Source organism: Aeoliella sp. (assembly GCF_965227375.1).
Lineage (GTDB): Bacteria > Planctomycetota > Planctomycetia > Pirellulales > Lacipirellulaceae > Aeoliella.
The window spans coordinates 2129259-2244601 of the sequence record NZ_CBDDFX010000002.1; the positions used below are offsets into that span (position 1 = coordinate 2129259).

General features: G+C 56.7%; 87 protein-coding genes and 1 tRNA gene (2 of these 88 cut by a window edge). 37 read left to right on the top strand and 51 right to left on the bottom strand.

What is annotated here, in order from left to right:
- The 6 genes from mobF to ACQK2L_RS21365 all read left to right on the top strand — a co-directional run.
- On the top strand, nucleotides 1-2233 hold the 3' portion of the coding sequence (gene mobF / locus ACQK2L_RS21340; RefSeq protein ID WP_425399072.1) for a MobF family relaxase. It extends 242 nt beyond the left edge of the window; only the last 2233 of its 2475 coding nucleotides appear in the window; its start codon lies beyond the left edge, outside the window; its stop codon occupies nucleotides 2231-2233.
- A 182-nt stretch (nucleotides 2234-2415) separates the two neighbouring features.
- The gene (locus ACQK2L_RS21345; RefSeq protein WP_425399073.1) at nucleotides 2416-3900 is read left to right on the top strand and encodes a type IV secretory system conjugative DNA transfer family protein; all 1485 of its coding nucleotides are present in this window, start codon (nucleotides 2416-2418) and stop codon (nucleotides 3898-3900) included.
- 689 nt (nucleotides 3901-4589) lie between these two features.
- Nucleotides 4590-5543 (top strand): hypothetical protein, encoded by a 954-nt coding sequence (locus tag ACQK2L_RS21350; RefSeq protein WP_425399074.1) that lies wholly within the window; start codon nucleotides 4590-4592, stop codon nucleotides 5541-5543.
- Between the two features lie 13 nt (nucleotides 5544-5556).
- Nucleotides 5557-6456, top strand: coding sequence for a hypothetical protein (locus ACQK2L_RS21355; protein ID WP_425399075.1), 900 nt, complete (start codon nucleotides 5557-5559; stop codon nucleotides 6454-6456).
- Nucleotides 6457-7042: 586 nt separating this feature from the next.
- A complete protein-coding gene (locus tag ACQK2L_RS21360; protein ID WP_425399076.1) occupies nucleotides 7043-7795 on the top strand; it encodes a hypothetical protein in 753 nt (250 codons plus the stop codon).
- Nucleotides 7792-9366 (top strand): hypothetical protein, encoded by a 1575-nt coding sequence (locus tag ACQK2L_RS21365; RefSeq protein WP_425399077.1) that lies wholly within the window; start codon nucleotides 7792-7794, stop codon nucleotides 9364-9366. The genes ACQK2L_RS21360 and ACQK2L_RS21365 overlap by 4 nt, the downstream gene beginning before the upstream one ends.
- A gap of 143 nt (nucleotides 9367-9509) precedes the next feature.
- Here the strand turns inward: ACQK2L_RS21365 and ACQK2L_RS21370 are convergent, their stop codons facing one another.
- The 5 genes from ACQK2L_RS21370 to ACQK2L_RS21390 form a co-directional block, all read right to left on the bottom strand.
- A complete protein-coding gene (locus ACQK2L_RS21370; protein ID WP_425399078.1) occupies nucleotides 9510-12611 on the bottom strand; it encodes a methyltransferase in 3102 nt (1033 codons plus the stop codon).
- Between the two features lie 136 nt (nucleotides 12612-12747).
- Nucleotides 12748-12915 (bottom strand): hypothetical protein, encoded by a 168-nt coding sequence (locus ACQK2L_RS21375; protein WP_425399079.1) that lies wholly within the window; start codon nucleotides 12913-12915, stop codon nucleotides 12748-12750.
- 394 nt (nucleotides 12916-13309) lie between these two features.
- On the bottom strand, nucleotides 13310-14533 hold the full coding sequence (locus tag ACQK2L_RS21380; RefSeq protein WP_425399080.1) for an AlbA family DNA-binding domain-containing protein: 1224 nt from the start codon (nucleotides 14531-14533) through the stop codon (nucleotides 13310-13312).
- Nucleotides 14534-14540: 7 nt separating this feature from the next.
- Complete coding sequence (locus ACQK2L_RS21385) at nucleotides 14541-15092, bottom strand: hypothetical protein (protein ID WP_425399081.1); 552 nt, start codon at nucleotides 15090-15092, stop codon at nucleotides 14541-14543.
- Between the two features lie 262 nt (nucleotides 15093-15354).
- Complete coding sequence (locus ACQK2L_RS21390) at nucleotides 15355-16323, bottom strand: hypothetical protein (protein ID WP_425399082.1); 969 nt, start codon at nucleotides 16321-16323, stop codon at nucleotides 15355-15357.
- A 1529-nt stretch (nucleotides 16324-17852) separates the two neighbouring features.
- Between ACQK2L_RS21390 and ACQK2L_RS21395 the strand changes: the two genes are divergently transcribed.
- Together ACQK2L_RS21395 and ACQK2L_RS21400 are read left to right on the top strand one after the other, a co-directional pair.
- The gene (locus tag ACQK2L_RS21395) at nucleotides 17853-19031 is read left to right on the top strand and encodes a LamG-like jellyroll fold domain-containing protein (RefSeq protein ID WP_425399083.1); all 1179 of its coding nucleotides are present in this window, start codon (nucleotides 17853-17855) and stop codon (nucleotides 19029-19031) included.
- A 105-nt stretch (nucleotides 19032-19136) separates the two neighbouring features.
- Nucleotides 19137-20225, top strand: coding sequence for a tyrosine-type recombinase/integrase (locus ACQK2L_RS21400; RefSeq protein ID WP_425399084.1), 1089 nt, complete (start codon nucleotides 19137-19139; stop codon nucleotides 20223-20225).
- A gap of 938 nt (nucleotides 20226-21163) precedes the next feature.
- Here the strand turns inward: ACQK2L_RS21400 and ACQK2L_RS21405 are convergent.
- Nucleotides 21164-21607, bottom strand: a complete 444-nt coding sequence (locus ACQK2L_RS21405) for a hypothetical protein (RefSeq protein WP_425399085.1) — start codon at nucleotides 21605-21607, stop codon at nucleotides 21164-21166.
- Between the two features lie 824 nt (nucleotides 21608-22431).
- Between ACQK2L_RS21405 and ACQK2L_RS21410 the strand changes: the two genes are divergently transcribed.
- On the top strand, nucleotides 22432-22635 hold the full coding sequence (locus ACQK2L_RS21410; RefSeq protein WP_425401114.1) for a hypothetical protein: 204 nt from the start codon (nucleotides 22432-22434) through the stop codon (nucleotides 22633-22635).
- A gap of 20 nt (nucleotides 22636-22655) precedes the next feature.
- Here ACQK2L_RS21410 and ACQK2L_RS21415 read toward each other — a convergent pair whose 3' ends face one another.
- Nucleotides 22656-23225: a cysteine hydrolase family protein gene (locus ACQK2L_RS21415; RefSeq protein WP_425399086.1), complete on the bottom strand. Its 570-nt coding sequence runs from the start codon at nucleotides 23223-23225 to the stop codon at nucleotides 22656-22658.
- A gap of 31 nt (nucleotides 23226-23256) precedes the next feature.
- Entirely contained in the window at nucleotides 23257-24213 is a 957-nt protein-coding gene (locus ACQK2L_RS21420; RefSeq protein WP_425399087.1) for a helix-turn-helix domain-containing protein, read from the bottom strand.
- Between the two features lie 758 nt (nucleotides 24214-24971).
- Between ACQK2L_RS21420 and ACQK2L_RS21425 the strand changes: the two genes are divergently transcribed.
- Both ACQK2L_RS21425 and ACQK2L_RS21430 read left to right on the top strand, forming a co-directional pair.
- Nucleotides 24972-25355, top strand: coding sequence for a type II toxin-antitoxin system RelE/ParE family toxin (locus ACQK2L_RS21425; protein WP_425399088.1), 384 nt, complete (start codon nucleotides 24972-24974; stop codon nucleotides 25353-25355).
- Entirely contained in the window at nucleotides 25333-25665 is a 333-nt protein-coding gene (locus ACQK2L_RS21430) for a helix-turn-helix domain-containing protein (protein WP_425399089.1), read from the top strand. The genes ACQK2L_RS21425 and ACQK2L_RS21430 overlap by 23 nt, the downstream gene beginning before the upstream one ends.
- 180 nt (nucleotides 25666-25845) lie before the next feature.
- On the opposite strand, the gene ACQK2L_RS21435 is transcribed toward ACQK2L_RS21430, so the two are convergent.
- The 3 genes from ACQK2L_RS21435 to ACQK2L_RS21445 all read right to left on the bottom strand — a co-directional run bounded on the left by ACQK2L_RS21435 (nucleotide 25846) and on the right by ACQK2L_RS21445 (nucleotide 30197).
- Nucleotides 25846-26724, bottom strand: coding sequence for a GP88 family protein (locus tag ACQK2L_RS21435; RefSeq protein WP_425399090.1), 879 nt, complete (start codon nucleotides 26722-26724; stop codon nucleotides 25846-25848).
- A 1003-nt stretch (nucleotides 26725-27727) separates the two neighbouring features.
- Nucleotides 27728-29536: a serine/threonine-protein kinase gene (locus tag ACQK2L_RS21440; protein ID WP_425399091.1), complete on the bottom strand. Its 1809-nt coding sequence runs from the start codon at nucleotides 29534-29536 to the stop codon at nucleotides 27728-27730.
- Between the two features lie 22 nt (nucleotides 29537-29558).
- Nucleotides 29559-30197, bottom strand: a complete 639-nt coding sequence (locus ACQK2L_RS21445) for an ECF-type sigma factor (protein ID WP_425399092.1) — start codon at nucleotides 30195-30197, stop codon at nucleotides 29559-29561.
- Between the two features lie 178 nt (nucleotides 30198-30375).
- Here ACQK2L_RS21445 and ACQK2L_RS21450 point away from each other — a divergent pair, with 178 nt between their 5' ends.
- The 10 genes from ACQK2L_RS21450 (at nucleotide 30376) to ACQK2L_RS21495 (ending at nucleotide 38494) form a co-directional block, all read left to right on the top strand.
- Nucleotides 30376-30675 (top strand): hypothetical protein, encoded by a 300-nt coding sequence (locus ACQK2L_RS21450; RefSeq protein ID WP_425399093.1) that lies wholly within the window; start codon nucleotides 30376-30378, stop codon nucleotides 30673-30675.
- A gap of 101 nt (nucleotides 30676-30776) precedes the next feature.
- Nucleotides 30777-31127 carry a single-stranded DNA-binding protein gene (ssb, locus tag ACQK2L_RS21455; protein WP_425399094.1) on the top strand — a complete coding sequence of 117 codons (351 nt, stop codon included), beginning with the start codon at nucleotides 30777-30779 and terminating at the stop codon, nucleotides 31125-31127.
- Nucleotides 31128-31162: 35 nt separating this feature from the next.
- Nucleotides 31163-32263, top strand: a complete 1101-nt coding sequence (locus ACQK2L_RS21460; protein ID WP_425399095.1) for a hypothetical protein — start codon at nucleotides 31163-31165, stop codon at nucleotides 32261-32263.
- Between the two features lies 1 nt (nucleotide 32264).
- Complete coding sequence (locus tag ACQK2L_RS21465) at nucleotides 32265-32471, top strand: hypothetical protein (protein WP_425399096.1); 207 nt, start codon at nucleotides 32265-32267, stop codon at nucleotides 32469-32471.
- Nucleotides 32472-32640: 169 nt separating this feature from the next.
- Complete coding sequence (locus ACQK2L_RS21470) at nucleotides 32641-33132, top strand: hypothetical protein (RefSeq protein ID WP_425399097.1); 492 nt, start codon at nucleotides 32641-32643, stop codon at nucleotides 33130-33132.
- A 67-nt stretch (nucleotides 33133-33199) separates the two neighbouring features.
- Complete coding sequence (locus tag ACQK2L_RS21475; RefSeq protein ID WP_425399098.1) at nucleotides 33200-34459, top strand: hypothetical protein; 1260 nt, start codon at nucleotides 33200-33202, stop codon at nucleotides 34457-34459.
- Nucleotides 34460-34952: 493 nt separating this feature from the next.
- Nucleotides 34953-36722 (top strand): hypothetical protein, encoded by a 1770-nt coding sequence (locus ACQK2L_RS21480; RefSeq protein ID WP_425399099.1) that lies wholly within the window; start codon nucleotides 34953-34955, stop codon nucleotides 36720-36722.
- A gap of 87 nt (nucleotides 36723-36809) precedes the next feature.
- Complete coding sequence (locus ACQK2L_RS21485; protein ID WP_425399100.1) at nucleotides 36810-37019, top strand: hypothetical protein; 210 nt, start codon at nucleotides 36810-36812, stop codon at nucleotides 37017-37019.
- A gap of 327 nt (nucleotides 37020-37346) precedes the next feature.
- On the top strand, nucleotides 37347-37973 hold the full coding sequence (locus tag ACQK2L_RS21490) for a hypothetical protein (protein WP_425399101.1): 627 nt from the start codon (nucleotides 37347-37349) through the stop codon (nucleotides 37971-37973).
- A 119-nt stretch (nucleotides 37974-38092) separates the two neighbouring features.
- The gene (locus ACQK2L_RS21495) at nucleotides 38093-38494 is read left to right on the top strand and encodes a helix-turn-helix domain-containing protein (protein WP_425399102.1); all 402 of its coding nucleotides are present in this window, start codon (nucleotides 38093-38095) and stop codon (nucleotides 38492-38494) included.
- A 210-nt stretch (nucleotides 38495-38704) separates the two neighbouring features.
- Here ACQK2L_RS21495 and thyX read toward each other — a convergent pair whose 3' ends face one another.
- The 5 genes from thyX to ACQK2L_RS21520 are packed head-to-tail and all read right to left on the bottom strand — an operon-like array spanning nucleotide 38705 to nucleotide 44549.
- Entirely contained in the window at nucleotides 38705-39592 is an 888-nt protein-coding gene (thyX, locus tag ACQK2L_RS21500) for an FAD-dependent thymidylate synthase (protein WP_425399103.1), read from the bottom strand.
- A gap of 26 nt (nucleotides 39593-39618) precedes the next feature.
- A complete protein-coding gene (locus ACQK2L_RS21505; protein ID WP_425399104.1) occupies nucleotides 39619-40584 on the bottom strand; it encodes a hypothetical protein in 966 nt (321 codons plus the stop codon).
- A gap of 8 nt (nucleotides 40585-40592) precedes the next feature.
- Nucleotides 40593-42422 (bottom strand): hypothetical protein, encoded by a 1830-nt coding sequence (locus ACQK2L_RS21510; protein WP_425399105.1) that lies wholly within the window; start codon nucleotides 42420-42422, stop codon nucleotides 40593-40595.
- Nucleotides 42412-43482, bottom strand: a complete 1071-nt coding sequence (locus ACQK2L_RS21515) for an HD domain-containing protein (protein WP_425399106.1) — start codon at nucleotides 43480-43482, stop codon at nucleotides 42412-42414. The genes ACQK2L_RS21510 and ACQK2L_RS21515 overlap by 11 nt, the downstream gene beginning before the upstream one ends.
- Nucleotides 43479-44549, bottom strand: a complete 1071-nt coding sequence (locus ACQK2L_RS21520) for a DNA cytosine methyltransferase (RefSeq protein ID WP_425399107.1) — start codon at nucleotides 44547-44549, stop codon at nucleotides 43479-43481. The genes ACQK2L_RS21515 and ACQK2L_RS21520 overlap by 4 nt, the downstream gene beginning before the upstream one ends.
- 214 nt (nucleotides 44550-44763) lie before the next feature.
- On the opposite strand from ACQK2L_RS21520, the gene ACQK2L_RS21525 reads away from it, so the two are divergent.
- Nucleotides 44764-45009, top strand: a complete 246-nt coding sequence (locus ACQK2L_RS21525; protein ID WP_425399108.1) for a hypothetical protein — start codon at nucleotides 44764-44766, stop codon at nucleotides 45007-45009.
- Between the two features lie 45 nt (nucleotides 45010-45054).
- Here ACQK2L_RS21525 and ACQK2L_RS21530 read toward each other — a convergent pair whose 3' ends face one another.
- The 24 genes from ACQK2L_RS21530 to ACQK2L_RS21645 form a co-directional block, all read right to left on the bottom strand.
- Entirely contained in the window at nucleotides 45055-46005 is a 951-nt protein-coding gene (locus ACQK2L_RS21530) for a thymidylate synthase (protein WP_425399109.1), read from the bottom strand.
- A 20-nt stretch (nucleotides 46006-46025) separates the two neighbouring features.
- On the bottom strand, nucleotides 46026-48242 hold the full coding sequence (locus ACQK2L_RS21535; RefSeq protein ID WP_425399110.1) for an NAD(P)-binding protein: 2217 nt from the start codon (nucleotides 48240-48242) through the stop codon (nucleotides 46026-46028).
- A 315-nt stretch (nucleotides 48243-48557) separates the two neighbouring features.
- Nucleotides 48558-49829, bottom strand: coding sequence for a tyrosine-type recombinase/integrase (locus ACQK2L_RS21540; protein WP_425399111.1), 1272 nt, complete (start codon nucleotides 49827-49829; stop codon nucleotides 48558-48560).
- A 182-nt stretch (nucleotides 49830-50011) separates the two neighbouring features.
- Nucleotides 50012-50095, bottom strand: a tRNA-Leu gene (locus ACQK2L_RS21545).
- Between the two features lie 151 nt (nucleotides 50096-50246).
- On the bottom strand, nucleotides 50247-51704 hold the full coding sequence (locus ACQK2L_RS21550) for a hypothetical protein (protein ID WP_425399112.1): 1458 nt from the start codon (nucleotides 51702-51704) through the stop codon (nucleotides 50247-50249).
- Nucleotides 51701-54022 (bottom strand): ABC transporter substrate-binding protein, encoded by a 2322-nt coding sequence (locus ACQK2L_RS21555; RefSeq protein WP_425399113.1) that lies wholly within the window; start codon nucleotides 54020-54022, stop codon nucleotides 51701-51703. Before ACQK2L_RS21555 ends, ACQK2L_RS21550 begins: the two co-directional genes overlap by 4 nt.
- Before the next feature lie 11 nt (nucleotides 54023-54033).
- The gene (locus tag ACQK2L_RS21560) at nucleotides 54034-57312 is read right to left on the bottom strand and encodes a PQQ-binding-like beta-propeller repeat protein (RefSeq protein ID WP_425399114.1); all 3279 of its coding nucleotides are present in this window, start codon (nucleotides 57310-57312) and stop codon (nucleotides 54034-54036) included.
- Between the two features lie 57 nt (nucleotides 57313-57369).
- Nucleotides 57370-57864: an ExbD/TolR family protein gene (locus tag ACQK2L_RS21565; protein WP_425399115.1), complete on the bottom strand. Its 495-nt coding sequence runs from the start codon at nucleotides 57862-57864 to the stop codon at nucleotides 57370-57372.
- A gap of 101 nt (nucleotides 57865-57965) precedes the next feature.
- Nucleotides 57966-58502 carry an ExbD/TolR family protein gene (locus ACQK2L_RS21570; RefSeq protein ID WP_425399116.1) on the bottom strand — a complete coding sequence of 179 codons (537 nt, stop codon included), beginning with the start codon at nucleotides 58500-58502 and terminating at the stop codon, nucleotides 57966-57968.
- A gap of 45 nt (nucleotides 58503-58547) precedes the next feature.
- Nucleotides 58548-59186 (bottom strand): MotA/TolQ/ExbB proton channel family protein, encoded by a 639-nt coding sequence (locus tag ACQK2L_RS21575; RefSeq protein ID WP_425399117.1) that lies wholly within the window; start codon nucleotides 59184-59186, stop codon nucleotides 58548-58550.
- A gap of 22 nt (nucleotides 59187-59208) precedes the next feature.
- Nucleotides 59209-60096: a hypothetical protein gene (locus ACQK2L_RS21580; protein WP_425399118.1), complete on the bottom strand. Its 888-nt coding sequence runs from the start codon at nucleotides 60094-60096 to the stop codon at nucleotides 59209-59211.
- 143 nt (nucleotides 60097-60239) lie between these two features.
- Nucleotides 60240-61118, bottom strand: a complete 879-nt coding sequence (locus ACQK2L_RS21585) for a hypothetical protein (RefSeq protein WP_425399119.1) — start codon at nucleotides 61116-61118, stop codon at nucleotides 60240-60242.
- A 69-nt stretch (nucleotides 61119-61187) separates the two neighbouring features.
- A complete protein-coding gene (locus ACQK2L_RS21590; protein WP_425399120.1) occupies nucleotides 61188-62732 on the bottom strand; it encodes a hypothetical protein in 1545 nt (514 codons plus the stop codon).
- A gap of 275 nt (nucleotides 62733-63007) precedes the next feature.
- Nucleotides 63008-63613, bottom strand: coding sequence for a hypothetical protein (locus ACQK2L_RS21595; RefSeq protein ID WP_425399121.1), 606 nt, complete (start codon nucleotides 63611-63613; stop codon nucleotides 63008-63010).
- The gene (locus tag ACQK2L_RS21600) at nucleotides 63613-64614 is read right to left on the bottom strand and encodes a hydantoinase/oxoprolinase family protein (protein WP_425399122.1); all 1002 of its coding nucleotides are present in this window, start codon (nucleotides 64612-64614) and stop codon (nucleotides 63613-63615) included. Before ACQK2L_RS21600 ends, ACQK2L_RS21595 begins: the two co-directional genes overlap by 1 nt.
- 9 nt (nucleotides 64615-64623) lie before the next feature.
- Nucleotides 64624-65634, bottom strand: coding sequence for an ATP-grasp domain-containing protein (locus ACQK2L_RS21605; RefSeq protein ID WP_425399123.1), 1011 nt, complete (start codon nucleotides 65632-65634; stop codon nucleotides 64624-64626).
- 14 nt (nucleotides 65635-65648) lie between these two features.
- Complete coding sequence (locus tag ACQK2L_RS21610; RefSeq protein ID WP_425399124.1) at nucleotides 65649-65966, bottom strand: metal-sulfur cluster assembly factor; 318 nt, start codon at nucleotides 65964-65966, stop codon at nucleotides 65649-65651.
- A gap of 19 nt (nucleotides 65967-65985) precedes the next feature.
- On the bottom strand, nucleotides 65986-66306 hold the full coding sequence (locus ACQK2L_RS21615) for a Rieske 2Fe-2S domain-containing protein (protein WP_425399125.1): 321 nt from the start codon (nucleotides 66304-66306) through the stop codon (nucleotides 65986-65988).
- A 4-nt stretch (nucleotides 66307-66310) separates the two neighbouring features.
- On the bottom strand, nucleotides 66311-67654 hold the full coding sequence (gene sufD, locus ACQK2L_RS21620) for a Fe-S cluster assembly protein SufD (RefSeq protein WP_425399126.1): 1344 nt from the start codon (nucleotides 67652-67654) through the stop codon (nucleotides 66311-66313).
- 44 nt (nucleotides 67655-67698) lie between these two features.
- Nucleotides 67699-68250: a Uma2 family endonuclease gene (locus tag ACQK2L_RS21625; RefSeq protein ID WP_425399127.1), complete on the bottom strand. Its 552-nt coding sequence runs from the start codon at nucleotides 68248-68250 to the stop codon at nucleotides 67699-67701.
- 22 nt (nucleotides 68251-68272) lie between these two features.
- Nucleotides 68273-69688, bottom strand: coding sequence for a Fe-S cluster assembly protein SufB (sufB, locus tag ACQK2L_RS21630; protein WP_425399128.1), 1416 nt, complete (start codon nucleotides 69686-69688; stop codon nucleotides 68273-68275).
- A 64-nt stretch (nucleotides 69689-69752) separates the two neighbouring features.
- A complete protein-coding gene (gene sufC / locus ACQK2L_RS21635; protein ID WP_425399129.1) occupies nucleotides 69753-70568 on the bottom strand; it encodes a Fe-S cluster assembly ATPase SufC in 816 nt (271 codons plus the stop codon).
- A gap of 64 nt (nucleotides 70569-70632) precedes the next feature.
- A complete protein-coding gene (locus ACQK2L_RS21640) occupies nucleotides 70633-71232 on the bottom strand; it encodes an NADH-quinone oxidoreductase subunit B (RefSeq protein WP_425399130.1) in 600 nt (199 codons plus the stop codon).
- A 50-nt stretch (nucleotides 71233-71282) separates the two neighbouring features.
- Nucleotides 71283-71912: a helix-turn-helix transcriptional regulator gene (locus ACQK2L_RS21645; protein ID WP_425399131.1), complete on the bottom strand. Its 630-nt coding sequence runs from the start codon at nucleotides 71910-71912 to the stop codon at nucleotides 71283-71285.
- Nucleotides 71913-72213: 301 nt separating this feature from the next.
- Here ACQK2L_RS21645 and ACQK2L_RS21650 point away from each other — a divergent pair, with 301 nt between their 5' ends.
- Both ACQK2L_RS21650 and ACQK2L_RS21655 read left to right on the top strand, forming a co-directional pair.
- Entirely contained in the window at nucleotides 72214-73920 is a 1707-nt protein-coding gene (locus tag ACQK2L_RS21650; protein ID WP_425399132.1) for an alanine/glycine:cation symporter family protein, read from the top strand.
- Nucleotides 73921-74392: 472 nt separating this feature from the next.
- The gene (locus tag ACQK2L_RS21655) at nucleotides 74393-75232 is read left to right on the top strand and encodes a hypothetical protein (protein ID WP_425399133.1); all 840 of its coding nucleotides are present in this window, start codon (nucleotides 74393-74395) and stop codon (nucleotides 75230-75232) included.
- Nucleotides 75233-75448: 216 nt separating this feature from the next.
- Here the strand turns inward: ACQK2L_RS21655 and ACQK2L_RS21660 are convergent, their stop codons facing one another.
- Nucleotides 75449-76258: an HpcH/HpaI aldolase family protein gene (locus ACQK2L_RS21660; protein WP_425399134.1), complete on the bottom strand. Its 810-nt coding sequence runs from the start codon at nucleotides 76256-76258 to the stop codon at nucleotides 75449-75451.
- Between the two features lie 232 nt (nucleotides 76259-76490).
- On the opposite strand from ACQK2L_RS21660, the gene ACQK2L_RS21665 reads away from it, so the two are divergent.
- Entirely contained in the window at nucleotides 76491-77741 is a 1251-nt protein-coding gene (locus tag ACQK2L_RS21665) for a sialidase family protein (RefSeq protein WP_425399135.1), read from the top strand.
- A 333-nt stretch (nucleotides 77742-78074) separates the two neighbouring features.
- Nucleotides 78075-82355: a lamin tail domain-containing protein gene (locus ACQK2L_RS21670; protein WP_425399136.1), complete on the top strand. Its 4281-nt coding sequence runs from the start codon at nucleotides 78075-78077 to the stop codon at nucleotides 82353-82355.
- 3 nt (nucleotides 82356-82358) lie between these two features.
- Here the strand turns inward: ACQK2L_RS21670 and ACQK2L_RS21675 are convergent, their stop codons facing one another.
- On the bottom strand, nucleotides 82359-83747 hold the full coding sequence (locus tag ACQK2L_RS21675; protein ID WP_425399137.1) for a Gfo/Idh/MocA family oxidoreductase: 1389 nt from the start codon (nucleotides 83745-83747) through the stop codon (nucleotides 82359-82361).
- Nucleotides 83748-83798: 51 nt separating this feature from the next.
- On the bottom strand, nucleotides 83799-85205 hold the full coding sequence (locus ACQK2L_RS21680) for a neutral/alkaline non-lysosomal ceramidase N-terminal domain-containing protein (protein WP_425399138.1): 1407 nt from the start codon (nucleotides 85203-85205) through the stop codon (nucleotides 83799-83801).
- Nucleotides 85206-85481: 276 nt separating this feature from the next.
- Here ACQK2L_RS21680 and ACQK2L_RS21685 point away from each other — a divergent pair, with 276 nt between their 5' ends.
- The 8 genes from ACQK2L_RS21685 (at nucleotide 85482) to ACQK2L_RS21720 (ending at nucleotide 97168) form a co-directional block, all read left to right on the top strand.
- Nucleotides 85482-86804 (top strand): hypothetical protein, encoded by a 1323-nt coding sequence (locus tag ACQK2L_RS21685; RefSeq protein ID WP_425399139.1) that lies wholly within the window; start codon nucleotides 85482-85484, stop codon nucleotides 86802-86804.
- Nucleotides 86805-86854: 50 nt separating this feature from the next.
- Entirely contained in the window at nucleotides 86855-88504 is a 1650-nt protein-coding gene (locus ACQK2L_RS21690; protein WP_425399140.1) for a glycoside hydrolase family 172 protein, read from the top strand.
- A 43-nt stretch (nucleotides 88505-88547) separates the two neighbouring features.
- Nucleotides 88548-90872 carry a transglutaminase-like domain-containing protein gene (locus ACQK2L_RS21695; RefSeq protein WP_425399141.1) on the top strand — a complete coding sequence of 775 codons (2325 nt, stop codon included), beginning with the start codon at nucleotides 88548-88550 and terminating at the stop codon, nucleotides 90870-90872.
- A gap of 93 nt (nucleotides 90873-90965) precedes the next feature.
- Nucleotides 90966-92051: a Gfo/Idh/MocA family protein gene (locus ACQK2L_RS21700; RefSeq protein ID WP_425399142.1), complete on the top strand. Its 1086-nt coding sequence runs from the start codon at nucleotides 90966-90968 to the stop codon at nucleotides 92049-92051.
- Nucleotides 92044-93171 (top strand): Gfo/Idh/MocA family protein, encoded by a 1128-nt coding sequence (locus ACQK2L_RS21705; RefSeq protein ID WP_425399143.1) that lies wholly within the window; start codon nucleotides 92044-92046, stop codon nucleotides 93169-93171. Before ACQK2L_RS21700 ends, ACQK2L_RS21705 begins: the two co-directional genes overlap by 8 nt.
- 169 nt (nucleotides 93172-93340) lie before the next feature.
- Nucleotides 93341-93520, top strand: a complete 180-nt coding sequence (locus ACQK2L_RS21710; protein ID WP_425401115.1) for a PEP-CTERM sorting domain-containing protein — start codon at nucleotides 93341-93343, stop codon at nucleotides 93518-93520.
- Nucleotides 93517-95988 carry a BNR-4 repeat-containing protein gene (locus ACQK2L_RS21715; protein WP_425399144.1) on the top strand — a complete coding sequence of 824 codons (2472 nt, stop codon included), beginning with the start codon at nucleotides 93517-93519 and terminating at the stop codon, nucleotides 95986-95988. Before ACQK2L_RS21710 ends, ACQK2L_RS21715 begins: the two co-directional genes overlap by 4 nt.
- Before the next feature lie 268 nt (nucleotides 95989-96256).
- Nucleotides 96257-97168: a carbon-nitrogen hydrolase family protein gene (locus ACQK2L_RS21720; protein WP_425399145.1), complete on the top strand. Its 912-nt coding sequence runs from the start codon at nucleotides 96257-96259 to the stop codon at nucleotides 97166-97168.
- A gap of 68 nt (nucleotides 97169-97236) precedes the next feature.
- On the opposite strand, the gene ACQK2L_RS21725 is transcribed toward ACQK2L_RS21720, so the two are convergent.
- Together ACQK2L_RS21725 and ACQK2L_RS21730 are read right to left on the bottom strand one after the other, a co-directional pair.
- Nucleotides 97237-98352 (bottom strand): endonuclease/exonuclease/phosphatase family protein, encoded by a 1116-nt coding sequence (locus ACQK2L_RS21725; protein WP_425399146.1) that lies wholly within the window; start codon nucleotides 98350-98352, stop codon nucleotides 97237-97239.
- Nucleotides 98353-98685: 333 nt separating this feature from the next.
- A complete protein-coding gene (locus tag ACQK2L_RS21730) occupies nucleotides 98686-101802 on the bottom strand; it encodes a hypothetical protein (RefSeq protein WP_425399147.1) in 3117 nt (1038 codons plus the stop codon).
- Nucleotides 101803-101967: 165 nt separating this feature from the next.
- On the opposite strand from ACQK2L_RS21730, the gene ACQK2L_RS21735 reads away from it, so the two are divergent.
- Nucleotides 101968-103020 carry a DUF1559 domain-containing protein gene (locus ACQK2L_RS21735; RefSeq protein ID WP_425399148.1) on the top strand — a complete coding sequence of 351 codons (1053 nt, stop codon included), beginning with the start codon at nucleotides 101968-101970 and terminating at the stop codon, nucleotides 103018-103020.
- An 11-nt stretch (nucleotides 103021-103031) separates the two neighbouring features.
- Here ACQK2L_RS21735 and ACQK2L_RS21740 read toward each other — a convergent pair whose 3' ends face one another.
- From ACQK2L_RS21740 to ACQK2L_RS21750, 3 genes are all read right to left on the bottom strand, one after another.
- Nucleotides 103032-106385: a bifunctional serine/threonine-protein kinase/formylglycine-generating enzyme family protein gene (locus ACQK2L_RS21740; RefSeq protein WP_425399149.1), complete on the bottom strand. Its 3354-nt coding sequence runs from the start codon at nucleotides 106383-106385 to the stop codon at nucleotides 103032-103034.
- 13 nt (nucleotides 106386-106398) lie between these two features.
- A complete protein-coding gene (locus tag ACQK2L_RS21745; protein WP_425399150.1) occupies nucleotides 106399-106998 on the bottom strand; it encodes an ECF-type sigma factor in 600 nt (199 codons plus the stop codon).
- Nucleotides 106999-107259: 261 nt separating this feature from the next.
- The gene (locus ACQK2L_RS21750; protein ID WP_425399151.1) at nucleotides 107260-107649 is read right to left on the bottom strand and encodes a hypothetical protein; all 390 of its coding nucleotides are present in this window, start codon (nucleotides 107647-107649) and stop codon (nucleotides 107260-107262) included.
- Between the two features lie 475 nt (nucleotides 107650-108124).
- On the opposite strand from ACQK2L_RS21750, the gene ACQK2L_RS21755 reads away from it, so the two are divergent.
- Nucleotides 108125-109333: a S1C family serine protease gene (locus ACQK2L_RS21755; protein WP_425399152.1), complete on the top strand. Its 1209-nt coding sequence runs from the start codon at nucleotides 108125-108127 to the stop codon at nucleotides 109331-109333.
- 69 nt (nucleotides 109334-109402) lie between these two features.
- Nucleotides 109403-110092: an RNA polymerase sigma factor gene (locus ACQK2L_RS21760; protein ID WP_425399153.1), complete on the top strand. Its 690-nt coding sequence runs from the start codon at nucleotides 109403-109405 to the stop codon at nucleotides 110090-110092.
- A 340-nt stretch (nucleotides 110093-110432) separates the two neighbouring features.
- Here ACQK2L_RS21760 and ACQK2L_RS21765 read toward each other — a convergent pair whose 3' ends face one another.
- From ACQK2L_RS21765 to ACQK2L_RS21775, 3 genes are all read right to left on the bottom strand, one after another.
- A complete protein-coding gene (locus tag ACQK2L_RS21765; RefSeq protein WP_425399154.1) occupies nucleotides 110433-111728 on the bottom strand; it encodes an MFS transporter in 1296 nt (431 codons plus the stop codon).
- Between the two features lie 168 nt (nucleotides 111729-111896).
- Entirely contained in the window at nucleotides 111897-114203 is a 2307-nt protein-coding gene (locus ACQK2L_RS21770) for a glycoside hydrolase family 3 N-terminal domain-containing protein (RefSeq protein ID WP_425399155.1), read from the bottom strand.
- 134 nt (nucleotides 114204-114337) lie between these two features.
- Nucleotides 114338-115343: the 3' portion of a family 16 glycosylhydrolase gene (locus ACQK2L_RS21775; protein WP_425399156.1), read on the bottom strand. It continues 560 nt past the right edge of the window; 1006 of the gene's 1566 nt are visible here — the last part of the coding sequence; its start codon lies off the right edge, out of view — the gene reads right to left on this strand; the stop codon is at nucleotides 114338-114340.

The following is a 115343-nucleotide window of genomic DNA, read 5'->3' on the forward strand; positions in this document are numbered from 1 at the left end:
AAGGAAGCGTCGGGCCGGGTTCGATCTTACCTGGTCGGTACCCAAGAGTCTTAGCGTGCTCTGGTCACAACTATCCGACAGTGACCGCGGAGTGCTCGATGAGCTGGCAGAGCGTGCGCTTCACAGAGCCCTGGAGGCATACGTCGAACTCTGCGGCGTGGCACGGCGAGGCAAAAATGGTCACACCCTCGAAGAGGCCAAACCCGTAATAGCCATCTTCAGCCACGACACGGCACGTGCCGTGCCTGGCGAAGTGCCAGATGCCAACCGACACTTTCATGCGATCGTGGCCAACGTCTGTGTGAGGTCCGATGGCACGACCGGTGCGGTAGATAGTCGCTATCTGTTTCAACGCCGAATGAAAATGGCCCTCGGTGCCCTGTTCCGGGCCGAACTCGCAAGACTCCTTGGCGAAGGACTTGGGCTGGAGGTCTACCGACCGGAGCGGGGCAGAAAGAATAAGCTCGCTACCTGGTGGGAACTCGAAGGCGTCCCGGAATCCGCCATCACGGCAATGTCCAAACGACGACAGCAAATCGAACGCTGGCTAAAAGCCCATGGACTCACTGGCGCCAAATCGTCCGACAAAGCGGCCGTTGCGACACGGCAGGGAAAAGAGAGGTACACTTGGCAGGAACTGAACACGGCCTGGGCCGAACTGGGAGAGGAGCTGGGATTTGGACGCGGGGCCGCTGAAAACCTGCTCAGCGAAGGGCGGCAAACCCCTGCTACTAACGCACTGCCAGACATTGCAGCCGAAGCCATCCAAGATCTAGGAAAGACCAAAGCCCGCTTTTCGGAAAACGAAATCGTCGAACAGGCAGCCATTCTGGCGCAAACCCGTGGCATCGGCATCGATGGCGTCCTGACCTCTGTGAAGTACCGTCTTGCTCAGTCACCAGAAATTGTGCGACTCAGGGACTCACGCGGCGTGAGGGCGTACACCACCCGGGCGATGCTCGAAGTCGAACAGCGACTGCTGGACTGCGCTTCACGACTCAGTAATAACGCATCACATGCGGTACCACCCGAAATGGTTAAACGAGTGATTCAAGAGGCAAGCACCTTACGCCCCCAGCAGGCACGGTGTGTACGAGCAATGACTCTCGGCAGCGATGTTGTCTCAGTGACTGGTCTTGCCGGCACGGGAAAAACGTTTGCACTGGGCGTCGCTCGGAAGGCATTTGAGGAAGCCGGATATAACGTCATCGGTACGGCGCTGGCGTCAAAAGCCGCCCGGGGTCTTGAGGCCGGTTCTGGTATTCCGTCAGTCCATCTACACAGTCTGCTGCATGCCATTGACCACCAGGAGCTATCCATCAATCCACGCACCGTCATTGTGGTGGATGAAGCGGGCATGGTGGGAACCAGAATGCTCGACCGGCTTTTCGCCATCGTAGAACCTGCAGGGGCAAAAGTCGTCCTCGTGGGGGATCACCGACAACTACAGGCAATTGATGCGGGGGCACCTTTCAGGCTGATAAGTGAGCAAATTGGGACCACGGAACTCACCGAGATTGTCCGTCAGCGTGAGGCCTGGTCCCGTGAAAATGTCATCCGCTTTCGCGACGGACTGGCAGAGGAAGCACTCCTCGAACTTCACGCCCGCGGACAGCTGACGATCACTCCCTACCGGGATACTGCCATCGACACGATAGTCGCCGACTGGCGACATCTTATTACCTCCTCACAGGCAACTCTCGAAAACACGATGATTCTCGCCGGAACCAACCTGGAGGTCGAAGAACTGAATCGTCGCGTACAGTCAGAACTGAAAGCACTCCGCTACCTCGGAGAGTATGCCGTTGAAGTAAATGGAATGCCTTTTCGTCTGGGGGACCGCGTGTTGGTGACAAAAAACTACCGCCTCCTGGGTCTTAGAAACGGTACGCTCGGCGAAGTGATCGGAGCCTGGGACTCTATGCTGGCAGTGGAAACCGAAGAGGGGTTCGTGGTGGAAATCGATACCCGCGAGTTTACCTACCTCGATCTTGCCTACGCAGTCAATGGATACAAGGCACAGGGAGTCACCCTGGAAAATGCCCTGGTGCTAACGGGCGACTCAACAACCGACCGGGAAATGGCCTACGTGACTGCCTCCCGCGCCCGGGGCAAAACACTCGTCTACGCCGATGAAGAGTCGGTAGCCGACATTCCGGAACTTGCGGACAGAATGTCGGTCTCAAGTCAGAACGAGATGGCAATCGAACACCTAAGGCAGGAGGTGGAATGATAACACACGCTCACCTTGCCATCCTTGCTCTCGGCGGAATAGCCCTGCTTGTTGTCTACCGAAAGCCACTGACGCGACAATTTCGTGCACGTCGTTACGCCAGGGGCCGAACGATTGCCAGTCCCCGGCGGGTTGCTAGACACGCATCGACCTCCGAAGGACTTGTGTGGGGAGACCGTCTGGTGTCTGACTCGGCAGCGACGAGGCACTTTCTGATTGCTGGCACCACCGGTTCCGGGAAAACGCACGTTCAGCGACTGCTCATGCAGCGTCCTCTGCTCGGTATCCGCAGTGGCATCGACTCCAGGGTTTTGATTTATGACGCCAAAGGGGACACAACGGCATTTCTAAAGAGAATCGGCGTGACGGCCCCCGTTTACTCACTTAACCCGTTTGAGGCACGGACTGAGTATCCGCAGGCTGTGAGCTGGGATGCGGGTAAGGACGTAACCTCACCAATGCGGGCTCTTAATCTGGCGGCAGCACTTCATCCAAAAGAGAGTGGGGGAACCAATCAGTATTTTGTGAATGCGGCACGCCATGTTACAGCCGGAGTGATCAATTCGCTCATCCGACACAACCACGGAGCATGGTCCTTTTCGGAGTTTGTGGCGATTTCTCTCAGTCGTGACTTGACTCGCCAAGTGCTGCAGCGTGACTCTGCAGGGCGAAGAGTTGCCGAAACGTATCTTCGTGACGACCGTACCGGAGACGACGTGTTTTCGACTGTCTGTACGCAACTGGCGTATTTTGAACCGGTGGCCGCGCTCTGGAAGAAGAGTACCAAGCGGCTCAGTATTCGTGAATGGCTTGATTCGAGTTCTATCCTGCTACTCGGACAGAACGCCACTGCCTCGGCAGCACTCGACGTACTGAATGCTCAGCTGTTTCGATTGTTTGCCGATGAAGTGGATAACCGGCTCAACTCCAGCACCCGCCGGACATGGGTGTGGCTCGAAGAAGCCAGAGAAGCCAAAGGAATTGTTGATAGCGAGGCACTACAGCTTCTGGCCAACAAGGGGAGAAGCCGCGGGGTGTGCCTGGTGCTTGCCTTTCAGGCCATCGAGGGTTTTCACTCGGCGGCCGGCAGGGAGAAGGCTGAAAATCTCGTCGCGCAGTGCAGCCACAAAGCACTTCTTCGCATGGAGTCCCACGGTTCAGCAAAATGGGCTTCCGATCTTTTGGGTCAGCACGAGAGAATCGAAGTCTTTCGATCGGATACGGACCGACTCTTGGCTGCCGAAGGTCGCAGTGAGCAAAGGGTTGTTAAGGATGCAGTGCTGCCTTCCGAGTTCTATACGCTGCCGGAAACGACCTCCAAGAATGGACTCAACGGATTTTTCGTCGCACCTGGGGCTCCTCCTCGCAAAGTGTGGCTATCGCCACGGGTGGTGGAGAATGTTGTGGTTAGCGATGTGGCGGAACGAACCGATGGCGTTGTCTATCGAGACGAAGTCGAGCAGTGGCTACCGGAACTTACGGCGGAAGAATCTGAAAGGCTCGGAGTGGAGATTTCGCAGCACCAGAACATAGAGTCAGCCCGCAAGCCGTCGAAAAAGCTTCGGCTAAGAAGTGATGCTACCTGGAGCTTCACTCAATTGTCTCAGGTCGCTGAAATAGAACAGGCGTTCTTGATCGATCAGTGTGCGGAACAGCTCAAGCAGTGACTGCGCAGGTAGCGAAGACTGTGCGGCGGCCTTACCAGAATGTCAGCAATCCATCAGTTCTTTACGTCGTGCACGAGCCTGAAACATCCGATTGACCCGTACGCGAAAAACCCGGAGAATAGGTGGAACCTCGGACTAGAAAGGTACTCCTATGTCGGCTTTTGTATTGCGATTTCAAAGTGATATCGCAGAAGTTCGTCGCGATTCTGTGAACGGCAATCGGCGTCCCTTGTCGCTACCCGACGCATTGGCGGCCGGCACCCAAACCATAACCGAAGTCAAACGAGAAGCTGCGGACACGGACTTTCACAACCTTATATATCGAGCAATCCCCAGGTCAAGGCAGAGCTAATGTCAAGTTGTTTTCTACTGCGGTTTGAAGAGTCCTGTGTGGGCGACTCCGAAGCATCGAATAACGCGGGCACCAACACGCAGACTTATGTCCGTCGAGAACAGCCCGACAGCGATGAGGCCAACTTTCGACATCGTTCGATACCAAGACTAGCAATTGGCACCCAAACGGGTACGAGAATTCGCAACGAACAACCTGACGAAGATGCGTTTTCGTCGCTTCGGTGCCTGCCAATGGCTGTGGCTGCCCATGGAGGCGGAACCAAGACCGTAACTAATGTGCGAGCCGAAGCTAGCGACAATGATCCCTCAACCAGTGAACTAAGAGCGATACCTCGATGCTCCTCGTCTTGACTAATAGCCAGGATGCCACCGCTGACTATCTCCTCCCCAAACTTCGGCAGCGTGGAATCGATCCCATCAGGCTTGACACCGATACTCTGGTCGATAGATCAATCTTCACCTTTGATCGACAAGGCCCGCGATTTCGGCTGGAAGGCAGGTGGCATGCGCCTGGGGATTTTCACGTGGTCTGGTATCGGCGTCCCGAGCGTTTGCAAGCTTCGCATCTAACCGGATCACCCGATGGAGAATACATCCTTGACGAGTGGGGTGAAATCGTAGAAGGTTTTCTTGCCCACATCCCGGAGGAGGCTTGGGTCAACCATCCGGCCCACAACTCTCGTGCCTCTTCCAAACTTGAGCAACTCACTACGGCGCAGCAGCTTGGCCTGGAAATCCCGGACACGCTGGTCACCCAGGATCCAGAAACACTTCGACAGTTCTTTCATCAACATGGGGGCGAGGCGATCGTCAAGCCGATGGCCAGCGGGCAGGTACGAAGAGAACCGGCGGAAGCCGATACCCTGGTGTACACGAACCAGGTCCTCGAAAACGATCTACTCGATCTGAGTGACCTCTCCCGGTGCCCGACACTTTTCCAGGCCCTGATTTCCAAAACTAGTGATATACGAATTACGATTGTCGATTCCGAGATTCATGCCGTAAAACTGTTGGCGACCGACGCGGATGGCAGGCAGCGCTGCGACATTCGCAGAAACAACATGAACGACGTCACCTACCAGTCGATCGCCCTTCCCGCCAATATCCAGTCCCAGCTGCAATGCCTCATGCAGCGATATGAATTGCGATTTGCCGCCATTGATATGGTAGTAGACCAACAAGGCAGCTGGTACTTCCTAGAGATTAATCCAAACGGCCAGTGGGCATGGCTGGATTTGGAAGGAGTCACAAACATTGCAGAATCGTTCGCCCGTTCCTTCTCACCCTGAACGCTAACACTCTATGTCCGAGATTGGCGCAATCGAGAGCTGGATTCAATCCGCCTTGAATTGTTTCTACCACGGTCGAGCGTGGCTCGCGGCGGCAGTTGCCTACGCGTCGCTACGGCTCTATGGCTTCGAAGTTTCATTTGCTCACGTTCGCAAAGGCGCTTACGATACCCACAAGCCGGTGCAAGTCACCTTCAAATCAAACAGCGATGTTGTGGGCCTGCTCGAGCTGTCGAAAGAATGTCTCGACAATACGGACGCTCGGCGCAAGCAAGTCACCGACAAATGCAAGACACTCCTGACCCTCACCTCCGTGCTCCTGGCGGTCATTGGAGTGTTCCTACCCAAAACGCTCGCGTCCGACAGCCATTGGGCAGGAATCGCCTTCATCATCTCTGTAGCTGCACTCCTGAATACGTTGATGTTGCTGCTGGTCTTCTTTGACATTGGGATCGAGTCCGAGGTCACCCTGGAACCGGAACTCAACAGTTATAATAGCGACGATCTCAAGAAGCACCTAGTCAATTCGAGGCTTCAATGTGTCAGCGGCGCCCAGAATCGAACAGACTATCTGGTAGACGTCTACCGAACTGCGAGATTCTTCTTTTTATCGGCATTCTCCATTGTAGTGGTGCTCCTCTTCACGAACTTCATAAGAGTGCCGGCTCCCACGTCGCATGAACGGGCCATTCATGAACTGCGCGGTAATCCTGAACTCGTAAAGCTATTGCGTGGTCCGATGGGGGAGCAAGGGGAGCAAGGAGAAAAAGGGGAGGATGGGACCATCGACACCAAAGCGGTCGTAGATGCATTACTCAGAGATCCTCGGCTGAAACAAGCGCTTGAGGAGTGGGCAAACGAAAACAATTCCGCACTGCTCCCTCACAATTCAACTCCACCGACAGGAAACTGAAACGTAGAGCGAACACTTGAAACAGTGGCCAAGCCAAAAGGATCATCTCCTGCGAAGCGAGACCCTCATTCCACCAATAGAAAGTGGATGGGATGGTACAACTGGCGGTAAGTCAACCCCGAGATGGAGGAAAGTAGATGCGGCTAGCAAGGCACTTAAAGTAGTTGCCACTCCACGCAGGACGTCACTAGCCGCATCAGCAGTGTAGCCCCACCAAAACCCTGGCTCGAAAACCACCAGATACAAAAAAGAGGCGGCACCCCCGACAACTTGCGAGAGTGCCACCCATTGCAGCATCGATAACCATCGACGCGAGCCACGCAGAGTATTCCTCGGCCGAGGTTGCTCTTCAGCAGAGCCTCGCCTAATGCTTCCTCCACGCATCGACAATTATACGCGATTGTGAAAACAAAGAAAGCAAACACCCCCTGGAGAGACGGTCAACCCAAGAATTCCAATCATCGAGGTGAGTCTCCATGCCTCAAAAAACTTCCCCAACAACATCCTCGCGAGCTCAGCTCGCGTCCACACCCTCCATCTTCCTCCATACTTCTGCGAAGACCTATAGAATCGGACTCTCATTCCCATGTTCCCCCTGCTCTTTGACAAATGCGGCGGAGGCGCGCTCGAAGATCGCATACTCCGACATGCAGAACTCTACGGCCTCACAACTCCCCACGTCGTTGAGCGACTGTTTATCCACAGCCAAGACTCTACCTCTCATCAAACCAGCCTGGAAAACGCCACTGAGCTCCTCTTAGAACTGTCCGACCGGCGGCGGCTAGCTCGCCTGGAGGGAGCGGACACCGGCTCGGAGGAGAGTTTCGAGCGGAACGCCTTCGTGTACCCCGGCCATGAACTGAGAACTGGGGACGACCTCGCGCGGCTCTGGTTTTGTTGTATGGGCGGCAAGCGTCGGCACGCGATCGAATACCGCGAAATGATTGAACAGTTTAACGCCGAGGGGATCGGTGACCGGGACGGCCCGCACCACAATTTCTTCCATGCCCTGGCCCAGGAAGAAGGAGGACCGGTGCTCTACCGGCTCTACATTTGCCGGGCCGAACGCAAGAACGCGAGAGAGCAGATGAGGAACATCATCGGCAAGAATGCCCGACCGTTTCGCTACTGGATTGATCAAGGAAGCTACGGCGTGGCGGTGCTGGTTCAGAGCCCGCAGAAACAACATGAAATCGAGCAGCTCCTGCAGAAAAGCTATGGAGGCCGCCCCACATTGCATCAACAGGCGCGCTTTATCGTGTCCGTCGTTCCCACCGAAGCGGACTACGGCATGGCCATCAAGAAGTACGAGCACGAAGCGTGGGAGTCAAATGCATGAGCGAGATCGTCCTGGGCAAGTGGATGTATGACGAGAAGGAGCCGCCGGAGCTTTCCAGGCAGGATGCCTGGCTTCCGGAAAGATCATCCAGAGAGCTGGCGAAACAGGGAGACCAGGTCCTGGTGCCCCGCGACCTTCTGAAGAACACCCACACTCATATCCGCGGAAAATCCGGGAGCGGCAAGGATAGCACGCTAATTTTGCCGCTCGCCGCCCAACTACTTCAGCCGTACGAATTGACATGGGAGGAGGCGGACGGCTCGGTCAATACTGTTTCCGAGCGAGACGCGGTGATCATGGTCGACCTGGGAGGCGATAAGGCCACGTTTGGCGCCATGAACGCACTCACCGATAGTGACCCTGATCGCGAGTTTCATTTTCTGAGCCTTGATGCAAACCATTCTCACAAGTTCGATCCTTTCCAGAGTATCCCTGCCGATGGATACCGTATCATTCGACTCTGCAATCTCTTCTTGGAGGCATTTAGCCTCGACCATGGACTGACCTACGGCGGGAGCTGGTATTCGCAGCGGAATTTGCTGTTGCTACTGAACATTTGCGAGCAACTGGTCGCCGAAAGGCGGAAGGGCAAAGAGATCACGCTCTACGACGTCGATCGCTTTCTGGCGGATCCTCAGACTGCCAGCATCCGCGACGCCGAACAGATTCGTGGCATATTCCGATTCCTGCTAGAGTACCCCCAGCTTCAACCTACGCCCCGCGACAAACAGGTGATCAACGTCAAGCAGATCATTAAAAACCGCGGCGTCTTGTTCGCCTATCTGCCTGCGATTGCTGAGGCCACCACCGCACGGCAAATCGCCGGACTGGTACTATACACGGCTGTCAACGCGGCGATGAGTCTCTACGAAGAACTAGACGTGGCGACCGGCGAGCAACGCCCCCATCCGCATACGCATATCTTTGTCAATGAATTTCACTCGATTGCTGGTAGCTCATTTGAGGCACTCTTGACTGGAGCACGAAAGTACAATATTTCCCTCTACCTGGCAAATCAGACCACTGAGTCTCTACGTACACGCGACCTTGATCTATCGGCGACGGTGCGGGACAACTGTGGCGTACGGATCTATCAAACGGTTACCGGGAAGCAGGACATCGAAGAACTGTTGACGTTTTCGCAGGAGACGACCCGTACACTCCGCAGCACAAAACCGAACGAGAGCATTCGGCTCAAAGGTCGCGGCGCACTTGGAAGCAGTTCGCTGAGCGAACAGGTGACCACCCAGCTCACCAAGGCAGAGATCTTGGACATCTCATCTCGAAAATGCGCCGGATTCGCGATCGTCGATGATGGACTGGGGCATCGAGAGCCGATTCCTCTTGAAACGGACTATTACCTTTCGCGGGAAGAGTACCTGAGGTTCCGGGCTACGCCGCTGCCGAAAACGGCGACAACGCCCCTTGAAAGTCGTCCGGGAAGACTGCGAGCCGTAATGCCCGAATGGGAAACGGCGCATCTCGACGCGGGCAAAGATGAGCTGCATCAAGCTCGAATGGATCGACTGAGCGAAGCCCTCGCTCGGTTGATTGCCGAAGAACGAGGCTAATCGAATGTCCGCATCTCGAGGCGGCAAAGTACGGATAACGGTCATCGCTCCCCCAATGGTTTGCGCGGTGGAGTCCGTCATGTGCCGCACATCTTGTGGGTTCGCGCCGAGGATCTCTCCTGCGACACCGAAAAGCTGCCTGCTCAGAATGAACGTTGGCGATTGTCGATCACAACCAGCCTCGTTCTCACCCCGGTCTGACGAAAAGCCTCTGCCCCACTAAAGGCATTCTCGGGGAGCAGGATAGACACCCCGGCGAGTTTGTCGAACCAAGTGCGAAACTCCGATGCCCGCGAATCGCTCCGGAAAAATGACCCTTCACTCATTACCGATACAAGCCTCCCTCCTGCGGCGAGGCACTCGTACGCATGACGAACGTGGTCCATGTCCTGGCCTCGTTCAAATGGCGGATTCATGACGATACGAGCGTACGTGCCCTGATGCTTGAGAAAATCCCCAAACTCCAAGTCGATACCTTTGGCGGCGAGCACCTCAGCGAGCGTACGGTTCATTTCGATAGCAGTCACCAGAGCGTGCGGGTGCCCACGCTGGATTGCTGTGACAATGTCACCTTTACCACAGGACGGCTCGAGGACGGTGTGGCCGTCTTCAATTTGAGCGAGATCGAGCATCTGCTGAATAACCGGCTGCGGAGTGGGAAAGAACCCGGGTAGGTCTTTACCAATGAGCTCGCGTTCCGCGACGAGCACCGGGTCATCCCCGCGAACCGAAGCTTTATGGGGCAGGTATTCCCGCAACGCCGCTCTAAGCTCGTGGATATCACCCAGCTTTGCGCGGTGAAGACGCTGGTAGTGAATAAGCTCATCGGAGGCTCGCTGGCAGTCTATACCGGCAGCTCTGGTACGCAACAGATAGTCGGCTAGAAGCGAGACCTCGTGTTCGGACCGAAAGGTGATGAAGTCATTTTCTGCGGACGCTTTCGGTATGCGCTTACTGAGTTTGGCGGTAAGCTGCTTTAGGCCTTTGTGGTGTGCGGTGGCCGCAGTGAGTTCACGCAGATGGCGAACATAGATGTGCGGATAGGGGTAGTTTACAAACCGCATATCGTCTTCACTGAGAGGCTTGGCCTCCTCTTCGTCGATTCGGAGCCCAAAACCGTACTCCGATTCGTCGCTCGCCTTGCGAATTGCCCGGATTCGTGCCCATCTGGCAAGCACAAGCACCCGGTCCAGTTCTTCAACGTGCGTGCGGTGCCGGACGCCATCCAGGTAATTTACCTCGCCGGTGGAGAGGGCATTCGCCACGGAATGAAGCGTTCTAGCAAGGGCCGCATCCGCATAAGCCCGACCACGAACACCGGCCTGAATGTCAGCCCGCCTGGCAGTATTTTGCAGACTCTCCCCGCTTCGCTGGATCGTCTGCTCGGCTCGCTCCATCATCTCATTGGCTAGTTCGTGGAGCCGCTCTGCAGTTGTTTGTTCTTTGCGTTCTTTCCGCTCGGCGAGAAGGTCAGTGCGGTCGGCATCGCCTGCTAGCAGGCTCGTGAAGCGGGTGGCTGCTTCTTCGCTTGAGAACTGAAACCCGGCGTCGGACTTTTTGTAGCTGGAGTACCAGCCGCCCAGCTGTTTGGCTTTACCGAGAAGTTCGCGGTAGGTTTCTTTCTCGACACGGTCGCCGAGCTGGACAATCCATAAACGGCAGTCCCGTTTCTCGTGGTAACCTTCCTTGATGGTAAATTCCACTCCGTGGACTTCATCGCTTTGGAAGCGAGCGACCGTGGACGCGGGACCGGCCTTTACCCGACGCTCACGAGCAAGGTCGGCGTGGAGCTTGTCCCAGCGGGCCATTTGCTCATCCGATAGTGCCTCTTCTCCTCGGGCCTCAATAAATACCCGAAAGTCTCGCAGGTCCTGCGGGTCATGGAGGGCCTGCAGTTGTTCGGCACGTTTGGCTTCCGCCCCAGCATAGTGGGAAATCCACTGCGCTTCAGTAACGGCCAATACCTTGGCCTTCACGGCATCAAGGTAGCTTTCGCCCATGCCGACAGTAACAGAGCCATCCAGCAGGTAGTAGCCAAGCATCTTGCGGTAAATGCTTTCAGCGTTCTGCTGCTTGTTGTTCTGCCTTGCGTTCCACTCGCCGAGGTTCCCGGCCACGTTCTTAAGCTGCGGAGCTTTATAGCGAGAGAGAAGCTCTGAGATAACAGCCTCACGGCTCTGCAGCAGCCGTTTAAAGTCAGTATGGTATTGCTCAAACGACTCGTGACGGCCGAGATCTTTTATGAGCCGCTTGAACTCGTCAAAGGTGTAGGACGATGGCTCCGGCCGCTGCGTTGCTACCTCCGGGGTAGTCAGGGCGGCCTCTATCCAGTCGTAGACCGCGTTCTGGTCGGACAGCCCGCGATCAAGGACTTCGCGGACATGTTTCCGGGTAAATCCCCACCGCCCGGCAAAACTATTAATGGTCCAGCCGTGATCACGGAGAAGTTTTCTGACTTCTATGCCAGCAAGTGTCGATGGACAATCGCACCGCGTCAGTTCGCGGGCGGTTTCTGGAATCCTCAACACGGAGATGCGGGGTTCACCGTACTGCGGTTCCGTGACGTGAATGACACCCCGGTCGCGCAGTGTGGCGAGGGCCGCGTGTACTGCGTTTTCCTGCGGTCGGTCGGGATCAAAGTCAGTATGTCCAAAGCGCGTCCGAAGTTCGCTCGCGGCAAATTCCCGGCCCGGCGTGGCGGCAAGGTGGGCCAGCATTTGTTTATCGGAAATAGGCTGAGGGACGCGGTCGACGTCCGAGAAGCCGCTCTCGGGTGCGTGTTTCGCGTTGACCTGGGCGACGACCGAGGCGAGCGATACCCGGCGGTCTACTGGCATACCCTCCGGCTCGGGGGCGGGGTAAATGGCTCCGACAGAAAACCATTGTCCTTCGGTGCCCAGGGTAAAGCGGACCCTGACCTGTTTTCGGGCGTGGCTGATTCCCACGACAACTCCAGCCTTGAAATTGTCTTTACCGAACCAGGCTTCGACAGTGTCGTCTCGCTTGATGAGAAAGCGGTGGGCGGCCCCGTCCATGCCGGGCTGAACACGGTCGACGGTAATCGTGTTATGGTCACACAATGCCTCGGAGTCGGGCCAGTGGTGGGGGTTGGAGCTTTCGTAGACGATTTGCCGGTCGGGGCGTACCAGTGGGGGAGGAGGCAGGCAGGTATTCTCTGCAACGATTTCAGGCTCTTGTTGAACGGGCTTCGGTTCCTCGAATCGAAGGGATTTTTGATACTGCATGTCGGCCTCCTGTGGTGCTGTTATGGGCCATGCGATAGAAACCGTGCCTTATAGAGACGGCGCGAGCCTGATAGGCAGGCGAGGACGGCGGCACGTAGAGTTCGTGCGTTGGAAAGGGCTTCCGTGCCCTGGGGGGTCAGTAGGTTTCCTGACCTTCACCACATCCGGGGCAACTCAGGCGTCGCTGTTGCTCGATGTAGCGTGCCAGGAGTTCTTCCTGGGTCAGTTCCTGCTCGCAGCGCTGATGTTGGTCCGAGGACTGAGGTTTCGTTGTGTCGTTGGTGTGATGTTCGTCTTGTATCATTGCTTCTCCCGCGGTGGTGATTGTTGCCCCTCACTGCAAGCTGGGGGTGACAATCACCACCGCGGGATTTGATCCAAGTTAACGCACACGGCCGGGACAAGGGTGTGCCTGGGTTCTTCAATCCAACCAATACCGACAGAGAGCGAATAGCTGTCCGTCAGGTGGACGGTGATGCTTCGCTCCAATTGCGCAGGCCGAGATCGCTACGTCCTGCGTATGGATTTCCTCAAGCGGTCTGCATTACGAGGCCAAGCCAACACCGTCGCCCAGCAATCCAACGATTGACAAGTCGCTTCTCAAACCCGAGCTACTCCGGACGTAGAGAGCTTGAAAGACTGGCCTTTGCTGCACCATGGTCGCCATGTTGGAAGCGATGAATCTAATGAGTGACTGGTTATTTTGGTTTCCAATCGCCATTTTCATCGTAGTTGAAGCTGCGTGCGAAGCCGCATGCATTCCAGACAGCATCAAACATGGGACGAAGGGATTTTGCAACATCTTCGTCAAAGCTCTCCAACACAACATCCGGCATCAGAGCAACCTCCCGGTCAATCACTTGTAGCTCTCCTGACAAGAGCCGTGATGGATGGACGTAGAGGAAAGAGCCTTTGCAGTTGAGCAATGCCATTGATACGTAAACCGGTGGAGCAATGGCAAGCTTTTGGTATCCCTGGATGTAGCTCTCAACTGCCGAAATCACAGACTGTTCGTAGGCAACACTGGCGATGCCACCGACTCCATCTTGTACGGGACTGCCCTGTGCGGCCCGAAGTATATCGGCATATACTGCCTCGACGATGCCGTTGAAGAATAGCTGACAATAGCTCTTGTTTAGCTCCCCGTCTTCTTTGCTGGTAGAGTGCAGTACGAACCCATCCAGGTTGTACCTGTAATTCCATCCACCCGTAGCGATTGGGGGAAAGAGCGTACGCAATGGATGACTGTTCGTAAGGTCAATGCGCCCTGCGGCTGCTAAGCTGGAGAGAGGGATTAGGTGAAGCACAAGCCGATGTGGCGTCTTCAACAGAACGGGTGTTTCATCGGCCACCACCTTGGCAATGCGGTCGATCCGAAACTGACGAATCCGCTGTGCTTGCGAGTCTGTAGCCAGGAATGCCGTGCGGAGTTCGTCGACATCAAGCTGGTATTTTCCGGCAGAATGCCGTGAGTAGAAACGAGAGCTGCCTTTGTAAACGACTGCGTGTGGTGCGGCGAAGCTCTTTGGGATGCGTAGCATAATGACACAACCAACGTTATCTGCACCCCAACCGCTGATAACGCGGATGGCGACGGGGAGGCGGGGGCTGATACCGTTGCGGATTATTTCTTCGAGACGGAGCTTTGCCTCGTCTGTCACTGCTGTCGAAATTGGTTGCACTCCCCCCGCAGCGCCGGTCTTCGTACCTGAGGAGTCCACTTCGGGTTGGATGCCGAACAGGATATCACCGCCGGATGCATTGGCAAACGATGACACATCTGCCAGAAACTCCTTCTTGGCCGAATCGGTATTGCCGGGCAGCTGTTGTTTATATTCCAGTGTTTTCGATTCACTCACTCGATCTGCGATAAGAGCGTCAACATCCTGCCTGTCGATGATATCAATTGGTCTCTTAATCATGGCGTGTTTAGCTTAGCTTTCCCGTTTGAGGATCCCAATGCGTACGCAGGTAGTTGAGGTACGCGGGAACAATCTCATAGACACCCGCGCGTCGATGCTGGCGGATGATTCCCTTCCGAACCAGCATTTCTACCTCAGGGCCCCACACAACTTTGTGGCCACCAATCTCGTACTCGTGAATTTGTGTTGTACCTTCCTCGATATAGCGAAGAACAAAACTACGCTGCCAGTTGGTCAGGCTGAGCAAGGTGTCAAGTAGTCGGAGTTCACGTTGTTGTGCGGTGTCCAATTGTTTGCGACGTGCGTTGCGTTTTGTAGCGACTTGCTGCACGGCTGATGCGATTAGCCAGCACGAGAGAAATGCCGTTAAAAAGATGACAGAGAGAGCTACTGGCAAGCCCAGCGGACCTCGTTTGTCGAGTTCAGCGATCCAGGCAGCGTCAGCGGAGGTAAAATAGACGATTGCGACGACCAGTAGCGCGCACAGCAAGCTCACCGCATTTTTAGCGCGGATATTCTTTTCGAGAAGCCAAGTTGCTAAATCTACAAGTGGTTTCATGGAAAATTCTCCGCCACGCTACGAACCAGCCACTTGCGTCTTCAGTCAATGGACTCCGACCGAAGGTTGTTCACCGCTGTATTGATGGAGTTCCAGCACACGAATGACGCGCTGGAATGTAGTGGGGGATGTGCTGGAGCAGGCTTCTGCAGCCAGTGAGGAATGCTTCGATGCAGTGTGATCTTGCGGACGAAAGTGAGAGCTTCCCTTGTCTCGATCGCATGATCTCCAATTGCCATTTCCTTAGATTTGCTTGAGGTTTTTACTGTACGTTCGGGGATATCTGGTCCAGGCTCGCTGAGAGCCCAATCCCCAGCTTCGCAACTGCTTCGAGAAGTTTACTGACTTCTTGACTACCCATCACGACCTTTCGGCCAACGACGGCGTTTGTGTCTCCCGTAACTTTCATGTACTTTTCGTCGACAACTCCCATTTTATGGGCGAGTAGGTGTCGTTTCTGGAAGCATCGCACGAGTAGCTTCCACTCATCCGCGGAAACCGTGCTGTGCAGCGAGAATCCGAAAAGCGCCTGCAGTGCCTCCTCCGCAGTTGTGAGATTCTGAAATGAGATTGCAGTTGCTTTCTTTGAATTTGATGATCGGTCAGCATAGGTGCCGACCTCCGCACGACCGAAGCCATCGAACGATGACACGGCATTCTCCAATGCGTCGCCAACCAGGTGTTGCTGCAGTTCGGTGTCTTCGGCGGTAGTGGCCAACTCCAGTTCCTTCCGAGCTAGCTCCAGGTTCTTCTCCAGGATTTGGAGCGAATTGTGAACGCCGCAGTCGGGACAAAATCCGAAGACTCCATAGATCGTGTATTGCAGAGAACATGCTGCACATTGGACCTTAGTTTCAAGCTCTTTCTCTACATAGTACTGGATTGTGGACGGTTTTGATCGAACATCCATCTTGAGCGATAGCAGCCCACCGGAAGACTTGCGATTGAAAGATCTGGCTATACCCTTCAGGTCCTTGGTCACCGCTCCCATGACTTGTTGCAAGACGACGGACTTCGCGTATTCCAGTTGCTGGGCCGTGGCGAAGTCGGACTGCTCAGCCTTATGGCCGCAGTAGGGGCAGACACAGGCCGTCACGTTCTCTAGTCCAGTACCGGGCGTGATCTTGAAATACGACTCGCACTCTGGGCATTCGCGCCCAAGATAGCCCTCCTCATCGGTGGGAATAGACACTGAAAAGTTGCTACCGAGACTACGCAGGTGTCGACTCATGATTCCCTCCAGTGTAATGGTGGTATTTAAAATATCCCCAGAGATTAAGTGATACTGAGAGTGTTACGAGTGGTTGCAGTCTCGCTAGTGGTATGAGGAAATAGATCAATTGGAGCGAATAGAGGTTCGCTACGAGTCTGGAAGTCTTCCAGCAAATTGGGATCGGCCGGAACAGCTTCTTTAACTCGACAATCGCAGAAGGACTCGCGGCAGATTAAGGTCGCGGTATCTCCGTGCTAATTCTTGCGTTTCTCCGCTATTACGAGTTCTTCTTCCAACTCTTACCGTCAATCTCCCTAACATGAGGCGAAACAACCGCTGGCCCTCGTTGCAGCTACCACTCGGGTGCCACCATTTTGCACCCTGGAGAGGAGGTAAATCCAACTCATAGAAGGGCAGGATCCCATTATGGCACATGACGCCGAAAATAGCACCGGGAGATTGGGGACTGTGTTGTCGGGCCTGGCGGTTCCGTAGAGCACCTCTGTGGCGCATAGAAGACGCGGGGCTATCGGCCGCATCGGAAGCATTTTATGCGTCGCTGTTGGTCGACGTAGCGGACGTGGAGTGCTTCCTGAGGCTCTTCCTGCTCGCTAAGCTGATGCGATTCCGACGACGAACATCTCGTTGTGTCGGTGGTGTGTTCTTCGTCTTACATTGTCGGCGATCCTGGTAGAATCGGGGTCGAGGTGCCAAGATTCATGAAAGCTAGCTGTGTCAAAGATGCACTGCGTTAGTAATGCTGCATAGGCAACTCAATGTCAGCCAACACATCAGAGAACTGCATGCCATTAAGGTACAGTATCCTCAAGGGCGAAGGAAAGTTGGGCGGCTACCTATGATCTGGATTAGTTGTGAACCAAGCAATTGCAGGGCGTTAGACTTTTGTTGCATAGGCTACCCCTATTATGGTAGAGGTGAAGAACGTGCTGTGCTAACTCGGGGGATGTTGCAATCATGAAGTATACCATTGTATCTGCCATGGCTTGGCTATCCGCGCTAAGTTGGGTCGATGTCGCTGAGGCAAGGCACCACAGTCTTTTATTGCAATGCAGGATTGAATTTGCCGAGCTACGGGAGGGGCATACCACTACGCCCCATGGACTCGATGGTTCACTCAGGTTTGCGATCGACCTTGCGAGAGCACGGGGTCGTACATCTTACATCAAAGTTCTGGAGGTGAACGCTGACAAAGTGGGCAATGTGGCATTCGCAGGAAAGCTGAGAGCTATCGTCAGTAACGTAGGATGGCCGGTCGGGAACGTGGGAGGCCCCCATGAAACGGGCCCGTTAAATCGGAGCCATTATGTAATGAGTATTAGTCACACAAATAACGGCTCCACGGTGTCGTATGCCAGAGCGTACTTCTCGAAGGAGATATTCCCACGAGTCGAAGGCTACTCTGGGGATCACGGCATCGCCGACTATGCCGTTTCCTGTGAACCCATGCGTCGGTTGCGTAGTCGAGTTAACTATAGATTGCGCCACTGACACAAATTACAGATCCTCACAACTCTTGGAGAGAAGTGATGTCCTTTCCACCTTCGCGATGGTCACTTGGATTCATAGCGGCTCTGGTACTGGTAACTTTTTGCTGCCGTAGTAAGGGAGGCTCGCTGCTCCTAAGTGATACCGGGGGCAAAGTGTTTCTGTCCGGCTCTACAAGTCTAGGGGGGGCCGTAACTGTTGAGGCGCGTCTACTATTTACGGACGATTTTTCGGGATTCGGCTTAGTTTTCAATGAATATCGCTTTGCCACTGAAGACAAAGCATTATACGTGGGCCCGGAAAGTCTGCAGGGATACTTCCTGGGTGCTTCTCCGCCGAGTCGCATTGTTGCGAATAGACAGATTCAGTTGAATGTATGGCATCACGTTGCCTGGGAATTGTCCGGTGGTGTAGAGCGTTTATATGTTGATGGGCAGGTAGTTCGAGAGCGAGCCGCGCAGGGAGGAGTCACGGACCATGCTGAAGGGGTTGCCACATTCGGTTCAAATCGCGGCCAGGATGCCATGCTTGGTTACATCGACTGGTTTCGCCTGAGCAATTCGGCTGCATACGGAGGAGTTCCATTCGCTCCGCCGACCGGAGGGGCCGCGCCGATCAGCAATCCAGTGATGCTGTTTAACTTTGACCAAGTGGGAGCGTCGTCCTTTTCAAACGAAGCTGGTGGAGCACATGAAGCCGTATTAGGGTCGTTTTCGCAGGTGGTACCCAGTCCGGCCGCCCCAACTATGGGCGACGCGAACGGCGATGGCCAACTCGACACTATGGACTACAGCGCACTTTGGCTTGGAATCACCAATGCCACCGGTTTTGCTACTACCTACCCGAGTGTCGAACTTGAACGGGTTGGTGACGTGAATGGTAGTGGTGAAGTTGACATCCATGATGCGATCGTGCTCAGCGATTGGTTTCAGTTGCCGTTGCCAGGTGACTTCAACAGAGACAATCAAGTGTCGTTGGCAGACTATACCGTGTGGCGAAATACGCTTGGGGCAAATGGCGTTGGACTTGAAGCTGACGGTGACTTCGATTCGGATGTCGACGCGGGGGATTACCAAGTATGGAAACTTGCATTCGGTCACCGGCGGAGCCCATTGCCGTCCCTGAGGACCTGGACCGTGCCCGAACCGGAGACCTGGATTCAGTGCGGACTAGCACTCACCATTTGCGGATCGTTTGCTTGCCGCAGAGGCATTCACTAACAAGCATAACTTTTCTACAGTCATGTCTTGCGCTGTGGTTGCAGTTCCGATAATGTGCTTTATAGGTCCTCATTTTGAGGTCATGATGGGTCAGGTAGAAGACTGTTGAAGCAGCGACCAACAAGCAACCAAGCATCACATCCGACCATTATTCCGGCGAGCATCGCCGAGCCATTGAACGCTGCCGACCTATCTACGCTCGCCATCCCCGATGATCTCTCGACCAGCGGTCAGGTTGCAAAGTGCCTTCGACGACTCTTACCGACGCTCGACTTAGCCGGTCCGATTGCGGCGATCGTGCCGTGGCTCTGCGATAAGTGCCCACGTGAAAACAGTCGTCGGGCGTATCTTGGTGATCTGGCCGAGTTCTTCCGCCATTTCGATGCTGTTGGCATCGAGCCGCTCGGCATCACAGCCGACCATGTCGCACTCTACAAGGAGTCACTCACCCGGGCCGGCAAGAAACCAACGACTATCTGCCGCATTTTATCGGTCATTCGCGGGGCGTATCAGCAGTTCGGCCGCAAAGGGCTTGTTGGCTGGAAGACTGTCGGGGACATCCAGGCTGTTGAGAGCCCACGAGTCAAGAAAAACACCACGCCTGCCCTCACGGACGTAGAAGCCCGATCGCTATTGCACGCGCCGCATACATCGACACTCATTGGTTGCCGTGATCATGCATTGCTGTTCACCTATTTCATGACTACTTGTCGTGCCAGTGCTGTGGCACATGCCACTGTGGGGGATCTTGACCGGAGTGGTGCCGACTGGTTTCTGACCGTCGTTGAAAAAGGTGGCAAGGAAGAACGTAAAGCCCTAATCGATGCCTCATCAGCTGTACTCGCATGGATTAATCGTGCCGGCATCGGTGACCGACCCGAGTATCCCCTGTTCCCCGCTATCGGTAGAGACAGAAAAAGCATTGAGGATCGCCATCTGACTACGCACCGGATACGCAACATCGTCAGAAAATACGCCCGGAAGGCCGGCATTCAAGTCGAACGCCCCGGGCGACGGTCGATCTGCACCCACTCACTTCGCAAGACTTCCATTACTAGCGCGCTCAACAACGGCGCCACCATGCAACAGGCCAAGGCCCTGGCCGGCCACGCCAGTATCCGCACGACCGAACTTTACTATGAAGAGAATGAACGCGACGCGGAAGAGGCGGCAAAGCGAATTCAGATTCGCTAATGGATCCGACTACAGACCAGAAGACTCTGCTCATCAATCCGCTAGATCAGATGCGGTAAGCGAAGACTTTCGACGTGTAGAATTGCTACGCCCCTACGGGCAGTGGAGCTGCCAGAGGCGGAGCGGGCATTGCCGGTCCCAGAGTCCCAGGGTCCACTTCACCGTCACAATAGTCGAGTTTCGCCAGGTGCACTGCAGAGTGAGGTGTTTTATACGGATTACTGGGGGTCGAAAAGTTAGGGACATAGAACTCAACTTTACTGGATAACGTTCGACAATGGCGCTCTCCAAAACAGATATAGTTGTCTGGAATGCTAGTCGTTACATGGAAGAGAGCATTGAAAATAACTCGCGTTCTCCCAATGAGGCCCGTTGGCCGCAATCGGCCAATCTCGCGATGCTCCTGTAGCCTGATGTTGTCCAATCTAACCACGAGTGATTTTGCCAAGCCTTTAGTGCAATCGGCTGTTTCGTGACCTTTCCTGGGTGGTCGGCCCGCAGAACCATAATAGTATTCAATCCACTCGGTGCAGACGTTGTCGAAGTCCGTCCGCAATATGTCAGGCGCCAGGCCATGCTGCTCAAGCAATCCCAACTTACGGGCGATGCCGAGACCCATGAGACTCTCTAGCTGATACGGAACGAAGAAGAGCGGGAGGTCCGTAATGTGGGGGTGTGCGGTTGCAGAGGCCGGCAGCACGTAGTCGGATAAACCGATTCGCAGTTCGGCCATCTGACGGCGCGAGGGGATTCCGAATGTAACGGTGTCAAGCGTTTTTTCACGTCCAACGAGCACCGGCATTTCAATGCACCTATCGTCTAGGGTACGACGGTATCCGCAGAGATAGAGAGAAGCAGATTTATGCTCCTACCATCCCTTGGATCACATCCCATGGTTTATCTTGACTACAAGATCAAACCCATCAAGAGTTGATAGATTAGGCGCCGCGGCGAGTCTCTGAAGGATCAAAGACGTAGTCGATTTCGTATTTTGAGTCTATCGTTTCGCCGGGCTCTACCTTCTTCTCCGCCCACTTTCTTACCACGGTCTCTTCTTTATCTGCAAATGCAACATGTTCTAACGCAACACCGTCTATAATCTCTCTTGCGATATGCTTGCCCCGATATGGAGCTATAATCTCCTGCCAAGCGATTACAGCGTCCTCACTCTCAAGCTGCGCCGCTTCAATGTCGAATTCCTCAGAACCAAGGGCTTGGTTTTGCTCGTTCTGGAAATAGGAGGTGGCTTCCTCCTCTGTCAGCCGGACTTTCACTTCAGGTGAGCCACTTTGGTCACTCATCGCCAGCGCTTCTGCCTCGAGATCAATGGAATTATCAGAGTTGCTATTCTTACGTCCTCCGGCATGTGATTGCTTTCCCATACGACTGGTCCTTCCTATTCTGTGGAGGCTACTCATGGATGCATGCTCCGACGAGTTGGTACGGATACGGGGACGCGTAATCTCCGTATGATACCAACTCACCGCTACTACTCCAAGGTAGTCACCGATTCCATTCAGTTCATCAGTTCTGCCATAAAGGCAGCAAAAAACCAAGGAAAAAATCGCTGTGCAGGGCCCTAGAGCGGACCTATGAGTCCGTTTGTATCCGGTGACCTGAAAAATGCAATATCAACAAGTAGTTGAAACCCACTAATTTCGCCCATTTAGGCCAACTCTTGCTTACGTTCCCGGCAGATCTTCGCCTATTTTGACCGCGATGCTCCCGACCGGCTTTTCCACGGTGCTCCCGTGAAAGGAACGTGCCTGCATCGGTGACCAACCGGAGTATCCCCTGTTCCCCGCCCCGGCTGTGACCTAAGGAGTGTCGAATACGACCTCTCCACATACCGTATGCGCCGGACATCACTACACTCATCGGCTGTCGCTACCATGCACTCATCCTCCCGCATTTCATGACGGCGAGCTGGGGAAGTGTCGTGGCACGTTCCCCAGTTGGCGATGTCGACCGGAACGGCGCGGACTAATTCCTTACCGTTGATTAAAAAAGGCTGCGACGAAGAAGCAAGTCCTTGATCGATGCCTCATCGTCCGTCCTGGCTTGGGTTGATCGTGCCGGAATTGGCGACCCACACGAGTATCCCCGCTTCCCTGCCATCGGCCGAGACAGAAAAAGTATCGAAGCTCGCCACCTCACCACACACCGTATCCGCAACATCATCAAGAAGTAAGCCAGGCAAGCAGGAATTCAGGTCGAGCGTCCAGGCCGCCGGGCGATTTGTTCCCACTCTCTACGGAAGACATCGATTACCAGTGACCTCAACAACGGTGCCACTATGCAACAGGCCAAGGCCCTTGCCGGCCACGCCAGTATCTGCACGACGGAACGCTACTACGAGGAGAACGATCACGATGCCGAAGAAGCGGCCAAGCGAATTCAGATTCGCTAATTGCGATGAAGCTCGATTGGCTACCCGGGAGGGGGCAACATTCCCTGAAGCTCGTCTGAAGTAACTAACCTGAGATTTGTTAGCCACTGCAGGTAGACGCACGCCTCTTTCCTGGGAACCTTGAATGACTCAACACAATCGCTGGCAAGATAGATGTGGTAGCCGAAGTTGTAAGCATCCACACAGGTAAATCGGATACATACATCACACGAATAGCCAGACACTACTAGGGTATCAACACCGTGCTTAATTAACACGCTTTGCAGCGTGGTATTGAAGAACGCACTGAATCTCGTTTTTCTCACAACCGCTTCATGAGGTAGTGGCTCCAAGCCATCGACAAACTGCGACGACTCTACCCCTTTGACGAGGTGATTACACCAAACATCTGGGCCTTCGCTTTTCCATGCTTCTGGCCAATCGGATTTATCCGATTCGTAAACGGTATGCACATGAACTATTGGCACACAGGTATCCCGCCCCCACTTCAACAGCTTCCTGCAGTTGTCCACAAACCCACATCTCAGCGCAGCGGGATTCTCTCTGAAGAAGAATCTCTGCATATCAATAATAAGAAGAGCACATTTCATCGCGTTTGTCTTCCTGAAGTCGCAATCTTGCTTAGCACCTACTCGACGGCTGCATAACCTTGGCCAGGATATCAAGGTGTGGTTTGAGAGTAGCAACTATCTCACGTGTATCTTCTGGTGGCAACACGCTTACCTCACCGAATGGATGAGGTGTTGACAAATTCAGATTGAGCACTCCCGCCCCGCTAGTTATGGATGAATTGCCCGGACTTGGGATTGACAAAGCGATGAGGGACGCAAAGTGATCTTGACACTCCCATGCACGGTACTGTTCTGTAATCCTCTTTCCCTCGTTCTGGTCGAGATTGTACTCGCTGGGCAGAAGCCTGGTGACCATTCTATCTACATAGTCAATCCCTTGTGATGCGAACGCAGCACCACTTCCTCTCCAAGGCTTGCCTTCAATGTCGATGGGAATGACGCGTGGCGTCGCTGTTCTCGGCACTTCACTGAACACAACTTGCAGCCACCCCAGCGTTCCGGCACTCGCAGATGTTACGAGTTTGGCACTGTTGCATGCGTCAGGCTGCTCAATGCGTTCCATCACGTCAACCCATGCGATATCGGGATGGATAAGAAGCCTGCAAAGCTCGCCCACGTGCAAGAGGTACCTGTCAACCATTTGGCGACTCAACTCTCCTGCGGTCAGCATCTGGTGAGCCAGTTCCACAATATCTCTCACCATGGAGGCTGGTACGTACTCTTGGGCTGCCTCATCCTGCCTCTGTGCCTGCTCGGTGTGAGGTGGATCAATGCGGCGAACCTCCTTGTAAAGCTCCTTGTAGTTGTTGACCTTTAGAGCGGTGCCCAGCTTCTTGTACGTTGGAACACTTCCGCTACGCGTCTCATTGAGCAGAGAAGTAAGCGTATCCTTATTTAAGCCCGCGGCTGCTGCCAATTGTTTCTGTGTATCATAACCTTCCTGTTTCATCCGTTCGAAGATGACATCTAGCTCGGGAATCCGCTCGACGCGCGGCATGTCGGACACCGTTGGGTTCAAGTTCGGATCGTGTTCAGAAGATTCGTATTCTAGCGGGACTGCATCGATAATACCGAGACATTTTCGGCTTTGGACGGAGCAGTTCTTCGCTAATATAGCTGTCAGGAAGTGGGTGCACCACTATTTCGTCCCAGTTGGACCTGGCCCGTTCAGCTTCACCCCATCAGCAGAGGAGTTTGCCATGCAGAAGCGTGGAACCTATGCCCAGCCCTTCAAGGCGGGAACTGCAGCAACCAGCCACGTCACCAAGACGACACTGGGTACGGTTGCTACGAGCGGCCCCAACAAGGGTTGCATCGTAAAGCCTGTACGCACAAACGGTACCTAACCGATAGTGCAAGGCACCTGATTCACCGGGGACGCCTAGTGAATCGTCAACACCCATGGCCAGTCTGGTTGGATCCAGGCTGGCCTTTCTTGTTTGTTGCGTCAGTCATGACGCGCAGCGTCATGACCTGGCGCTGGAACCGGCGAGCGAAAGCGGACCGGGAAGTGACTTGTCGGGTGCAAGTCCCGATGTAGGCCTTGATAACAGGAACTTCTAGCCAAACCGCAAGGGTGGAATCTGCACTGGAGTGCTCGTCCACGCTATCTGTCTCTTTCTTGCTCGTTGGACGCAGAGTCGATTTCAACGATTGTATATGGCCCTGGATCGATTTGACATTGTGTCAACCCACCGGGCAAGGCAAAGCTACTTGACAAGACGCCGCTGACAATATACCCTATAATGTATAGTCGGATGTGGCATGGAAGAAGCAGATAGACCACTAAGTGCCGAGGTGCTCTGGGAAGGCGACAGCCTGGAAGTGCTACGCGGCTTCCCCAAGTCGATCACGCGGAGTCTCGGACGTGAAATCCAGCGATTGCAAGAAGGTGAGCGACCGCTGGATAGCCGTCCGATGCAGTCGATCGGTCAAGGTGTATTTGAACTGCGCCAGGCCGACAAGGATGGCTGGTACCGGGTAATCTACCTTAGGAAAGTCGGCTCCCGGCTATTCGTGCTGCATAGCTTCGTGAAGAAGTCGGCGAAGACAAGTGCCAAGGATCTGTCAATCGCCAGATTTCGCCTCCAGGCGGTGCAAGCGAGACTACTTGAGGAGAAGAAAGATGCTAAAAAACGAAACAAATAAACCGAGCCACGTTTCTACTCCAGACACACTCTGGGAGGACCTTGGCTTCTCACCGGAAGAGGCAGCGGTGGAGCGAATAAAAACTAAGCTCCACCTTGAACTGATCAAGACTGTGGGTAAACGGGGTCTCACGCAGAAAGAAGTTGGCGAGCTACTTGGTATGCGACAACCGCATGTGAGTAAGCTCCTGAAGGGTGATCTCACCCGCACGTCGGTCGACAGGCTAACTAAGTATCTTCACTTGCTTGGCAAGACCGTGTCGGTCTCGGTTCGCACAGCGACGCGTATGCAAGGATCTGAGGTTGCCTAAAGGAGGCGTTCGGCGTAATGGGCTTAGCTTCCCAATTGGTGGCGCAGTGGCGTACCATCTGGTTGAGTGTTTTTTGGGGCTATTCCCCTGCTTCGAAGACCAGAAATGATGGCATCAGGCGAAACGGTGCTGATCAACAAAGAACAGCGAGGGTGCCGATGGCACCCTCGCTGCGATTTGCTAGGCAACGTTGAATCTGTTCAGTACCGGGACAGTGGATGCTGACCGATCGGTACGCACCACAAACCCCGTGAGGTCCTGTTGGGCAATGCCCTTGGCCCTGAGTCCGACGATCGATGGCGACGGGTCCAGGAAACGAAGATCGTTAGTGTCTCCGTCGATGACTGGATAGCCGAGCCACGTGCGGTCCGCTGGCAGGTCGGGCCAGAAAACCATCGCGACATTGGACTTGAGTTCCTTGAGCACTCGCTCAACCCTGCCGTAGTTGTTCTCTTTGGCGCTAAACGTCAAGTGGTAGTTGGTAGGCCAGGAGTTTCCCCCACAGTCACGCTTCCACGCACTCATCGCTTGTCGTTCCATACGCGTGTACAGAACGGTGTAGTCATAGAACTGCACTCGCCCAGCGAACTCGCTGAGAATCTCCGGATGGAGCAACTCAATGGGGATATCGCTCGATCCGTTGATACGGCAGGCAGGCTTAAGGCCAAGTGTTTCAGCGTCGTAACAGAGCTGGTGCAGATCTTCACGAAGAAGTTGCAGGAACGCGGCGGTGTCTGCGGCATACAGTGCCGCCCGCCGATCCCGTGCCATCGTCGCCCGATCGTAGCCCATCCGCCCGCTCGTGAAACCAAGACAGGTTGCTCTGCAGGAAGGTGTGCTTGCCGGGCAGTAGATGGAACTGGTCAAGTAGAGTATGCGTGTGAGCACGCCCTGTTTGAGACCCTTCTCCACCTTGCTACTGGTACTCAACAGCGAACGCGGTCGGCCGAGCCTGTAGAGTATTTCCTCCGGGGTTAAGGTAGTGGTTTTGAACAGCGATTTAGGATCTTCCGTGTTGCGGATGATCTTTAATCGACGCTGCGTCTTTACTTCTTTCATTTTCATCACCATTGCCGTGGTCTGGTTCACCGAGAGGTGGTGACCACGAAAACCAGTCCCCTCGCCTGACGCGAAGCGTCAGGCCAGAGTCCGGTTACGAAAGGTGATGGATTCCAAAGAGGAAAGAAAAGCTAGCGGGTTATACTGCGAATTATAACAACGAAGTAATTAGCGACTAGCGAATTGCTCCGAAGATTGAGAGGTGTCAGCAGCATAGGAAGTTCAATTGGACTCCCCTCGCTGTGCATATAGATAGGATGGAGAGATCCGTTAGCCTATGACCTGAAGAAGTCCGCTTGCAGCCGCTACGATTCGTGCGTTGCAAGTTCAAGAGTGACAGAATGTTACATGTCCTTCACAGGACAGGCAGTTGGAGTTGGCCGTGTGTGATCGGATGTCTTTGGCACACGACGCGTTAGAGGGGCACAGGTCGGCTCGACCATGCAGAGTACTCACCGCCAACCTTACCATCCCCCATGTTCGAAGATCCGTGGGTACCAGATGTAGGTAAGAAAGCAGAGAATTCTAGCCTCGACACCTTGGTTGCTTACCCGCCGCATCTATGTGAAGATTCAGATATCGTTGCAGGTCCGACACCTCCTTCGCCGCCAGTTCGCCAATTGAGTCGATGCCTTGCGTCGGGTGACTTGGAGACCACTGGTGCGTTGCCAGGGTTAAGCTGAAGGTTACCCGAAGGAGGTTGTTGCGATGGACCCGGAAAAGTGCTGGCAAGAGATTACTGAGGCCGTGGAAGGACGACGTAAAGAAGACCTCAATTCTGGAGTCGCTGCACTCACTGAGTGGCTAGATGAAGGTGGCAAGCCGCCGCTACTTCCACTGAACGAGGGGCAAGCAACTTGTGTGCCCAATGACGAAGTTCGGGGTATGATGGTCCGTAGGCTCTGTCGACGATTCCTGCAGGAATCTCGAGATTGGTAGTTGGCACGGCTGGCCCAACAAGGGAGGGGCCGCTAACGCTGCCAGCGGTCTCCTCTCCAACCGCTTACGGTACTAGATTCCAGCGAAGCCAGCGAACCATCCGGTAGTCGAGCGATTGTAAAACAGGGCCCCAATCATTCACCGTGGCAAACGAACGGCAAGCTGAGGAAAACGGCCCAATAACTGATTCAGGCACAGCGAGTGCTTCGGTGACGGCAGGCCATTGATGAGCTGCTTTAAGCGAGTAGGCTGCCAGTCGGGACTGGGTGGCGGCCAGAAAAAGGCCAGCGGAATTCGGGTGGCTCTCGATAAGTTGGGTTCGGAACGAATCGAGCGTAGCCCGGCACCACTGTTCAGCGATCGGAGCAGCTGCCGCGAACTGTTCATAGTCTTCCAAACTCAGTCGCCGCTGGCGATAAAGAAGCCGCAGATAGATTTCATCACCGGTCCAGTCGTCAATGTGGAGCTTCAGTAGTTTTGAGAGACAAACCACTTCTTCCCTGGCGGTTGCGACCCCTACGGCATAGGGCAGGAGTTCCAGAAGCGCATCACGCGCTTCTGCTTCTGATCCCGGCCATCCGTGGCTTACTAGTTCCGTTGTGATGCGTCTCTGTCGGACCGCAATAGTCCCCATGGCTGCACCCAGTCGCCAGCACTTAATGTCAGGCGACAGCGGAAGTGAGAAGTCGGTGGATCGAGCAATCGCTCTTCGCGCAAGATCGCAGGCTTCACCGAACTCGGCGGCAGTTTCAAATCGCTCGGCTGCGTGGCGCGAAATTGCATTCCGGCAGATATCGCGAATTGGTTCGGGGGTGTCGTCGTGAAAGTGAGGATCATGTTTGCCACCAAGGAGTACGGCCTTCACGACCGCGTCTTCCCTTTCCTCTGCTGTCATCATCAGGCTTCCCTGGCAGAGTTGAAACAATAATGTGCCGAGGGCGTAGATGTCTTGCTTCAAGTCGACGTCGGCGGCCACACCTACGATGGCTTCAGGAGACATGAAGGGCAAAGTCCCCCCCGGGAACCCCTCGGCAGCGGTTGAAGGGTCATCTTGGCGAGAGACATTGAAATCAATAAGGTTGATATCACCTGCTTCGCCTACAAGAATGTTAGCGGCTTTGATGTCACCGTGGACGAAACCACATTGATGTAACCGGTCGATTACGCTTGCTATGCGGGCTGCTATTTTAAGCGATTCTTGGTAAGCCAACCCGTGGTGTGGAATCTTGGACTGCAGTTCCACGCCCTGAATGCGATCCATAACGAGAACTGGACCTGCGTGCGTATCCAGGATTTCGATGAACCCCGGAATCCCTGCCCCACTCAGAGACTCCAGGACGCGTCCTTCCGAACTCAGCCGTTCATTTACGCGCTCTGGGGCATCGGTGTGGCGTGGAATTTTGACCGCGAACACATCACCTGACGTGACGTCGCATGCTTCGTACACGGTGCCGAGCCCACCACTGCCAAGACGTTGCAGCAGCGTGAACCGCTGGAACAGGATTTCGCCGAGATAACAGCGGTCACCAGGGCACCGCAATTCTAACTCTACTGCAGTGAACTCCCACTGAGCATAGTCGTTCCAGCATGGTTGCTGCCCCTTGGATACTTGCCCACGGTAGGCATGCTGGAATAGTTCTTTGGATCTCCATACCGACTCAGGAAGCAGGCCTGTGGAGTGCAGGTCTTGTAGCCAGGTAAAGTCAAACAAGGTATGTTCAAACGCGACCATTACGAGAGATACGGCAATAACATCCCGCTCACTTGCAATGGGCCAGCGACTCACCCAGTCCGCGATATGGGTCGTTGGAGCGGATAGGAACTGCTTCTCGAACGCGATGAGGAATTCAACTTCGTCTGGCTCTTCCTGCACGGCAATACAACTCCCCAGCGTATCATGTCTCATCAAGGCCAAAGCGGTTATAGATTATCGCTTTGCGCCGTTGCACAATTTTCTGGATGGTGCGAATGGAGTAGGACTCCTCGCTATCGCCGGAGGCATCAGACGCATCATCGGTCTCAAGCGATGCCAGTATTTCGGAGATCTGATTTCCGTTATAGCCATTCAATATCCCCAGCAAGCACATCATTCGACGCTTCTCGGTCGGCTCCTCGTTGATGCACTTCACCAGCTCAACGGCGAGCTCCTCCGAAGCCACCGCAACTTCCGGACGCTCGATACGGGCGCCTTCCGCGGTGGGCGCATTCACACTTTCCTCGCTAGCTTTATCACGTCTGGAGCGAGATTCGTGCCGTGCGGCTTCCGCAAACGTCATGTTGATGTGCTTACGAAGAAGACGATGAAAGTCGTCACCGTCCAGCGATTTACGCATTTTCTGCGTATTCTTCATGCAACTCGCCAACGCTTCGTGCGCGATCGTCGAAGCTGTACGACGGCCCTTAAGCTGTGCCCCGAGACGGTTTTGGGCGATTTCTCGTGCCCTGCCAAGAAAACGGTCGTAAAGATCCGTCGCTGCATCGTGCCCCTGCTGCAGACTGGCGATGAGGTCGGTGGTTGGAATGCGGTCTTTCATGGCTTGCGGTACAAATTCGTAGGAATTTGAAGAAAGGCGTTCGTTGAGATGGGAGAGTGTCGGATTAACTCAGTGAGAGCCGAGAGTGCTACTCACCATAATACCGCGAATGGCAGTAACCGCCAACTGTTCGACGCCAACCCCACTTCGTAAGTGGAACACGAAAGCAACGAAGGCAATGCCCAGCACCGACTACAGAACATTGCGAGTGCCCGGGTGGTTGCTGGAAGAGCTGCGTCGTCGCGCGGGTCGCTTAGAAGACTACCTCGCTGAACATGCAACCATTGAGCAGGCCAGGGAAGTGAATCTGCCAGCGGAGCCTCACGAACAGTTTGGAATTGCACCTTGGCAAATCATTGCTCGGCTGGTTGCCAAAGAAGAAGCCTACGAGGAGCGACAACGCCGGTATCGCGAAGCACAAAAGAAACGAAGAGCGGGAAAGCGTGAGGAGGGTAGCGAATCACGAGAGTCTTTTTAACTAGATGACACTCATGAGAAATAGCGACAAGTGATACCCAGGACTTCTTAGTTGATCGGTCCTGCGCTAGGGATCCAGTAGAACTCCAGGAGACAAAGATCATGGCACAACATTTTTCACGCGTTGACCTCGTAGGGAACCTGACTGCGACACCCACGTACATCCAGGCTGGCGAAAAGAAGGTGGCAATAGCCGAAGGGGGCATTGCCGTTGAACGGCCGTCCAAAAACGGGAGTTCGGCGGGGGTCGATTTTGTCGACTTCGTTGCGTTTGATGCTTTGGCGGATGTCGTTCGTGAATTGCCCAAGGGAACGGCGGTGAAGATCGAAGGAATACTCCGGCAGGATCGTTGGACTAACGATCAGGGGCAAAAGCGCAGCCGACTGAAGGTGGTTGCGAAACGGGTATACGTACTCCAGGAATTGGCCGCCGAACGTCAGGGAGAGGCATAGTCTCCGATTTGGCCTGAGCAGGAAGAAGTAGCAAGATGTTGATGAGTGGTACCAAGTCGACAAGCCCCTCGTTCAATCAGCGGCGCCACGCGGCTGAAGGCGGCAGGCAGACGCTAGCAGTAGTGGTACCGCCCGATCACTGGGTGTGGCGGATGATGGGAGTTGATCAAGGCGGCATTATCAGAGTGGGTTATGGCGAGGAGCAAGAGTGCGAGATTCAATTGGGAGTCGAATTCAACGAAGAGTTGGCGTTTGACCACCCCACCGACGGCGAGTATCGGCTACGTGTTCGTGGACGGAACTTAATAGAGGTGTACAGGCCGGACGGAGCCCGAGAAATCCTGACGTACGAGTTCAGAACGAATACCTGTCGAGTGGTCCGGCAATTCAGGGACGTTGTTCGAGTTCACGTTGGCGAGCGGAGTGTCTCGCTTACGAGTGATGGTGGTGTCTGGGACGGCGGTCAGCGGCGAGACGCCAAAGACAATTGGACGGCCTCGTTTGGTTCGACCACGGTGATTTGCAGCAGCTGTGTAGTTAGTTGGTGCTGCGGCGATGAACTGCTGTATTTCGACAGACAACTAGGGCGTTGGTTTCAGTCGGTATGTGAAGCAACAGCATGGGCATTTGGCGAAATCCTCAACGGTGAGAACTCACTGAGCGTGAGCCTGTTTGGTGGATTGGTGACGGTGTATGCCAATGGTTGTTTCACGCTTGCTGACACCTACTCGTACGCTCCGCAAAGTCACATAGACCAGGCACTACTTGGCGACGGGGGTGAATGCGCACTCTATGTAGCCCGGAGTGCTGGTAGCGATGACATTTACCTCTACGAACAGAACGCGTCGGACCCAACCGGAGTGCTGCGGTATGTACCGGACTACTTTATTGGGAAAGATGGAGAGTCACAATATCCTGCCTGGCTGTATGCCGCCAGTGATATGGCCGTTCCACCAGGACAGGCCGGGACAAGTTTCTTCGGAACACTGTTCGCCATTTTGCTGCTTTTGCTGCTGCTAATGTCGTTGGTGCTGGTTCCGGCCGCCGTAGCGGCAGCTGTGGTGGTAAGCCTACTCGCGGTGAGTTCGATGGTCGGTGGTTTGATCAGGAACATTCGTGACGCACTAGGAGTTTAGTATGTCACTCCAATTGATTCGTGCGTGGGCAATTTTTGCAATCGCTTTGATAATCTTCATGATGTTGTTATTCCCCACCCCAACCAGTGAAGCGATGGTCACGCGGGTGTGCAGCATCTGGATGGGAACTGCGATGCTAACTATGATGTTCCGCCCGATTTGGTGTCTGGCCGCATGGCTGGTGCACCAATTCGAGCGACTGTTTTGATGTGTGTGTTTTTGTGGGTTGGATGGTTCGTTGGTCGTGATGTGTGTGTTGTTTCAACGGTGTGCTGACTGAGCAGTCGTTGTGCTTCTCAGTGGGCAAACTTGGCGGCTTCCCACAGCGTGACATTCAGTCGCGTTGCTAAACCGCCGCGAAACAACAGGAGATTGATATGTTTGAAAACTCGAACAATCAAGGAAACAACGCATCCTTTTCGCAGGCAACCGCCTACGGAGAGAACGAAAAAGCATCGGTTATCCAGTCGGATAGCCAACTGCCATCGGGTCGCCTTCTAGTGCCGGGTTATCCCGCTTACGAAGGTGCCTGGTGGCAAGCAGCACCAGGGTCGAAGAACGCGGGTGCCATCTACGCGGGAGTGTTCCGTACGGGGCAAGACCGTCGTGGGCGGCGCAGAACATACCGCACCTTTCCGGTCTCAGGTGGTGGTCTGATCGCGAATATAGTGGGCACTATTGAGTTGCTTGCCTACTTCGCAGATGACAAGGCGATTCCAGCGGCGGATCGGAAGCTCAACTTTCAAATCGCAGTCAGTTGCGCGGAAGCGGTGTACCGACACCTAAATCCGCGTGGTGAGTCGCCGCGAGCGAAGTTGGATGCGACTGCCGGTGAATCCCTTGCGGACCTGCTTGGTAGCCGACGCTAACTACCAACCCAATTAAAGTCCGGGTTCCCCAACGGGGAACCCGGCATCTAACTACTTTTACCTTTCGATGGAGATTGCCGTGAGTAGGAATGGGGATTCATTTGATCGTGATGGTGAGCAGGAACTTCCATCATTTTCTGCGGTGAATGGCTGTGGCAGCACCACCTCGGCCCGACGGCGTGGCGGTGAGCCATCCCGAAATGGAGAAGACCTGCAAAACAAGGGGGCCGATCCACCGCTCATCAAAGAGGTGATGACGTGCATTGCCTACGTCTACCTTTTTGGTACAGGGATGCTTCGCCGCGTACAGGCGACCGAAGAAGCGGATTCGATTTTGCGTCGGATCCCTGGCCTGAAATTGCTGCCAGCCGACGTAGCGAAGCAGGCGGCCATGAATGGCAATGACGGTGCGGCCGAACAGGAACTTGTTAACCTGTCTGAGTCGCAGGTAGAATCTGCCCGCGACTGGAACTACCTGCTTCAAGTCGCGGAGTCCATTCTGACCGAGGTACGGCCATGGCGGGTAGCGGCCGAGCGGGCGGTCAATGAGTGCAATACCCAGCGGGCCGCCGCTCCACGGTCAAAGTACGAGCGTCAGGGGACGCTTCTATCAGCACTTAAATTCTGCAAACTGCCTGACTGGGTTTGCGTGCTGTTCTTCGCTCTGGTGATCATCACCGGACTTGGCACCGAAATCATCTGCGGGATGCTGTACTGCTACGTATCATGGCCCGAGTTTGTGACAATGGAGTTTGCATTTATAACCCCAACACTGGCTGCCTTTTCATTGACGTTCACTTTCGTCATTGGTCCATTTGTCCTGTTGAAATTCTTGCCTTTTGGCCTCGATTACGACGGGCAAGAGCGGTTCTACAAGAGGTTTCGCCTCCTCGCAGGCATCCTCTGCCTGGTCGCACCGGTGATGTTCGCCTGGGTGCTATCGATCGCAAAAGATTACCCGCCCGGTCTCGCAAGTGACGACCCGCCGTGGAACCCAGGGATGCTCGGATACGTCTTGGTCGCAATGATCACGGTGTGCTGTACAACGACAGCGGCCTCGGTTTTCCTCAAAGCGGCTGTCAACAACCTCTATAGGCTCGTCGAAGTCACCGAGCCGGCTTATTCAGGGTTAGAACACAAGATCGGTTACGCGAACGAGTGTTTGGCAAGTTGCCTCGCCCTGGAACAACGGGCCAAAAGAGCAATCGCCGCCTATCAGGCGGCGGTGACCGCCTCAAAGCTGTCGGCATCGAATGCCCTTGCGATGTACAAATCCGATCGTGAAGCACGCAAGTTCCAGGCGTACATCATCAGGAAAGGGGCCTAGATATGATCAAGCGTTTGGGTTTGCGTCCTGCAGAGGTTTACGCTGGACTACTCGTCATGTTTTGCATCGCAGTTATTGTGTCAGAGTCACTAGCCGCTGCGACGTTGCTGTCTGTTCCTCTGAGTGCACTCGGCATTCAAGGGAATTGGGCCATGTTGTTGTTCGTACCGTGGGTTGCAACTCCCCCCGTATTGCTTATGTCTCGTAATGACGCGCATAGCGTCAGCTCGGTAATCCGCTTGCTGAGAGGGGCAGCAGCCGTGATGCTCTGCGTAGGGCTTGCTGTACTTAGCGGGCTGTTGATGAGAAAGCCTACGCTGTTTCTGAGCGATTCACCGGAGCTTGCTCTCGATGTAGAAGTTGTGGGGTGGATGTTTATCGGGCCCTTGTCGTCAACGAGCTGCCTCAATGTTCTGTTTACCGGTCTTGGACGTTGCACGGCTGTGACGTCCGTCGTCAAAAGTATGGAGACATACCGAAAGGAGCTTAAGTAATGTCATATCGTGCAATAGCCCCCCTAACTGTGGCTCTGATGGAGTTGACTATGGCGGTACACGGTGGAGCGTACGCCGCCGAACCACCGATGGCGGAATTAGTCACTCGTCACATCGATTTCTCGACTGAATGCCGTGAGTTCTTCTACTTTGTTGCCGATGGATTCAAGACAGACCGCCTGGCAGTTGGAGAAGTCGTAGAGACAATCGTCAAGGAAGCACCCGTTGGTTGCGTGATGCACGTCTTCGCCACACCTTCCCATGCCCCAGTGGCAACAATCCGAATCAAAGAAGCAAAAACACTGCTGCGGATGCAATCCCGTGAAATGCAGAAACCGCTCAGCAAACTTCGCCCGTTTTTCCGTACTCCTCCGGAAGATGGTGAATTGGAAATCGACGTATCCCGCATACCCAATACGATTGCCACGGTACGGCAAACAGACTACCCGGCGATTGTAGTGGCGTGTGGAGATCCAATCTATCACGGTGGCAGATTCCACCGGGGATTTAACATGGAATCAGCGGTGGTGCCGGATGATTCAACACTTCTGAACTCATCGCTATCTTATCTATCCCCGTTCTACCAGGGCGTGAAGGATTTTCCTCCGCACACTCTATTTAATATCCTGGCACATAGTTCTGAATGGGGGGCTGACCACCAACACCGACAGGCTGTTGAAAGGTACTATCGACTGTTCGCTCAGGAAAAAGGTGACGCATACCTGCTAAGGATTACCGCCGACGTTGACGCCGCCTTCAACTTCGAGAACCCCGAGCTACCGGCGCCCGTCGTCGCGGTGGAAGGTGAGTTTGGAGTCCGACCTGCGGTAGTGCAATCGGCTCAAGAGCCCAGTGGAGCTGATCCGCTTGTGGTGTTCGTTGGTTGGCCAAAGGATAAACCCCCAGTCACGCAAATTGACCCACCTCAGGGTGTGGAAAGCATCTTTGCTAAAGCGATGGACTCGACTACACACACGCTCATCGCCATCCGCTGGAATATTGATAACAGCAACCTTACCCTAACAGATGTCGACCTTCGCCTGAGCCACCCCGATTTCGCCGATGAGATGTCCTATGCAAACCCTAAGATGCCATTCGCCAAGCTAGTGAAGGATGTTCGCTACGGCGTAACGCGTACCGCGAAAGAGGACCCCGCATCCGCCTTTGGCGAGAATTGGGAGATGGTGGTTGTGCCGAACAAGTACCTTCCCCAAGTGAAGGCTTGGATCAATGTTTTCACCGCGGTGGGCCCCATCAAGGTAAACGTTGCGCAGGTCGGAGCGGGCCAACGGCGGGACGCCTATTATACGATTCCCTCTCGTTTCGGTGACGAAGCACAAGACCGTGACCACCGAGAAACGAGTCGGGCATGGTTCCCTCTCACGATCCCGATGGAGGAGGAAAGCCCCCAACCTGAGGGTGCGGTGTCAAACTGGCAGGGGTCGACAAAGCAGGCGGAACGTGTACCCACCCCGGTGGGTGCCGTATCGGGTCCAGTGGAGATAGTACCCTCGTCCGCCCATTCGGTGCGATCCCTTCAGCAGCACGTTGTTGGGACATCATCAATAAGCACGGATAAGAGGCCGCATGAAACCTCGATACCAGTGTCCACGGCAAAGGCATCGACTGAAGCTGTCACTGTTCGGGCACCTCGATCCATAACAGCGGGGCATGTGATGGTACCCGTGGTCCACACGGCCCACCCGGGGTACCTTCCCCCACCGGCTTGGCACCCCACCTATGGTCCCTGCCAATGGCAGCCGCGCTAACCGACTTTTTGCAGCACTTCCAGTTCCTCGATGTGGCCACAGCCAATTGAGTGGAAGGTGCAAAAAGTCTTTTGCAAGGAGGACAAAATGTCTGTGACTACTCGTAGACAGCAAAGAACGGAAGCTAAACCAGGTAAACGCGCGAAGTACGTTGATCGCCAAGCGATTCGCGAACTCTACTACCTCACCGAGGCGCTAAACAAGCTGGTAGGTGCAGTGGTTCAGTTGGCGTTGGTCGGTGCAGCCTGCATCATCACTGGCATCGCGATCGCTCGAGCCATTTACCTGCTGGGCTGACGCATTGGCCCCAGCCTGCCCTTCATAAGAAGGGCAGGCTTTTAGGATCATTACTCACCTGCGAGGGGGCGAGTCACCCCCCAGAGGCCAACAGTTCCAGATATAAACCAGGCAATCGCCGATGGAATATCATTCACGAATCCGGCTCGACCCAGTCGGTCAGCTAGATCGAGGGATACTGGGAGCGAGACAGTAAAGAGAGCGAGAATCGCCCACCGGCTGCGAATCAATTTACTAATGTTTCTGTAGTTCATGGAGCCTCCTGCAGAATGCGTTGGAGGACCAGATTATCACTCTCGCCCACCGATTGCAAAAGATACTTGGTCGATGAACAACACGAACGCACTAACGAACGCATTAATTGAAGCCCTTACCACAGCGGTGCGTTGTTTCTCGATAGATCAGGTGTGTTGCCACTGGCCTTACAGTGATCGTCACACCATGAAAGCTGCGGTCGATATGTTGAAGGATCGAGCAATTATCACAATTGAATCGCATTTGATTCACCCGCCTCCGGAATCCTCAGGTCCTGAGTTCGTGTGGATGCCGGGTGACGAAGAACCAGACTTCGCTGGGGTCGCCTATCGTTTGCGAAGCCGGTGGAGTCGTCAAAAGAGAATGACTCCACTTGCCTTTCCGACACGTGTTGCCTGCGAGCAATTTGGTGGCACTCGTGTGAGACCGCGGGCGAGCGAACTGTCTCATGACGTTCACTTTGCTGAGGTGTATCTCCAGTGGGTGCGCATTCGTGACAATGTCACGCACTGGAAGTCCGGGGATCTCTTGCGTTTATCAGAACCAGTCGCCCAATTTGGAAGCAATATTCCGGATGCCGTCATACTGAATGCAAATGGGCAGATTGAAAAGATCGTCGAAGGTGGAGGGCGCTATGCCCGTGGAAAACTGGAGCTGCTTCACGAGACCTATCGGGGATATGCGTACGAGCTCTGGTAGCGGCCTACGAAGAGGGTTCATCCAGCTTTTGAGCACCCCCACGGACGCGAAGGACAATTGTACTTGATGCTGATGTGTCACAACATCAACCTGCCAGATATGTTTCGGAGACCATCGCCATGAATCCATTGAAGTCCCGCGAGGTTTACGATGCGGGAGTCAACTGCAGCGAGTCCCACTGGGAAGAACGTCGCCTCGACAATCATGTGGCTAGTGGTGGTGATATCGGCCAAGCTCTCGACAGGCTGATCGACCGTATCGACTCGCTCGAAAGAATCATAGATGAACTTCACGACGCACTGCGAGGACAACAACACACCAAAGAATCCTACAGCACGGCTGAAGTTGCAGAAATCCTCGGCAAGCGACCCTACACCGTTAGAGAATGGTGCCGACTGGGGCGTATCAACGCATTCAAGGCCATGTGTGGCCGGGGGTGTGAGGCAGAATGGCGTGTCCCCCATGAGGAGCTGATCCGATTTCGAAATGAAGGTTTGTTGCCGATTCCACCTCACTATTAAGATTGCGTACGAGTTGCGGACTCGATGTGTCGCAACGTACATCAGTGTTTACGTCGCGTTTACGTCCGATGCAGGTTTGAGGAGCGAGTGACCAGACTCACAATCTAGTACCACCCGTTATGAAGGTAACTCTTGGGGAACGCTTGGCGGCTGGAGCAGAAACCTACTCGGAGCAACCCTAATAGAGAATATCGAAACGCTCGGAAAACACTAGAGCCAAGTAGGTGTTAGCCCGAGAGCGGCTGCCTTGATCTCGAACTCGGCTCGCTCGCGATTGGCTTTCAAGCCATCGCCGTCCTCTGTGATCCATCCGAAAGACTTCGCGGCCTCAGTCGCGTCTGCAACCTTTCCCGCCAATAGAAGGTTGATTACCACCTGGTCTAACCGACTTAATTGCATTGCTTCGAGCCTATAGTCAACGAAGGCTTCCCAAGCCATAGGCACCCACTTTGCGACGATCTCGTTTCCAATCACGTTTGCATATGATCGAATCTCGTATTGAGCGTGGGCGTCCATTCGCAAAGCGAGGAAGTGAAAGAGATTGTGTAGGTCTATCTTCCAGTATGCCTCCGTGTATGTGGACAAAGGGAGGTCTTTCCTTGCTTGCTCGCGCGCAACGCCAGCGTCTAGCCTTTCTTGGTAAATCGTATCGTCGAGCTGATGCAGTTCAGCTTCCCGGTCAGACAACATCTTCCCGATCTCCGGAGCTAGGTAGTCGCCACTTCCCTGTTTATTTGATCGCGACTGGACTCTCCAACTTTCCGGAGTGGTCTTCTGCTTGGCATCGATCGCTTCGGAATAGCGTGTAGAGTACTCATTCACATTTGCTGTGCGATGCCGAATCCACTGTCGCCACGCGTCCATCGGTACGCGAACGTGAAGTTTCACCTCGCACATTTCAAATGGCGTTGTATGACGATTTCTCATTAGGTAGCGAATAAGTCCTCGATCTTCGCTCACCCGCTTGGTTCCAGCACCATAAGAAATTCGGGCTGCTTGCACAATTGATGAGTCGTCTCCCATCGTGTCCACTACTCTGACAAACCCATCGTCCAAGACCTTAATGCTCTCGCCCCTCAAATCAGTTGTGTTCGTCACAGTGCTAAACCTCCTTGCCGTTCGTCTTATGAGTCACGAACTGTGTCAAATGGAAAAAGAAAAAACTGTTCGCCAGGTGCTGAGTAGTTGGCGGTGTTGTAGACATTCGCTTGTGCGTAACAAATCTGTAGCCTTCGGTCTCGCATTCCAGCGATCGCCGCACCAACTGTTGAAATCTTTGTATTCATGGGTGCAATCAGCGTGTTGTATGTCTCGCAATTACGTGCTAGGTCGCTAAGCGTTGAGGCAGTGGCAAGGCTATCGTAACCGTCGAAGGTGAATGTTTGCTCTGCCTTGACTAGAGCTGATAATCGCTTTCGATGCAGTTCGTTTGTCCTCTGGTGCGGTCTTGTTGGCTCGACATTCTCATCGCAAATCCCCAGAGATACTAACGAAGGCTCACACTCCTGTATCAAGCTCAACGCTCTTTGGTACTCAAAGCCGACTAGGACGATAAGATGATTGCGTTTAGATGGAACAATCTCTCCGGGGTAACTCAGGATGGACCTGACCTCACGGATTCCACGCGAGAGCCACTTTTCGTCTTCCGCATCGCCCACGGAATATTCTGAGGCATTCAAGTAGATGAGATTGACAGTGTCCTCACCTCGTCGCAGCTCATTTACTAGTCGCAGCAGAATGAGCAATGCTTCCCGCGTAAATGCAGTTATGTCAATAAGGACATTCTTCGAAGCGCCGGCAAACAGGCTTTCAAGTGGTACTAGCAATCCATCGGCCGTAAGTAGAGGATCCGAAGTATTCGTCTCGGCCGAGACAAATCTTTCTCCTACTGAATCTGCTACCTTTTGAACTTGTTCAGCGGATTCTTCAGCAAAATCGAGGTTCTGTGCGACGATGAACTTGCTGATATCTAGTGCTGAAAGAGCGCATGCAATGGAGATGCTTCTTTCTTCGAAGCTTGCGCAACAAAGAAAAGCATCGATCCCCAGATCTTCTACCTGCTCCAACAATTCGCTAAACCTGCCTTGCATCACGGGCCTCATTCGAAAAGGGACATCTGGCCGGTCTCAATTGTTTCTTCAACGCCCTTTTGCTTCATCTTCCTCAGAAGCGTTTCAGGCTTCTCCATGGCCTGCATCAGCACATCATTGCTGATCCACAAGTAGCCAGCGAACGTCGTTGGGTCGAGTGAAAAGAAAGGCGCCAAGCGTCTTGTCAATACATAGAGACGAGTCCGACCTGTACCGTCCTTGTTTCCAATTGACGATCTGTGGAAATAGCCGTATCGAACCCCCAACTCAAACACTTCAATAATTTCTGCGTCTGGGCGGCCTGAAATTGCAACTGAAAAAACACGTCTCTCCGAATCGTCTGACAACAACTTGATCTTGAACGCGCCGCCAAGGGCCATGATAAGATTCTGAAGACGCTGCATTTGCTTTTGAATTCGTGTTTTTGAAGATGCGGCGTCAATCCCGCTCAGCTGAGCCTCTTCTTCCTCGAGCCTAATTTTCTCGAACTCACTGAACATCAAGGCATCTGCTTCCGCCCGGACGATGTCATTCTGAATTCCAGGCCGAATAGCCTGGACAAACTGGCCAGGAGACCTGCTTTGCTCTTCGTCGAACATCATCGCAGCGGCTTCAAGAAAGTAGCGAACCAAACCGGAAGAAATGTGAACCAAATGTTCAAAGCCTGAATAGCTGTAAGTGCTACCAGACTTTGATCTTCCTGTCAGGCTGCGAATATAATCTGGCCTCGCGTATCGAACGGCGTCGTCCTCTGGCCGATGCCCTCGCCCGCTTTCTTCCCATTGGGCTTTCAACTGGACAGAGATATCTGCGATCGCCGCCTCTTGTTGCTGATCGGGTGGGAAGAAATTCGATGGCGTAACATCAACGCCATAGGTTGTAAGCCGCTTTTGAACAATCTCTTCTACTCGATGAAGATACCGACTTCGCCTGGTGGTATAAACGTCCGCGATATTGATCGCCTGGTAGTCATGAGGTGATTGAATTGGGAGTCCGGAATTTGTCGCGAACGTCTTGTACCGTAGCTGGGTCGATACTTTGATACTTATGTCTTGCTGCGTTCTTGTCGATATCCAAGAGTTAAGAGCGACAGTCTGCGCTCTGTTCAAATAATCGGCATCATCTATCAACAGGTACGCGGGGCAACTCGGTAGGAAGGAGAGTTGTTTTAACGCATTGAAGACTGGAAGTAGAAAATCAACATACCCGCAAAGGGCTGACTCGTATGGCAGCAGTTTGTCTACAGAGAATGAAAGACGTCGTGCGTAGTGCACCACGCTACAGTAAAGAGAATCGCATAATTCTGACAGCGATTCAAAAACATCTTTCGCTGATGAGCAAATGTTCGCCAGCGTAGGATTGGCGAGTCCACATGACAACAAAGTCGGTCGTACAACATTGTGGAAGAAAGCAACTGTCTCCGCTAATGCCTCGTCATCGTCTGGTATGTCGAGCGTACTGAGAGCTCCGAACGCTTTAGAGGCTACATACGAAGTGAGAAAGTGCTCATTGAGAATAGCGTCCGCGTGACGGTCTTCTAGCCTTCTAAGGTCTGTTAGATTTGGTCCCGTGTTTTTTATAGAGATGAGAAATGCCAAGAATTCTAAGTCTCGCAGATTCTTACCTCGGGCAAGACATTGGCAATCCGGCAGCATGTAACGAAAGATCATGCTCTTGCCACAGCCACGTGGCCCATTGACCATAGTGTGGCCAATATCGCGAATCTTATTGAAATCAGTAAATGGATCAACGAAGAGTTTGTGAACGCGTTCGGCATCCATGTCTTCGGGGGTAAATACTTTGAAAGGATTTGGCTGGTCAACCATATCAGACATCATCCTGCCTCCCTTGTAATTCTGACTGAAGGCTACCTCCGTCGTATCGAACGTCAGGGCACATTTGAGAGAACAAAGCCGAGTCGGTTGATGGATAGCCGGACTCCGATAGTCGATAGCCGATTGGGTCGATAGCGGGTGTGATACTATTCTCATCCTCAAATACTTCGACTCGAACGGTAATACCATCGACTCGCGTAAATGGGCTCATGAAACGCATGCAGTACTTGGATTCGAGATACATCTTCAAAGTTCGCTCGAAGATTTCGTCGAGTAGAAAAACGTGCTTCGTGATAGGCGACCCATTGTCGGCGGTCCCAACCTGTTTTCCGAAGGTGCGTGTCGCATCCTCGACGTTGAAATTGAATTTGAGGTCGACCAGTCCTTGGCTTGGGTCAATCTTTAGGGACTGAAGACTTCTTGAATAGGCATGATATATCTCGCTTCGCTCAGGAATCTGGCCAAGTTTCTGCGCCAATCGTGATGCTCGGTAGAAATCATCCGCCAGCTCGTCAGCAAATCGAAGGATCGCGGCAAGGGGCTGAAATCTAACATCGAATCCCAGTACGTGATCAGAAGTAGGCAATGAAGATATTGTGTCCTTGCTCCCGTTGTATGTTCCACCGTGTGCTCGAGCAATAGAGAGAATTGCTTTCCGCTCTACGGCTTCTTCGGCTACGATATTCGACATCTCATCCATAATTCGCTTGGCGTTCTCTTCATGTTGTTGCCGCCCAAAGAAGTTGCCCACGTCATGAAAATGGATCGCCAATACCAATAGGTGTATCTCGTACGCAGAGAACTGCGGATACTTTTCCGATGGGTGAGAGAGCAATCGACCTGCGCGTTCGATCACTGTCTGAATGTGGGCAATACCGTGGTTATTCAAGTACCCGGCGTTGTTTGCAAGCGCCGCTTTTTCGACCTCGGGGTGAACGGTGCTGTTTAAGAACTCTTCGACCGTGTTCAATCGGTTGGCATAACTGATGGACGCCAGTTTAGGAAATGAAGTTGCAGGCTGCGAACGCAACCAGTCGGTCAATGAATACAAACTGGAATTCATTTCTTCTTTCCACCTACCATCTTTGCAATCGTGGCGAAAACGGCTTTGGCGAGAAGCGGTGGTACCGCATTTCCAACCTGTTGCTGTTGAAAGCCAATTGATCCCTTGAACTCGTACTTGTCGGGAAATGACTGTAAACGGGCTGCCTCACGTACGGAAAGTCCGCGATGTTCCGTGGGGTGAATTAACATGTTCTTGCGAAAATTGCCAATCACAATCGAAGGCTTTGAAGACTTGAGTCGGTGATAGATTCCAGTGTGACATCGCGTTCGATCTGCATAGTTATCCATCTGATTCTCAGGTATGTCTTCCCAATTACCGCCTTGGGGGACGTAGGAGTATCGTTCAATGACGAACTCAGCATTCCTTGTGACGAGATTGTTGCAGCAGCCCTTCCGCTTGCCTCGCATTGCCCGTCCATATGGAGAAGGCTTTTTGCGACCGTAACGCTGCCAGCATTCCATTTGGCCGTTTTCAAGGCTCGGGAGATCCCGAATGGCATCATCCACGCTTACCACACTTGAAGACGGCTTGGGGAAGTGGAAGGCTACACCATCGCGATTTGCGACGATAAAGAAACGAGTCCGATCTTGGGGGACACCGTAGCGCATCGCGTTCAGTTTGGCTGAATGAGTCGTATATCCCATCTGTTCGAACTCAGACTCAACGGCTTCGACAAAAAGTCCCCCCTTCGTGTTGGTAAAACCCTGCACATTCTCGAAGACTATCCACTCAGGGGCTAGCAACCTGGCGATTCGAACGAATTCAAGAAAGAGCCAGTTGTTCTTGTTTTTTTCACTTCGGGTTCGCAGGTTGGACCACGAGAAACCTTGGCATGGTGGTCCACCAAACAGGACGATTCCATCACCGTCTGCGAGCCAGGGGCGAAGCTGTCGTCGATTCAGTTTTCGGATGTCGCCGGAGAACAGAGTGGTCGATGAGTGGTTTTGCCGATATGTCGCGCAAGCCCACGGATCGTTCTCGACAGCGAATTGAACGTCGATTCCCGCCAGTTGGGCTCCCAGACTCATCCCCCCTGCACCGGCAAAGAGGTCAATGCCGATCATGATATGATGCCACGGGATTCTGGAGGTCTACCTGGTAAATATACCGCAGTGAACTCGCCAGGGCCAGTAGCCAAGGCACGCTCGATATAGGGCATAAGTCTTTGACCAAGCTGGTGAAGCCTGCAGAATCGCCCTAGTCAATACAGTCCACCTAAGTGGCAGTGTTCGTGCTTTTTGCCTATGGCCAATTGACCGCGAAAGCGATTCAGCGGTCTTGTTGACTGCTGCAGCGACATCCCCGAAATCGGGATTGCTCAACATGGGGGCGGCGCAGATTTCTTCCTCAGCTCAATTGCAGTCGATTCACATCATCTCCGGCTGGGAAGCAATTATGTTTGGACACATCTTAAAGCTGCAGCGGACCATTACGCCGGAACATTGCAGGAGCTATTCGACCGACGCATTCTACAATTGGAGCTTTCAGACCATCGATCGTGGCGGCAAGTGCCTCGGACTGTGACTTTGGGTTACGGTATCTCCCAAGACACTACGACCAGCGGTCGCGCTAAAACAGGTAGGAAAAGCAAGACTGCTCTACGTCAACAGGCGTCAATGATGAGTCCCTAGACTGTGCAGCTGCTCTGAGCGCCTTTAGATACACTCGCCAGTAGTCATCTAAGGCTAGTCCAGCTGGAAGTGTCCCGTGAGTTCGAATCGCCTCCTCAGCGGATATTAACTCAGTTAGCACGTCAGACGCCGCTTGCTTCATCGGTGGCATGCAAGCTGGGTAAGGAAGCGATTCGGAGAGAACCAAATCGACGAGGGCTTCCTCATCAACATAGTAGTGGAGCGAACCAAAATGGAATATAAGTGGACCGAGTTCAGCGTCCAACGATACGGCCATCGACTCCTGAAGCATAGACACAAGGAAAGCATCGTACGGGAATAGCATGGCAGCCGATTGAGATCGCACACCAACCACACACGACAGAGTATCGCCACGCTTTAAGAAATGTAGATGCAGCAGACAAGGGCAATCGCGACTTGGTGATCCAGCATCATCTGGCGAATAAAGTGACACCACTGCTCTGCGTGAACTCGGGTCCCGCTCCAGCAATGACCGGCAAGCAGAGAACTGGTCGATCGTGTCGAGTCCACAAAGTCGCTTGCCTAACGCATTCGGGAGCGTCGCACCGTCATCCGAGAACGGTGTGCCACGCGAGTTGTAGTGAATGATTCTGCTCAGGTCATCTGACCCGGACATTGCATAGATGACATTAGCAAGCAAAAATGCTGGGCTAATCGATCTTGCCTCAGAGTTAACCAAGCGATCTCGCGGTGCCTCCACAGTGATACTCGCGCCCAAGAGTTCAACGTAATCACGTGCTTGCTCACCGAATGCAGAACCCACAGAGAGTGCATCAACCGTACCGGGCACGCACTCTCCTACAGACTTAATCTGTTGCAGAATGCCCCTCCATGCTTCGTGTACACTATGGAAAGTCGTTGATTGCATGTTGCTTGATAACGCTGAGGTCAGTTTGGAAGGCTCAACTCAAGTGGCTCAGGAAGGCCCCCATCTATTGAAATGGGATCTACTTCGAAGAGGGAAACAATAGCACCGTAGTCGCTCTCAATATTAGAAAACTCGCCAGCTAAGCCAATGGGCATTGCCGCTGTTTCCTGAGGCGCCGCGATGGTACGCGAAAACAACCGTCCATCATCGAGATTTGTTGCGAATAGCGACTCAACGCTATCGCCGAATGTATTCGCAGCAGACACCGCAGCTTTCTTGACGGCCGACTGATTGGGGGCATCGCCAACCTGATTCTTCTCAACATCGATGTAAAAGACATATCTCACCGTCGTTCCATCGCTTCCCGTAAAACTGATTGGAACAGTCACGACCATTGCAACTTTATCAACCTGCATACTATGGTGTGGCCCGGTGGCGTGGTTCTCCGGAGTACGAATCAAAAGGTTCCACATGCCATTCCACTGCTCGATACTCGATCCCTGGTGGGCAACAAATCCCTTCCCGGTCCCGATAGTAACACCTACAGCTCCCGGCTTGTGGTCCGCACTGCTGCGGAATACTCGACCTACTCTTCCCTCCATTCGACTTGCTCCGGCCGTTCCATAGTAGGCTGTTACCTGCTGATAGCAGGCAAGATTACCACGCGATGCGTAGTGCAGCACGCGATGAAGTGCCGTCCGATAGGGAAAACCCGCCAGCGCACCGGACGCATCAATGGATGAGCACGCGGACTTCACCAAGATGGTCCCAGCCAACAGCTCTGTCCGAGGCACTCGCTCGGTCCAGTGCTTAGGATCATCAGCGCGAGTTGACTCTGGCGTTTTCGACCACCAACCAGGGGGCCAATGGCTTTGAAGTTGCCACAAATCGGGGGCGTTCCGTTGCCGTTGGTCTAGTGACTCGACATCGTCCCCGGTAAGTCCTGTGGCCTTCAGAATGGCAAGCCGATCGGTTCCATGACGGATAATCGCCTCATCCGGCCACAGCTTTCCATAGCCCTTGATCGAGACCGATCCGTCGAGCGATAAATCAGTTTTGTCAATTTCCCCTCCAACATACGAGAAAGCCTCAACATCGTATAGAAGGCTAGCGGCTAAAACGTTTAGAAATGACCTGCCCTGTAGTGTGAGTTGCTCGTCAAGCGAATGCGCTCGTCCATTCAGTACAACGTGTGTATCGTGCCGCCGTCGCCGGCGAATCATATCCATTACCGCGTCAGCTTCGGCCCTTAGGCCAGGTTCGTTGCAGATTGCTCGTACCGACGCAAGCACAGAAGCCTTAGGGGTGGCGATTAGCTTCTCACGAAGTTGACCCAATCGTGCTACAAGCCTCGGAAAGTCACCGAACAGGTCTTCGATCAAAGCGTCTTGCTTGTAGCCGCGGACGCACGTGCGTATCAGGTCGATGAGCGCTCCATCGCCAGTGCCAGCTATCAAAATCGATTCGGGGCGTTCCGACCTCGCCCCGGGTCTTGGTTGACCAAACCGATCGTTGCGCCAGTAAGAGACTGTTGTTGCGTCTAAGACGTCGGCCTCAATGCCGAACCCTACAGCGACGAATACGTTGTCGAATTCATGTGAGCCGCCTCGCCCCAGCCACCTCTTTCCTCTGACCACCTGGGATGGCTCGGCTGCATTGTCCCAAGCAACACGCTTTCCATCAATTCGGGCATTGGCACGTAGGTACTCGTTATACCTTCCATCGGCATTCTCTGAGATGTTCTCGAACTGCTTAAGGACACTCCTGGCGACATCACCTGCGGTCCCCGCTGACCAGTTTAGAATTGGGAGACGTGCGTCCCTCCTGGTCGACGCCGGATGTGGCCAATCGTAGATCGTCGGGTGCAGGGCACGTATTTCGCAACCAGACTGCAAGTGGCAAAGCTCTGGACGCTGCTCAAACAGGTGCACTTCGAACCCGCGACGGAGCAGTCCCGCGGCCAAAGTTATCCCTGCGAAGCCACCTCCAATGATTGCCACCGATGGCAACTGTAGACTCTTTTCTTTCGCAGCAGTACAGTACTCGTAGAAGGCATAGCCAAGATTCAAAGCGCGGATCTGCTGCCTCAGCACAGTGCCGCCAGTGCGTCGATCGAGCGGTGTCGCCACGTAGATATGGCGTGCCGCTTCTCTCTCAACCCGATGGAGATTGAGATAATCTTGCGCATCGACCGAGGCAAGCTGGCCGTCCGTAGTTAAATCTCGAGCAGGCGACATGCAGCTTACTCCTACGAGGCTCACGCCGGAATCCGCAATCTTGGCGTCCTGGTTCAGACGCAAGCCCGCAGTATACCACCAGCCGTCTAGCAGGGACACCAAGCGCGAGGGGAGTGGGCCGGTGCTTCGCAAGCAAGGAATATGCTCCGGAACCTGCGTCGGACCGACACTCATGCGGGCAAGGATGTGAACGGTGCATCCCGACTAATCGCCAGATGAATGGCAGAGGCGATTCACCCTAGAATCTGGCGACAGGTGGTTGTGAAGTTGGAAAACAGTGGCTGGTGGCGATTTAAGTTCCCCACCCAGGCTACGTCAAGCAGGCCGCTTCGAAGAAAGTAGCTGAGAGTGTGGAGTTTTGACCCCGAATACACTGTCGATGGCAGACCGGCGTTGTCCGGGGAACAAGTGTCGGTATCGCCTGCGCATCTCCTCAGTTTGGTGCCCCATGAATTCGTCGATCACGCGTTCGTCAACGCCTGCAGCAGCGAGATTGGATGCGAAAGAATGCCGAAAGACATGAAATCCTCTAAGAACTTTCCATTCCGTCTTTTCAAGCGTCTTTTTTAGATGGTGGCGGGCCTGCCACGGTGTGAGTGGCTGGGCTTTGCTTTCGATCGACTGTGCGAAAGTAAACTCTCCCCCCGGGTGACAGTCGAACCAATGGTCCAGTACCTGCTCCAACAAGGGGCTCATGTCGATCCGCCGGTAGGTCATAGCCTTGGTCCGGCTCTTTTTCTTTTCTCGAATGATGAGCGAACGCGACGCGAAGTCAACATCCTCAATCCTGGAACGGATCATTTCACTGCGTCTTGCCCCAGTATGAGCGATAAAGACCATCATGGGATAGATAAAGGAGTAGCGGGCCTTCTTCCGGATGACTTCAAGGACTCCGGTAACTTCATCGGTGTCCAGATAGAGTGACTCCCAGTAGCGATCGATTTCCTCGGGCGAGTGGTGCCCGAGGCGAAGGACTCTTTCGATCTCTATTCGCGTTCTGAACGGTGGTTTCTCGTTGGAAAGCGGCAAAGCCACATGTTTGGTGGGGGATGCCCCGAGCAATAGCCCTTCCTCCACTCCCCAGTTCCAGAGCATCCGAAAGGTCACCAACTCCTTGCGAATAGTGTCCGGTTGAATGGCCTTGTCGTGGTACTTCTCCTTCAGGCGCTTGCCAACATATTCCTGCAGGTCGGATTTTGTAACGGTCTGCACCTGCCGGTTCGCCCCGAGATGACGCTTAAAATGCCGAACGTGGATTTCTTCACCGCGAAGAGTATTCGCTTCCTTCCTTCCGGCCGGCATCCTCTCAAGATAGGTCTTAAAGAAAAGTGATAACCCCAGTGGCTTGGGTTGGGCAGCTGGCCTGGTGAGACGACCATCGCTGAGGACAAACTCCACATGATCCGCACCGGGGGGAACCGCAATTCGCCCTGTTTCGATCAAGCGAAGCGTTTCCTCAACCCGCAGGCGAATCGCAGTAGCAGTTTTCCGATTGGGTGTCCCCAGAGACCGATTGATGTTGCGGCCCTGGTACCGAAACCGGATAAAAAAGTTCGGTGATTTGTCGGTTTGTTCGATGCTTGCCACGGCAGATGCTCCCGCCGCGGAATACTACTCTCGCGGCAGGGAAATCCTATAACGCAAGCAAGGGAAAACCAGCGATGCAAATGCCATATGAGAGCCGGGTCGTACCGAACTGGTACTGAATGGAGTTTGCAGGCGCGGATGTCGACACTAAAGAATCGACGTAAGTCCTTGTCAGATAAGAGTACCGGAGGTGGGACTCGAACCCACACGCCCTTGCGGGCACTGGATTTTGAATCCAGCGCGTCTGCCAATTCCGCCACTCCGGCAAAGTGGTTGACTGCAACAGTTTACGGCAATTTCGGGATGTCTCCAAGGGGGAGATACTCGGGAGAAAGGCCGGGGACTCGCGGAAAGTTCGGCTTCTGGGTTGGATACCCCGGTTATTGGCAACCGTTGTCCCGTCGTGCGTCGAATGCGCTAGCGTTGCGCGGACGAGCTGTTGGCTAGCTCGGAGCGTAGTTGTTGCACCAGGCCGGGGGCCAGGAACTCGCCTAAGACATCGCGCGTGTCGCTGAACATTTTTTCGATACGCTGCTGAATTCTGGGATCGCTGCTGGTGATCATTCGCTCCTGCGGGCGGATGCGTTGTTGTTCGAATTCCGCGGCGGTGCGCATGCCTTCCAACTGGCGGATCAGGGCGTTGGCGCCGTCGACGTCGCCGGCTTTGATCTTTGCTCGGGTGCGGAAGGCCAAGATGTTGCGGCGGGCGACCAGATCGATCAGTTCTTCCTGAATGCTGACTAGTCTGGCCTCCGCCTCCAGGCGGCTGCGGTCGTCCATCAGCGGGGCGTTGACGGTTCCGTCGGTGCCAGGCACTACCGGAATCTTAGCGATCCACTGCCCGCCGGCTTGGACAAACACAATCTGGACGGGGGTTTCGCCAGCGGCCACCTCGATCGCCCCATCGTCGTCCGTTTTGCCAATGAACTCCTGGTCTTCGACGCCCGTGTCGCGCTGAAAGACCTTGAATCCGGCCAGGGGTTGATCGACTTTGTCTCGTGCGTGCAATCGCAATCTCGTCTGCTCGTTGCCTGGTCGCACAAATGCTGCCAGCTGATCGACTCGTCCGCGTTGCCTTGCAGCAAGTGGCGATCGCGTGTGACTGACAATGGTCGCGGTGGTAGTTCCGTCATCCATCGAGTCGAGAGTCAGGAAGGTCCAAGGCACGTGTTGAATTCCGTTCTCGACGGGCACGCCGTCGCGGTCTACGCGACGGACGATGGGGCGAAAGACGGCGCCTTCGGCAACCAACCGCATCCGTTCGGTTACGCCCGGCAAGTTGGCGCCGCGGAAGTTCATCTCCACCTTCTCGGGCGTCTCGCGGATCACGCGAAACGTGGCCATGGGAGTGAACGCGCGGCGGATGCAATCGAAGGCGAGTTCCGGCACGGCAGCTCCGTCGCGTGAGTCGGAACTCCAGATCGGTCCCCACTCCTCCAGCAAACAATCGTGCTCCTGTGCGGCCACCTCGAATCCAAGCAGGGACTCGCGAACACGCAACGCAATGACCTTATCGTAGTCGCGGCGCAAGGCTGTTAGCTGATCGTCGGAGATGTCGATTAGCCGATCGGCGGGCGGCCGGGAAGCGGAATCGGGCGCGGACTCGATGGATAGCTTCCATAACGGTCCGAACGCTGCACGCACCCGGTTGCGAAGGAGCTCTGGCAGGGTGGCGGCTAGCCGATCATGCCACACCTGAGAAACCTCATAGTCTACCAACACCTGAACGCGATAGGGCGAGACCTGCCAGTATCGGTCGACAGTAGCCGCACGGGCGTCGATACCGCATACCGCCATCGATACAACAGAGGCGATTGCAGCGAGCAGAAGCCCGGCAATGGAGTTCGGTTCGGTGATACGGGTACTGAAAATCACAGTCGAGTGGCTTTGAATTCAACTTGCCAGTCGGCCAAGTCTTGAAACAGGTGGACTGGTTGTTCGGAAATGCCCGACAGTTCGCGTCGGTGGGCAAAGAAATTCACGGTTTGCCAAAGCGGGATGACTGGCAGGTCGGTGCTGGCAGCGTCGTGGATTTGATACAAGCGGGTTCGGACGTCGTTCCAGTTGCGTGCCGAATCGAGGCGATCGAGCGCAAGTCGCATGAAGTCGCTGGTTCCGGTCACAACGCCACCGGCGCCTAGCAGTCGGCGAGCATCCGTCACTGGTTCCCAAGTCCTGAGTTCGGCGTACTTGAGATCGACGTGCTTCTCCGCTTCGAGCATCTGGTCGGTGGTCAACTCCACCGTTTCAATCGGAATGCCAATGCTGTTGAGGTCCTTGGCAATTTCCGTGCAAGCGGTCCTGGCGATGGCGTCGGCCGAGTGCCCGAGTTTGAGGGTCGGAAGCGGTGTGTCGTCCTCCGGTTCCTTGACCCCATTGGCCTTCTGCACATTATTCCACGCGGCTGTCGACAACACGATCGCCATGTAGGGGTCGAAGGGGCGTGGCTTGACTTGACTGTTGTAGCCGTAGCGAATCGGATCGCTCAGCGTGACGCCAGCGGGAAACGGCCCACTTACCGTTTGAATTCCAGGAATCTGCTGCCCCGCCAATAGCACGTTTTTTACAAAGCGGTCGCGTCGAATGCCATAGCACAGGGCGCGTCGAAACTCGCGTTGCTCGGTCAGCTCGGAACGCCCGGTGGGAATTAACGCATGCACGGTTGGCAACAGGTATCTCTTTACTTGCAGGTTGCTGTTGGCGAGCAATTGCTTGAGCTGCCACGGAGGGACTCGATCAACGATATCGACCGCTCCCTGCGAGAGCGCCGTAATCAATTCGTCGTCGTCTTGATACGTGCGCTCGTGAATCTCAGCGATGGCGCCTCGGTGATCGGGCGAAGCGGCGAAGCGGACGATTTCGTCGTTGTATTCTTCGATGGCAAACACGCCGCGATCAGAGAGCTCTACCAGGCCGGGGCCCATCGGGAAGGTGAGCAACGACTCGGGGCGAACGTGCGGATGCCGGAATCGGACTCGCACAACCTGTGGGTACTCCACATCGACTCGCTCGATCAAATCGGCCAGCAGTTCACTGCCATAGGGCGACTCGATGTTGGCGGCCGCAAGCAACTGGCGAGCCAACGCCGACGCAGCCAGGCTCAAATCGAGTGGTGCGCCTGAGGCCGACTCGATGAGTTGAAAACTAAGTTCGAGTCCTGAAGGAGCGAGTTCCAGTTGTGCGATGGACGATTGATACTCTCCGCCCTCGGCAGTGTACCCACGCAGTTCCACGATGGTGGGACTCGTGAGCGAGGCGGCCCGCGACGAGGCGGCATTGTCGATTCGATATTGCGGATCAGGAGGCGTACGTTCGAGCACACCCAAAGTTACGATAGGGTACTCCTGCTGCAGCCGGGCACGCAGCTCATTGACGCCATCGAGTTCTGGCCAAAAGCCAACCGCCTGATTAATCGCGTCTCGCGCCGCCAGATACTTCTTGGCCTGCAGCAACCTCTCGGCTTCCGCCAGTTGGTCGCTAGCGGCTTTTTGGAATCGCTGCCGCCAGTCTCGAACCACGGTGAGTCGAAGACCCTTGAAGTTCTGCGCTACCACGTCGAGTGTCGTGCGTGCCGACTTATAGTTTCGCTGTGTGATGTACTCTCGGATAATCTTGTCAGCGACCGTATTCACCGCCCCCGCCAGGCCACTGGCGTTGGGCGTGCGCTCGTAGAGGCTTCCGAGGATGGCCAGGGCGCGGTCGAACTCCTTCGCGTTGTAGGCAGCTAGTGCATTCGCTTGCAGGTAGTCGTTGACTGCTTGGTCGAGCCCGCGTGTCTGCGGTGCTTTGCTCAGCAAGTACGAAAAGTAAGGAAAGGCTTCGTCGAACTTTTCCTTCTGCGCGAGATTCAGGGCTTCGCGCATGATCATGTCTTCAAACAGATCAATCCGCTGCACGGCGGACCATGGCACGGCCACATCTGCGGACGTGATCTCCATATCAAGCGGGCGGATGGGCAACTGCCCCGCTGGAAATGGCACCGGAACAACCCGTGAGCCACCTGCAAACCGCAGAGGGTGCACGTCGACCTGCTCTCCGGTGTTCAAGATTACGCGATCGAACGCCTTCTGCATGTACAGCGGGCCTTCGTCTTTGGCCGGCTCGTCGGCGGCGAAGGCGCATGGCCCACCGAGGCTGCCCAGCAAGAAGCTGAGAACCAAGTAGCGAACGAGTTGGCGGCTGCGAACTGGCATCAACGGGCGGCTCAAGGGGATTTGATCACAAGGAGTGCGGAATCGCGGCCGGCGACCACCAACAAGTTGTTGAGCATCACGGGACCTGCGGCGATCGGCTCGCCGACGTCGACCCTGCCCTGCTCGCTACCATCGGCAAGCGAGAGTTTCACGACCGTGCCGTTCTGGGCGGCCAGCACCATAGACTCTCCCTGCACCAACGGCGGACCGGCAAGTTGCATGTCGGTGATAGGAACTTCCCAGGCAAACTTCCCACTGGAATCGATCGCCATCAGTTGGCTGGAAGTTGCCAACAGAGCAATGTCGCCAGCCGGATACGGCCCCCACTCTACGCGTCCGCCGGTGTTCAGCGACTCGCCGACATCAAGCGTTGGCAATTGGTGGATAACGATCTGGCCGTTCTCCGCCAGCGCTATCGCGACGTTGCCGACAACAACGAACCCACTGGCCAGTGGCGACACGTCTAAATCGGCTTCCGCGGCGATGGTAAGCGCCGAGCCCGGTTCGTAGTCGAGCAGGTAGACTTTCGCGACTCCGTCGGTGATTAGCAACTGCTCCCCATCCACGACGGCTGCAGGCAGCCAGGCGACCGAGCGGCCGGCCTCGAGCGGTGGCTGGAATGGGGCGGCCAGCGGCTTACCCGATTCAGCATCCAGCACGAACACCTGGCCAACACTGAGCGGCGCTATCCATCCTTCGGCAAAGGCTGTCGGGCGACATGCAAGCGCCGAGGGTAAAGTGAGTTTGGTGAGCGGCTTGGCACCGCTGGGCGAGTAGAGCAGCGCGGAGTCGGAACCGGGAGCGGCAAACACGGCCGCCCCGCCCGGCAACAGCTCGGCGAACTCATAGAGCACTGGCGCCACGCCGGGCGTCGGTTGATTCAACGACTCGTTTTGGACTCGGTTCTTGATGGCATCGGGATCGAAACGGTACACGCGACCGTTGGCATCCGATTCGAGCAACGCCACGGGCGAGGTGCTCGCCAGAGGATTGTCGGCCGGCGGCGCTGCCACGTCGGCGGCCCAGTAAGGCTTGCCGTTTTGCATGCTACAGGCGGTGACCGTGAAGCCCGCGCGGCGACGCCTGGCACGCGTATGGAACAGCACCCCATCGCGGCCGATTAACGGCCCGACGAACTGCGAGCGGTTGTAGTCGTCGTCAAGCGCTTCGGCCACTAAGCGATTACCAGCAGGTGCGATGGCGTACTTCGCCAGTGAGTTCTCTGCCAGCCAGATCTTCCCGTCGAGCACAGCCGCGTGCGGCGGTGAGGGTTGCGACGACCGCCCTGCCCTGCTGGCGAGCACGGTGAGTGGATCGCCGTCCGGCCCTGCACTCACTTCGTACACGGTCACGGCGCCACGGTCGGTCACCACGGTGACTCGCCGTCCTTCAACCATCGGTGGAGTCACCACGCGGCCGGCGATACGCTGTTCGGCGAGTTGACTGGCGAGCAGCCCGCTGCCGTCCACCGCGTAGAGCAACACCTTGGAAGTGTCCGCGCCATCGGACTCGGCCAGCAACACCTTATCGAGTGCCACCGCAGGCGGAGCCGTAACGGAGCCTCGGGCGTGATTCGTGTAGTACACTCCCTTGCAGGAGTAATCGTCGGCCGAAATGGTGTAGACACTCGAACGCTCGCCCACCAGGTAAAGCACGCCAGCTTGGGAATTCACGGCTGGCGCCACTCGCAATGGTTGGGCGAACTGCACATAGCCCGTACGCTGCCCGGTGTCGCTGTTGACGATGTGCAACTTGCCAGAAGCGCCGGCGAGCAGGATGTTATTTCCCACCAACACAGGCGGTGCTAGCTCGTCGTCGATCGACAACCGCCAGACCAACTTGCCCGATGCCGCTTCGACTCGGGCGAGCGTTTGCTGCGATTTGCCACCTTCGCCAGCGTGCCATTCCACCAGCAGCACATCGCTGCCAATGCTCACTGGATCGGTCGCCGTGAGCGCGGGGCCAGTGTACCTGCGCCACAGCACGTTGCCGGTGGCCGCATCGAGGCCATAAGCGACGCCGTCGGCTTGAGCACAAATGGCGCCGCTGGCGGGTGAATTCCCGGGCACGCGGCGGTTGGCCACCGCCAAGACAGCCACTAACGCGTTATCAGGCTCGGTGGTTTCGGCGTCGATCGTCTCCTCGACAAAGTGTACGCTCTGTTGCTCTGCAACGGAGATCTTCTGCAAGGCTTCCGCCAGTCGCGCATTGCCGATGAGTGAGGGGTGTTTCTCAACCAGGGCCTCCTGTGCGGCGAACGCGGCCGCGATATCGCCCTCGGAGGTCTTGGTTTCGATCGTGGCGAGTGTTTCGTCCAGGTCGGAAAGCGACTGCTGCCGCTGTTCGATGCGATCCAGCGTGGCGCGAATCTCTTCCAGTTCGGTGTTGTCTCGCCGAGACTTGGGGATGTACTTGGTGTTGTTCGCCCAGCCCAGTGCGGTGGTGGCTTTCTCGAACAACTCCTTCGTGGCGTTCAGGTCTTCGCTCGCCGCTGCGTCGTCGGCCAGTCCGCGGGCGATACGGGGTATCAAGTCGCTGAGGTTCTCTTCCGCCTGATTGAAATCCGGCTGGTCGGCGATCGCACGTAGTTCTTCCTGAGCCTTGTCAAACGCCAGGCTCTCGTTGCCCGTTTCGAGCGTCTGACGGATACGGGCCATGGCCAGTTCGACGCGGGCCTTGCTGAACTCGGCATTGCCGGGATAGTCCTCGACGAACTTTTCGTAGTTGGCAATCGCGTTGCCATAGGAACCGGAGGCCATCTCGCTTCGCGCGGTCGACAGCAGATTGTCCGCATTCTCTGCGAACATGATGAACCAGACCAACAGGCCCACCACCACGAGCAACACCAACGAGCCACCGCCAATGAGCAGCAGTGGCGAATCCCACTCGTTCTGATTCTTGCCTTTCTTCTTCTTTTTTTTCTTCTTCGCGGCTTTGCCATCCGCGGCGGGCTCTGCTTCGGGCTCGGCGAATCCACCTCCGGCAGCTTCGTCCATCGACCACTCGGCCGAGCTGCTCAGATCTTGCAGCTGGTCCATCGGCAGATCGACACCCGACGGTTCGCCGGAGGGTTCGGGCTCCGGCGGTGGCTTGATTTCGCCTCCGGCGGCCAGGGCCTCCATCGCCACCTGCTTTTCCAGCAGCCCTTTGTCGATCAAGAACCGCGCGAGCGACTTGGCCGTAAGCGGCTTGCTCCCGCCGGAGGCCACCTTCTTGCGAAGTTTCTCGATCATGGCGGCTGGCAGCAATTCTTTCGCCTCCAGCACGTCAATGAATTCTTCGGCTGTCATCGATTCTCTGTTCGTAACGTGAATGTGCGTTGTAAGTACCTGTGCGCGCAGCGGTAGCTAGAACTCGTGGTCTTCGAGTATCGAAACGCTGACATCGTTCACTCCGGCGGCCGCGCCGGCGTCGATCGAGTCGACCAGTTTCTCATATACCGCTTCCTCGTGCGCGCGAACAATCAGTCTGGCTGGGCCGGGCGTTCCGCCCTTGCCTTGCCGCGCTTCGCGAACTTTGGCGCGCATATCGAGCGACGATGTCGCCTTCACCGACGGCTCGTCCCACAGCGGCGCGGATAGCCAAAAGATGTTGTCCGCATCGATCGCGATGACGATCGAGTCCTTCTCGATGTCGTCTACAGGCGTTGCCGAAACTTCGTCGTCGTTCACCGGCGGAATCTTCAGCACCTTCTGCAGGGCGAAGGCGGCGGTGACCATGAAGAAGATCAGCAGCAGAAACGTCACGTCCACCATCGGCGTCATGTCCAACTCGTCGTCCGTTCGCTTCTTCGGCGCCGGCGGCGAGTAGTTGTCGGTCGTGTCTATGAGATCGGTGGACATTAAGTAGGGGATTGATGCGGAGGGGTTATCTTCTGCTTAACTCACCAACATTGGCCGCAGGCGAGTAGGTCCCTGCCCCAAGACCTACTCGCCCGCGAACCTCAGTTGGAATGGGATTCAAGGACGCCGAGGTAAATGTCAACTTTATCCACCTTCGACACGGCTTTTAACACGCCGTCGATGTCGCGACAGGCGACGCCGCGGTCGGCTTTTATCACCACATCGGTCTTACCTTCCGCCACCCCCGCCTGGATGTGCTGGGCGATCTCTTCGCTTCGGGTCTCCGGATCGCGCGACAGCTCGTTTTGTGGAAACTTGCCATCGCCACGAAACACGGGCGCCTGATCGATACCGCCTTCGCCGACGGATATGACCGACGAGAAACGCTGGCTCACCGCATCGCCATGCACGGCTTTGGGAAGCTGGATGGCTGTGGTCTCGTCGGGGCGAGACGAAACCAGGAAGAAGATCAAGAGCAAGAACGTGATGTCGATCATCGGTGTGATGTCCATGTCCAGATCTTCCTCGTCGCGCGGCGAACGCGGCGGGCGTACAAATTCCTCGTCGTCCTCGGAGAGGGCCACGGAGCCTTCGGCGCGTTTCATTACGACCGAATCGAGTTTGTCGTTGATGGACATGGTTGGTTCTATCTGCGTTCAGGCGACAGCGGGATACAGCGGAAACTACTTGGAGCGAGCCAATGCCATCTTCAAGGAGTCCACCAAACGGCCGATCCCCAACCCGACAAGGTCTTCCATTTTTCGAATACGGACCACGATGCTGTTGGTCACGATCAGCAGCGGCACGGCAATCGCCAGGCCGCAGGCGGTGGTGATCAACGCAAGCATGATATTGCCGGCCATCGCGCCGGGATCGACATCGGAGCCGCCGACGGCAATGCCGCGGAACGCACCCATCATACCGAGCACCGTACCGAACAGCCCGACCATCGGGGCACTCTTCACCACCGTGGCCACCCAGCTCAAGCGGTGCTCGATATCGGCCAGCACATCCTGCTGGAACCGCTCCCACAGGCGTCGCTGCAGTTTGGCGATGCCGATACTGCGGTTCTCGATCGCGAACAGCGCCAATTGCGGCAGCGCCCGACGATCGTCTTCGCATAGCTCGATGGCCGCCGGGTAGTTGCCTTGGCCTAGGGAGGCGTCGAGTTCGGTGAGGAATTCATCCTGTTCGTCTTCGTCGTCGAAGCGAACTTGACCGACGCGGCGCCACACCAGCACCGCACAGAACGCGCCCCACAGCGCCAGAAGCCCCAGGGCTACGTATACGACAATACCAACTACGTTAAACAGGACGTCCATCGGGTCTCACGGAAAGGATATGCTAAAAGTATTTCTGATCTTCGACGCTAATCTCGTAGTCGCGACCTTCCTTAGTGATACGGAAGACGGTGCGGTCCACGGCTTCCAACTCCTTGACTCCGTTCTTGAACATCATCTTTTCTTCGGCCACGAAGAACTTGTTGGCGGTCTCTTCGGGATAGAACACCAGGATGATGGCGCCCGCCTTCATGATGCCCGCCTTGCGGGCCAGGCGGAGTTCGATTTCGCTGAGCACACCACCGGCGAGCAACCGGTACCGCTGCGCTTTGTTTTCTGCCTCGGGTGTGCCTTCGCGAACCGTTGGTTTGGCCTGAGCCAGGTTCTTGGCGTAGTACACCTTGTTGTTACGCCGATCGAGCACCGCCAACTCGCCACCGAAGTGGTCGATCATGCGGGCGTAGTCGGCGTCGTCGGCAGGGTCGAAGCGAAGCTCCTGCAGTGGCATGTTGCCGCCTTCGCCACCGGTGCCATCGTAGTCCTTATGCCCCTTACCGGTGCCGTAGCCCGACTGCGCGGCATCCGACTGGAACACCTCGTTGGAGAGCATGGCGGTCTTGCTGGTGATCGCGTTGGTCAGCTCCTTGAGCGTGTCCTGCAGTTGCGGTGGCACGTCGGTCGGCGCGTCTTCGAGCCCGGGCGGCTCGATGTCTTCTTCGTACCCCTTGGGCGGCTCGCCCCGCATCTTAGGTATCCGCTGCAGCATCGGCTGCTCGGTCTCCGGACTGAAGCGTCGGAACAAGAACACGATGAGCATCACGGCCACCGTCGTGCCGATCAGCACCAACAGCGACACCAGCAAACTCGACACTCGATCGAATGCGTTAACCTCCAACCGGTACCGACGACCAACGGCACTAGGACGTGCCTGGTGCTGCGGGGTTGTGCTCATTGTCGGCTTCCTTTGCGACCGGGGGCGGTTGACAATCTTTCCAGTATATTTAGGCAGATTGGAATAACTAGGGGCAAACGGCCATTCTGGGCTCACAGCCAACCGTCAGGCCGCGGCTGCAACGCGTGGGCCGGCGGTGCGTGCTAAAAATACGTTTGTTCCTCAACGGCGATCTCAAACTTGTCGCCCTTCCGGGTGACGCGGAACACGGTTCGTTCCACATCTTCCAGTTTTTCGTAACCATTCTTCCGCATTGCCGCTGCTTCTTCCCGGAAGAACTGGTTCGCAGTCTCTTCTGGGAAGAACACCAGGATGATGGCGTCGCGGTGCATGATGCCAAGCTTCGTAGCCAGCCGCTGTTCCAACTTCCTCAGTTCGCCACTCGACAGCAGTCGATAGCGGTTTGCTTTGTTCTCTTCCTCGGGTGTGCCCTCGCGAATCGTGGGCGACTGGTTCGACAGGTCCTCGGCGTAATAGAGCTTGTTGGCCCGCCGATCGAGCACCGCCAGTTCTCCGCCAAAGAAGTCAATCATCTGGGCGTAGTCCAGGTCCGACTTGGGGTCGTAACGCAGCTCTTGAATCGGCATCGGCCCGATGTGGTCGCTCCCGGTCGGATGCTTGTTGCCAACTTTCGGACCGCGGCCAGCAGTGGTGTCGCCCGATGGAATGTCGGCGGCCAGCACGGCGGTCTTGCTATAGACGGCCTGGGTGAGTTGCTGGAGCGTCTCCTGCAACTGCGGCGGAAGATCCTCGGGGGCGTCTTCGGCGCCAGCCGGTTCGATGTCCTCGGCATACCCGTTGGGCAGTTCCGCCGTTACTGGGGGGCCGAACGTTGTTGTTTGTTCGCGACCGACTTCGGGACTGAACTGGCGGAACAGGAACACAACAACCAACGCAGAAACGGTCGCGGCCATCAGAACGAGCAGCGCCACCAACAGACTCGAGACCCGGTCGTATGCATTGACCTGCAATCGATACCGGTGACCAGTTTCACTGGACAGAGTCGGTGGAGTTGTGCTCATTGTCGGCTTCCTGTGCGAGCGAAGGGAAGTTCAAATGCTCGGCGTTCTGTGTAATGGCTCTTTGGCAGATCAATCCAGTACCACTGCCGAGTCGGGTCGAACGCCCTGGTACCATTTGACCCACTTGTCGACTACTTCCAGTTGTTCTTCGCGGGTAAACTTGTCTTTTAATCCGAAGCCCTCAAATCGGCGGCTGATGAACCGCAGGCCATCGCGGGCCTCGATCGCCAAGCGTGGATCGGGATGCGCCAAGGCGTACAGCAGTGTCGGCACTTGCTCGAAGTCTCCGGTCTGGGCGAGGGCCTTGACCGCCACGATCCGTGCGGCTGGTTGATCGCCGCGGACCATCTGCCTGAGTTGCCGGATGCTCTTTTCGTCCACTTCGCCGATATCCAGAGGGCTGTTGCCAGCGATCACGTCGTCCATCTCGGCCAATTTGTCGTCATCCAAGTCGCCCAGAAAGTCAACCAAATTGGCTTTGGGCTTCGAGATCACCAGTTGCCCACCGCGAATCTTGGCGTTCTTCAGATCACGCGGAATACCCCGTCCGGCAAACGCTGCCCCTTCGCCTAGTTTTCCGTAAGCCGTCTCCATCGAACGGATAAGAAACAGAATGGAAAACGCGGTATCGCACTCAAAGCCGCAACCGGTCTCCCACGATCCGTCCTCCCCTTGAGTCTCCATGAGATAACGGACGCCGTTGTTGTACCACTCTGGCTCGGGATCCTTCGATCCGTCCAGCACCGCTTGCAACGACTTGTAGCGTTCCAAGGCGTAGAGGTAGTAAGAGGTATAGCGTTCGATTTTGACTTCGTAGTGCTTGTCCATCCAGGCATCGCCTCGTTCGACCGCTTGCAGTAGCTGCTCGCGGTTGATCGTCGAGCCGGACAAACGCGGACGGCTGGCGTTGCGATCGCTCTTGATGATGATCTGCGCGGGCAAGTTGTTCTTTTCTTTGGCCTTGGCACTGGGTTCGAGGATGCCGATCAGATCGGCGCAAATCAGCAAGCTGCCCATCGCCGCGGAGACCATCGAACAAGTGATCTCGCTCTGTTCTTTCAGCTGGCCTGGCGCGCCGACCACGCCCTGGTAGCCCCACGCGCCGCTGGGGTCCTGTGTGTTGATCAGCCAGCGGGCCACTCTGTCGATCGATCCGGTGTTGATCGAAACGCTGTGTTGGTAGGCTTCCCAGAATCCAAGGCAACCGTACTGCGACTGCGACGTATCACCAGTCTCTCGCCCGTCGTATCCCCAACCGCCGTGCTGCTTCTGGCGTCGGAGCATCGCGTCCATGAAGAACTGCAGCTCTTTCTTGTACGTATTAGCGTCGAGGTCGCTCAGGAAGATGATCGCTAGACCATTGGAGTAGACGTCCCCGGCGTTTCCCTCTCCGACCGCCTTCTGGCATTCCTCGATGGCTTCTTTGACAAACCGGTGGTTCTTCTCCCCTTCCTTGATAAACACCAAACCAATCAGGCAGCGTCCGCCCAGTCGTTGCTCTTCGCTTTTGTCTTCCAGAAACTTCTTGGCCTTGTCCACCATCGCCCGAACCTCTGGGCTCTCTTTGGTGTAGCCGTGTGCGCGGGGGACCGCGCAGGCGAACAAGAGCACCATGCCACATGCCAAGAAGACAGTGCGCGAGGCAGTGCGTTGGGTGAGAAAGGGATGGTCAGAATGCGTTCTAGACGGCCTGGGTCCTGACACGTGGCGACCTCCTAATCGCGTGGTTAGGCGGGGGGCGATAGTTCGAGCATGCGGGAGCTCAAACCATGGGGCGCAACCCCGGCAAGCCGGGGGAATGCCTCGTCGCCGATTCCGGTAGGTAGGTGGGTGTTCCGAGAGATCTACATGATACCCGGCCGCGACGGCCGGTGTCAACGAACAATCATCTACCCATCGTGCCCAGGCAGGGTCTGTATCCGGACAACGGGCAACTGCTTGGCCAACCGTGGGAAGCACTCGTCCACCAGACCACCGGCGACCGCCCGCTGCCAGTCGGACCGCTCTTCGGGCGACGCCTCGCGGGACTTCAGCAGTACCAGACTCCCGGCCTCGAGGCATATAGCCAGCCGCGCGGCGATCGAATCGCTCGTCGCTTGCCAGCCGACCGGCAGCGGATTGCCCGGCAGATCAGGCTCTTCGGAGCGGAGAAACCCCTCGGCCAGAAACAGGCTGACGCCAGGCTTGGCGATTCGGACCAGCAGGTCGTCGTAGCGGTCGACCAGCGGCCATTCGGGCAGCCAATTCCCCACCACCATCCCGGCAACCTGCATCAACCTCACCGCTTGCCAATGCGCCGCCACCGAATCGATGGGCGTCGTGGCGTCCAGCGTCCGCAGTGCGTCGACCAAGGCTCCGCCACCCACGATCAGTACACGATGCACAGCGGGCTGGCTGCGACTGGCCTGTTCGAGCCACTGGCGCATCGCGGGAACGAAGTCGTTTCGTGTGAGCAGGCTTCCTCCAATCTTGACTACTTCTATGGCCGCGCCCACTACATTTCCTCCGCCAGGGCAGCGACCGCCGCGGCTGCTGCGCAGTCGCTTTGGGCCTGGCCAATCCGATCGGACAGCGACACAACCTCTCCCACCAAGTCGCTCGACTGCAACGCGTCGCGGGCGACGGCTTCGCCGCTGCCCGACACCACCGCCGCTACCGAACTGGTCGCCAGTGGCTGCGCAACTTTGTCGATGGCCTGGCGAAGTGAAGCGAGTTGCGCGCACTGGACGTAGCGACTCGCTTCGACCGCATCTTCCAAGGTGAACGATTCGCGGTCGGCGCAGACTTGCCGCGCCAAGCGATCGATGCAATTTGCGACGCTCGCCGAACGACCATCGGCAGTTGGCGAAGAAGCATCAGCAACCGAACCAAGCACTCGATACACGTCCAGTGTTGTGGCAAACAGCTCCGCAGCGATGGGGCAATTCCGCCCGCGGTAGGGCAACTCGCGCACGATGGCGCACAGCGGAGTACGCCCCGCGCCGGTGTATACCAATTCGCCGGCCAGCAGTCGATCGGTGTCGGTTTGCGAAGCGGTGGCGACTTCGCCACGCACGACGGGAATGACGTCGGTGGTGGTCGAACCCATGTCGACCACCAAGCCCGTTCGCTCAGGCAGTTGCCGCGCTGCGTAGCGCGCTAGCGCGTGCCAGTTACTTGCTGCCGCGAGCAGCGGCGCATCGGCTACGTGCTGGGCGTCGCGAAAGCGACCATCCACGCAGTAGACCGCTAGCTGCCGGTCGGCGCTCGCGCGTTGCAGACAAGCTGCGATATGGCGAACTCCCTCGGCCTTGGTCTCGTAGCAGTCGGCCAACTCACCCGTCATGGTGGCTGCCAGGGCGTCGAACGCTGGGGCGTCGGCCAGTAGCGACTCGATGGCGTCCGCTAAGGTGTCTCGGTGTCGCCATAGTTCAAAGGGCGACGAGTGGGCGTAATTCCGGCCGTCGGCAAGTTTTAGATTGGCTCCGCCGACGTCGATGCCCAGCCACTTCGTCATGTTCCAAGCTCAATCGAGAATCCGCACTTCGCCCGTGGCATCCCACTCCACGCGTCGCGAGATCTCGGGCGGCGTTACCTGCTCGCCATTCGACACGGCCAGCGCGAGCTGTGCAAGGTTCTCGTCGTACGCCGCTCGCAGGCCAACGTAAGATGTCGTGCAGCGCGGATTCACCTCGATCACGTAGTCGGCAGAACCATCGGCGGCCTCACCCAGCACAATATCGACCCCCACCAGCCCCCGAGCGGGTGGCATCGCTTCCAAAGCGGCCAAAGCGAGTTTCGCAGCGCGCTCGCGCAGCGGCTCATCGAGAGGCAACGCACCGCCCTGATAGGAAAAGTCTTCACCGCCAGCCAATCGCTGCAGGCAGGGCTCGAGCGGAACGACTTGCTCGGGTCCGCAGATGCACAACACGCTGGCAGGCTGCCCGGCGGCAAATTCCTCCAGCCGGTAGGCACCATCACCTCGAGGCAGTTGGTCGCCTTCTTGCACGAGCTGCACTCCAAGCGAACCACAGCCATCGATCGGTTTGACTACGGCTGGGTAGCGAAAACCGCTGGGGCATCGTTCGCCGGGCATCAGCACCGTCCCCTTGGGTACTGGAATCTTTGCACCATGCAACCGTTCGGCCGTGGACTGTTTGTCGCTGGCGATCGCGACAAACTCGGGCAGTGGCGAAAGTAGCGTTCCCCCCTGCCCTGCGACTCGGTGGCTGAGTGCAAGCAGAATGCCCTCGAACTCAGGTGCAATCACCACCGTGTAGTCGGCAGTCGAAGCGAGCCGGTCAAACGTTTCGTCTCGTTCAGCGCCCGTTGCCACTCGGTGGACCACCGCGCGGTCGTGCAGCGCGACCTTGTCGTCGCTACCCAAGATCAGGTCGACTTCGGCCTCCAGCGCCGCGAAATCCGCGACCACTCCGGCCAACATCGCCGCGCCTTCGGCCAGCAGCGAATCGGGTGGCGACTCGTCGCGGCCCAGAAACCCGCCACCACACACCCATTCGTAGACGAATATCTTCAAGGCTCTGCCGAAGCTTAAAAGATGCCCAACTGATCGCGAGCGTCTTCGGTCATGCGGTCGGGCGTCCAGGGTGGCGTCATCACGAGCTTGATCTCCACCTCGTCCACGCCTTCAAGCTTCTCCACCGCCGCTTGCGACTGGGCCATCAACTGCGGCCCTGCCGGGCAGGCGGGGCTGGTCATCGTCATGTCGACCGCCACGTGGTTTCCACCACTTTCCTGGTCCTCCTGCTTGATGTCGTAGATCAAACCGAGGTCGACGATATTGACGAACAACTCGGGGTCGATCACTTCCTTCAGGGCTTCGCGGATGGTGTCTTCGGCAATGGCCATGATAAGCCTCTCGTGTTATCTACTGCGAAAGTCGTACAAGAACCTGCCCATCTTCCACTTTGACTTCGTGGGCCACCGTCGGTTTGGTGGCGGGCATCGTCTTCGCCGCACCGGTCGCCAGGTCGAATTTTGCACCGTGGCGTGGGCAGGCGATGGTGCAGCCGGTTGGGTCGATGGCGCCGTCGCTCAGCGGGCCGCCATCGTGAGTGCAAACGTCGTCCAAGGCGTAGAATTTTCCACCCGCCTGCACGACGACAACAAGTTGATCGTCGACCTCCACCAGCTTGCGATCGGGATCGCCAAAGTCGCTTGCGGAAGCCACCGGAACAAAGTCGCTCATACTGCTAACCCTGCACTTCCGGCGCCGCCTGTTGGTCGAGATCCTGCACGCGGCTGGCGATCGCGTCGCCCAGGGCGTTGCGGACCGACTCGATGGTGATGCGGTCGAACACCTGCTGGAAGAAGCCCGCCACGATCAAGCGGATCGCTTCGGTGCGGGTGTAGCCACGCGTCATCGCGTAGAACACTTGCTGCTCGTCCACCCGACCCGAAGTGCTGCCATGCGTGCAGCGGACGTCGTCGGCTTCGATCTCCAAGCCGGGAATCGAATCGGCCCGGGCGGTGGGGGCGAGCATCAGGTTGTCGTTGCGCTGGTAGGCGTCGGTCCGCTGCGCGGCCAAGTCGACCTTGATCATGCCCCGCCACACGGTGCGCGAGCGATCCTGCAGCGCCGACTTGTACAAGAGGTCGCTCCTGCAATACGGCGCCATGTGGTGCTGATGCGTGTTGTACGAGAGATGCTGGCGGCCCTCGGTGAACATCACGCCGTTCACCTGCACATCGGCGTCTGGCCCGGTGAGCGCCACCTGTTGGTTGACCTTCGCCAACTTGCTGCCCAGCGCGCCGATGGTCCACTGCAAGGAGGCGTTGCGATCCACGGTGGCTCGCTGATGAGCGAAGTGCCACACGCTATTCGACCAGTTCTGCAGGTTCACGTACCGCAAGTGCGCTTCGGGCTCGACGATCAATTCGATCGACCCGCAATGCAATCCGCCGCCGGTGGGCGAGGTGCTGGCCGTTTCGCTGAGCATGGTGGCTTCGGCGCCCTGCTCGAGGATGACCAGGGTCTTCGACAAATCGACGCCGCCGTCGCTCATGGCCGACATCGCATGCAGCGGCTGCGAAACCGCCACGCCCTTGGGCACATATAGCAGTGTGCCACCGCTCCAGCAGGCCGCGTGCAGCGCGGCGAACTTGTCGTGCGTCCGATTGACGGTCTGCCGTTCAAAGAACGGCCGCAGCAAGTCGCCATGCTCCACCACCAGCCGGTCGAGGCTGCCAAACAGCACGCCCTTCTTGGCAAGCTCGTCGCTAAGCGACTCTTGAGCCGCCGAACTGTCGTAGCCAATCAACTGGCCACCCAACTCGACTTCCGAGGTCAGCAGGCCGGGCGCAAGGGTCGGGGCGGGCGCGGGGTCGATTGGCAGCGAGAACTTATCGAGGTGGAACATGCGAATATCGGTCCGCATCCACTCCTCATCGTTCCGCGCGGGCCAGTCCATTTCGCTATACGCGCGCCACGCATCGCGGCGGATCGTCTTGAGCCACTTGGGCTCGGCCGATCGGCTTTCCAAGAAGCTATCGAACACCGCGTCGGTGAAACCATTGGCTGCAGTCGCAGTCGTCATTCGTCTCTCAATTCCAATCTGGATCGTTATGCAAAACTGATTTGTTATTCAAAAATGTCATCCACCGACATCGTCCAACCGGGCACCGCCGGCTCGGCTTCGGCCGCATCGCCGCGGGCGTACGTGGCGCTCGGCTCAGTGGCTCCTTCGCGGTAGACGCGAATCACCGCATCGTCGCTCAGCAGATCTACATCCCACACGACCTTCGTGCCTGCGGCAAAATAGTCGGCTCGCTTCTCGGCCATCGCCTGCTCTGCGACCGAGCCGTAGTCGTTCTCGCTCCGAACCTCCACTGCAAACACCGGAGCTTCGGGTAGGAACTTCATCTTCGCCCGAGGCCCGGTGTAATAGGACGCGTCGGGTGAGAACGATTTTCTGTGCGGCAATTCTACCAGGAAGGCAGCATTGTCCGTGTAAGCGCGGCCTCCGTGTTTCTTCGCGTGTTCACGCAAGCTAACTGCAATGGCAAATCCTGCGCTGCTGGGATAGTCGCCAGTCGGACTCATGCGTACAATCTCCCCCCCGACGATCTCCGCCTTGCCGTCAACCTCGTACAACTGGGCAATCAGAGCCTGGGTGTCGGTGACTGTCGACATGAGTTCGTCTCCCTCTCAGGGCTTACCCGACACTACCTTCCATCTGCAGTTCAATCAGGCGGTTCATCTCCACCGCATATTCCATCGGCAGTTCTTTGATCAACGGCTCGATGAAGCCGCTGACGATCATCGAACTGGCTTCGGCTTCGGTCAGGCCGCGGCTCATCAGGTAGAACAGTTGCTCTTCGCCGATCCGCGAGACGCTCGCTTCGTGCTCGATCTGCACGTCCTGCTCTTCCACTTCGATGTAGGGGTACGTGTCGCTGCGGCTATCGGGATCGAGGATCAACGCATCGCACACCACGTTGCTCTTCGAGCCAACCGCACCGTCTTCCACCTTGCACAGCCCGCGGTAGCTGCTGCGACCACCGTTCTTGCTGATGCTCTTGGAGATGATGCGGCCCGAAGTGTTGGGGGCGCAGTGCACCAACTTGGCGCCGGCGTCCTGGTGCTGGCCCTTCGAGGCAAAGGCGATCGACAGGATCTCGCCGCGAGCACCCGGCTCCATCATGTAGACGGCCGGGTACTTCATGGTGAGCTGGCTGCCGAGGTTGCCGTCGATCCACTCCATCAGGGCGTTCTCGTAGGCCATCGCCCGCTTGGTGACCAGGTTGTAGATGTTGTTGGCCCAGTTTTGAATGGTCGTGTAGCGGCAACGGCCATTCTTCTTGACCACGATCTCCACCACGGCCGAGTGCAGACTCTCCGTGGAGTACATCGGAGCGGTGCAACCTTCCACGTAGTGCACTTCGGCGCCTTCGTCCACGATGATCAACGTCCGCTCGAACTGGCCCATGCTTTCGGCGTTGATGCGGAAGTAGGCCTGCAGCGGGAAGTCGATCTTCACGCCCGGCGGGACGTAGATGAACGAGCCACCCGACCAGACGGCCGAGTTGAGCGCGGCGAACTTGTTATCGTGCGGCGGGATGATCGTGCCGAAGTACTCCCGCAGCAGTTCGGGATGCTCGCGCACCGCCGTGTCGGTGTCGGTGAAGATCACGCCCTTCTCGGCAAGGTCTTCCTGCAGCGAGCCGTAAACCACTTCGCTCTCGAACTGCGCCTTCACGCCGGCCAGGAACTTGCGTTCGGCCTCAGGAATGCCCAGCTTGTCGAACGTGTCCTTGATCTCCTGCGGCACGTCGTCCCAGGTCTTGCCCTGGCTATCGGTCGGCTTCAGGTAGTAATACACGTCCTGGAAGTCGAGCTTAATGTCGCCGCCCCAGTTGGGCATCGGCTTCGACTCGAATATCTCCAGCGACTCGAGCCGAAACTCGCGCATCCACGCGGGCTCGTTCTTCATCTCGGAAATCTGGGCGACCACTTCTCGATCCAGACCCTTGCGTGCCTTGAACACACCGGTGGTTTGGGTGACAAAGTCGTACTTGTTGATTTCGCCGATGCCAGTTTCGTCGGCAGTCGACATTACGTCAGTGGACATGGATTATTCCTTCGTCGGGCTCTCTTGTTTGGCGCCGTTGGATACTTATCTAAATGCGGGCGAACTAAACCGCCGCGGTTTCTTCGGCTTGCTCTTCTTCGATCGCCGCTTCTTCGGGGTAGGACTCGCGGATACGGTCGTAGCCTTGCGTGTACAACTCTTGGGCGAGCTCGACGCCGCCGGTTTCGACGATCTTTCCGCCGAGCATCACGTGCGTGAAGTCAGGCGTGTTGTAGTCGAGCAGTTTGTCGTGGTGCGTGATGATCAGGATGCCCATCTCAGCACCGCCGATCTCCGCGATACTTTGGCTGGCGAGCTTCACCGCGTCGACGTCCAGACCGCTGTCAGTTTCGTCGAGGATCGCGAACTTCGGTCGCAGCATGGCCATCTGCAAGATCTCGGCACGCTTCATTTCGCCACCGGAGAATCCGTCGTTCACGTAACGGCGAGCGAATTCGACGTCCATCCGCAACTGCGACATCTTCTCTTTCAGTTCCTTGCGGAACTCACGCATGGGGATCAGGTCCGCGCCTTCCTTGCGGTCGGGATTGCGAACGTTGGTCGCTGCGTGACGGAGGAAGTCGGCCATCTTCACGCCGGGAATCGACATCGGACGCTGGAAGGCCATGAAGATGCCCGCGCGGGCGCGCTCCGAGGCGTCCCACTCCAGGATGTCCTGGCCGTTGATCTCGATCGACCCGCCCGTCACTTCGTAACTGGGGTGGCCCATGATGGCGTTGCCCAACGTGCTCTTGCCCGAGCCATTGGGGCCCATCAGGGCATGGGTTTCGCCGCGGTTGATGGTGAGATTCACGCCGCGGAGAATCGGCTTGCCTTCCACTGCAACGTGCAGATCGGTGATCTTCAGGGTTTCGCTCATCGTTTTCCTTGTCTCTGGAGGCAACCCGTTTCGCCGAGTCGCCCAACGTAGGTTACTGCTTCTGTTAGCCGGTAATTTTCTGGTGATCGAACAGCGGCTCGCCATCGGCGGGAGCGGTGACGTAGCCCGAGTGGTGTGGCACGGGCAGTTCGTCGTCGATCTTCACACCTTCAACGCCCTTGGCGATGCGGTGTCCGTTGATCTTGTCTTGAATTCGCATTAACCCTTCCAGCAGGGCCTCGGGCCGCGGCGGGCAGCCGGGCACGTACACGTCGACGGGCACGACCAGGTCGACGCCCTTCACCACGTGGTAGCCGTACTTGAAGTAAGGACCGCCGCCCACGGTGCAGGCGCCCATGGCGATCACAAACTTCGGATCGGGCATCAGGTTGTAAAGCCGCCGCACGCGGCTGGCCATCTTGTAGGTCACTGTGCCGGCCACGATCATCAAGTCGGCTTGCCGCGGCGTGGCGCGAAATGCTCCTGCGCCGAAGCGATCCATGTCGAAGCGACTCGCGCCTGCGGCCATCATCTCGATCGCACAGCAAGCCAGGCCAAAGGTCATGGGCCAAATGCTCGACTGTCGCGCCCAGTTGATCGCTTGCTCAACGGTGGTCGTCAGGACGTTGTCTTCAAAACGGCCTTCAATCCATGGCTCGTTCATTGCAGGGGTCGGGGGTCAGGATTCAGGGAAATGCTTGAAATCGTTACGCGTTATTTAGGTGCACTGCTCGGTTCGAACGAACAACATGCGTCTCCCAACGGGCGGCAGCCGGATAGACGCATCGTCTCGCCCAGCACCTCGGAGAACAGCATGCGCTCCATCGCGCAGATGCTCTTGTCATGTTCCACAAGTTCGGGGTACGGACAAGCCACCGCAGTCAGCACGGGAAGCTCGCCTGAGTTGTCGACCTCGAACGGGATGCGTCGCTCTTGCATCATTTCGGCCAGTCGTTGCATCTTCTCTTCGAGCGATCCACCCGACAGCTCGCCCGCTCGCTCGGCAAGCTGCTTGGCAATTCTCTGCAGCAGGCCGGCACGGATGTCGGGGTCTTCGATCGCGCGAATCTCGGCCCACAGCACGTCGACCAGGTCGGCGTAGTTGTTCCCGCCGGAGCGACGCCCTTTCTCGGTGAGCTGATACCGATGGCTGGGACGGCCCCGCCCCGAGCGGACCACCTCCTCGCGGGAAATGAGTCCCTCGTCCATCAGCCGACCAAGCCGCTGCCGAACAGCGGTGGCGGTGACGCCCAACTCGTCGACGAGCTGACTAATGCCCATCTCGCCCTGCTTGCGAAGCAAGTTGAGCAAAGCGTCGTCGGAATCAGTGACCGTGGGGAACATTTCTGCGCAGGTTTGTGGGGTTCGTGCATCCCAGGCCTGCCTCGATGCAGTGCCTTAACTCTTGAATGGTAAGGATTTAGCTATTATTGACAAGGGACGGTTTGAAAAATAGCCTCCAAAATCTGAGCAAATGTCGCAAAGTCTTGCACCGCAACGGCTTATCGACTAAAAGAGCATACCAATCAGCCACTTCGGATAACCCGTTCTGTAACACTCGCGTCGGCATCCCGTAGGAGCTGGTAGCCCCCTGGCCGGGGGCGCAACATCCCACCGCCCCCTCTGCTACCCACGGAGCTTGCGCATGCTATCGCTTTCCCATCGTACGAAGCCGGTACTTTTTCTGGCAGTGGCCCTGCTGATGGGGTTCTGGATTGCTGGGGGCGGCTACGCTCAGGATCCAGAGGGAGGCGATTCCGCCACTGCGTCTGCCGAGCAGCCCGATGCGACAAGCGATGAAGCTGCGGATGAATCCGACGAGGGCACTACGGAACTAACAGGGTTCCGCAAATGGGAAGCCGCCATCGATGCTTGGATCGGAAAGTGGCTGGTGAAGCCGATGGGCGACATCTTGTTCTTCAACGTCTACAAGTACGAAGCCGTCGACGTGAATGGTGAGACGAAGACTTATGGCTTGCCAGTGGTTGTTGTCTGGCTAGCCGGGGCTGCGCTGTTTCTCACGTTCTTCTTTAAGTTCATTAACATCCGAGCTTTTTGGCATGCGGTCCGCGTGACGAAAGGCGACTACGACGATCCCAACGACGATGGCGAAGTGAGCCACTTCCAAGCGCTGGCTTCAGCGCTCTCCGCCACCGTGGGTCTGGGGAACATCGCCGGTGTGGCGATCGCTGTTGGTTCAGGCGGGCCCGGGGCTATCTTCTGGATTATCCTTGCCGGCTTGTTTGGCATGACCAGTAAGTTCGCCGAGTGCACGCTCGGTCAGATGTATCGCAAGATCGATCCCGATGGTCATGTATCCGGCGGCCCCATGCGTTACCTGCGCGACGGTCTTGCCGAGATGAAACTCGGACCGCTGGGTGTCGTCCTCTCTATCCTGTTCGCCGTGTTATGTATTGGCGGCTCGTTTGGTGGCGGCTGCGCTTTCCAAGTATCGCAGTCCAAGGGTCTGGTGCTCCAACAACTGAACCTCACCGACTCCGCCTGGGCGCCCTGGGCGTATGGTGCCTTGATGGTGGTGATGGTGGGTATCGTGATCATCGGCGGTATTCGCCGGATTGCCTCCACCGCCGAAAAGATCGTGCCATTGATGTGTGGCGTGTACGTCCTGGCGGCCCTCATCATTCTCGCGACCAACTTCAACCAAATCCCCTCTGCTTTTTACAAGATCGTCTCCGAGGCGTTTACGCCGCAAGCCGGCTACGGTGGATTCCTCGGAGTGTTGGTTATCGGAATCCGTCGTGCCGTCTTCTCCAACGAAGCCGGCGCAGGCTCCGCAGCCATTGCTCACTCGGCGGCCAAAACCAAATACGCAGTCCGCGAAGGCGTGGTTGCTCTGCTCGAGCCATTTATCGACACCGTGGTAGTTTGCACGATGACGGGTTTGGTGATCGTGATCACCGGCGTCTACGACATCGGCAACTTCCAGGAGTCTTCGAGTCTGATCGCCGACGGCAAAGGCGCCGAGCTCACCGCGCTGGCCTTCCGCCAGGAACTGTCGTGGTTCCCCGTGATTCTCACTCTTGCAGCGTTCCTGTTCGCTTACTCGACAATGATCTCCTGGTCGTACTATGGCGAGCGATGCTTCACCTTCCTGTTCGGCACCCGCACCTCGATGCTATACCGCGTGTTGTTCTTGGTTGCCATCATGATGGGTGCTCTGGTGCACGCTAACAACGTGAAGGACTTCAGCGACTTCCTCATTCTCTCTATGGCGTTCCCCAACTTGCTGGGAGTGCTGCTTATGAGTGGAAAGATCAAATCGGCCCTCAACGATTACTGGGCGAAGTACAAGACGGGTGAATTCGTCGAGTACAACAAAGTGCAGTCGTAAGTGGTCAGCTCAACTCCGGCCGGCTGTCCCTGCTACCCGCCAGTAGAAGTTCTGGGTGCGTGTCGAAAGCAAGTGGAACGAAACTCGCCGCAACTGCGCTGAGCTTGTTACGGCCAACGTCCTGCTCCCTAATTCGGGTCAGCGTTGGCAATCGTAGGGTGGGTGGTTCTGCCGGCACAATGCCTCGCCATCTTACACGATCATCCACCGGCAGGTTCACCCACTATTTGTAGGGCAATCTATGTAGCTGCCGTCGCCAGACGGTGGAAGCGTTGCCACGAACGTTTGCGGCCCCAATTGTCATGCGCTCTTGGTGGGGCGTCCACGCTCTGGTGAGCGTAGCTACCGTCGTTCGCAGCGCGGAGAGAATAGGTACTTTCTCTTTCGCGATTGGTAGTTTTCTTACACTCGTTTGGTAGAACTTAGGTACGCGTAAATGTACATTTGCACACAAACCTAAGGAGCCCCGAAAATGGCGCGACCACGAGTTTTAGACGACGTAAAGAAAGGTGAAATTGCCGCCCTGATTTCGACTGGGATGAGCATGTCGAATGCGGCTCGGTACGTGGGGTGCGACCGGAAGACGATTCGGCGGGAGCGTGGAATCGACGAGGCGTTTGACGAGCGGATTCGCCGGGCGCAGATGGGGGCCGAATTGAAACCGCTGCAGGCGATTCGGGAAGCGGCTTCCAAGCATTGGCGAGCGGCCGCCTGGCTCATTGAGCGGCAGGATAAGCAGCGGGCTGCGCGTCGAAAAGCCAAACAAGCCGACAAGGTGACCGTGTCTCGCAAACAGCTTGCCAAGGTCGCGGTGAAGGTCAAGCAGGCGGCGTTATCCATGGTCGCGTTTCCTGAGTTCGAAGCAGAGGTGGCGCAGAAGATCGACGAGGCGCTGGTCGAACTCGCGCCGGTGCTGGCGGCGCCGCGAGCTGAGCAGATGGAAGTTGAAGCAGAAGCTGTCGAGCCGGTGAAAGCCGAAACAGAAACGCCCGTTGCAGCCGAAGCAGCGAAGCCGAACGGCGCGACGACTACGTCAAAGTCCTTGCCACCAACCAAACCGACGTGGCAGCAGTCGGCCGCGTTTCTCGAGCAGCTCTACCCGGAGCGATATGGGCCACCGACGGAGCCACAGACGGAGAAGGAATCGAAGTTCGCCGCGGCGCTGCAGGACTTTCGCGACGACTTGTTCGCGGTGTTACGGAAGGAACATGCTGAGCGAATGGGTGAAAGATGCGGGGAACAACCTAGTGGGGCAAAACCGGCCGAGGTGCAAAAAGAGTCGGGAAACACGGAGGTTTGCGAGGAAGGGTAGCGCGATGGACCACGGGGTTTTGGGCCAATGGATCGAATGTTGGGGCAAAACCAACTGGGGCGAAACTAAATCCTACGTAGCACTTCGCGGACCGCGTGGCGGTCCGGCTAGTGGAAGTGGCGAATAGCCGGATTGCCACGCGATCCGTGAATTGTCCAGCAAGTCCTCCGTCTGGCGACGGAATCTACGGGAAGGGTGCGCGCTGAAGTGCGGTGCTTAGCTCGACACTTGCTCGACGGTCGTTTGGGTGGCCAGGTTGCAATGCTGCTGCATCATGCCGAAGATTTTGGTCATCCCCTGGCGAATGAGGCCGAGGTCGTTGCCGTAGAAGATGATGTTGGCGCCCATGGCGATCGCCTCGGGGATGTGTCCCGGGTCGATCATGGTTTGCGCCCACGCTTTGCCGGCCGACTTGGCTCCTGTGGCCACGGCGGCCAGGGCTTCGCGGAGTTGTGGATCGGCAAAGTCGCCAGGGAATCCGCTGAGAATGGAGAAGTCCGCAGGGCCCAGCATGAGTGCGTCGACGCCGGGCACCGAGGCCATGGCTTCGGCTTGACTGACCGCCTCGGGGCTTTCGAGTTGGACAATCAACACGGTCTCGCGATTCGCGTGGGGCAAATAGCTACCCATCGGGCTCGCACCATAATTGGCATCGGCATTGGAGCCGTCGAAACCACGTTTTCCCAAAGGAGCAAACTTCACCGCATCGACAACTTCTCGGGCTTCCTCCGGGCTTTCGCAGCGCGGGTACATGATGGCCTGAGCCCCGGCCTCAAGCAGGCGCGAGATGCTAACGAACTCCCCCTTGCCCGGCCTAGCGATGATGTCTGCGTCGCCTACCCGGGCAGCACGAAACAACTTTGCAGCGGTCTCGAGGCTGTGGGCATGGTGCTCCAGATCGAGCCAAATGCCATCGAACCCAAGGGTACTCACTAATTCAAAGACGGACGGATCGGCCAGGCACAAGTTGGTGCAGAGTGCTGGTTCCCCTCGATCAAGCTTTTCCCTAATTCGGCTCTTACGCATTCCCCACTCCTGTTGGGTCAACTCTCACTGTTTTGGAAGGAGGCAAGCATCTATTTGCTCAATCGGTGAAACACCTTGCTTGCCACAACGCGATTTTAGTTAAGGGAAGTGTTCGTTGATAGGTGCGCCTTGCTGGTTTGGAGGAACCGGGCCACCCAAAAGCGGAACTGGATCGCACTCGGCAAAGTTACAATGAACAGACCATCAATCAGGTTCCCCATGGAGAGTTAGCATGCTCGGCAGAATCTTGATCCTCGCTTCGGTTGTCTGCAGTACTTGTGCATTGCCACAGACTCATGCCGCACCGGCGTATTCCGTTCAGTTGGACGTAGTGTCCGAAGGCTTCGACAAGAAGACCTGCTGGGTGCACCCCCGCGCTGGGATACTCCCTCAGGTGAGCGACGGGAAGGATCCAACCGTTGTGTTGACGCTCAACAAACTTCAGCTTACTGGTAGCGACGTGTTCTATGCAGTGAATTCCATGTTCACCAGCGACCTGGGGAAAAAGTGGTCAAACCCTGTTGCATTTCCGGAAGCACTCGGCCGCTGGGAAAACGGCGATGGCACTTGCCGAAGCGTGTGCGACTTCTGGCCCAAGTGGCACGCCAAGAGTGGGAAGCTGCTGGGCATTGGCCATACGGTGTGGTACACGAAAGACAACAAGGTCATGGTGCCGCGGCCCCGCCACACGGCCTACTCCGTGTACGATCCGCAAAGCCAGACGTGGAGCCGGCGCAAGAACTTGCAGATGCCGGACGAACCAAGATTCGCCAACGCGGGCGCGGGGTCGTCGCAGCGTTATGATCTCCCCAACGGCGATATCTTACTGCCGGTGTATTTCAAGGATCCGGATGAAAATCAGTACAGCGTGACGGTCGTGCTCGCCAAGTTCGATGGGGAAACCATGGAGTACGTCCGCCACGGCAATGAGATGACTGTGCCCATCAAGCGCGGAATGTACGAACCTTCGCTCACCAAGTTTCAAGATCGCTACTATCTGACTATTCGTGGTGCTGACGACGGGTACGTGACCAGTGGCGACGATGGCTTGCACTTCGACGAGCCGAAGAAGTGGACGTTCGATGATGGGGAGTCGTTGGGCAACTACGAAACGCAACAGCATTGGGTCACGCACAGCGACGCGCTCTATCTGGTCTACACGCGTCGCGGCGCCAACAACGACCATGTGTTCCGACACCGGGCGCCGCTGTTCATGGCGCAGGTCGACCCCGAGAGACTTTGCGTGATTCGCAGCACCGAGCGGATCCTCGTGCCCGAACATGGTGCGCGGCTGGGCAACTTCGGCGTTACCGACGTCAGCCCGAACGAAACGTGGGTCACCACGGCCGAATGGATGCAGACCACCAAGCCAAACCCCCGAGACTTCAACGTCCCCCTGAAGTACGGGGCGAACAACCGGGTCTACGCGGCTCGCATCCAGTGGGATACTCCGAATGAACTCGTTACTCCCTCTGGTGATTAGCGCGGTGGAAATTCCGAAGCGTTTTTACCTTGCTTTTCCCTTTGCATTCGCGGCATTTTTGGCGAAATCATCAAGCACTTTTTTGCAAAGTGCAAAGTTTGTGTGGTAATCGATTTCTGCTCGGCAAACCGAGCGAAGTCAGTTTTTGGCTTGTCCTAGAACAGGGCGTGGCAATGTTGGTGAATCTGCCACTTTATTCTTAGAGTAGCAGCATCGGTCCATTGTATTATGAACTGTTGTTTATCGATGGATCGCGAGCTTGTGCTCTTCACCCACCTCTTGTCCGCTCACCAACAAGGATGGCGGTCTTACCTGCCGCTGCTCCCATCGACTATGCCTCACCGATTCGCCAAACGTAACAGCAAGAAGCGTCCGCACAACAACCAGAAGCTGCACTGCGAGCCATTGGAACAGCGCCTGGCCCTGACGGTGGTGATCAATGAATTCCTTGCCGAGAACAACGACGGCATCGAAGACACCGCAGGACATCGCCACGACTGGATCGAACTGAAGAACACCGGCGCCGCGACGGCCGACGTGTCGGGGTGGTACCTGACCGACGACGCGCTCGCACCAACCAAGTGGCAGATCCCAGCCACGGCCGAAACATCCAGCCTTGCCCCCGGCGAGACGCTCCTGGTTTTTGCTTCCGGCAACAACGGCGAGGTAGGCGTGGTTGGTAGCGAGCTGCACACCAACTTTCAGATCTCCCAGGAGCCGGGTTACCTGGGTTTGATTCAATCGGACGGATCCACCGTGGAGCACGCTTACAACCTGTATCCACAGCTGGCGCCGGACATCTCTTACGGTTTGGGCGTGGGCGTGGAATCCACCACGACCGAGACGTTCCTCACCGCTGGCTCGTCGTCCACCGGCGATGGCTCGCCGTCCCAGTTCCGCCCGTTCACCGGCATCAACGCGAGCGTGGACGACCACTGGACCGAGATCGATTACGTCGCGTCCGGCAGTGGTTGGGTCAACACCACCAATGGACTTGGATACGGCTACGGCAGCCCCTGGCAGGATAGCACGGTTTCGCTGTCCGGCGAGGTTGCAGGTTACGTTCGCATGCCGTTTACGGTGACGGATGCGTCGCAACTCACGTCGATGAACCTCGAGCTGCGCGTCGACAACGGTTACATCGTCTACTTGAACGGCCGGGAGATTCAACGCGAGCGGATCTCGGCGTTGTTCAAGATTGGCAACGACTGGAACGACAGCAAACAAAATGGTGGCCTCAACGCCCGAGAGAACTTGAGCAACGGCACGATCACCGGTTCGCCGGCGGTGATCGACCTGACGCCTTGGCTCGATACGATTGAGGAAGGCACCAACGTGCTGGCGATCTACGCCGCCAACCATAACAGCGACACAGGCGACTACCTGGTGCATGCCGAGCTAACCGGCGAGCGCGCCGCGGGCGCCACGGCCGAGTCGTTCATGGTCACCCCAACGCCGGACATGCCCAACGGCGCCGGCTATGTAGGCGTGCTGGCCGATACCGAGTTCTCGCACGACCGCGGCTTCTACGAAGCGCCGTTCGATCTGACGATCACCGCTGTCGGCTTGGATGCAGCCGTTGTGCCAGGCACCACGATTCGATACACGACCGACGGCTCGATGCCGACTCTCACCAATGGCACCACCTACTCCGGCGCTATCACGATCAACCCGGCCACGTTGAGTTACACCGACGCCGGAGTGGTGACGGTTCGCGCTGCTGCGTTCCAGGACGGCTATTACTCGTCGAACGTCGATACGCAAAGCTACATCTTCCTCGACGAGGTGCTGACTCAAGACGGCAGCGGGCTGCCCTCCTTCACTCACTGGGGCAACTCGGGGCCTGACTGGGAAGTCGATCCGAACATCGTCAATTCCGTTGGCGCGGAGAACCTGAAAGACGATTTGAAGGCGATTCCCACGATGTCGCTGGTGCTCGATTGGGAGGATTTCTTCGGCGATGGCTCCCCGACCGACTCAGACGGCGCTGGCATCTATCCGCAAATTGAAGACTGGCGCGAAAAGAGCGACGAGCGCTTTGCGTCGCTGGAGTATTTCACTCACGACCTCACCGAAGAGTTCCAGATCGACGCCAAGGTTGAGATCCAGGGTCACTCCAGTACGTTCCGCGCCAACAACAACTGGCGGAGCGACAAGCTATCGCTCGAAGTCAAGTTCAAGCAGCCCTATGACACGAAGCTGTCGTCCGACACGCTGTTCGGTAACGCGGTGAACGCTGGCGAGAACGTAGCGAACGACTTCGACTCGCTGGTTCTCGACGCTCAGTACAACTACACATTTCACAGCAACAACACCACACGTCAGGGTCCCTACTCGACCTACATCCACGATCAAACGGTCGCCGACCTGCAGAACTTGGCGGGCGGTCAAGCGCCTCACGGCCGTTGGGTGCACCTCTACATCAATGGAATGTATTGGGGTATCTACAATGCCCATGAACGTCCTACGGATGCATTCGCTGAAGAGTATTACGGCGGCGACAAGGACGACTACTTCGTTATCAAGGGATTCGAGGGGCAGAATCTCAACCATGGCGGATCGCAGGGCAAGTACCAGCAATCCGACGGGGGCATCGCCTCGCAGATCGCCTACCAGGAGATGCTCGACCAGGTGGACGACAACCTGTCGAATTTGACGGAGTATCAAGAGGTCGCCGAGTTGATCGATATCGACGCGTTTATCGACTACATGGTCGTGCTGTACTACGCCGGCAACTACGACTGGGGCGAGTTGAACTGGTTCGCCTCGTTCAACAGCGTCGACCCCAACGGCAGATGGCGTTTCCATTCGTGGGACCAGGAACACGCATTTCCTAACGATCAGAATGCTGGGGCCGGCGATGGACGCAATCAAGACTACGACCACACAGACCTGGTGGCCAACGACTTTGGCGAACACGAGTACGGCCCCACGGGCATCCATCACATGTTGATGGAGAGTGAGGAGTATCGACTCCGGTTCTCCGACCGCGTGGAACACCTCATGCGGAACGACGGCCTCCTGACGCCAGCGAACGCCCAGTCTGTCTGGCAGGCGCGCATTGACGAACTGGCCGATGCCATCAATGGCGAAGCGGCCCGTTGGGGCGACAACCGCAGCCCTGACAAGACGGGCGCCACCTGGCTGACCAACGTGGAGTACACCCGGGACAATTTCTTCTTCCCCAACGGCTCCTACGATAGTCGCACCGACATCGTCATCGACATCTTCAACAACACGTTCCCGTCGGGCGGAAGTGACGAAGTCGGCAAGATCGACTGGCTAGTGAACCTCGACGCGCCCACGTTCAATCAATATGGCGGAGAGATCAGCGCACCGTTCGGTCTTGTGTTGACCAACCCTAACGGTGGCGGAACCATTTACTACACCACCGATGGCACCGATCCGAGAGACGCCGGCGGAGGCATCAGCTCCTCGGCGATGGCCTACACCGGCGATCCCATCAGCCTGAGTGATTCGGCCCAAGTCCGTGCGCGAGTCTACGATTCGAGTCAGTCCGGCACGCTGAACGATTGGAGCGCCGAGGTCGACAAGAGCTTCGTGATCGACGCGCCACTGTCGCTGCGAATCGTCGAACTGATGTACAACCCAGCCGGCTCTGGAGCCTCGGAGTACATCGAGCTGCTGAACATCGGGACCGAGTCGATCGATCTGACCGGCGTTCAGATCGCCGACTTCTCCACGGAAGGGTTTACGTTCGGCGGCGGCACCCTCGCGGCCGGCGAGCGCATTGTGGTCGCCGAAGACGTGGCCGCCTTCCAAGCCCAGTATCCTGCAGTGACCAACGTGATTGCGACCGGATACTCCGGCAGCCTGAGCAACGGCGGTGAGACCATTACGTTGGTCGACTCGTTTGGAACGGTATTGCAGTCGTTTACTTACGACAATGAATCTCCTTGGCCGACCGCTCCCGACAATGGTGGACCTTCGCTGGAGTACATCGGCCCGCTGACGGGTACCGAAGATCCCCTCGCCACGTCGCCAGCCGACCCGTTCGACGACCCCAGCAACTGGCAAGCGAGCACTGCCATCGGCGGCTCGCCTGGCACGGATGGCAACACAGGCCCAGCACTCGCCGGCGACTACGACAACAGCGGAACGGTCGACAACGCCGACTACACCAAGTGGAAGAGCCAGTTCGGTAGCGTCGTTGCCGCTGGCACGGAATCCGATGGCAACGGCGACGGCCTCGTCAACCTGGCGGACTACACGGTCTGGCGTAACAACCTCGGCGCAACCGCGCCCGCACCCGCCAGCCAGGTAAGCCCGGTAGTGGCTGCAGTGGAATCCTCGTCCGGCGACGAAGTTGCATTGAACGAAACGTCACACTCTGGCGAGCCTGCCACCGAGAGCCCGGCCGCTTTCCTGAGCCTCGGAGGATCGGCTAAATCTACAGGTCAGGACAACACGAGCTCCGATGCCAGCGAGCCACAGGCGAGCGACGACTCGGATAGCTTGCTGTTGCTACTCGCCGACGACCGCGCGCAGCAGCCCGACGCCGATGGCTCAACAGAAGCCGCGCTCGACAGTGACACGGAAGCCAAGAAGGAGGTCTTTGCGACCCTGGATATTGAGTTCGATAGGCTCAGTTAGTAACTACCCCAGTCCGGGAACCTGCCATCCGTCTCGATAGGGTCGGCTGAGCAGCTTGTTGGCCTCGGGCTTGTTGGTGAACTCCAACGCCTCGGCATCCCAAGTGAGTTGCTCGCCCGGAAAACGATTGACGACCGTGCCCATCAGCACGCTCTCCGTCAACTGACCGGAGTACTGGAACGGCGTGGAGGTCTTCACCCCGCGACCGAGACAGGCATCGATGAACGCGCTGTAGTGCTCTGCTTCGCTACCGTCGACACGCCCGACTTGGGTATTGAACTCCTTCAGCTGCGCATCGAGTTCACCCTCGGGGAGCAGTTGGGGCATTTTCCCATGTGGCAGGAACATGAAGCCTTTTTCGCCAACGAACATCGTCCCATCGTTCGGCAGCTTCTTGTCCAGGTTGATAGGCCAATCACGCTTGGCGTCCACCGGGCCGGTGTCGTGCCAGTAGTAGTCGATGTCGCCAGTGGTGTACTGCGTGCCGGGGAAACGGTACTGCACTTTGTTATTGGGCGAGAAGGTCTCCTCAAACGGGGGGCTGTGATGACTCAACACCCACTTGGGCGAAGTCAACTCCAACGCGGTGAACACGACGTCCATCATGTGGCCGCCCATGTCGCCGTGCGCTCCGCCACCGAAGTCCTGCCACCGCCGCCACCAGCGAGTGTGGTAGTAGTCGTGTACGTAAGGCCGCTCAGGCGCCACGCCGAGCCACAGGTCCCAGTCCAGCGAGTCGGGCACCTCGTCCGTGCGGTCGGGACGGACGCGCGTCGGTGGATCGGTAAAGTCGCCGGTGTAGTAGTACCGCAGAATGTCCCACGAATGCACTTCCTTCACTTTGCCAATCACGCCGAACTGGATCATCGCCACGGCGGTACGATACTCGCTCGTCGAGTTCGTTTGCACGCCCATCTGCGTGACCAGCTCAGGCCTTTTGGCAGCTTCTTCCGCAAGCCGGCGGGACTCGTAGATGCTGTGCGTCAGCGGCTTCTGACAGTAAACGTGCTTGCCCATCTGCATCGCGGTCATCGCAATGGGCGCGTGCATATGGTTCGGGACCGTGGCATTGATCGAGTCGATGTGGTCCGCTTCCTCCGTGAGCAACTTGCGCCAATCGCGGTACTGCCGGGCTTTGGGATAGATTTTGGATGCGGCCGCCAGGAACTCCTGGTCGACGTCGCACAACGCCACGATCTCGATGTCCGGGTGCTTGGTGAGGTACTCCAGGTCCTGCTGGCCTCGCCGCGCCGTGCCAATGGCGGCGTGTCGAAGCTTGCCCGTCGGCTTCTCGGCCGCCTTTGTCGACCGGATCCAAGGCCCAGCAACGCCGGCCAATCCGACAGCTGCCGACTGCTTCACAAACGTCCGACGCGTGGTCCTGCGGTTCATCGACTTACCTCCCGTGGGCTAATTTGAGCTAGTTACACAAGCTAATGGTCTCTAATCATTCTCATCTTGGTTTTGGTTGTTGGTCTGCCGGATAACTTCCTCGACGATGGACTCTTCGACCTCCGAGGACCAAATGGTTGGCAGACCGTAGTTCACCATGGATGTCTCGCCCTCGTAGCCCCCTTCGAGCAACACCCGACGCGAAGGGATATAGGCCATCACGTCGTTGGCGTAGGCAGTCACCCACACGTGCTGGGAATCGACTTCCCGCTTGATCCGCAGAGAGTAATCGACAACCACTTCCCCGCCCAGAAACACCCAGGACAACTCGTGCCCAAACTTCCAGACTTGCACGGGGTACGGATAGGTGGCGCTCAGCGTGTCCGCGTGCTCGAGTTGCCTCACCAGCAACCGCGCCCTCGCCGCTACGTACTTGTTCGGCGAGTGCGAGTCGGCGAGCAGTTCCTCTTGCGTCGGCAATTGCGCCAGGCCGAGTGGAATTTCCTCGTAGCTGCAATGCAACCTGTCGCCAACCGGCGTCATGACTCCTGCCAGCACCTCATCCACGGCGTCGGCGAGTGTGGTTCCATATTGCTTGCCAATCCTGTCTCCTCGTCGCGGAAGTGGGTTCTGATCGCCACCGCAACCGGCGCAGAAGAACGACATGGCGCCTGCGTGTCGTTCGTCCAGCAGTTGGTGGGCGAATCCCGGGTAGTCGCCACACCACTGTGTTCCGTTGGTGGTCGTCGCGTGGCAGGCGTAGCCGAACACTACCGCCAGGAGTTCCCCGTCGGGCCCTCGCGCGGCCAGCACCGGCACGTCGTAGTCCACCGGCCCCTTCAACCGCCCCGCCTCTCTGGCGGCGGGCACACCACGTTCGGGATTCTCACGGCGGTTCACGGCAAAGGTCGCGTGACCACAACCATAACTCAAGCTCACCGCCTGCTGACTAGACACAGCCTCGGCGACAACTTCCTTTATCTTCTCGGGAAGCTCGCTGGTGTAACGTTCAACCTTTCGACGCTCCTCTTCATTGAGCACCGCATCGTTCACCACCGGCAAGGTGCGGGCGAGAGCGGGGCCACTGTGCGTATGGGAAACGCTAAGCGCGATCCGCTCTCGTGGGAGATCGACAACCTCTTGGATACTCTTCACCAGCCTCCCTGCCAGCTCCCGATCGATGCCAATCAAATCGAGCGTGACCAACACCGATTGCTTTCCCTCGGCATCAGTCATCACAAGGGCTTTCGCCCACAGGTCGTGCACCTTCGCCCGGGCGGGAGTCTTCCGCCCAGCGTACCCACCCATCCAGATGTATTCATCGGGCGTGATGACCGTACTGGCTACGCCCACCTTCCACTTGGCGTCCGCTGCCTGCGCAATCGCTCTGGCGGGGTCGAGGCCCCAACCAATGCAGGCAATCAAGGCAAGGGCAATCGTTTGGAGGCAAGGTCTCATAGTGCGCGCCTGGTAAATGGAGTGAAGTTACTCATTGCCTCTGCTCCACTCGCTATAAGGTTAAGGCCGGCATCGGCCGGAATCAAACATTTCTGATTACTCGACAAGGGACTACGGTTTATTCGACCGACATGAGTCATTCATCGTGCGCAACACCCAATGCGCGGTGCGCATGCTCGATGGCAACACGGGAAATATTTGGTCCTCGGAAGCTTCAGATGATAAGCTGTGCTCGGCTTGGTCCCACCGACTTGCTCGATCTGATAGAGGAGAACAATGTCTTGCTTTCGCAGCGCGCTGCTGATCCCAGTTTGCCTGGCATCGATGGCTCTGGCTGAGGACAGCCAGCAGGGAGCGTTCGACTTCGAAACCGCTTCGAAGGACGTACCCAAGCCGCGAGAGATCTGGCCGATTGTCAAGCAGCAGATGATCTCGCCCGAGTTCGAGGTGCTGTCGGACGAGATCGTGGTTAGCGACAGCGATCCCACCAAGCGACTGCGCAAGGTGACCGCCCACTTCTGGAGTATCGAACTGGCGGGCAAGAAGTGGGGACACCAGTGCGTTATCTGGCTGCCCGAGAATTCTTCGATCAACGACACCGACGAGCGACGCGGAAAAGTGGTGCTCGTCGGCTCCCCTCCGTACAACTACTTTCCGGTCCATGTCGCAAAGTACGGCGAGCCCATCGCCGCGCGCACCGGCTACCCCACCATGGTCCTCTCCAATCCGGGCGAGTATCCCGACGGCTCCGCCATCGAACACGACATTCGCATTCTCGACAGGTTGCGAAGGGAAACTGGCGAGAACTACTACAACATGAATTGCCAACTGGCGGTTGTCTACATCCAGGCGATGAACGTCGTCCAGAGGTTCCTGGAACTAGACGAACTGCACGCGGTAATTGGTGGCCACTCCAAACGGGGCCGCAGCGCCCCTGTCGCGGCCGCCATGGACGATCGCGTGGCCTCGGCCATCATCATGGGCAACGAGGGGGTCTATTCCACCGACCGAGTCGATTGGCACCTGTCGTTTCATCACGCGTTCTTCCAGGACCAAGTGAACGTTCCTGTCTTCTACCTCGGTGCAACGAATGAAGACGGGTACAAGATGTTCAATGTGAACACGCTTCAAGAACGTCTGGAACGGCCAATGACGATGGAGATGATACCCAACTACCGGCATTCGAACTTCAGCGAGATTCAATACATGGATTTCCTCATGTGGGTAGCCCACGTGTTCGACAAGCGGCCAATTTCCCACATCTCCGACGTCACGCACGAGCGGAAAGGCAATCAGAGCATCTTTCGCGCGAAGGTCGACAGCGACGCCAATGTGCAACTCGTCAAAGCCTGGTATGTTTACAGCGACGACGAGGCGTGGCGCGACCTGATGTGGTACTCGCTGCTGATGCGCAAGGTGGGCGATCACTACGAAGCCGGGCTCCGCGGCAAGGTGCCTGATGCGTTCATGATCGAAGTGGGCGACATCGCCCAGGGGATTCCCGGCTACGTGTCCAGCGTGCCCCACAAGCTGACCGACGCACCGGTCGTTCAGCGAAAGTCCCGTGGTTCCCGCCCCCGCTTGTGGTCGCCGGAGTAACGAAGAAGTGCAACGCACTGATTGAACAGACAACTAAAGGACCTACCACGATGCGCAACGCGATTACTTGGAGCTTGGCGGCACTGCTGCTGCACATTGCGGCTACTGCGGTGCATTCGCAGTCGCTGGAGGCGGTCACTCGGCCCCAGGAAGGTCGATCGATGCGGGCGACCAGTGGCAACTCGGTGGACAACGACGACTCGGACAAGTTCGCCAAGGGCGAGACCAAGACGATTGCCCTTTTGCAGGGCCCCGGCAAGATCTCGCATATCTGGCTCACGCCCAACTCCATGGACATCCGCCATCCACGGGCGCTGGTGCTGCGGATCTATTGGGATGGCTCCGACACACCGTCGGTCGAGACTCCCATCGGCGACTTCTTCGCGGTGGGCAATGGCATGCAGGCCAATGTCGACTCGCTGCCGGTGAAGGTCAGTTCCTACGGCCGCGGCTACAATTGCTACTGGCAAATGCCCTTCGCCAAGCAGGCGAAGATCACGCTCACCAACGAGTCCGACAAGGCCGCGGCCTCCTGCTACTACCAGGTCGACTGGGTGAAGCTCGACGAACCACGCGAGCCGACCATGTACTTCCACGCGCGGTACCGCCAGGAATACCCACCGAAACTGGGCGAGCCGTACACGGCGCTGAAAGCCACCGGGCGGGGGCACTACGTGGGAACGGTTCTTTCGTCTCAGAATGCCATTGGCCATTGGTTTGGCGAGGGGGACGATATGTTCTTCATCGATGGCGAGGAAGTACCCTCGCTGCAAGGCACTGGCACCGAGGATTACATCAACGAAGCGTGGAACATGCGGGTGCACAGCAGCCTGTACACAGGATGCACGGTGTTCGAGCCCCGCGCACCGGACGCTCGAGTCACCGCCTATCGATGGCACCTCGCCGACCCCATCATCTTCCAGAAGTCGCTTGAGTTTCAGATTGAACGTCGCGGCTACATCATGAACTCCGACGGCGAAGTGGTATCGCCATCCGCGTCCCGCCCCGACTTCTGGTCTTCCGTCTCGTACTGGTACCAGGACACGATTGCCGAGCCGTGGTGCGAGTTCCCTCCCTATCACGAACGGGTGAACCCGGAAGTTGTGCTTCACTTGCCGCAGGTCATCGACAGCATGCGTTGTTCGGACGACGTGGAACTCCAACTCCGCGACTACAACCGGGCGACCTACACCAAGCCCTGGTTCCGCGTGAAGAACGAACAAGTGGGCGGCTGGATCGAGATCCCGTTCAACATCGACGAGGCGGGCCGCTATTCGATGTCGCTGTTTCAACTCTTGCGCGAGGACAACGGCATTTGGAAGGTATTTATCGATGGCAAACCGGTCCACGAAGCCGGAGAGTCGCAAATCGCCGGCGGATACCGCGTAAGCCTCGTCAATCAAACCCCGCCTGAAGAAATCAATAAGACGCTCGACTTCTACAACATCTTCCAGAAGGACGAGCACGAAGACTACATCTATGGCCAGCGCCGAGAGCGAAAGATTGGGCTGTTCCACTTCGAGCCCGGCGAGCACACCTTGCGTCTGGAGTGCGTCGGTTCCAATCCCCTGTCGGCTCACCCCGAGACCGGCAAACTACGTTACAATTTGACCGCCGACGTGCTATCGCTGCGACGCCTTCCCTTCGACAACGTCGACGCGTGGATCGAACAGGCGGCAGCCGTCGAAGCGTCGCGTTAGCATTCACAACACCCCAAAGCATTGCGCTATCGGAGCCAATTCAATGCATCTTGCCCGTTCCCTCGTCTTCCTGATCCCCATGCTGGTCGCCCCCTGCCTGGCCGGCGAACCAGAGCTGTGCATCGGCGATACCGAACAGGTCTACGAGGCGGCCAAAGGCAACACGCACATCCGCGGTCTGGCGTGGGACGAAACCTCGGCCGAGAATCCTCAGCTCCTGGTTCTGGATGCGTCCGGCATCTTGTTCCGCTACGAATTGGACAGCGACGAACTGAAACTGATTGACAAAGTCGACCTGCAGAAGGCCATCGGCGTTAAGGAGCTGCACGACCCTCGCGGGCTGGCCCAGACCAGCGAAGAGGGCAAGCCGATTGTCTACTTCACCGATCGAGTTGATGTGTCCCCGCGGCTATGGCGATACGACCTGAAAGACGCCCAGGCCCAGAGCGTCGATCTCTCCAGGTATCAGTTCCGCCTCGGCGATCGAGAAGTGTTCGACCTGGCGCACGACGGAGACGCACTGCTGATCTGTTACGATGCGACCACTCACATCCACCAGAATATTCGTGTCCAGCGGGGCATTCTGCGCGTTGCGTGGGACCAGGCCTTCGGCGATCACCCCACGTCGGTGGAGCACCTTCCCGATGCTGGCACCGAGTCGTCCCATGGGGTGGCAACCATGCGATTGGTGGACTCGGATTACCTCTGGGCCACCATCGGGCACAAGCACATCTACTGCGCCGACAAAGAGACGGGGCGCGGTTTGTTCTTCTTCGATCGGCCTCCATCGGAGGATGGAGAGTCCTTTGGTCTTGCTTTCGGTCAGGGAGCGTTGTGGGTGGCTGCGAGCGCTCCGGGTGCGGATCACTTGCATCGAGTGAACGTCACAAAGAATCCCAACGCCCCGCTGGTAGGACCTCGCGTGGTCCGTCGACTGGAGATGGCGATTACCACCACACCAGAGGTCGAGGGTCAGGACGCCGGGCCCACCTATCACTACTACTCCCGTCCCTACGGGCACGACGTGCTTGGCAACCAGGGGATTTGGCTCGACACCGAAACCGTGGCCGACCTCTCCGACAACGACGACGCGACCATCCGCGAACTCGCGCAGGATCCGGGAGGCGATACCGCGAGTCGGCAGATCATCCAGTGCGTTGAGTATCCCGGCGCACCGGCCTATCCTTGTCACTCGCGCTACGAACTGGACATGTGGACCAACCCCTACAAGAAATGCGTCTATCCTCATCGAGTGGACGACGACGTTTCTCAGCTCGCAGGCACCGACTATCTCCGCGACGATCATGTGCTCTACAACCTGAGCGACACTGCCACCTACGAGGCGTTCATCCAGCGAGTGGAGCAATACATCGCCGACAAGTACGACATCGAACCCGACATGAAGAACACGTACTGGGCCGCCCGCAACATTGTCGAGTACCTGCAGGACAACTATTACTATCCAAGTCCCGACCGGAACATCCCGGCGACGGTCGACTACGATCGTGGGCACTACGATGCGAACCCGGCCAACCTGAAGATTGAGCTGTCAAATCGTCCGTACGACAAGACCCAGATCATCGCCTGCTCGGGAACGAGCGTCATGGTCACCGGCGCGACGCGCCATCTGGGCATTCCGTCGAGGTGGCTCGGCACGGGTACTCCGAGAGGGCCCAGTGACTGGGACACTAACCGCAATGGCCTACTCGACAAAGACGAAACCGCCAGCTGCACCAACGGCCATCGCTACACTCAGGTCTGGCTGGGCAGCGAGTACGGTTGGATTTGCTTCGACGCCACCCCTTCGAGGCCAGTACATTATGACTACGATGTCCCCCCTCCCCTGCAATCGCAATGGCGGTACATGAACCGCTGTGCCGCCGGGCATCGCGAACCAAACCGGATTGTGTTCAACGTCGGCTCGGAATTCATCGAACCGATGTACCGCGCGTTTGAGTACGATCCGCGTCTGGCGGCCATTAACAACTGCGGTGGCGACCAGCGATACAACCTGCAGGGACGCTTTGAACAACCAGAGTTGTGGCGATTGCCGAGACACCGCATTGGCGTGCGGAATCTATGTTTTGTCACGCAGATAGAGGTCGAACCCAAGGGCCGCGACTCGCAGATTTCCTGGCAGTTAGACGGGCAGTGGGACCGCATTCCCGACACCAGCCTGTCGATCTCCTTGCAACGCCGCGCAGGCAAGCGATGGAAAGACGTCAATCAACTCGTCAAGCAGGTCCCCGCCGATGCCGGATCTACGACGACCGATCTATCCGGGCAGAAGAGCGGAGAGTACCGCCTGGTCCTGCGTCGAGTTGGAGACCCTGAAACGGGCGGCGTGTCCGGCGTTTTTGGTTTGTGATTCTTGTCAAACGCCCGGGACTCGGCGGCGTCGAGTTCAGGCCCCTTGCTTATAGTCATCACCGCCGTCCGATCGGCGCAACGGAGGATCGAATTGTCTTCGAGATGGCGAATTGCCGGCATCAACTTTTCCCACATGCACATGGGAGACTTGCTGCGAAATGCTAAGGAGCATCCCACAGCGGAGATCGTCGGGGTGTGCGATGAGAACCGCGATACCATGCAGCCCGCGGTCGAAGCCTTGGATATCCCTCCGGACTGCGTATTTACGGACTACGCGGCATGCCTCGAAGCAACACGCCCCGACATGGTGATTCTGTGCCCCCCCACTGCGGAGCACGCACTTTGGGTGGAGCGGGTTGCCCCTCATGGGGTCCACGTATTCGTCGAGAAGCCCTTCGCCGCGTCGGTCGCCGACGCCGACCGGATGATTGCAGCGGTGCAGAAGACCGGAAAACAACTGGTGATCAACTGGCCGCTACGCTGGGTTCCAAGTCACGTCACCACGCACCGACTGATCGAAGAGGGTAAGATCGGCGATGTTCTGGAGGTGCACTACTACGATGGGAATCGCGGGCCCCTGTGGCATGGCGCGGACAAGGTAGAGCTGGAGCCTACCCCGGAAGCCAAGCAGCAGAGTTGGTGGTACAGCAAAGCGGCCGGAGGGGGATCGCTCCGCGATTATCTTGGGTATGGAGTAACTCTGGGGAGTTGGTTTAATGGTGGACAGATGCCGATTGAAGTGACTGCGGCCATCAATGCATCGGATGGCTTGGAAGTGGACGAGCACAGCGTAACCGTCGTTCGCTATGCAACCGGCCTATCGAAGTTCGAGACTCGCTGGGGCACGTTTACCGACCCGTGGACGCACCAACCGCAGCCCAAGTGCGGGTTTGTGATCCGAGGTAGCTGCGGTACGATCTCCAGCTACGACTACGAACAGACAGTTCGCATGCAAACCTCGCAGCATCCGGAAGGGATCGATATTCCGGTGGATGAACTTCCCAGCGGCCAGCGGAACGGCATCGAGTATACTATTAGCCGTCTCGATCATTCGCTGCCGATAACAGGGCCGCTTTCGCCGCAGGTCGCTCGCATCGGTCAGCTGATTGTGGATGCTGCAATCCAGAGTGCGGAAGAAAAGAAAACGGCTCCTGTCGAAGGCTGGACGCATGGATAATACAAGCAGCGATCCCCGGGCACTCCGAAGCGATCCGCCCGGTGAGGTGGCTGCCCCGTCGCTACCTTATCAGCCACAAAAGCCTCGCAACTACGAACCGAAGATCGGTCTGATCGGCTGCGGGGGCATCTCCTCGTCGCATCTGCAAGCGTACCGCAACATGGGGTACGACGTGGTAGCGTTGTGCGACACACGGCGAGAAGCTGCCGAAGAGCGACGCCAGGAGTACTACCCGCAGGCAGACGTCTATACCGACTATCGCGAGCTACTCGACCGCGCCGACGTCGACGTGGTTGACATCGCGACCCATCTTGCACAGCGCACTCCGCTGGTTCGTGCGGCGCTATTGGCGGGCAAGCACGTCTTGAGTCAGAAGCCTTTTGTGTCGGATCTGGACGTCGCTGAAGAGCTGATCGACCTTGCCGAGCAGCAGGGGCTGAAGCTGGCCGTGAATCAAAATGGACGTTGGGCGCCCTACTTCAGCTACCTGCGCCAGGCGTGCAAAGCGGGAATTCTCGGCGATGTCTGCTCCATCGACATCCACGTCGTGTGGGATCATGGCTGGATTAAAGACACGCCCTTCGACGCGATGCATCATGTCATCCTCTACGACTTCGCCATCCACTGGTTCGATATCGTCGCTTGCTTGTTTGGACCCGCTTCGCCAAGCAGCGTGTTCGCCCAAGTCGATCGCGCGAACAACCAAGAAGTTGCCCCCCCGCTTAACGCTCAGGTAGTGGTGCAGTACGACAGCGGGCACGCTTCGCTGGTGTTCCGTGGGAGTACGAAGTGGGATCCCTTCGAAACCATCATCGTCACCGGCACAGAAGCTACGTTTCGCAGCACGGGCCCGGTTTGCGCCAACGACAACGTCACCATCACAAACTCCGATGGACAAGCGCGCGCCCAACTCGAAGGCGATTGGTTTCCAGATGGATTCGCGGGAACCATGGGCGAGTTGCTGTGCGCTATCGAAGAAGGGCGCGAGCCGGAGAACTCGGCGAAAGCGAACCTTCGCAGCCTGCAACTATGCTTCGCGGCGGTGGAAAGTGCCGAAAAGGGCGTGCCCATATGCCCGGACCGCGTCCGTCGAGTCGATTTCGAACCTGGTAGCGATTGATGCTCGGTCTGATTGCATTGAAACGGAAAGCCGTTGAGGCAGCGTGCATCGGGTGACTGGGAATCCTCGCCCCCCGCCGCAGCTCCGATAGGGACGGCAAGTGACCACCAAATCCGTCGGTGAATTTGACGAAATCCGCATCGGCACCACCTGGGCCGATGTCACCAGCGTGCCTGATCCCTCCACATGGGTTATGCTGATGGGAGCTGCCTCCCTTATCGGCCTTATTGGCCGGCGTCGTCACTTGGCAGAAGGCAACGCCAGGCAGAAGGGACTCAAAGGGCGTACGAGGGGCAGCCGACCGTCCTTTGATACCTCGCCACCGCGGCAGAAGCGACTAGCAACATGAACAACCTCGCGAACTGCTTCTTCCCCCGCCTGCTGGGGCTGCTGATAGTGTCCGCAATCCACTCGTCGGCCTCCGCCCAATTGACGGCCACTCCGGGCGAAGGCTTTCAAGGCATTTGGTACGAGATTTCCGGCGGCGGAGGCAACTACCCCAACAAGTACGGGGGCGGACTGGCCACCTATCCGCAGCAGATCGCTCCGATGGGAGTGTACTCGCCCATCGACGACCGCACGTACTTTGCGTTCAACATGGACATCAATCCCGGGCCGGGCAACAACATCGGTCACGCGATCTCCTACTTCGATCACCAAAGCGGCCTGGTCGCCCGACCGCAGGTGTGGCTCGACAAGCAAACCGGCGACGCCCACGACGCACCTGTCCTGGCGCTCGATGGTGATGGGTATCTCTACCTGTTCAGCAACTCGCACGGCGACTCGCGCGAATCATTCATTCATCGCAGTGCGTCGCCCGGCGTAATCGACACATTCGTCAGCTTGCTGGATAGTTCGAGTTCGGCAGACATGGATGTGTTTGGGAATCCCCCCGGGAATCCCGGGCAGACGGGTGTACCGCACTTCAGCTACGGTTCCGCCTGGTACGTGCCGAACACGACCGAAGAGGAGAAGTTCCTCTTTCTGCACACGCGCTACAATGGTGGCAGACAACTTTACTCCACTAGCAGCGTCGACGGCGACACGTGGACCGAGCGGAAGGGGCTCGCTCAGATCGAGAGCGGTCAGTACCAGAAGAGCTGGATCAAACCCGATGGTGCTTCGGTAGGTACGATCTTCAATGTCCATCCCACGGGGCAGGGACTCGATTGGCGCACCGATCTCTACTACTTGGAGACTTCCGACCAGGCACAGACTTGGCAAACGGCCGACGGACTCACGCTGGTAGACAACTCCGGCAGCAACAACAACCCGCTGACCTCCCGCCCCGATGGCAGCACCGATGGCGCCGCCCTGGTGTACGATGCGGCCCCCAACGAGCGTGTGTACTTGAAGTCGCTGAACTACGATTCGTCGGGCAATCCGATCATCATGTTCCTCAGCAGCCCTTCCCACATACCGGGCGATCACGGCGATCCCGGGCCCGACCGCTTCCTAAAGACGGCTTACTGGACTGGCGGCCAGTGGGAAATCAAGGACTTTGGCACCACCAACCACAACTACGACACCGGCGCCATGTACGTCGAGCCAGACGGCACCTGGCGAGTGATTGCTCCCTTTATCGATGGTCCCCAGCAATACGGAACCGGTGGCGAGATCGGCGTGTGGACCAGCACCGATCAAGGCACGAATTGGGCCCTCGCACAACAGCTCACACAAGGCAGCTACTACAATCACACCTATGTGCAGCAGCCCTTGAACGCCCAGGATGACTTCTATGCATTCTGGGCGGATGGCGACGCCTGGGAACCTTCGGATACGCACCTATATTTCACCACCAAGTCGGGCGAGGTGTACCACCTTCCATATGACTTTCCCGACGGGGCCGATTTCGCGCAGCCCGAGCCCTACACTACCCGCCTGCCCGATACTCCGACCACCATCCGCGGAACGCTCATTTCGGCATCGACCAGTGGCGAGTTCGCCAACCTTACGTTGTCGCATGCCGGGGTCGATCGCACCTTCACGTCGGAGGAGCTGATCGGCGGTCGCCTATCCGCCTTTGGCGGCAAAGATGATGGACAAGGGGGCCGGGTTGCAGACATCATCACCGAACCGGGCTCCAGTTCCGCTCCCCCACCCTCGCAGCGAGACGGTTTGCTGAGCGACGGCAAGATCGATACCGTTTTCGTGAACCTTGTAAGCTGGTCGGTCGACTTCGACCAGCCGATCTACAATCAGGACGGCCCCGACATCGTTCTGCTCGATTGGGGCAGTGCCGACACGGTCGACGTCACCATCCGCGGAACAACAATCGACGACATGACACCGGCGACGGAAGACGTGTTTGGCGAGAGCACCTCCAATCGCAGCCGCTACGAGAGCGACCAGAATGACGTCGACACCCTGCAAGCGCTGATCGCTGCCACATTCCATTTCCATCGCACGACTTCAGGGCGGCACACGGCCTACCTGATCGATCTCTCGGACTTTGGGCTTGCCCACGGGGCAATGTTCGCCGTGGGGGAGGAGGTCATGTTCACGGACGGACAGGGAATCGACCCCTCGGAGGTCTATGGAGTTCCGTCGCTGGGGTTGCCGGGCGATTTCAACCAGGATGGCAGCGTTAACATTGCCGACTACACTGTTTGGCGAAATCACCTTGGCGCAGGATACACCGTCGAAGACTACCAGGTGTGGAAGGCGAACTTTGGAGCCCAACTCACCAGTTCCGCCAGCCACAGCGAAGCTGCCGCTGTGCCCGAACCAATGGCCGCCTGGATAGCACTGACCGGCTGCCTGATGGTAAGTGGCTGGGTTCGGCGCCGCCGCCCTCCCCAACCACCATCCGTCTGACACCAGTTCGCCCACCGGCCAGTTCGTCGAGCCTATCCTGGTTGCCCAACCCCGCTAGTGCGACTACCAGCGTCACAGAGCAGAGCAACTGGCCCTTGCAGTTGCTAGTCTCCCGTCAGCGGCAATACAGGACAGTGGTTTGGCTTGGCTCTCTTATCCGGCTACGATGGTCGTGGTACGTAAACGCTCTTTGGCTCTGCTTCGACGGGAGAAATCGGCGATGGTGTGGAATCGATGTTGGTGCCTTACTTTGCTCCAATTGGTTTGCTTGGCGACATCCTCAACGCTGCTTGGCCAGGAGGTCGAAGCGACCAAGCATCTCGACCGCGACTTTGTCAAAGTGGCCGCCGTCCAGGTTCGCGGCTACGACAAGGGCGATCTCCCTAGAGAGGGTTACGACGTCACCAAGAAGCTCATCCCCTACATCGACCGCGCGGGCAAGGACGGCGCCCAGTTGGTTGTCTTTCCGGAGTACATCCTGGGACGAATCGATGTCCCAGGCGAGACGACGCAGAAGCTATCGGCCGCCGCTCGGGCGAACAACATCTACGTGATCGTCGGTTGTTGGGAACTAAAAGAAGACGGTGAGTTCGCCAACGCGGCGTTGATCTTCGATCGCCAAGGCGAGATCGCTGGCAAGTACTACAAGACTCACGCGGCCGTCGACCAGTACGACCCTGCCCTGCCCGCCTGGACCAAACCTCCCTCCGGGAAAGATCGCGACTGGCTCATCAAGCACGACCCCGAGTGGATTATGGAGAAGGGACAAGAGCTGCCCGTCTTCGATTTCGATTTCGGCAAGGTCGGCATCATGACTTGCTACGACGGGTGGTTTCCCGAACCCGCCCGAGTGATGTCGCTCCACGGTGCCGAGTTGATCGTCTGGATCAATGGTCGAGGCGGCGCGGTCGAAGACTTCATCGTCAAGTCGACCATGTTCCGCAACCACGTCGCCATGATTTCGACGAATCAGTCGTATGGTGGCGGCACCATGATTGGCGACTGCGCCAAGTGGCCCACACACATCCTGGCACGCTGCCCCGACGAAGAAGAGTCGTACATCACCGCTACGATCAATCTGAAGAACATCCGCGAAACCCGGGCCGCAAGCCGCAATTTCAAACAACGCCGCCCCGACCTCTACGGTGACTTGGCGAAACCGGATCTTCCGAAAGAATAGTTGCTAGCGAGCGCGAAGTACTTCTCGGGACTCGCTTGCTTAGCACGCCCTCGCCACGCCACTACCTGTCACAACTCGAGATCCACCCACAGACAGGCGTGGTCAGATCCAGCATGAACTTCCCTATTCAGTTCTTCATAGGTATCCCATCGGACTGGCCGAACCCCGGCCCACATGCCTTTTCGCCACACACCTCCTCGCCGGACGGCTGCATACAGCCTTGGTGACAGCAGCAGATAGTCAATCTTGTTGGTTGCTCGACAAGAACCATAAGTACCTGGGTAGCCGCCATCGTCGAAGTCTGGATGCTCAAAAACGTCCTTTGCAGAAAACCGGTAGTGAAGCGGCCTTAGAGGACTACTGTCGGGAGTGTCGTTGAAATCCCCGACTATCGCGATGTATTCAAAGCCCTCCCGCATTCGTTCACGATAGATTTCCCGCACACGTTCGGCTTGGGATTTGCGTCTGGCATTGTTGGCAGCCTGCGTGCCGTAGCCCTTGCTCTTAAAATGGTTGATCATGACAAGGATATCAACACCAGAGTCCGTAGAAACAAAATACTCCGGACAGTCCCGGCTAAAAATAGGCGGCTCGCCTCGCGATGGCATATCGTGAACGTGGCTTCTCATCAAGCCGATCGAACAGGGATCCTTGACTGCGATCCCCACGTCGATTCCACGAGAGTCGTTGCCGTCAATCAACATGACGCACTCGTATTCTCTACCGCCAACCGCAGTGACGATTTCCTGGTTGAACATTTGCAGCGCGGGTCGGCTCTCGGCTTCCACCATTGCCAGGATGTCCGCGTCGACGTCGCGAATCACGCGAGCGGTCATCAGCATCGACTCGTGGTCAATCGGGGCTTCGACCAGTTCGAGCGAGCCGACCCAGTCTGCACGACCATCGGCGATGATTTCAGGGTCCGCGTTGCGTGGCCGCTTAACCAACCCGCCCCTGTTGCGACGTAGAATAACGGCCGGCCCCCTATCGCTGCGACCTAGTCCAAGTGCAGTGAGCAACCGGACCATCCTGCGTTTCCTGTTTGCGGTGTAATTTGCCTCGCCCAGCAGTGAGTTTAGTTCAGCGAACTGGGCAAGAATCTGCCTACCAATCCCCCAATCTTGGCGATTCATGACTTTGGCGCGGTTAAACAGGTTCTCAACGTTGTAAACTGCTAGACGCATGGCAGTCTCCTCGCCAGATGGGTTAGTTAGGGCTTTCAGAGATTTCGGCCTTCCGGCGCTGCGCGGGATGTAAAACCTCGCCGATACTCGGTGTCGTAAATTTCAACAACCCTGTAAGAGCCGGCCGTCTTACAGGATTTGCCGTCCCAACTCCCATCCGCACTGAGTTGCTTGTCGATGCCGAGCGCGTGGATGAGTACGTATCCGGTCAGCGAGTGTCACCCGTTTGGTCTGGGGCGATTTGCAGTCAAAGACCTGATAAAGAGTTCAGCCACAACCGTTCCACGACCACAGCGTGTCGCGGAGCAAGATATCTCGCAGGTCCGAGTCGTACTAGATACCCGGCTCTAAGTCGGCGAAGAGACCTTCAAATGCTGCATCCAGGCCGGCTACGCTTTCCTCTATAGCATCACCACTCTCGCTCTCCCCATTGGTGAGAGGGTCGACAGATTGCTCACCTCCTTCTAGTAATGGACCTCGTCTGAGCAACAAGCTTGCCCTAGCTGATTCATTCGCAATCGACGGATCGCCATCTTCCTTGCTGGAGAGGACGGTCGATGAACCGTCGATCACTGATGCCAACGCGGGTTCTCCTACGGCTGTCAGGAAATCTGCTAACGGTGCAAGGTTAGATACCGATACATCCAAAGCGAACTGCATCTTGCCATCTTGCTGGCTCCAGGTTCCCCCTTGCCCTGAGGTAGTCCAGCCAGCTGGAACCACGTCGCTGGAATTGAACTGGAAGAGAGGCTCGAGCTCAGCCACTTGTCCAAATGCGTTCTTCCAAACAGCGTGGTCGTCCTGATCGATAACACCGTCTGCGTCGCCATCCGCCCTAAGGTCATCCTGGCTTCCCAGACTGTTTCGCCAAATCGTGTAGTCCGCCAAGCCTACGACTCCGTCTCTGTTGTAGTCGCCAGTCGGAAAGAACCTGCTGGATCGAATCATGACATTATCGATACTTACACCCATGAGGGTTGGGTTCTGATCAGGATCCAGCGCCCTAAAACGTATTCGATACTGACTTTCGGGAGGGACATTGTTGATACTATCACTTTCATTTAAGTCATGAACAAACTTAAGTGCTTGCCTAAACACTTCAATAGGGTACTCGATATACTGTGTTCCCTGTCCGTCAAGTTCGTGCGATTGGATGAGCGCTTCAGCATAGACGTCGGTGGGTGCCTGATCATCTAACCGGAGTAAAGACACCTCCAGTGACTCCTGTTCGGCGAGCTGTGTCACCCAGTCAATGGCAAGCTCTATATTTGCAGATGCCGCGTCGAGAATCAGGAATGGTGCCGTCAGTACATCGACCTCGATCTGAATCGTGGAACGGGGACTGATGACCCGCAGGTCAAAGTCCCCAGAATCGTCATCGTAGTAGTATCCACCGCTGGCCGAATCGACACGGAAGTAAACTTCTTCGCCATCGGACAGGCTCAGAGTCAAGTTCTCAATTCCTCCGTTGCCCGTTTCGTCCACTGGACTGGCGTTGAGTCGATTTCCAGCAGCGTCAAAGGCCAGCAGCGAAAGGTCTTGACCGGAGCCGGCGTCTACTTCGATGTCCCATTCACCAGAAACATTTGCAGTGAATGTGTACCAGCGAACATCGTGAGGGCCATCCAGATACTCTTCGCTTTCCGCCTTGCCGTTAGCTCCGATTTCCAGCGATTCCACGGCTTGGGCAGGCAGGTCAATCTCCAACGAATACGTTCCCGAAGCTGCAACCGCGGCATTCCAGGTGGAGGAACTAGAGTTGTTGGCAACGATCTCTGGCGCGACTCGAGTTCCGTTGTCGTCATCGTACCACTCGACGTAACTGTACTCGCTGCCCATCAGAGCTAGCACGCTAGGACTTCCTGAGGTACGAAATGTTGCCGTGCCGCCACCTGGGGCGTTGCTTGGGATCAAGTAATCATGAATCGTCCCTGAACCACCTCCCAGACCAGTCATCAACGCCTGACCGTACTGGTTGGTATGAACCCGGATGGCTTGTGGATCGTTGTAGGCGAAGTAGTATTCAAATGGATTGGGGCCACTGACTTTGATGTCAAACGTTCCGGCAGACCGTCCCTGACTGTCGACACGCAGGTAGTATGAGTCGCTATACGAAGACACATTGTAACTCTCTGTCTGCCCAGGCCCTCCGCTGTCCAGCGCGTAGTCGAGGGGATTGTCGCCCTCGAACAATGTAAGTGCCACGTCCAGGTTGCCATGGGGAATGACTTCAATGAGCCAATCTTGACTGGTGTCGACAGGAGTGAATTCGTACCAGCGCACGCCGTAGCGGGTGTTGAGAGATTGGTTGAGCGCCTCGCCAAACAGCAAAGTCGAGTCTATTGCAAGGGAGTCCACGATCTGATTCGGACCGTCGATGTTCAAATCGTATGAGGAGTCGGCCGACACAGCCAGTCCCAATGGACTATTTGCGGTTTGCTCCACGCCCGCAATCTCGTAAGCGGAATCATCGACATTCACTACCTGGGAAGGCTCGCCATCCGCCGTGTAGATGGCGATCTGCTGAATGTCATAGGAGTAGTTGCTCGATATGGAAGTTTCGCCCGTGGCGTTTGAAAGGACCAGATAGTTCGTGATTCCACTACTTCCGCCGAAGTCGTACGTGTCTCCGTAGCGGTCCGTGGGCACTATTTGCATATTCGAGAGAGGAAAGGTGCCAAACGGGGAAGGCCCTTGAACGTTTACAAGAATATTGTCGTTCAGCTGATAGTATCCTTCCGCAGGATCGATCCGCAGGTACAAAGTGCTGTTGGCGGCAACACTAGCAGACAACGTCTCCGTACCACCTGCGCCGACCTCGTTGACCCACGTTTGCAAGGCATTGCCGGATCCATCAAAGAGAGAGACCGCCATGTCGTCGTAATCATACTCCGATTCCGCTGAAACAGTCCAAGTGCCGGTGTGCGTGGTGGTAAATCTAACCCACAGGGCCTCGCCTTCTCCCGAGGGAGGGCTGAACTGATCTTCGCCAAAACGACTGGTGCTTGACACGTTAAGTCGACTGGAAGATGGACTGCTGCTATCGACGTGGACTGTGTAAGGAGTCGAATCTTCTGTAAGCACAGCAAGCCCTACAACACCCGCTTCAAACACACTGTAGTCAGGCGTATTGGTCGAGATAGAAGCATTGTTTCCACTGCCACTGTTGTAGTTGACTATATCGGGGCATGATTGCTCGCCGTAATAGGCCAGTGTGGTATCGGCCGAACCCGAAGTCGAAAAGGTCGCGTAGGTCCCTGGGTTTCCCAAGCGGACTTTGAACAAATCCGTACTATCTGGATTGGATACGTAGTACGATGTGTCGCCAAACTGATTCGTTAACAGTTGCAGCCCGCCGAATGGGTAAGTCGGAAAGGGATGACACAGCAAAAAACGCTTTTCCAGGCTCTCGAATCTAATTCGGCGGTTTCTATTGGCAATTCTATCCATGTATGCTGAACCCTACCCGAGCAATTCGGGAGAGGTTCCCCCCCAGTGAGTTTGAGAAAAAACAGCAACGGTGACGGAATGAGCCTCCCCCGGTCGTTGGGAAGTGTATATTGACCCCCAGTGTATGAGTCCTTGGAGCGTCAATCAACAAACTACTGTCGTAGTATGTTAGTATTTGAATCTGCCAGTCCATGGGAGGCGTCGCATTGTGTTGAAGCAACGCCGATCGCTTTGAAGCAACAACGACCTATATGCGGCGCGCCTGATTCCACCCCACAGGGGGGGGCGAGGTCTGCATTTACCTTGGTAGAACTTCTGGTGGTCCTGGCGATCATAGGTGTTCTGGTGGCGCTACTGCTACCTGCCGTCCAGGCGGCTCGTGAGCGGTCGAGGATGTCAGTTTGCTCCAACCATCTTCGACAACTCTCATTAGCCGCCCTGAATCTACACAGCATCCACGGTCACCTCCCGTCAGGAGGATGGGGTACAACCTGGACGGGCGATCCCAATCAGGGGGTTGGTCCGACGCAGCCAGGCGGCTGGACGTTCAGTCTATTGCCTTACGTCGAGCAAGGGGCCACGCTCCATGCGCTCGGTAAAGGGCAGAGTGGCGAGAGTCTTCGCGAATCGCTGACCTCAGCAAGCCAAGTACCGCTTCCCCTGTTCCATTGCCCTTCTCGCCGAGCATCACAGCTTTACCCCAACGCGAGGCCATACGACTCCATGAACGCCAACCAAGCTGAGGCAGTCGCGCGGGGCGACTATGCTGCTTGTGCCGGAGACCGAGGCAACAACATTGCAATCCGGGAACCCGCTACCATGGAAGAGGGGCTGGGTGACTATAACTGGCCATCGACACGTGGGTACACAGGAGTCGTGTTTCAACGCAGCACGATAGACTTCCGCCAGGTCACCGATGGAACTAGCCACACGTTGTTGCTCGGCGAGAAGTACCTGTGCACCAAGTTCTACACCAACGGTGGAGCGACTTCAGATCGAGGACACTTGCTGATTGGATTTGCGCCCGACACGATTAGGATCGCCCATTCTTCGCTCACTCCGCGCAAGGACGGCGACCGACTGTCACCAAAGAGTTTTGGTAGTGCCCACCCTTCTCTGGTTTACTTCGCCTATTGCGATGGTTCGGTGCGTGGGATGACACATGACGTTGATGTATCCGTTTTCACGTCCGCCGGCAATCGTAAGGACGGGTCCTGATCCAGCCGTCGCTATTCGTCCTCTGCCAAGGTGCGCGCTATTCGAAAACCAATCGCCAAACCGGGGTCTTTGTAAACTTCGGCGTAGTTCCACATAGCACTACTGGGAACTATGATGTCTCCAGCAGCACCTCCTCGAGTGTACACACTGCCATCTTCGATACCGTGGCACAGTTCATCTGCATTGCCGTAAGTGTCGAACAATCCAAATTCGTTAGGTAGATGACGACCCACTAAGTGTTTTCGGCCGAGTGGCGAATTTGCCGGAACCGCGGCATATTGCGGAAGTAGCTCTATGCCGAAGCCAAAAAACCGTGGCGACGTTGTCCCCGCGCGACATGCAACCTCCCACTCAAGTTCCGTGGGCAGACGATAGCCCAATCGATGTATGGCATCGGGTGCCTCGGTTAGTCGTTCGCCTGATGTCGTAGGAACATACGCCCACTCTTCCTCGGGAAGACCGGCCTCCTGGCTGAGCCAGTTGCAGTAGCGGGCGGCCAGCGACCAGTTCATGAAGTAGGCGGGCGCGTCGGGATCGTCGATGTCGTACCCCAACGAACTCCAAGTGGCGAACCGGCGATACTGACTTACCGTGGTTTCGCAACTGGCGATGGCAAATCGGTGCGGCGACTCGGCAAGGATCCGTTTTTCTTTTTGGCCAGGGTTTTGGAGGTTTCGTTCGCGCTTATCAGGAGTTGCGTCGCCTGTGGTGGGCTCGAGTCGAATGGTCTGAGGATCTGCTTCGAGTAGCACCATGGTGTGATCGTGTGGCGTAGCATACCAGTTGTGCTCGGATCGCGACCGCCAGCCCACGAGTTCAGTCGGCAATGGTTGCTCCAGCAATTGCGGCTCGTAGCGCAGCAATACCACTCGAGCCGCAGCATGCACATGAGCCGAAGTATCGTAATGGTATGCGCCCTCTGCTCGCTCCACTAACTTATCGCGAATCGCTTGGCCAAGCTCCTCAGCAGGGAACCGACTAAGAGTGAGCAGTAGGACACTACACAGGCACTCGTCGTCCAAGGTGGTGAGCAGGCTCGCGATGGGCGACGGCTCTCCACCAATCTCCCGGTACCGATTCACAAACTGTGCCCGCGCACCGGCATCGGATTCTAGTAGCAAGTTCAGCCCGGACTCCGTTCGGCCAGAGCGAATCAACGCAATCGCTCGATTTGCCTCGGCAATAGCCTGATTGTCCGGCCGCGACGCATGCTCCCCTGCGCTACTGTCATGAATTGGCGATTGAGCCCAGGCAATGATGTCGGAGGAGTCCAAGGTGCGGTAGACGGATGCAAACTGCCAGCTTTCTGCTGCGTCAAGTAGCCTGAGTCGGCTCTCGGGATCGGGAGCCAAGTAGTCGACAAGGAAGTTCGTTGCTTGCGTTCGTTCGGATTGAGATCGACTCGGGTCGCGGTAGATCTCTCCGAAGGGGCCAGCTAGAACCTCCGCAGCTGGTTCGAATAAGGTCCCCAGAACCGCATAGTCCTGAGGTTGTGTAACAAGCTTATCAAGGATCGCCTCTGCCAGCCAATTTCGATGAGATTGCAGTGCATCTTCTTGGTCTTCAGCCATCAGAGCCGCTGCCCGCACTCGCTGCCCTTCAGGCGTTGCAACGTCATCGAGCGCAGGCTTAACAATCGGACGTAGGGTAACCTGCGCATCTAAGGCAGCCTGCCTCACTAACAGGACATCTCCCAACTCGGCTTCGAGCGCTAGATTGACCATGCTATCAAGGTATTGTGGCCGCTCGCCTAGTAGCGGCAGCATTGCACGCAAACGCTCCCTTGCCGATACGTCCGAACCACCAGCCAGATCTTCGAGCTGATTGGTTGCCGCTGGAACATAGGGCTCGAGGTACTGGAGCAGTTCTGGAACAGCTGTCGCGTCGGCACTGGTGAGGCCCAGGACCTGCGCAGTCGTCCTGTCATGTTCGGCACGGAGAGTTGCCAACCACTGATAAATTACAAGAGTCATCCCAACAACCACAGATGCCGCCAGAACGCTCCCAAGAATTGCCTCAACTGGGTGTCGCTGACACCATCTCTGCCACCATTCCACGATTCCTACCGGCCTTGCCGAGATTGGCTTATTGGCCAGAAAACACTCTAAGTCGCTGGCGAGACTTCCCGCGGATTCGTAGCGCTTGCCAGGATCCCTTTCCAAGCACTTCAGCACGATGGTTTCAAGGTCGCGCGGAATGCTGGCGTCGCGCCTTCGTGGACTTGGAGCTTCGTCGACAATGGCTTGATGCAACATCATCTGAGGAGAACCGCTGTATAGAAGTTCGCCCGTGATGAGTTGGAACAACATCGCACCCAATGAGTATACGTCCGTCCGGCCATCGACTTTCCCGGACTCACCTCGCGCTTGTTCAGGCGAGAGATAGCCTGGCGTTCCCATAATGTGACCGTCGAGGGTCATCGTTGCGTCCGCTTGTTCCCATTTCGCCAGCCCGAAGTCTGTGAGTCGCGGCTGGCCATCCAAATCGACCATTACGTTATGCGGCTTCACGTCGCGATGGATGATGCCGCATTGGTGTGCATAGTCGAGAGCCCGTGCAACCTTGGCAGTTAGTTGCACCGCATCATTTCGACTGAGCTTGGATTTGGCGATCTGTTCAGCAAGTGTCGCGCCCTGGATCAACTCGCTGACAATATAGAGTGTGTCGTTCTCGCGGCCGACTTCGTGCACTGGAACGATATTTGGGTGAGAAAGCTGAGCTGCCGCCCTTGCTTCGCGAAGAAAGCGCTCCGCCTCATCCGGTCCAAGCTGCCCCGGAGCGGGGATCTTTACGGCCACGAGACGATGGAGTTTCGTATCACTCGCCTTCCAGACGCTTCCAAAGCCGCCTTTGCCCAGCCGGCTCAATAGCCTGAAGTGGCCCAGCTCAATGATTACTCCTGACTGAGGGTCCTCATTGTTCGTACTACCCACGAGCTGGAATGTCTTGTGGCAAGTGGGGCAGACAATTCGACTTAGATCGGCGTCTGTCGCAAGGCCGAAGGACTGCTGGCACTCGGTGCATCGCGCCTGCAATTGCCGTGCGATCGGAGGGTATGCAGCGGCGGGTCGGTGGGCGACGGTCCGATCGAACACGTCGCGGATAATCGCGTCGTACTCCGGAAGCTCTCGGAGATATCGATCTTTGGTGAGTGGATCCCCCGCTTTCTCACGCAGCTCGATCTCAATCAACAAGAGTTCCTCAAGCACTTGGGGCCGCTGCTCCGGTTTGCACCGAGCGATAATGTCGGCAATCGGTTCGGCATTGCCAGCGCGCAAGGCGTGCTCATAGCGACTGTAGACTTGCTCGAGAGACTCCCAGTCGGCCTCGCGTCCTCGTTTCGTATCGTTCTCTTCGTTGGCCACTGACTCGTCACCCTTAAACCTGCTCGCACTCTTGGGCAAGCTCTTCCACTTCGGTTCGGATGCGCTGCAGTAGTCGATGCACGCTTCTTTCCGCGCGTCCCACGATCGTGCTAATCTCGGAAACCTTGTGGCCTTGCAGTCGCAACAGCAGCATCTGCCGCTTGTCTGCAGGCAACGGCTCGAACAGATGACTCAATAGATCCGTCAGACAAACGACTTCTTCGGGCGAAGGTTCGCGAGTCGGCAACTCCGTCGCAACGCCGGATTGGCTCTCGTCTTCGCTATTGACGAGTTCCCTGCGTATATCTCTGCGAGCCGCCCGCTGCGCATTCGCCGCACGGGCGCACTTTCGCACTGTGATCATCGAAAGCAGGGCCCACAGGCTATCCCAACTATCAAGTTCGAATGCGCCTTCCTGTTGTCCGCGAAAGAAGCTGCGGTAGACGGACTGCACGATGTCGTCGGGGGCAACACGTTGCTGCACGCGTGAGTCGAGCCGGGCACGTGCAAGTGCGACGAGCCGGGCTGTGAAACGCTCCCACACGTCAAGAGCGGCGTCCTCGTCGCCAGCAGTCAATCGATCGGGCAGATCTTGAAAAGATTCGCTCGACATGAGTCCCCCCAGGTCTAGAGCATAAGATTACGTCACGAGAAGGTCGACCAACGGCTTCCCCCCAGCAACTACAAGCAACCTGTTCCTTTAAATGTGTCGCCGAGACGTTGATTATTCAAGCCCTAAACCGCCATGCCGGGGCCAGTTGAATCGGCCGCCCGCACGAATCGACGCCCGCCACTCGATCTGCTGGTCGCCAGGCTCTCTATTGGGAAACACGCCTGGGGAGCGTGAGACTCCCCAGGCGTGTGACGCAAGTTGCTAGGCAGGATAGAGGTCGACGTGCACACCGTCCGGGAAGTATTGGAAACGGTAGGGCTTGCCACCGATCTTAGGGTCGAAGGTGGTGAAGAAGTCGAGGTCGTAGTACAGATGGGTAACGCTGGAGTCGCCACCCACCCAGTCAAAGCGGATTTCCGGGGCAGGAGCGATTCCTAGCAAGTCCAACTCATATGCATGCCACCGTGAGTATCCGGGTGGAATGGAGTAGGTTTGCCAATCTCCTTCCCCCCAGCGAACTTGATACTTCATGGTGTTCGAAGTTGGGTTCAAGATCTCGAAGGCGCCAAACTCTTGTGCTTCGACGGGCGTTCCCATCGAGGCGCACACGAGGCAAGCAGCGAAGGCCATTTGAGCAAAGTTAGCAAGCATGACAGGTTCTCCTTGTGATTGTGGTGGACTTCTCACGCGACAGATAGGGTGTTGCCAGTCCTGCAGCACGCCCGCCGACCACTTCGCTCCTTGTATTTGTAGTTGCTGGAAGGATGCGTGGGGCGGAGTTATGTAGTCTGCAAGGACTCGCAACGCCGTTAACTAGCTAATGCCCCAAACGGCCAACCAACTGACACGAATTCCAGACGAGTTTTCTTAGCTTCACAATAGCCACGATAAACCGTGGTTTTCGGCCACGTTCAAGTTGCGAGGTGATTCAGTGTGTCCCTCTTGCGCGGTGGGCGTGAGGTCACCTTGAGAAAATCTTGTTCTTTTCTGGTGCTGGCTGTCAGCTTTCCGTCGGCACTCTGCATTCACCCTGTAGAGCGGACGCCGCGGCAATGCTTTTGTTGCCGACGGATAGATAGGACCAGGGATAACTGTCGGTCCTCTAACTAAAAAGGGAGATGTAGAGATGATTGGCACGTCCTTGAAGTTGGCAAATGCTGTCGATGTTCCCCACGCATCGCGGAAGACTCCTGTGTTGCTGTCGCTGACGCTTTGCCTAGCAACCACAGGTTTGGTGAGTGCCTACCTGATCAAGGAGATCGACGCCCAGCCCGAAGTGGCCGAGGTCGAGGTTCAGGAGCAGTTCGATCGTACGCCCAAAACACAACGGAGCATTGAAGAGATTGTAGAGCAGTCCAGTCGGTCGATCGGCATTGTCGAAGGCAGCCAGCAGCACGGATCCTGCTTCTTAGTAGGCGACGGACTGCTGGTTACCAATCGCCATGTAATCGAGGGGGAATACGCAAGGGACCTGCGGGTAAGTTTCCCTTCGGCTGAAGACTTTGCCGGCCAGTGGTTTCCTGTGGAGGTTGTTGGTGTCTCGGATGACAGGGATCTTGCCCTGCTTCGTTGCGACGTCGATCTTCCGGGGCTTTCGATCGCACCCTCGGACGAGTTCCGCAAAGGTTCTATGGCGCTACTTATTGGCAGCCCGGGAATCGGCAACGGAGAACGACTGGAGAACGCCGTTCACACCGGAGTCTTCAGCACGATGCTGCAGTTCGACGGTCAGTACTTTCACCAACTCAGCATCGCTATCAATGCTGGAAATTCGGGGGGGCCTGTCCTTAACTCCGACGGTCAGGTGGCGGGTGTTGCCACGCTGAAGTCGTTAGTTGCCGACCTGGTGGCGTTCGGTATTCCTGCATCTGAGATCGCAGAGTTGATAGAGGCCTATTACCAAACGGACTCGGTTAGTCACAAGCGGCATGGCGGCGCTCACGATGCTCGCGTCGCGATGCACCGCCTGCACTTCCTGACACTATTGTGCTCCGAAGCTTGCCACGACCAATTGGAGCGACACATCGCTGGTCGGCAAACTCCATCGGCCTCTGATTCGCAACATCTGCATGAGGTTTCTCTGTACGAAACTGAACTAGGCTTCGACATGGATAAGCCGCTCGAAAAGGTGCTTGCGGACGAGAACCTGAGAGATTGCGTTAAAGGCGATCTATCACAGATTTTCCAGGTGTATCTCAGTTTTAAGGACTTGATGTCTAGGCGTCCGGATCCCGCGTTTGCCGCAACACTGATTTCGCTGGACGAGCGGTACCTCGAGTTGTTTGACAAGTGCTGCCAGGACTTGGACTACCGCCCAGAATTGTTCCTTGAATAACTCTGCTAGTGGATGCACCTGCATCAAGACCCATTTTCTGATAAACGCAAAAGAAAGTAGAGCATAGCTATGAATACAACCTACGCCTTGAATGATTCCAGCGTCTTTCCGCGATATTCGAATTCCGCAAAAGATCAGCATCGATCCGAAAGTGTGCCGAGTGAGTGCGATTCGCCCTGTCATGATTCGTTCAATGGAGTTTCCGAAGGCCTACGGACCGGCGACCAACGAGTGGCACAGCAGGTATGCAAGCGATTTACGCATCGGCTCCTGTCGTTGGCGAATCGACGCCTCGAATACCACGTCAAGCGAAAGGTGGACGCCGATGACGTGGTACAGTCCGTCTATCGAAGTTTCTTCCGCCGTTGCCTGACGGGCGACTTCGAAATCGAAGACTGGAACGGGCTCTGGAGCCTGCTGTCGCGCATCGCAGTACGCAAGTGCATTCGCCACTCGAAGCGGATGCACGCAGGCTGCCGCGACATCAGTCGAGAGACGAGCATTCATGGCGAAACGAACGACGCAGCTCCATTTGAATTACCGGATCGCGAACCATCGCCAGATGAAATATCAGCGGTTCGCGAGACGTTGCAGTTGTTGCTGGAAGACCTGCCCGACACGAAGCGCGACATCGTCGAATTGCGGCTTGCCGGGTTCACGGTAGCCGAAGTGAGCGATCGGGTTGGCCGAAGTGAGCGATCGGTACATCGAAGCCTCGAGCAAGTCCGGTCTCGATTGCGGCAGTTGACCCGAATGTAGTCGCGAGCCGCGAGGTGCTGCGACAAGAGGACTCTGCGGCCACGACGCAATCCGGCTGCTAACGCAACGCAGAATCCAACGCAGCACCTGCACGCAAGCTCTCGCACTGAATGCCCAGGAACGACGCAAGCCCAGGCGGAGCCTGGGCGTATGCGTAAGGCTGCGAAACATTACGACGCAGCGCCGATTGTCGAAATGGCGGGGACCTACAAGTTCGCTCGGGGTAGTCCAACACCCAAGTAAGATTGCCGAGGTCGAGTAGTTGGCTGAACTGTAGATTAAACCGAAATGTGCACTCGATCTCAGTATGTGTTAATGAGCCTCGAGGAGGTGTTGACGGTCAATCATTGCAGGCCATATGGCCCCAAGCAACCAGTTTCGATTTGGACAAACCAACGTAGACACACAAGGTTAAGCAGCTAAGTATGGCAGGTACCATCCAGAACGCAGCCCAATGGTAAGGAGCAGGAGACTCTCCCACGGGAGTCAGAAAGACAACTTGGACGTAACCAACAAGGACTCCTCCAAGAAGGTGACCGACTCCTGATACGGCGACGGAGTGCAATCCTTGGGCGGCGCCTCGAAAGACGGGACCGGCCAGTCGATCGACAAACATCAATCCCACGACATACACGAACACAAAGCAGGGACCATGGATCAAAATTGCCAAATAAACTGCCCATGTGAACCCGAAATGGGCACCGGCCGCCAGACAGAAATAGCGAATCGCCCACGCAGCTACACCCACAGCAAACAGTCGGCTCAGGCCGATGCGAGAAATCAACCAAGGCGTGGCCCACAAGCACAGCATATCCGTTAGTTGCCCAATCGTCATGAGCGCCGCCGGACGAGGAAATTGGGATCGATTCAGGAAGAGGTTGCCGTAATTCCCATACGCCATACTGGGCGCCGCTGCCAATACTGAAATGAGCAAAAACGCTAGGAGCGGTCTGTTCGAGAACAAAGCGGATTGGTTGCGCAACGAGTCGTCCATCTCCAATACGGCAGGCCTTCGAGGTGGGGTGGCAGGTAAGTCAAAGGAATAGAGGAACATCGCGCAACTGACTGCAGCCCCCAGCAGAAGAGGCACGGCAGTATTCTCAATCGAATCTCCTGTGATGCTGGGCCAGATCAGGCCAACCACCAGCCCCGCACTTATCCAACCTAGCGTGCTAAAAATACGAATCAGTGGGTATTCAACTTCAGGGGTTTGCTGGTGCCGCAGACAAATGGTGTTGGTCAACGTGCATCCAGGCAGGAAGCAGTGGTAGTACACCAGCAACCACACGAAGAAGGCCGCTTGCGAACTACTGTTGTACATGCCCACCGCAGCCACTGCACAGCCAACGTGCGTGACGGCCAACAAATGTTGGGCTTGAAAGAACCGATCGCTCAAGTACCCAACGATAAACGGCGCCAACAGGCTTCCGATCGCTCCAGCAGCACTGCTGTACCCAACGAATCCTGGCGTGAATGCACCGCTGCCTTCAGGGACAGTATTGGCTGCAATGTATGTTCCCACGGTGACGCACCACAGCCCCAGCGAACTGTAGTGCAAGAACATCATCGCTGAGAGTCGCACGCGAGTATGGAGCGGCGTAACCGACTTATCCTGTGCCGCGGGCAGGTGTGACATGTGTGTTTTGAGCGAGGCGAAGTACAGCGGAGAAAGTCAATCCGTAGCAGCCGCAGGGGCGACGGACTCGAAAACGCTGGTCTTACCACCTTAGCTGAAATCAAGTGGTGTAGCGACTACCCATCTTCGAACTGACGACGGGGCTTGCCACAGCAGCGACAGCCTCACTCAGCGCGTTCTTGTTGCTTCAGAGCTATCCACAGTTGGCGCAGCAATCTGCCGACTTTCTCCTGTGTGCGGTCCGGCAAGCAATTCGACTTCGGCCGCGAGCGTGGCAGTTGAGTCGCTGCCGACCCAGATGTCGAATACGCCTGGCTCGTGCACCAACTCTCCCTGGGAGTTTCGATATGTGAAGGCTGCAGACGGCAGCGCAAACTCCAGGACGGTCGATTCCTTAGGCTGCAGTTCTGTCCGTCGGTAGGCTCTCAATTCACGAACGGGGCGCACGACACTCGAGAATCGATCACGAATATAGACCTGGGTTACCTCCGTACCGACAACTGATCCGGCGTTCTCAAGCTGCACCCTCAACCCAAGGACACCGCCCGGCTTGATAGTGGGCGCTGACAGCTCAAGGTTGGAGTGCTGGAACTTTGCATAGGAAAGGCCAAAACCAAAAGGAAACAGTGGTACCGGCGGGACATCCAAGTAGTGCGATCGGTACTGAAACTCCTGAGGCAAATCGTCATCGCCCGAACCCATAAGCGGCTGATAGTCAGCGGGAGCAGGCCGCCCCGTGTTATGATGGCTGTAGTACAAGGGGATCTGACCCACGGTCCTGGGGAACGTTATTGGCAACTTCCCACTGGGCGCGACATCGCCAAACAACACGTCGGCGATCGCTGGACCAGCCATAGTGCCGGGGTGCCAAGCGTAGATTAGTGCGTTGGAGGCTTGGACTTCCTGGTCAATCGTTAGTGGACGACCAGCGAGCACTACGATCACGGTCGGCGTTTTCGTCTCGGCTACTCGCGACAGAAGCTCTTGCTGCACGCCTGGCAAGTTCAAATCAGCACGACTGCGTGCCTCGCCACTCAAGGTGGCGTCTTCCCCCACAAACAGCAGTACCACATCAGAGCGGCTTGCCATGTTGACAGCTGCATCAAGCATGGAGGCTTCATCCGTAAAGCTACTTCTGGCCCCTTCCGAGTAAAGCACTTTTGCTCGGCCCGCCAAACGCTCCTGTATTGCCTTCAGGGGGGTTATGCTGTCCTCTGCTTTTCCATCCAGCGACCAACAACCTAACTGCTGCAACGGGCGATCCGCCAGCGGACCGATGACGGCCACCGACTTTAACTCCGAATCAACAAGCGGTAGCACGCCATCGTTTTTCAGCAACACCAGACTTTGCCGAACCATCTCGCGGGCGACGCTGAGCGACTCGGGGCTTGCGAGTTCTGCTGAAGATCCAACTTTACGATCGACGTAGAGATCAACCTTCATGCGGAGTGTACGCCGGACGGCATCGTCCAAGCGCGATTGAGGAATGGCACCGGACTGAACAAGTTGTTCCAGATGCTTCGCATAAGTCGGGCTGCACATCTCCACGTCCACACCAGCCATTAGAGCTGCCGCGGCAGCGTCGCTCTCGTTGGCACTATACCCGTGAGCGATCATCTCGGTTACGGAGCCCCAATCGCTCACCACCACGCCTTCAAATCCCCACTGCTGCTTCAACAGACCGTCGATCAACTCGCGATGAGCTGTACCAGGGACACCATTTACCTCGCTAAAGGTGGTCATCAATGTACTGCACCCGGCATCGATACAACTCTGAAAGGGAGGTAAGTAGATGTTATGAAGGTCGACCGGCGCTACACTGACACGGTTGTAGTCCCTGCCACCTTCGGACAATCCGTAAGCGACAAAGTGCTTGGCACATGCCGCAACTCCGAATGTCTTATTCTCTCGACGCTGCTGAAACCCACGAACCATGGCTGCCGCCAAGTCGCCACAAAGCACAGGATCCTCACCCATGGTTTCGGCAACGCGTCCCCACCGAGGGTCACGAGTGATGTCGACCATCGGGGCGAAGGTCCAGTCTATGCCTTCCGACTTCGCTTCGTTTGCCGCCACTGTAGCAGCTTGCTCGACTAATTCTGGATTCCAAGTGGCCGCTTGCCCCAGCGGAATGGGAAAAATGGTGCGGAAACCATGCACGACATCCCGCGCGACGACCAACGGGATTCCGAGGCGTGACTCGCCTGCGATCTTCTGGGCTTCGTCCACTAGCTTGGCATCGCCGGTATAGAAGATCGATCCGATCTCTCCACGGCGAATCTGCGCGCGAAGTTCATCACTTAGCTTCTCGCCTTCTGGATACACTTGCACTAACTGGCCAATCTTCTCGGCAAGGGTCATGCGAGCTAGCAAGGCATTGATCCTCTGATCGACATCACCTGCGACCAAGTCGAATCGAACATGGGAAGCAGGCTGCGCATCCGTTTCGCCGGTTGCAGCAGCGGGTCCATCCAACGAAGGATGGTAGGCTGGGCCGGTCGTCTGAGCATCAGCGACCGAAATGCAGAGCAGGCCAATGCACAGCCCAAGTAGCGGCCTGCGCAGGTGTCGAATTGGATAGCTACAATACACTGGGTACATCGTCGATGCTAGCAACAAAAAAGGCGAGCCAAGAACAGTGCGGCGACGGAGGCTACAGCGGTCGCTCGCGTAGATGCTTCTGGCACTAAGGAAACCAAGCTGGACTGAAGCACCTGGCCAAAGTTCTCTTTCCATAAAGCGTAGTCAGCAGAGTCGATTACACCGTTAGCGTCAGCATCGGCTGGGAGACTCCCGCCCGAAGCCCCCAGGTTGTTCCGCCACACGGTATAGTCGGAAAGATTAACCAAACCGTCTCCATTAAAGTCACCGACGCTTGCGCCGGGGTGGGTTACACTGAACGCCACATTGTCGACATACACGGCCCCAGCACCGTTGCTCGGCTGATCGAATACAAACGCCACGCGTGCTTCGACGGCTCCGACCGGGGCCACTCCAAGCAACTCGTGCTGCTGCCAAACGTCGGTGGGCGAGGCGGCCGTGACAATTACCTGTTCTTCCACCTGGAGCATTGCGTCGCTGCCAAACTTGGCCCCGTACTCGTCGTAGAATTCGATCTTCATGCTGAACTTATTGTCAGTTCCGTTAAGACTGTCGTTCGATTTGACGTATGTCTCAAGGGAAAGTCGCACCTGCTGACCACCATCGACCACAACATCCTGGGCTACGCCTGAGTATCGGTCGCCCCTGCCAAAGGTACCGAAGATTTTGAGTGCTGTGGTGTCGCCTAGAGCCTCGTCTTGTGAAGCGGAGACGTTCGGATTGGCTAGAAAGTCGTTGCCAAACACCGACCAGCCAGCCAATGTGCCACCACTGGCCTCAAAACCTCCATTGACAAGTTCGCGTGAATGCGTGGCTGGATCAGGAGTGTAGACCCGCACTGAATCAATCAAGAATTGCTGCGGCCAGACGCTGGTGGCATCGGGGTTGGGCAAGAAGTGGCCGCCAACCGCCGTGTTGATCACCAGCTCCATTGGCTTTACTTGTGATGTAAGGAATCCTCCTACATCTTCGTCGTGTACCGTATAGTAGTGAACATCATCTACGTAGAATCGA

Coding starts and splice junctions, on each gene's coding strand:
- ACQK2L_RS21690 (WP_425399140.1), top strand. CDS start 86,855: ATGCGCAACGCGATTACTTGGAGCTTGGCGGCACTGCTGCTGCACATT.
- ACQK2L_RS21450 (WP_425399093.1), top strand. CDS start 30,376: ATGCCCAGCACCGACTACAGAACATTGCGAGTGCCCGGGTGGTTGCTG.
- ACQK2L_RS21435 (WP_425399090.1), bottom strand. CDS start 26,724: ATGAAAGAAGTAAAGACGCAGCGTCGATTAAAGATCATCCGCAACACG.
- ACQK2L_RS21515 (WP_425399106.1), bottom strand. CDS start 43,482: ATGAATTCCAGTTTGTATTCATTGACCGACTGGTTGCGTTCGCAGCCT.
- sufC (WP_425399129.1), bottom strand. CDS start 70,568: ATGAGCGAAACCCTGAAGATCACCGATCTGCACGTTGCAGTGGAAGGC.
- ACQK2L_RS21465 (WP_425399096.1), top strand. CDS start 32,265: ATGTCACTCCAATTGATTCGTGCGTGGGCAATTTTTGCAATCGCTTTG.
- ACQK2L_RS21405 (WP_425399085.1), bottom strand. CDS start 21,607: ATGGGAAAGCAATCACATGCCGGAGGACGTAAGAATAGCAACTCTGAT.
- ACQK2L_RS21475 (WP_425399098.1), top strand. CDS start 33,200: ATGGAGATTGCCGTGAGTAGGAATGGGGATTCATTTGATCGTGATGGT.
- ACQK2L_RS21585 (WP_425399119.1), bottom strand. CDS start 61,118: ATGAGCACAACTCCACCGACTCTGTCCAGTGAAACTGGTCACCGGTAT.
- ACQK2L_RS21530 (WP_425399109.1), bottom strand. CDS start 46,005: ATGCAATCAACGACTTTCCATAGTGTACACGAAGCATGGAGGGGCATT.
- sufD (WP_425399126.1), bottom strand. CDS start 67,654: ATGACGACTGCGACTGCAGCCAATGGTTTCACCGACGCGGTGTTCGAT.
- sufB (WP_425399128.1), bottom strand. CDS start 69,688: ATGTCCACTGACGTAATGTCGACTGCCGACGAAACTGGCATCGGCGAA.
- ACQK2L_RS21760 (WP_425399153.1), top strand. CDS start 109,403: ATGAATACAACCTACGCCTTGAATGATTCCAGCGTCTTTCCGCGATAT.
- ACQK2L_RS21460 (WP_425399095.1), top strand. CDS start 31,163: ATGTTGATGAGTGGTACCAAGTCGACAAGCCCCTCGTTCAATCAGCGG.
- ACQK2L_RS21575 (WP_425399117.1), bottom strand. CDS start 59,186: ATGGACGTCCTGTTTAACGTAGTTGGTATTGTCGTATACGTAGCCCTG.
- ACQK2L_RS21615 (WP_425399125.1), bottom strand. CDS start 66,306: ATGAGCGACTTTGTTCCGGTGGCTTCCGCAAGCGACTTTGGCGATCCC.
- ACQK2L_RS21580 (WP_425399118.1), bottom strand. CDS start 60,096: ATGAGCACAACCCCGCAGCACCAGGCACGTCCTAGTGCCGTTGGTCGT.
- ACQK2L_RS21665 (WP_425399135.1), top strand. CDS start 76,491: ATGCTCGGCAGAATCTTGATCCTCGCTTCGGTTGTCTGCAGTACTTGT.
- ACQK2L_RS21485 (WP_425399100.1), top strand. CDS start 36,810: ATGTCTGTGACTACTCGTAGACAGCAAAGAACGGAAGCTAAACCAGGT.
- ACQK2L_RS21640 (WP_425399130.1), bottom strand. CDS start 71,232: ATGAACGAGCCATGGATTGAAGGCCGTTTTGAAGACAACGTCCTGACG.
- ACQK2L_RS21735 (WP_425399148.1), top strand. CDS start 101,968: ATGTTAGTATTTGAATCTGCCAGTCCATGGGAGGCGTCGCATTGTGTT.
- ACQK2L_RS21375 (WP_425399079.1), bottom strand. CDS start 12,915: ATGATACAAGACGAACATCACACCAACGACACAACGAAACCTCAGTCC.
- ssb (WP_425399094.1), top strand. CDS start 30,777: ATGGCACAACATTTTTCACGCGTTGACCTCGTAGGGAACCTGACTGCG.
- ACQK2L_RS21765 (WP_425399154.1), bottom strand. CDS start 111,728: ATGTCACACCTGCCCGCGGCACAGGATAAGTCGGTTACGCCGCTCCAT.
- ACQK2L_RS21730 (WP_425399147.1), bottom strand. CDS start 101,802: ATGGATAGAATTGCCAATAGAAACCGCCGAATTAGATTCGAGAGCCTG.
- ACQK2L_RS21705 (WP_425399143.1), top strand. CDS start 92,044: ATGGATAATACAAGCAGCGATCCCCGGGCACTCCGAAGCGATCCGCCC.
- ACQK2L_RS21565 (WP_425399115.1), bottom strand. CDS start 57,864: ATGTCCACCGATCTCATAGACACGACCGACAACTACTCGCCGCCGGCG.
- ACQK2L_RS21645 (WP_425399131.1), bottom strand. CDS start 71,912: ATGTTCCCCACGGTCACTGATTCCGACGACGCTTTGCTCAACTTGCTT.
- ACQK2L_RS21510 (WP_425399105.1), bottom strand. CDS start 42,422: ATGATGTCTGATATGGTTGACCAGCCAAATCCTTTCAAAGTATTTACC.
- ACQK2L_RS21445 (WP_425399092.1), bottom strand. CDS start 30,197: ATGAAAGACCGCATTCCAACCACCGACCTCATCGCCAGTCTGCAGCAG.
- ACQK2L_RS21495 (WP_425399102.1), top strand. CDS start 38,093: ATGAATCCATTGAAGTCCCGCGAGGTTTACGATGCGGGAGTCAACTGC.
- ACQK2L_RS21535 (WP_425399110.1), bottom strand. CDS start 48,242: ATGTCGCCTGCTCGAGATTTAACTACGGACGGCCAGCTTGCCTCGGTC.
- ACQK2L_RS21610 (WP_425399124.1), bottom strand. CDS start 65,966: ATGGCCATTGCCGAAGACACCATCCGCGAAGCCCTGAAGGAAGTGATC.
- ACQK2L_RS21745 (WP_425399150.1), bottom strand. CDS start 106,998: ATGTCGAGCGAATCTTTTCAAGATCTGCCCGATCGATTGACTGCTGGC.
- ACQK2L_RS21505 (WP_425399104.1), bottom strand. CDS start 40,584: ATGCAAGGCAGGTTTAGCGAATTGTTGGAGCAGGTAGAAGATCTGGGG.
- ACQK2L_RS21560 (WP_425399114.1), bottom strand. CDS start 57,312: ATGACAGCCGAAGAATTCATTGACGTGCTGGAGGCGAAAGAATTGCTG.
- ACQK2L_RS21715 (WP_425399144.1), top strand. CDS start 93,517: ATGAACAACCTCGCGAACTGCTTCTTCCCCCGCCTGCTGGGGCTGCTG.
- ACQK2L_RS21390 (WP_425399082.1), bottom strand. CDS start 16,323: ATGAGTCGACACCTGCGTAGTCTCGGTAGCAACTTTTCAGTGTCTATT.
- ACQK2L_RS21725 (WP_425399146.1), bottom strand. CDS start 98,352: ATGCGTCTAGCAGTTTACAACGTTGAGAACCTGTTTAACCGCGCCAAA.
- ACQK2L_RS21490 (WP_425399101.1), top strand. CDS start 37,347: ATGAACAACACGAACGCACTAACGAACGCATTAATTGAAGCCCTTACC.
- ACQK2L_RS21520 (WP_425399107.1), bottom strand. CDS start 44,549: ATGATCGGCATTGACCTCTTTGCCGGTGCAGGGGGGATGAGTCTGGGA.
- ACQK2L_RS21370 (WP_425399078.1), bottom strand. CDS start 12,611: ATGCAGTATCAAAAATCCCTTCGATTCGAGGAACCGAAGCCCGTTCAA.
- ACQK2L_RS21360 (WP_425399076.1), top strand. CDS start 7,043: ATGTTCCCCCTGCTCTTTGACAAATGCGGCGGAGGCGCGCTCGAAGAT.
- ACQK2L_RS21660 (WP_425399134.1), bottom strand. CDS start 76,258: ATGCGTAAGAGCCGAATTAGGGAAAAGCTTGATCGAGGGGAACCAGCA.
- ACQK2L_RS21365 (WP_425399077.1), top strand. CDS start 7,792: ATGAGCGAGATCGTCCTGGGCAAGTGGATGTATGACGAGAAGGAGCCG.
- ACQK2L_RS21385 (WP_425399081.1), bottom strand. CDS start 15,092: ATGAAACCACTTGTAGATTTAGCAACTTGGCTTCTCGAAAAGAATATC.
- ACQK2L_RS21750 (WP_425399151.1), bottom strand. CDS start 107,649: ATGCTTGCTAACTTTGCTCAAATGGCCTTCGCTGCTTGCCTCGTGTGC.
- ACQK2L_RS21655 (WP_425399133.1), top strand. CDS start 74,393: ATGGCGCGACCACGAGTTTTAGACGACGTAAAGAAAGGTGAAATTGCC.
- ACQK2L_RS21395 (WP_425399083.1), top strand. CDS start 17,853: ATGTCCTTTCCACCTTCGCGATGGTCACTTGGATTCATAGCGGCTCTG.
- ACQK2L_RS21670 (WP_425399136.1), top strand. CDS start 78,075: ATGCCTCACCGATTCGCCAAACGTAACAGCAAGAAGCGTCCGCACAAC.
- ACQK2L_RS21430 (WP_425399089.1), top strand. CDS start 25,333: ATGCTAAAAAACGAAACAAATAAACCGAGCCACGTTTCTACTCCAGAC.
- ACQK2L_RS21425 (WP_425399088.1), top strand. CDS start 24,972: ATGGAAGAAGCAGATAGACCACTAAGTGCCGAGGTGCTCTGGGAAGGC.
- ACQK2L_RS21650 (WP_425399132.1), top strand. CDS start 72,214: ATGCTATCGCTTTCCCATCGTACGAAGCCGGTACTTTTTCTGGCAGTG.
- ACQK2L_RS21600 (WP_425399122.1), bottom strand. CDS start 64,614: ATGACGAAGTGGCTGGGCATCGACGTCGGCGGAGCCAATCTAAAACTT.
- ACQK2L_RS21355 (WP_425399075.1), top strand. CDS start 5,557: ATGTCCGAGATTGGCGCAATCGAGAGCTGGATTCAATCCGCCTTGAAT.
- ACQK2L_RS21695 (WP_425399141.1), top strand. CDS start 88,548: ATGCATCTTGCCCGTTCCCTCGTCTTCCTGATCCCCATGCTGGTCGCC.
- ACQK2L_RS21380 (WP_425399080.1), bottom strand. CDS start 14,533: ATGATTAAGAGACCAATTGATATCATCGACAGGCAGGATGTTGACGCT.
- ACQK2L_RS21680 (WP_425399138.1), bottom strand. CDS start 85,205: ATGAGACCTTGCCTCCAAACGATTGCCCTTGCCTTGATTGCCTGCATT.
- ACQK2L_RS21625 (WP_425399127.1), bottom strand. CDS start 68,250: ATGTCGACAGTCACCGACACCCAGGCTCTGATTGCCCAGTTGTACGAG.
- ACQK2L_RS21415 (WP_425399086.1), bottom strand. CDS start 23,225: ATGAAATGTGCTCTTCTTATTATTGATATGCAGAGATTCTTCTTCAGA.
- ACQK2L_RS21470 (WP_425399097.1), top strand. CDS start 32,641: ATGTTTGAAAACTCGAACAATCAAGGAAACAACGCATCCTTTTCGCAG.
- ACQK2L_RS21590 (WP_425399120.1), bottom strand. CDS start 62,732: ATGGTGCTCTTGTTCGCCTGCGCGGTCCCCCGCGCACACGGCTACACC.
- ACQK2L_RS21755 (WP_425399152.1), top strand. CDS start 108,125: ATGATTGGCACGTCCTTGAAGTTGGCAAATGCTGTCGATGTTCCCCAC.
- ACQK2L_RS21675 (WP_425399137.1), bottom strand. CDS start 83,747: ATGAACCGCAGGACCACGCGTCGGACGTTTGTGAAGCAGTCGGCAGCT.
- ACQK2L_RS21555 (WP_425399113.1), bottom strand. CDS start 54,022: ATGCCAGTTCGCAGCCGCCAACTCGTTCGCTACTTGGTTCTCAGCTTC.
- ACQK2L_RS21480 (WP_425399099.1), top strand. CDS start 34,953: ATGTCATATCGTGCAATAGCCCCCCTAACTGTGGCTCTGATGGAGTTG.
- ACQK2L_RS21350 (WP_425399074.1), top strand. CDS start 4,590: ATGCTCCTCGTCTTGACTAATAGCCAGGATGCCACCGCTGACTATCTC.
- ACQK2L_RS21685 (WP_425399139.1), top strand. CDS start 85,482: ATGTCTTGCTTTCGCAGCGCGCTGCTGATCCCAGTTTGCCTGGCATCG.
- ACQK2L_RS21570 (WP_425399116.1), bottom strand. CDS start 58,502: ATGTCCATCAACGACAAACTCGATTCGGTCGTAATGAAACGCGCCGAA.